Origin of the sequence: Curtobacterium sp. SP.BCp (assembly GCF_051903255.1) — a bacterium.
Lineage (GTDB): Bacteria > Actinomycetota > Actinomycetes > Actinomycetales > Microbacteriaceae > Curtobacterium.
Map to the genome: position 1 here is coordinate 3,276,280 of NZ_CP194338.1, position 113,173 is coordinate 3,389,452.

A 113,173-nucleotide genomic window follows, 5' to 3' on the forward strand; every position below is an offset into this window, starting at 1 on the left:
GCAGCGCCGAGCGCGTGACCTTGGCCGGGTCGATGATGCCCGCGGCCACGAGGTCGACGTACTCGCCGGTCGCGGCGTTGAGGCCGTGACCCGACTCGAGCTCGCGGACCTTCGCGGCGACGACGCCCGGCTCGAGACCGGCGTTCAGCGCGATCTGCTTGAGCGGCGCGTCGATGGCGACGCGGACGATGTTCGCACCGGTTGCCTCGTCACCCTCGAGGGAGAGCGACTCGAGCGCGACGGACGCCTGGATGAGCGCGACGCCACCACCGGCGACGATGCCCTCCTCGACGGCAGCCTTCGCGTTGCGGACGGCGTCCTCGATGCGGTGCTTGCGCTCCTTGAGCTCGACCTCGGTCGCGGCACCGGCCTTGATGACGGCCACGCCACCGGCGAGCTTCGCGAGGCGCTCCTGGAGCTTCTCGCGGTCGTAGTCGGAGTCGGTCGCCTCGATCTCGGAGCGGATCTGACGGACGCGGCCCGCGATCTGCTCGTCGTCGCCGGCGCCCTCGATGATCGTGGTCTCGTCCTTGGTGATGATCACCTTGCGGGCCTTGCCCAGCAGGTCGAGCGTCGCGTTCTCGAGCTTGAGGCCGACCTCTTCCGAGATGACCTGGCCGCCGGTGAGGATCGCGATGTCCTGCAGCATGGCCTTGCGGCGGTCGCCGAAGCCCGGGGCCTTGACGGCGACGGACTTGAAGATGCCACGGATCTTGTTCACGACGAGGGTCGCGAGGGCTTCCCCGTCGACGTCCTCGGCGATGATGAGGAGCTGCTTGCCCGCCTGGATCACCTTGTCGACGACCGGGAGCAGGTCCTTGATGTTGGAGATCTTCGAGTTGACGATGAGGATGTACGGGTCCTCGAAGACGGCTTCCTGGCGCTCCGGGTCCGTGACGAAGTACTGCGACAGGTAGCCCTTGTCGAAGCGCATGCCCTCGGTGAGCTCGAGCTCGGTGCCGAAGGTGTTCGACTCCTCGACGGTGACGACGCCTTCCTTGCCGACCTTGTCGATCGCCTCGGCGATGAGCTCGCCGATGGTGGTGTCGGCGGCCGAGATCGACGCGGTCGCGGCGATCTGGTCCTTGGTCTCGATGTCCTTCGCGTTGGCGAGGAGCTGGTCGGAGACGGCGGCGACGGCCTTCTCGATGCCGCGCTTGAGCGACACGGGGTCGGCACCGGCGGCGACGTTGCGGAGGCCCTCGCGGACGAGCGCCTGGGCGAGCACGGTCGCGGTGGTCGTACCGTCACCGGCGACGTCGTCGGTCTTCTTCGCGACCTCCTTGACGAGCTCGGCGCCGATCTTCTCGTACGGGTCGTCGAGCTCGATCTCCTTGGCGATGGAGACACCGTCGTTCGTGATCGTGGGAGCGCCCCACTTCTTCTCGAGGACGACGTTGCGGCCGCGCGGGCCGAGCGTCACCTTCACGGCGTCGGCCAGGGTGTTCAGGCCGCGCTCGAGGCCACGACGGGCCTCCTCGTCGAAAGCAATGATCTTAGCCATGTGAGTTTCTCGTCCCTCCCGGACGTCGTCATGGGGGTCGTGCTGGCACTCAACGTGAGCGAGTGCCAACGCCGATTCTGGCACTCGCCGGGTGCGAGTGCAACACAGCAGGGAGGCACGGGTCGACTTCCCAGGTCGGGTCCGCTGCGAGCGCACCGGCACGAGCACCACCGACCCAGTCCGGGCGCACATCAGCACGAGCACCACCGACCCACTGCGGGCGCGCCTCCGCGGACACGACGAACGCGCCGCCCCCGAGGGGACGGCGCGTTCCGGTGTGGTTCGGTGACTCAGGCGGGGCGGACCGCCTCGGCCTGCGGACCCTTCGCGCCGGTGCCGACGTCGAACGTGACCGCCTGCCCCTCCTCGAGGACCTTGTAGCCCGACATGTCGATGGCCGAGTAGTGCACGAACACGTCCTGGCCACCCCCATCGACGGTGATGAAGCCGAAGCCCTTCTCGGCGTTGAACCACTTGACCGTTCCGTTGGCCATGATTGTTGCTCCCTGCGGTGGTGCTGCTGCGATCGACGGCGCCGTCGGTGCGACACCTGGCAGTGACTCTTGCGCACGGAGGTCGATCCGACAAGAGGTGTGACGTCGTTTCACGTCCATTCCGTGCAATCGCAACGCGCCGGAAACACGTTCGTCACGAAAACACACGGAATGCGCTCGGGAATGCCCCTCAGCCGGTGTAGTCGGACCCCAGGACGACGCTGACGTCGGCGTTCGGGAAGGCCGTCGACAGCTGCACGGCGGTGGTGCCGAGCGACTTGGCGATGCCCTGCGCGACCGCAGCCGACTCGGCCGAGCGGTAGTACACGATCGTCTGCGTGGTCCCGGTCGTGCCGGCGTCGCCCGTCGAGGTGATCTTCCACCCCGCCCCGGTCAGCGCCGTGCTGGCACGACCGGCGAGCCCGGTCGTCGTGGTGCCGTTCAGCACGACGACGCTCGTGGTGCCCTGCTGCGCCGGGGTCGCGGCGGACGCACCCGCTCCGGAGCCCGACGACGCGGACGGCGTCGAGGACGGAGACGGCTTCGCGGTCGCGGACGCCGAGGCCGAGGAGGTCGGGGACGAGGCGCCCCCGCCGGAGTCGTTGCCGTCCGAGAGGCCGGTGGTCGCCAGCCCGAGCCCGAGGACGCCGAGGCCGACGAGGACTCCGGTGGCGAGGGCTGCCCACGCGAACACGATCCAGCCGCGGCCCCGACGCTGGGGGCCGCGGTGCGCACCGACGCGCGGGCCGTCGGTGGCGTCGTCGAACCGGTCTCGGGGGAATCTCTCGGTCATCGGTCCTCTTCACGGGGTTCTGGTGCGGCTCCGGGGAGCGCGAAGCTGCGCCCCGCCCGCGCCGTGACGCGGGCGTGCCGGAGTCGTTGCAGTCGGGTGACGAGCTGCGGGTCGTACGCGAGCGCCGCCGGGGAGTCGATCACGCGGTCGAGCACCTGGTAGTACCGAGCCGGCGACATGTCGAACTCGACGCGGATCTCCGCCTCCTTCGTGCGGTCGTGCCGCGCCCGGTCGTGCTCGAAGGCGAGCACGTGCAGGTCGAGCTCACTGAGCGCGTCTGCGGGGGTGGTGGTCACGACGGTCCGATCACGAGGTGGTGGCGCGAGGCGGGTGGTACGGGTCTCGCACATCGTAGGGGTGCCGCGTCGCCGGACCCTGGCACGCCGCTGGACTGTCGCGAAGCCGGTCACAGGTCCCGGAGCCACCGCACCCGGGTCCCGAACGGGTCGCACACCGCGACCGCGACCCCGTCGAGCGAGACGGTCGCGAACGCGTCCGGGTCGTCCCGGTCGACGTCGGCGGGCAGGGTCAGCGCGACACCGTCGAGGATGCCGGTCCGCTCGAGGGCGATCCAGTGCACGCCGCGCTCCGCGAGACGGTCGACGACCCGCTGCCGGTCCGCACCCGGCACGTACACGAGCGTCCCCGTCGTCAGGACCACCGGCTCGCAGCCGTCCGGCAGGTGGTCGAGTGCGCGGTCGAGGTCACCTGGAAGGGTCCCCCGCAGTCGGACGGGAGGCACGGCGAGCGCCGCGGACGCCGCCGCACGCATCAGGGCGGTCCGGTCCGTCGCCTCGGGCGGGACGGCCTCGACGAGACGGTCGAACGCCCCCGGCTCGGCCAGGTCGATCGGGTTCGGGTCGAGGGCCACGCGGCCGGCGACGGCGATCGGGCGCGCTGCCGGAGCGGGTACGGCACCGCGGGCCTCGGCGACGAGGTGGAGCACGGGACCGTCGGGGGTCGCGGTGTGCATCCGGACGCGCTCCGACCCGTGCTCGACCAGGGTGAGGTCGAGTGTGACGCGGTCCGGGATCGAGCAGAGCCCCGCCGCGGCTCCCGCGTCGACGAGGCCGAGCGGCTGCGACGACCTCGCGGCGAGCGCCGCGAACAGCGGGACGACCGGCGCGGCCCGGCGCGGGTCGTTTGCCTGCACCGTGGCGGACGGGAGGCGCGCTGCCAGGGCGAGCCGTGCCTCCCGGTCGAGTGCGCGGAGCGCGTCGGGGTCCCGCGGGTCCGCGCCCAGCCGCCGGGCGACCGCGAAGACCAGCTCGGGCTGTCGGCGCTGCTCCGGGACCGAGTCGAGGAGCGCGACGAGCTCGTCGTCGAGCGACCGTGCCCACGCGGCGTAGGACGGGGAGACCCCTTCGATGCGGTCGGCGTAGGCGCGGTAGCGGTCCCGCGTCGTCACGGGCGGTGCATCCCGACGTGGGCGATGCCGGCCTCCACGTACGGCTCCCCGAAGCGGACGAAGCCGTGCCGTTCGTAGAGCCCGGCGACGTACTCCTGCGCGTGCAGGACGAACGGCTCGTGCCCGTGCTCCGCGAGGACCGCCGCGACCAGCCGCCCCGCGATGCCCCGCCCGCGGTGTCGGGGGTCGGTGGCGACCCGGCCGATCACCCACTCCGGCGGGGTGGCGCCGGCCGGGTGGGCCTCGTCCGGAGCGGGTCGGACGAGGCGCAGGTACCCGACGACTTCGGCGTCCGTTCCGAACCACCAGTGCTCGGTGTCCGCATGGCGGTCGCGGCCGTCGAAGTCCTCGGCGGTGACCCGCTGCTCGAGGGCGAAGACGCGGTTCCGGAGCACCACGATGCCGTACAGTTCGTCCGTCGTCAGACGGTCCCAGCGGGCGCGGTGCACGGAATGTTCGGACATCGGCGCGAGTTTACTGAAGGTGGCCGTCCAGCAGCGGCCGAGAGCAGGAGGAAGCAATGGCATACAACGTCGACAAGTCCGACGCCCAGTGGCGCGAGGAGCTCTCCCCGGACCAGTACGCCGTCCTGCGCCAGGCCGGTACCGAGCGCCCGTGGACGGGTGAGCTCCTGGACGAGGAGCGTGCCGGCGTCTACACGTGTGCGGCGTGCGGTGCGGAGCTGTTCAAGAGCGGCACGAAGTTCGACTCCGGCTGTGGCTGGCCGTCGTTCTACGAGTCGGTCCGTCCGGACGCCGTGCAGCTCATCGAGGACAACTCCCTCGGCATGCAGCGTACCGAGGTCCGTTGCGCGAACTGCGGCGGCCACCTGGGGCACGTGTTCCCGGACGGCTTCGGCACTCCGACGGGTGACCGCTACTGCATGAACTCGATCTCGCTGAACTTCTCGGCGTCCGAGTGAGCGCGGACGCGTCCCGGTAGAGTGGGCGCGTCAGCCGGCATGGCGCAATTGGTAGCGCACCGTACTTGTAATACGGGGGTTGCGGGTTCGAGTCCCGCTGCCGGCCCGGATCCCCAGGGGAAGACGGAGGCCCGGGCGACTTGGTCGCTCGGGCCTCCGGCGTACGTGGAACACGGATCAGGGGGTGTTCCTCATCGCTCGACGCGGTAACCAGCCGGTCGTGAGAAGAGGATGACACCGCATCGAAACCGAAGTCCACACGTCCGTGCCGATTGCGCGGCTTTCCGCATGGACGTCGCAGCGCGCGGTCAGCGGCCTCCCGTGATGTTGCGGTTCCGCTGCGCCACACCTGCGGTTCCGTACGGGTAGTCGTCGATGCGGGGAGCGCTCGCCTCCGTGAGCGACCGCAGCTCGGCCTCGTCGAGCACGAGGTCGGCGGCGCCGAGGTTGTCCTCGAGCTGCGACACCGTGCGGGCACCGAGGATGACGCTCGTCACTGCGGGCTGCGCGAGGAGCCAGGCGAGCGCGACCTGGGACTTCGACGCCCCGTGCGCGTCGGCGACGGCGGACACCGCGTCGAGCACCGCCCAGGTCCGCTCGTCGCCGTTGCGGGCCTCCCACGCCTCCATGCCGCGCTGCGGGTTCTCGCCGAGACGGGTGGCGCCGGTTGGGGCCTCGTCGCGCTGGTACTTCCCGGAGAGCCAACCGCCGGCGAGGGGCGACCAGGGCAGCAGACCGATGCCGGCGTCGAGGCAGGCCGGGACGACCTCGTGCTCGATGTCGCGGACGAGGAGGTTGTACTGCGGCTGCAGCGTGACCGGCGGCGCCCAGCCGTGGCCCTTCGCCTCGTAGACCGCCTTGGTGATCTGGTACCCGAGGTAGTTCGAGAACCCGTAGGAGACGATCTTGCCGGCGGAGACGGCGTCGTCGAGGAAGCGCAGGGTCTCCTCGATCGGGGTGAGGGCATCCCAGGCGTGCATCTGGTACAGGTCGATCGTCTCGACGCCGAGCCGCTCGAGCGAGGCGTCGAGCGCGCGGGAGAGGTGGCGACGGGAGAGCCCGACGTCGTTCGGCCCGTCGCCCTGGGGGAAGCGGCCCTTGGTGGCGAGGACGACCTGCTGCGCCTCGGTGGGGTGGGACTTGAGCCAGCGGCCGATGATCCGCTCGGACTCGTTGCCGGAGTACACGTCGGCGGTGTCGACGAGCGTGCCGCCGGCCGCGACGAACGTGTCGAGCATCTGGTGGGAGGTGGGTTCGTCGGCTTCGCTGCCGAACGTCATGGTGCCGAGGGTCAGCGTCGACACCGATGTCCCGCTGTTGCCGAGGAGTCTGTAGTCCATGGCCGGGACGGTACGCCGGGACCCCTCCGGCAACGAGGACCTGCGAGTACCTGTCAGCGCCCGACGGACAGGTCGCCGGGACGTGCCGTGCCGTCCGCGGCCGCCGCGGTCAGCCCCGCAGGAACGCGATCGCCGCCTGACGGAACGCCCGGGAAGTGGGAGCGTTGAAGTGGTTCCGCCCCGGGATCTCGAAGAACCCGGCGTCCGGTGCCGCCGCGGCGAGCCGCACCGCGCTGTCCTTGATGCCGTCCTCGCTCCCCGCCGCCATGAGGAGCGGCTGCGCCGGCGCGTTCTCCGGCGTCGGTTCGATGCTGTCCCGCATCCCCTCGACCATCGCGACGAGGGCCCGGAGGTCGTTGCCCTCGACGTTCCCGGCCATCGTGAGGTACCCGTTCGTCACCCGGTCCTCGATGGGCGTGCCGTCCGTGAGGTACGCCTTCGCCTGGTCCACGGCGACGCGTCGCATCGGGTCGGCGTCCGGGATCCCGCCGAGGACGGCCCGCGACACCCGGTCGGGCAGCTGTTCGGCGGTGTGCCAGCCGACACGCGCGCCGAGCGAGTAGCCGAGGTACGCGACGTCGTCGAGCAGGTAGGTGTCGATCACACTGACGACGTCCGCGACGAGGAGCTCCATCGAGTACGCGGACGGGTCGTGCGGCTTCGCGGAGGCGCCGTGCCCGCGCTGGTCGAGCGCGACGACGCGGTACCCGGCGCGGAGCAGGTCGCGCGTCCACCCGGAGGCGTGCCAGTTGAGCAGTGCGCCGGAGGCGAAGCCGTGCACCGCGACGACGACGGGTGCGTCCGGGTCGCCGAAGTCGTAGGTCGCGATCGGGAGGCCGTCCGGGGACATCACGGCTCGGGGACGGGGCGCTTCGGGGACGAGTGACATGGCGACCCCAGGCTAGCGGGGCACTGTGGTCGCCATGGACGGGTACGGAGCGGATCAGATCCGGGCGGCGGAGCGGCCGCGCCTCGACGCGGGTGAACCCCTCATGCAGCGTGCGGCCGAGGGGCTCGCGCGGGTCGTGTCGGACCTCCTCGACGACCCGGCCGTCCGGCCGGGCGACGGGCCGGGGTCCGTCCTGCTGCTGGTGGGCAGCGGCGACAACGGCGGTGACGCCCTGTTCGCGGGTGAGCGGCTGGCGACGGCCGGGAGGCACGTGTCGGTGCTGCGCGTCGGGTCACGTGTCCACGAGGCGGGCCTGGCAGCGGCGCTGGAGGCCGGGGCGCGCCTCCTGGACGGTCCGGCCGCACCAGCGACGGGCGGGACCGACGCGGGTGCGGCCGACATCCTACGTGCCGCGGTACCCGACGAGGGCGACCGCCTGGCGGTCGTCGCCGCGGAGGCGGCGTCGGATGCGGACCTCGTGCTCGATGCCATCCTCGGCATCGGGGCGAGCGGTCCCTTGCGATCCCCCGCGCGCGAGGTCGTCGACGCGCTGCGGGAGCTCGCCCGCGACCAGCGGGCTCCGTTCGTCGTCGCGGTCGACGTGCCGAGCGGGATCGACGTCGACACGGGCGGGGTCGCCGACGACCGCGTGCTGCACGCCGACGTCACGGTGACGTTCGGCGGGGTGAAGGCGGGGCTCCTGGTCGGGCCGGCTGCGACGCTCGCCGGGCGCATCGAACTCGTGGACGTCGGGATCGGCGCGGACCTCGCAGCCGTGGAGCCGCTGGTCCGCACCTGATCCCCGGGGTCGGTACCGCCGGTCTCAGTGGTGCCGGTAGAGCTCCGGCTCGGGCAGGCCGTGGTCGGCGCGGATGCTGCGCGCGATGCCCTCGATCGCGACGAGCGCGTCGACGACCATCTCCGCCGTGACCGGGAACGGCATGTTGTGGATGGTCTCGCCGGCCTCGGTCGCGGCCTCGGCGACCGCGCGGAGCTCGTCGGTGTCGTCGACCGTGAGGCCGATCTCGGTGAGGGTGTTCGGCAGCCCGACCTTCGTGGTGAACACGACGAAGTCCTCGATCTCCTGCGCGGGGGCACCCTCGAGGACGAGCTGCGCCACGGTGCCGACGTTGACCTTCTGCCCGTGCGCGAGTCCGTGCGTCTGGGGGGCCGCGGTCAGGCCGTTGTGGATCGCGTGCGCCGCGGCGAGCCCGCCCGACTCGAAGCCGAGGCCGGAGAGGAGCGTGTTCGCCTCGACGACCTTCTCGAGCGCGGGTGTGACGACATGGGCACGGACCGCCTCGATGGCCTGCAGGGCGTTGTCGTGCAGCAGCCGCCAGGAGAGCTCGGCGAGGGCGACGCCGGTCTCGGTCTGGAGCCCGCCCGCCATCGTGTCCGCGTTCGCACGCTTCGCGGCGCGGGCCTCGACCCAGGTCGCGAGCGCGTCGCCGATGCCGGCGACGAGGAACTGCACCGGCGCGTGCGCGACGAGGTTCGTGTCGATGAGCACGAGGTCGGGGTTGTGCGGGAAGAAGCGGTACTCGATGAACTCGCCCTCCGCCGAGTAGATGACGGCGAGGGCCGAGGTGGGGGCGTCCGTGCTCGCCGCGGTCGGGACGCTGACCCAACGGATCTCGGTGAGGTGACCGGCGGCCTTGGCGGCGTCGATCGCACTCCCGCCGCCCACACCGACGACGACGTCGATGTCGTGCTCGCGGATGGCCTCGACGAGGGCGTCGACCGCCGACGGCGTGGCGAAGCGGCCGAACCCGACCCGCTCGACGGGCAGCCCCGCGGCGTCGAACGCGGTGCGCACGGCGTCCTCGACGATCCCCCACACGACGTCGTCGGCGACGATGAGCGGGCGCTTGCCGATCGGCTCCACGAACTCGCCGATCCGGGTGATGGCGTCCTTGCCCTGCACGTAGCGCGCGGGGCTCATGACGGTGCTGACGGGAGTGGCCATGGTGCTGCGTCCTTCCTCGGTGCGACGCCCGCGATCTGTGCGACACGTGTCGACTGCGGGGCGCTGCCGACGCTACGCGGCCTGCCTCCGCGCGCTGTGACGTGGAGCACGCCCGGTCCGTACATTCGGGGCATGACGTTCAACGACGACTCGCAGCTCTCCGGCGGAAAGGTGAAGCGCCGCGGGCGCACGGCGGTGGTCGGCGGCGGTGCCGTGGGCGGCCTCGCGCTCCTCGTCTACATCGTCTCGGCGGTCTCCGGGGTCGACCTCACGGGCGTGCTCGGCGGTGGCGGTGGCCTCACCACGATCCAGCAGGGCGGGGACACCGTCGACGCGGCACCGGAGTGTCGGACCGGACGCGACGCGAACGCCTCGGTCGACTGCCGGATGGAGGGCGCTGCCGAATCGCTCGACGCCTACTGGTCCGCCGAGGCACCGCGGCTCGGCATCTCGTACACGACGCCGACCTTCTACCTGTTCCAGGACTCGACGGACACGGGCTGCGGGACGGCGTCGTCGGCGACGGGGCCGTTCTACTGTCCGCCGGACCGGGCGCTCTACGTCGACACGTCCTTCTACGACGAGCTGCAGTCCCGGTACGGCTCGTCCGGGGGTCCGCTCGCGCAGATGTACGTCGTCGCGCACGAGTGGGGCCACCACGTCCAGCAGCTGCAGGGCACGTTCGCCGACACGGACCGCTCGGGCACGGGCGCCTCGTCGGGTAGTGTCCGCGTCGAGCTGCAGGCCGACTGCTACGCCGGCGCGTGGGTCGGCGACGCCGCGACGACGAAGGACGCCGACGGGCGGACGTTCTTCGAGCCGATCACCCGCGCGCAGATCGACGACGCGCTGTCGGCCGCGAGCGCGGTCGGCGACGACAGCATCCAGCGACGCTCCACGGGTTCGGTCGACCCGGACTCGTTCACCCACGGGTCGAGCGAACAGCGGCAGCGCTGGTTCCTCCGCGGCCACCAGCAGGGCGCGACGTCCTGCGACACGTTCAGCGTGCCGGGCAACGCCCTGTAGCGGACCGCGCGTCAGCCGGCGGAGGGCGTGGCCGACGGCGTCCGGGTGGGCGTGGCCGAGGGAGTCGTCGTCGGGGTGGGCGTCGGCGTCGAGTCGGTCGAGCCGGCCGCGCTCAGCACGAACGTGCGGAAGTCGTCGTTCGTGATCGGAGCGGTGAGCTCGTACTGCTGCCCGTTGACGAGGACGAGCGGCGTCCCCGGGAACGACGTGAGGTCGCTGCCCGGGATCTTGCCGTCGGTGACGTCGTTCGTGCGCTCGGTCACCCACCGCGCGTAGGTCTGGTCCTCGATGCAGTCCGCGATCGCGCGCTGGCCGCGCATCCCGTCGACGCTCCGGACGACGCTGACGAGGTCGGCGTCGCTGAGTCCTGCGGTGCCCTCCTGCGGCTGCTCGGCGAACAGGGCCTTGTTGAAGGCGAAGAACTGGTCGGGCGAGCGGTCCGCGACGCACGCGGCGGCGTTCGCGGCACGGAGCGAGTACTTCGTGCCCTGTGAGCGGTTCGCGAGGATCGCGACGGGGTGGATGTCGACCGTCGCCGCTCCGGACTCGACGAGGCCCTCGATGTAGTCGCCGTTGGCCTTCTCGAACTGGCCGCACGTCGGGCAGAGGTAGTCGATGTAGGTCGTGATGTGCACGGTGCCCGCGCCGTCCGAGGCCGAGGCCGACGGGGTCGAGCCGGCCGTCTGCGCCTCGAGGCCCTCGCCGATCGTGATGCCGCCCTGCGACATGTTCGACGGGCCGGGGCCGGCGGGCTGTGCGGACTGGACGAGCACGAGGGTCACGACCGTCGCCGCGGCGAGGAGCACGACGCCGATGCCGATCTGGATGCCGAGCCGGGCACCGCGCTGGCGACGCTTCTGCTGGGTCCGGTGCTTCTGCGCGCGCTGCCGGGCAGCTTCTCGACGCTCGTTCCGCTCGGCGCGACCGGCAGCTGCCCGCTCGGCACGGGCGTCACCCTCGGGGCGGTTGGTCATCGGTGTGTCGTCCTCCTGATCGGGTGTCCGCGCGCACCGTGCCCCCACTCGGCGGACGGACCCGGCGATTGTAGTGGGCCGCTCTGGGAACCACCCAACCAGCCGAGAGGCACTGGCGCTCCTCGGGGAAGTCGTGTTGTATGAGCATCGATGGTCGACGGCGACCATCCGGGGCCCCCACGGGCAACCGCTTCACTACGGATCGTCCGGCACGTACCTGCCGGTGAAGGAAGGATCGAACGCTCATGGCGTCCGTCACCTACGACAAGGCAACCCGTCTCTACCCCGGAGGCACCCGCCCCGCGGTCGACTCCCTCGACCTGGACGTCGCCGACGGCGAGTTCCTCGTCCTCGTCGGCCCCTCGGGCTGTGGCAAGTCGACCTCGCTCCGCATGCTCGCGGGTCTCGAAGAGGTCAACTCCGGTGCGATCCGCATCGGCGAGCGCGACGTCACCGACGTCCCGCCGAAGGACCGCGACATCGCGATGGTGTTCCAGAACTACGCGCTGTACCCGCACATGACCGTCGCCGAGAACATGGGCTTCGCGCTCAAGATCGCCGGCGTCGGCAAGGAAGAGCGTGCGCAGCGCGTTCAGGAGGCCGCGAAGCTCCTCGACCTCGAGCAGTACCTCGGCCGCAAGCCGAAGGCCCTCTCGGGCGGTCAGCGTCAGCGCGTCGCGATGGGCCGCGCGATCGTCCGTCAGCCGCAGGTGTTCCTCATGGACGAGCCGCTGTCGAACCTCGACGCCAAGCTCCGCGTCCAGACCCGCACCCAGATCGCCTCGCTCCAGCGCCGCCTCGGTGTCACCACGGTCTACGTCACGCACGACCAGACCGAGGCCCTCACCATGGGCGACCGCATCGCGGTGCTCAAGGACGGCATCCTCCAGCAGGTCGGCTCCCCGCGTGACCTGTACGAGAAGCCGAACAACGTGTTCGTCGCCGGCTTCATCGGCTCGCCGGCCATGAACCTCCTCCCGGCCGACGTCGTCGAGGGTGGCATCAAGTTCGGCACGCTGAACCACGCCATCGACCGCGACACCCTGTCGAACGCCCGCTCCGGCAACATCACGGTCGGCATCCGCCCCGAGGACGTCATCGTGTCGACCTCGGGCGAGGGCCTGCCGGTCACGGTGGACGTCGTCGAGGAGCTCGGCGCCGACGGCTACCTCTACGGTCACGCCGACGTGAACGGCCAGCGCACCGACATCGTCGCCCGCGTCGACGGCCGTTCGCACCCGTCGATCGGTGACACGATCGTGATCTCGCCGAAGCAGGGTCACGTGCACGCCTTCGACACCGAGTCGGGCGACCGTCTCGACGACAAGGCCGTCGTCAGCGCGTAACGCTGGAACAGCCGAACAGGAGGCGCGGTGCCAGCTGGCACCGCGCCTCCTGTCTGTCAGACTGCCGGGACGACACCGGCCACCGCACCACCAGGAGCCAACCGTGCCCGACTCCCTGTCCATCACCGCAGCCACCGTCGACCCCGGCCTGCTCGACCTGCCGTGGGACCAGCCGCTCGAGGACTGGCCGGACGACGTGATCGTCGCGCTGCCGAAGGGCATCTCGCGGCACCTCGTGCGCTTCGTGCACCTGAGCGGGTACGTCGCCGCGGTGAAGGAGACCGGCGAAGAGGTGGCGCGCGCCGAGTACGAGATGCTCCGGACCCTGCAGCGCATGGACGTGCCGTGCGTGGACCCGGTCGCAGTCATCACGAACCGCGTCGACGCCGACGGTGAGCCGTTGCACCCCGTCCTCGTCACCCGGCACCTGCGCTTCTCGCTCCCGTACCGCGCGCTCTACTCGCAGACCCTCCGCCCCGAGACCGCGACCCGCCTCGTCGACGCCCTCGCCCTGCTGCTCGTCCGACTGCACGTCATCGGCTTCTACTGGGGCGACGTGTCGCTCTCGAACACCCTCTTCCGTCGCGACGCGGGGGCCTTCGCCGCCTACCTCGTCGACGCCGAGACCGGGAAGCTCTACCCCGGCGGGCTCTCGAACGGGCAGCGCGAGAACGACCTCGAGGTCGCCCGGGTGAACATCGCCGGTGAGCTGCTCGACCTCGAGGCCGGTGGGCGCCTCGACGAGAACGCCGACCCCGTCGACGTGTCGAACCGGATCGTCGCCCAGTACCGCATCCTCTGGAAGGAGCTCACGGGCACCGAGCAGTTCGACATCAAGGAGCGGTGGCGCATCAACGACCGGGTCGAGCGGCTGAACGCGCTCGGCTTCGACATCGAGGAGCTCTCGATCCACACGACCGAGGGCGGCTCGCAGGTGCGGATCCAGCCGAAGGTCGTGGACGCCGGACACCACCAGCGCCGACTGCTGCGCCTGACCGGACTCGACGCGGGCGAGAACCAGGCCCGACGGCTCCTCAACGACCTCGACGCCTACCGCGCGCGGAACGGCCGGGAGGCCCTCGACGAGGAGATGGTCGCGCACGAGTGGGTGTCGCGGGTCTTCGAGCCCGTCGTCCGGTCGATCCCGCGCGACCTCCGTGGACGTCTCGAGCCGGCCGAGGTGTTCCACGAGCTGCTCGAGCACCGCTGGTTCATGTCGCAGGCCGAAGAGCGTGCGGTCTCGCTGCCCGAGGCCACGACCGCGTACATCAACGACGTGCTCCGGCACCGGCGGGACGAGCGGCTCCTCATCAACCCGCCGACGTCCTCGATGACGCTGCCGATCCCGGTGGTCGGGGAGGACGCTGACGTCGACGAGGACGTCGAGGACTGGCGCGCGGGCGTCTGACGCGCCGGCGGACCCGCCCCATCCCATCCCATCCCGTCCCACCCCATCCCGCCGAGGTTCCGAGATCTCGGCATCTCGGCGCCTGGAACGGCCGTCCGTGGAACCTCGGCGCACCGCGGGCGGCGAGTCGTGGAACCCCGGCAGACCGCATGCGGCCAGTCGCGGAACCCCACGGACGCACAGGAGGCCCGGTGCCGGTCTTGCAGACCGGCACCGGGCCTCCAGGCGGTGACGTTGCGCGCGGGACGCGCGAGGCGCTAGACGGCGCGGCGGCGCCGGGCGACCTCCCACAAGGTGACGCTCGCCGCGATGCCCGCGTTGAGCGACTCCGTCGCCGACGAGATCGGGATCGACACGATGGCGTCGCAGGTCTCGGTGACGAGGCGCGACAGGCCCTTGCCCTCCGAGCCGACGACGATCACGATCGGGCGGTCGGCGAGCTCGAGGCCGTCGAGCTCCACGTCACCGTCGCCGTCGAGCCCGAGGACGAACAGCCCCATCGACTTCAGCGACTTGAGGGTCTGCGTCAGGTTCGGCGCCATCGCGACCGGGGTGCGGGCGGCGGCACCGGCGGAGGTCTTCCACGCCGACGCGGTCACACCCACCGAGCGACGCTGCGGCACGATGACGCCGTGCCCGCCGAACGCCGCGGTCGACCGGATGATCGCGCCGAGGTTGCGCGGGTCGGTGATGCCGTCGAGCGCGACCATGAGCGGGACCTCGTCCTTGGCGAACGCCCGCTCGACGATGTCCTCGGACACGGCGTACTCGTACGCGGGGACCTTGAGCGCGACGCCCTGGTGGACGCTGTCGTGCCCGGTGATGCGGTCGAGCTCGGGGCGCATCAGTTCGATGATCGGCACACCGCGGTGGTTGGCGAGCGCGAGGATCTCCTTCACGCGGTCGTCGACCTCGATGCGGGACGCGACGTAGAGCGTGGTCGACGGGGTCTTCGTACGCAGGGCCTCGAGCACGGAGTTCCGACCGGTGACGAGCTCGGAGTCGTCGCTCTTGCGCTGCGGCGGGCGCCCGGACCGCTGCTGCGGAGCGCTCGAGGCGCCGTGACGACCACGGGCGGCGTCGAGCCGCTCCTTCGCCGCCTTGCGCTTGCCGGCGGGGTGGTACGGGCGGTCCTCGGCCTTCGGCGTCGGCTTGCGTCCCTCGAGCGCCTGTGCGCCCTGGCCGCCGGAGCCGACCTGCTTGTTGCCCTTGCGGCCCGACCGGACGGCGCCCGGACGGCCCTTCTTGCTCCCGGAAACGTTCTTCATGCTCAGCTCCTGTTCGGCACGGCCGTGGTCAGGCGATGCTCCAGCGTGTACCCGCTGCGGTGTCCTCGATGGTGATGCCCGCGGCGGCGAGGTCGTCACGCACGCGGTCGGCCGTCGCGAAGTCCCGTGCGGCCCGGGCGTCGGCACGCTCCTGCACGAGGCGTTCGACGAGGGCTGCGAGCGGGGCGGCCGAGGTGTCCTGACCGCCGCTCGACCAGTGGGCCGCTCGCGGGTCGATGCCGAGCACCTCCACCATCGCGGCCACCTGATGGTACGCGAGACCGAGCGCGTCCGCATCGTCGGCGTCGAGGGCGGCGTTCCCGGCACGGACCGTCTCGTGCAGCACCCCGAGGGCCTGCGGCACCGAGAGGTCGTCGTCCATCGCCTCGGCGAAGGCGTCCGGCACGCCCGGAGCGTCGTGGAGCTGCACGCCCTCGAGGCGCGGAGCAGCGCGGGACAGGAAGCCGGCGATGCGGTCGTACGCGGCCTCGGCCTCGGCGAGCGAGCCGTCGTGGTGGTCGATCGACGAGCGGTAGTGCGCGGCGCCGAGGAAGTACCGGACGACCTCGGGACGCGCGGCGGCGAGGAAGTCGGCCGCGAAGATCGAGTTGCCGAGCGACTTGGACATCTTCTGGCCCTCGACGGTCACGAGACCGTTGTGCAGCCAGTAGGTCGCGAACGGGTCACCCGCGGCCGTCGACTGCGCGAGCTCGTTCTCGTGGTGCGGGAACCGGAGGTCGAGCCCGCCGCCGTGGATGTCGAACGCCGGGCCGAGGTACCGCCGGCTCATCGCCGAGCACTCGATGTGCCAGCCCGGACGGCCGGGACCCCAGGGGCTGTCCCACACCGCGGTGTCGGGCTCGCCGTCCTTCCGGCCCTTCCAGAGCGCGAAGTCCCGGGGGTCGCGCTTGCCACGGGGATCGGCGTCGGCGGCGTCGACCATGTCCTCGCGACGCTGCCGGGTGAGCGCGCCGTACGACGCCCAGCTGCCGGTGTCGAAGTAGACGTCGCCCGAGCCGTCCTGCCCGGCGTACGCGTGCCCGCGCTCGATGAGTCGCTCGATGATCTCATGCATCTGCGGCACGCTCGCCGTCGCCCGCGGCTCGTACGTCGGCGGGAGGATGCCGAGCGCACGGTACGCCGCGGTGAACTCGAGCTCGACGCGGTAGGCGCGGGCGAACCACTCCTCGTCGGTGCCGGCCGCGAGGTCGAGCACCTTGTCGTCGATGTCCGTGACGTTCCGGACGAGCGTCACCCGGTAACCGCGGTACGTGAGCCACCGACGCCAGATGTCGTAGACGAGCGCGGAGCGGAGGTGCCCGATGTGCGGCGACGACTGCACCGTGGGACCACAGACGTAGACGCTCACGTGTCCGTCGACCAGGGGCACGAGGTCGACGACGGCGGCGGCGCGGGAGTCGTGGAGGCGAACGGTCACGCCCCAAGCCTAGGACGCCGGTCTGTCGCGGTCCGTCAGGCCTGCCGGACGACGGCGGTCGCGATCGCCGCGAGCCCCTCGCCCCGACCGGTGAAGCCGAGACCGTCCGTGGTCGTGCCGGACACCGCGACGGGGGCACCCACGACGGCCGCGAGCGCGTCCTGCATCTCCGCACGCCTGGGACCGATCCGCGGTCGGTTGCCGATCACCTGGACCGTGACCGCCGACGGTGCCAACCCCACAGACGCGAGGAGCTCGACCGCACCCCGCACGAAGACGTCCCCGGTGGCTCCGGCGTACCGCGGATCGGACGTGCCGAAGCGTCCGCCGATGTCCCCGAGGCCGCCGGCCGAGAGCAGCGCGTCGCACACCGCGTGCGCGACCGCGTCGCCGTCGCTGTGTCCGGAGAGGCCCGGTTCCCCCGGGAAGTCGAGCAACCCGACCCGGCACGGCGCGGCCGCGTCGAACGCGTGCACGTCGACCCCGAGGCCGATCCGGATGCCCGCCTGCTCGGCACCCGCACGTGCCCGGACGACCGACTCGGCGCGACCGAGGTCCCACGCCGTGGTGATCTTGAAGGCGTCGGCATCACCCGGGACGAACCGGACCGTGCGTCCGGCTGCCTGGAAGACGCCCGCGTCGTCGGTCTCGGAGCGCTCGGACACCGCGTAGGCCTGGCGGAGTGCCGCGAGCGGGAAGCCCTGCGGCGTCTGGACCCCCACGAGCGCCGACCGGTCGACGGTCTCGAGCACGACGTCGCCGTCCACGCGCTTCACGGTGTCCACGACCGGCAGGGCCGGGACGACCCCGTCGCCCGTCGTCGTCACCGTGTCGAAGACCCGCTCGAACTGCGTCGCCGGGGTCAGGCACCGCGCGGCGTCGTGCACGAGCACGACGTCGACCGAGTCGGGCAGCGCTGCCAGACCGGCCTGGACCGACGCGTGGCGGTCCGTGCCTCCTGGCACCACCGCGGTGTACCCGACCGCAGCGCCCGCGACGTCGGCGACCACCTGCCGACACTCGTCGAGCCGGTCGGCGGGGGCGACCACCACCACCAGCGCCGGCGCAGCCAGAGCGAACAGCGGCTCGAGCGCACGGGTCAGCATCAGCCGACCGGCTACGGGGACGAACGCCTTCGCCGTGCCGATGCCGAGCCGGGTGCCGGACCCTGCCGCGACGACGACGACCGCCCGGTCCACCCCGAGGGGGAACCGAGCGGTCGTCGTGTCGTCCAGTGCTTCGGACGCGCTAGGAGGCGAGGACCTCGTCGAGGACGGTCGATGCCTTGTCCTCGTCGGTCTTCTCGGCCAGCGCGAGCTCGGAGATCAGGATCTGCCGGGCCTTCGCGAGCATGCGCTTCTCACCCGCGGAGAGCCCGCGGTCCTGGTCGCGGCGCCAGAGGTCGCGGACGACCTCGGAGACCTTGATGACGTCGCCGGAGGCGAGCTTCTCGAGGTTCGCCTTGTACCGGCGGGACCAGTTGGTGGGTTCCTCGGTGAACGGTGCCCGGAGGACCTCGAACACCTTGTCGAGCCCTTCCTTGCCGATCACGTCGCGCACGCCGACCAGGTCGACGTTGTCCGCCGGGACCTCGATCGTCAGGTCACCCTGCGTCACACGCAGCTTCAGGTAGACCTTTTCCTCGCCCTTGATGACGCGCGTCTTCACTTCAGAGATGGTTGCCGCCCCGTGATGGGGGTAGACCACGGTCTCGCCGACCTCGAATTGCATGTATCAGGCTCCGTTCCGAGACACCCAGTTTACCACAAGGGGTGTTCGGGTAAGGGTGCCCTGAGCACTCGCCCTCCCAGGTGATCGCTAGGATGGGGTCGGACCGTCCGGTCCCCAAACGTGATCTTCCGGAGGAATCTCTTGCGAGCTCGGGTACTCGTGTCCGTCGCCGTTGCGGCAACCATCGCGCTCGGCGCCACCGGGTGCGAGTTCGTCTCGCCGGTCGGCACTGCCGAGATCCAGCAGGTCACCGACGGCGTGAACGCCAAGACGGGTTCGATCGACATCCGGAACGCCCTGCTCATCTCGGACGACGGCGAGAGCGCCCGCTTCATCGGCACGTTCGTGAACAACTCCGACTCCGAGGACGTCACGCTCTCGATCGAGGTCGGCGGCGACACCGAGACGATCGACGTCCCGAAGAACTCCCGGGTCGACCTCGCGGCGTCCGGCTCGGCCGCGACGCCCACCCCGACCAAGGGCACCGAGTCCAACGGCGAGGGGACGCAGGGCTCGACCCCGGCGCCCGGCACCGACGTCGTGTTCGACCAGGCCGATGCGAAGCCCGGTTCGCTCGTCAAGGTCTACTTCTCCTACTCCGGTGCCGAGGGTGTCTCGGTGAACGTGCCGGTCCTGACCACCGCGCAGGAGGAGTACGCGACCCTCGCGCCCACCTCGGCGCCGAGCGAGACGTCGGAGCCCTCCGACGCAGCGACCTCGGGCGGCACCGACGAGCCGTCGGGTGACGCGACCACCGAGGCCCCGATCAACCCGTAGCGCCCAGCGCCCGTCACACAGCGCGACCGCCTGGAGGCGCGGTGCCGGTCCCCGAGACCGGCACCGCGCCTCCAGTGCGTTGCGACCCGGCCGCGGGGCGGACGCGCGCCCTCCGCGTGGCGCGGCGCGCTACGCCTCGATGCGGTAGCCGAGACCGCGGACCGTCACGAGGAGCTCCGGCGCGCTCGGCACCCGCTCGATCTTCGACCGGAGGCGCTTGATGTGCACGTCGAGGGTCTTCGTGTCCCCGAAGTAGTCCGAGCCCCACACGCGGTCGATGAGCTGCCCGCGGGTGAGCACCCGACCGGCGTTGCGGAGCAGCAGCTCGAGGAGCTCGAACTCCTTGAGCGGCATCGGCGTCTCCGAGCCGTCGACCGACACCGTGTGACGCTCGACGTCCATCCGGATCCCGCCGACCTGCAGGATGCCCGAGTCCCCCGGGTCGTCCTCGGTCCGACGACGGAGCACGGCACGGATGCGGGCGAGGAGCTCCCGCGTCGAGTACGGCTTCGTCACGTAGTCGTCGGCGCCCAGCTCGAGCCCGACGACGATGTCCACCTCGGAGTCCTTCGCCGTCAGCATGATGATGGGTGCGTTCGAGCGGGTGCGGATCTGTCGGCAGACCTCGGTGCCGGAGAGCCCCGGCAGCATGAGGTCGAGCAGCACGAGGTCGGGGTTCTCGGCGTCGAACTTCGACAGCGCGGTCACGCCGTCGGCGGCGACGGAGGTCTCGTACCCCTCGCGCTGCAGCAGGAACTCCAGGGGCTCGCTCAGGGCCGGCTCGTCGTCGACGATGAGGATCTTGGTCACGATGGCTGCTCTTCCAGTTGCTCTTCGAGTGCGGTGGTCAGGTCGGTGTCCGCCTCGGGCAGGCGGATGGTGAAGGTCGAGCCCTTGCCGGGCTGCGACCAGACGCGCACGTCGCCGCCGTGGTTGCCGACGACGTGCTTGACGATGGCGAGACCGAGCCCGGTGCCGCCGGTGGCCCGCGACCGCGCGGGATCGACGCGGTAGAACCGTTCGAACACACGGTCGAGGTCGGCCTCGGGGATGCCGACGCCCTGGTCGGTGACGGCGACCTCGACGAAGCCCTTCGTGCTCCGGACACCGACGCCGACGCGGGTGTGGTCCGGCGAGTACTTGACGGCGTTGGCGATGAGGTTCGACACCGCCACCTGCAGGAGTCCGGGGTCGCCCATCACGCGGAGCTTCGTCTTCTTCGCGCGGACGATGTCGATGTCCCGGGCGCGGGCCACGACCTCGTTGGCGTCGACGGCCGCCTGCACGATGCGGTCGATCGACGTCTCCTCGCTGGACTCCAGCGCGTCGACCGACTGCAGGCGGGACAGCTCGATGATGTCCTTCGTGAGCGCGCCGAGCCGCTCGGACTCGGTGACGAGCTGCGCGGCGAACTTCCGCACGTGCTCCGGTTCGTCCGCGGCGGCCACGAGGGTCTCGGACAGCAGGCCGATGGCGCCGATCGGGGTCTTCAGCTCGTGCGAGATGTTGGCGACGAAGTCCCGCCGGACCTCGTCGATGCGCCGGCTCTCGGTGAGGTCGTCGGCGGTGACGAGCACGTACCGGTTGCCGAGCTGCGCCGCCCGGAAGCTCAGGTAGCCGATCAGCTCACCGTGCCGACCGCGGGGCAGCTCCATGTCCTCGGCGCCCATCTCCCCGCTCGCGCGCACCCGGTCCACGAGGTCCCGGAGTTCCTTGTGCACGAGCCGTCGGCGCACGACCAACCCGACCGTGAGCGCCTGCGGCGAGGCCGCCACGACGGTGTTCGAGGGGTCGACGACCACGGCGGGGTTGTGCATCGTGGCGATCACCGCGGCGACGCCGTCCGGCAGCGTCCGTTCCGCGACGTCGGCTGCACGGGCCGTGCGCTCGGCGGTGATGATCAGCACCACGACGCCCGCGCCGAAGACCCCGCCGAGGAGCATCGACAGTGGCACGAGCCACGCGTTGTCCATGCCGTCAGTGTAGGGATGGTCATGCCCGGTTCGGACGCCGTTCACCCCGGTTCCGCACGGTTCCGGCCCCGTTCGGTCAGACGTTCAACCGCGCGTCACCGTCCGTTCACCTGGGATGACGACACTCGTCCGGTACCGCAACGAGAGGCACATCCCCCATGCGCGAAGTGTTCCAGCAGGAACTCCAGGACGTCCAGGAGCGACTGACCGAGATCGCCGGGCTCGTCGAGTCCGCCATCACCCGGGCCACCCAGGCCTTCAGCGAGTCCGATGTCGCGCTGGCCGAGGAGGTCATCGCCGACGACGCCAAGATCGACGAGGCCGCGAACAGCCTCGACGAGGTCGCGATCGACATCCTCGCCCGCCAGGCGCCCGTGGCCCGCGACCTCCGCGTCGTCGTCACCGCGCTCCGGGTCAGCTCCTCGCTCGAGCGCATGGGCGACATGGCCGAGCACATCGCGCAGCTCGCGCGGCAGCGCTTCCCGGAGAAGGTCGTGCCGAAGGGCCTCCGCGGCACCTTCAAGAAGATGGGCGCGCACGACGTCGCGATGGCGCAGAAGCTCACCCGGCTGCTCGCCACCGAGGACATCGCGCTCTCCGCCGAGATCCGCGACGAGGACGACCAGGTCGACGAGCTGCACGCGAGCGTCTTCGACTTCGTGCTCGGCGAGACCTGGAAGGGCAACCCGATCGACACCGTCGACGCGACCCTGGCCTCGCGGTACCACGAGCGCTTCGCCGACCACGCGGTGTCGATCGCGAAGAAGGTCGAGTACCTGGCGACCGGCGACTGGGCCGGCGCAGCGTCGGTGACGACCTCCCCCGCCTGACGGGCGGGTTTTGCGGTCTCCCGGCTCTGACGGGAGGATCGTGGCATGGCTCAGGTCGCGATCGTCGTCAACGGCATGCCCGGTTCGGGCAAGAGCACGGTGGGCGCCGCCCTCGCCGAGGTGCTCGGCTGCCCCTTCCTGTCGAAGGACCGCATCAAGGAACCCCTGGCGGACCTCGCCGGTCCGATGATCCCCTCCCGCGACCTCGGCGCGATCGCCATGGACACGATGTGGTCCATGGCACGGGCCGTCGAGAACGGGGTCGTCCTCGACGCCGTCTGGCTCCCGTCACGTGATCGCGACCTCCTGGAGGCCGGACTCGCCTCCGCCGGGTCGCCGCGCGTCGTCGAGGTGTGGTGCGACGTCGACCGGGCCACCGCCGACGAGCGGCTGCGCGAACGCTACGAGCCCGGCACCCTCCCGGTGCGGCACGACGTGCACGGGGACCTCGCCGCGGTGCTCGCGTTCTGGGACGAGCACGAGGCGACGGCCGGCCCGATCGGGCTGCCCGGCGTGCCGGTCGTGCGGGTCGACACCGCGGAGCCCTACGACGTCGGTGCCCTCGTGCAGGAGATCGCGTCGCACTTCGTCTGACGCACGAACGCCCCGCCGAGGTCCGGCGGGGCGTTCGTCGTCGTGCTGGGTGCTACTTCTTGGCGCCCTGGGCGGCGACGGCGGCGGCACCGGCAGCGGCGGCCTCGGGGTCGAGGTAGTACGAGGGCTTCGTCGGACGGAAGTCGTCGTCGAGCTCGTACACGAGCGGGATGCCCGTCGGGATGTTGAGGCCCGCGATGTCGTCGTCGGAGATGCCGTCGAGGTGCTTCACGAGCGCCCGCAGCGAGTTGCCGTGCGCGGTGACGAGCACCGTCTTGCCCTCGCCGAGGTCCTTCGTGATGTCGGACTCCCAGTACGGCAGCAGCCGGTCGATCACGAGCTTGAGCGACTCGGTCTTCGGCAGCTGGTCGCCGAGGCCGGCGTAGCGGCGGTCACCGGCCTGCGACCACTCGGCGTCGTCGGCGATGGGGGGCGGCGGGACGTCGAACGAGCGGCGCCACTCCATGAACTGCTGCTCGCCGTACTCCTCGAGCGTCTGGGCCTTGTCCTTGCCCTGCAGGTCGCCGTAGTGGCGCTCGTTGAGGCGCCAGTCGCGCTTCACCGGGAGCCAGGCGAGGTCGGCCTCGAGCAGGGCGATGTCCGCCGTCTGGATCGCGCGGGTGAGCAGCGAGGTGTACAGGACGTCGGGGACGATGCCCGACTCGGCGATGAGCTCGCCGGCGCGCTTCGCCTCCTTCTCGCCCAGCTCGCTGAGTCGGACGTCGACCCAACCGGTGAACAGGTTCTTCTGGTTCCAGTCACTGTTGCCGTGACGGAGCAGGACGAGCGTGGAGGTCATGCCCCGAGTCTACCGAGCGGGTGCGCCTCGGTAGCCTGGGGTCCATGCCCATCGGGAACGTGACGCGCGGGACGACCGGGTACAACCGGCTCCGCCGCGTCGACCGGTGGATCGCCGCGCTCCCGGTCCTCCGCCGGACGTCCGACCCGCTCGTGGCCGACGTCGGCTACGGCGCCCGACCGACGACGACGCTCGAGATGCGCGACCGGCTCGCCCGTGTCCGGCCGGACGTCGAGGTGACCGGCATCGAGATCGAGCCCGACCGGGTGGCGCTCGCGAACGCCGGCACCCGCGACGGGGTCACGTTCCGGCTCGGCGGGTTCGAGACCCCGACGCCAGGTGGCCGGCGCCCCGCGGTGATCCGGGCGTTCAACGTCCTGCGGCAGTACGACGAGTCCGCCGTCGTCGACTCGTGGCGGATCATGCAGGACCGTCTGCAGCCGGGTGGCGCGCTCGTCGAGGGCACCTGCAACGAGGTCGGCCGGGTGGCGTCGTGGGTGACGCTCGACGACGTCGCCCCGCGGACCTTCACCGTGTCCCTGCGGCTCGCCGGACTCGACGTGCCGAGCGTCGTGGCCGAGCGGCTGCCGAAGGCCCTCATCCACCGGAACGTGCCCGGCGAGCGCGTCCACGGCTTCCTGCGCGACCTCGACCTGGCGTGGGCGGTCGCGGCGCCGCTCGGCACGTACGGCCCTCGGCAGCGGTGGCTCGCGGCCGTCGGCGGCATGCGGGACCGCGGCTGGCCGGTGCTGCACGGGGTCTCGCGCTGGCGCCTCGGCGAGCTCACCGTCCCGTGGGCGTCCGTCGCCCCGGCCGACGCCTGAGGGGTCGGCGAAACGCGCGCGTTCCGGCACTGCACGCCGTGATCGACAGGTGCGACGTCGAAACGCGCGCGTTTCGTGGAGCAGGACGGGACCGCGGGGCTACGAGCGGCGGACCGCTCCGAGGCGGGGCAGCCGCGGCACGTTCGCCGTCGCTCCGGCGCCCGGGGGCACGATCACCTGCTGCGCCGCGGTCACGACCACGTCGTCGGCGCGCAGCGTCAGCGTCGCGTCGGGGTCGAGGGAGCGCTTGACGACCGCGAGCCCGATCGGCCCGAGCTCGTGGTGCACCGCCGAGGCCGAGAGCCGCCCGACCTCCTTCTCGTCGAGCAGCACGGGCGTCCCTGGTGCCGGCAGCACGGCGTCCGAGCCGTCGAGGTGGAGCAGGACCGCACGACGCGGCGGGTGCCCGAGGTTGTGGACCTTGGCGACCGTCTCCTGTCCGCGGTAGCAGCCCTTCGACAGGTGCACGGCGGAGCGGAGCCAGTCGAGCTCGTGCGGGATCGTCCGCTCGTCGACGTCCGACAGCGACGGACGCCAGGCGGCGATCCGCAGGGCCTCGTAGGCGAGGAGACCAGCGGCGGCGACGTCGGACGCGGCGATCGCGGCCGCGGTGCCGGGGGCGACCACGGCGATCCGGAGGGTCCAGTCGGAGGCGGGGTGTGCCTCCAGGGCGGCGTAGCCCCACCCACCCGGCGTGATCTCGGACCACGGGTCGACCCACTCGACCGCGGCGTCCGCGGGGCCGACGGCCCCGGCGAACCGGCCGAGCGTGACGAAGTCCGCCGACCGGTCGGTGACCTCGACGCGCAGCATGAAGCGCATCGAGTCGAGCCATCCGGCGAGGGGTGCTGCGTCGTCGGCCTCGGTGAGCAGCCAGGCCGTCTCGCCGTCGTCGACGACACGGGCGGCGTGCTCCACGCGACCCGAGGCGTCGAGCACGAGGGTCTCGGTGGAGACGCCGGGCCGGAGGCCGGTCAGGAGCTGCGAGGTGATCGAGTTGAGCCAGGACAGCCGGTCGGGACCGGTGACCGTGACGACGCCGAGCCCGAGCTCGACGACCGCTCGGCCGCGCTCGAGCAGCCGCTGCTCGCCGAGCGGGTTGCCGAAGTGCGCGGCCACCCCTCGGTCGCCCGCGACGAACCCCGGCCGCGACGCGAACGGTGTCGTCATCAGTCGACCTTCGCGAGCTGCCCCGAGGCGTGCGAGGTGAGCTCCTGCCCGAGCGCCGCGATGTCCCACGCCCAGAAGAGCTTGCCCTCGACCAGACCGTAGAGGCGCGTGGCCGCCGAGTAGTCCTTCGCGTTCGGGGAGCGCATGACGGCGTCGGTCGCGAGGTCGATCCGGCCCTTGAGGACCCGACCGACGTAGAGCTCGTTCACGCCGGTGGGGTGCACGATCGCGGCCTCGATGTCGAAGCCGTCGGTCGCGTTCCGCAGCGTCTCGACGCTCTGGGTCGTGCCGAACGGGGTCGGTCCGTCGCCGAGCAGCATCGCGGGGCCGCGGTCACCGGGCTCGTGCGGCCGGTCGAGTCGCCAGTAGCCCATCTCGGCAGCGAGCGGCGTGTGCGCGTCGTCGAGCAGCCACGTCGTGGACGAGTAGTTGAGGTAGGGCAGACCGTCGTGGCTGAAGCTCACGCGCTGGCCGAAGTCGTACTTCCGCGGTTCGCCGTCGGGGTCGACCGGGTACTCCACGACACCGGTGCCCTCCCACACGCCGACGAGCCAGGACAGCGGGACGAGTTCGGGCGCGAGACCCTCGGGCAGTTCGATCAACGCTGACCCTTGAACAGCTTCACGATCACGGTCACCGAGACGAACGCGATCGCGAGCGACGCCAGGCCGAGGAGGCCCACGTAGAAGAGCTCGAGCGCAAGCAGCGAATCCATGCTGCGAGTCTACGCGGACCGGCTCAACGCGCCAGGAGCACCACCGCGGTGACGAGGACGACGACGAAGGCCCCGGACGACGCGATGCTGATCCGCTCGACGAGGCCGTCCTTCGTCGCGGTGATGAGCTGGAGCACGAAGCTCACGAGGACGCAGAGCACGAAGACGAGCAGCAGCCACGCGAAGGAGTCCTTCTGCGCGAGCGTGATCACGAGGACGGCACCGACGACCGCGAGCAGCCACACGGGGAGCACGGACGTCAGCTTGAGGCGACGCTGGTCGGCGGGCTGCACGGGCTCGGTCACGCGCCCCATCATGACAGGCGCGGCGACGGGCGTCCGTCAGCGCCGACCGCCCGTCCACCCGTCCACCCGTCCGCACCGTCCGCTCGGACGGCGGGCCACTTCCCGAGCATCACTAGGATGTGTCCACGACGTCCCCCACGCCCTGGAGGTCCTGTGGCCCAGCTCCTGGTACTCACCTCTGCCGCGCCCGGCGACGTCCTGCCGAGTCTCGGTCTCCTGAGCCACCGGATCCGCCACGTCCCCGCCGAGGCCGCCCAGCTCGTCAACGCACCCCAGAGCGACCTCGTGTTCGTCGACGCCCGCGTCGACCTCGTCGGCGCGAAGGCCCTCTGCAAGATCCTCGTGACGAGCGGTTCGCCGACCCCCATCGTGCTCGTCGTCACCGAGGGCGGTCTGACCGCGGTGAACAGCGAGTGGAACGTCGACGACGTGGTGCTGGAGACGGCCGGTCCGGCAGAGGTCGACGCGCGCATCCGGCTCGCGGCCGGGCGCGCCGCGAAGCAGCCGGCGAGCACGAAGATCCAGGCCTCCGGCGTCGTCATCGACGAGGCCAGCTACTCCGCGAAGGTGCGCGGTCGGCCACTCGACCTCACCTTCAAGGAGTTCGAGCTCCTCCGGTTCTTCGCGACGCACCCCTCCCGCGTGTTCACGCGCGAGCAGCTGCTCAGCGAGGTGTGGGGCTACGACTACTTCGGCGGCACCCGCACGGTCGACGTGCACGTCCGACGACTCCGCGCGAAGCTCGGCGACCTCGAGTCGCTCATCGGCACGGTCCGGAACGTCGGCTACCGCTTCAACGTCTACGAGGACGAGGCCGACCGGCTGGCAGGCCAGTGACCGTCGCGCTCGACGCGTTCACGGTCGCGGGCGAGCCGCGGCCGTTCTCCGACCAGACCCTGGTCGACGTGCGCGCGGATCGTGCGACGGTGCTCGGCGACGAGCAGGGGGTCGCCGTGGTGCGCGACGGTGAGCTCGAGGTCGCAGTCCGCCTGGAGGCCCGTGGCCGCGGACTCGGAACGGCCCTGGTCACGCAGGCGCTCGCCCTGGGCGGCGGGGCCGCCGCGGGGTCCGGGTCGGCGCCTCGGCTCGCGGAGGCGCCTCGGCTCGCGGAGGCGCCTCGGCTCGCGTGGGCGCACGGGGACCACCCCGCTGCGCGGGCGCTCGCGGCGCGGTTCGGCTGGACGGCCGTCCGCACGCTCCTGCAGCTCCGGGCGCCGGTCCCGTCGGAGGCTCCCGAGCCAGCGGTGCCGGACGGCTGGTCGCTCGCGGCGTTCCGCTCGGGCGACCCGGACGACGAGACCGCCTGGCTCGACCTCAACGCCGCCGCGTTCGCGCACCACCCCGAGCAGGGCCGGATGACGCTCGAGGACCTCCGCGCGCGGGAAGCCGACCCGTGGTTCTCCGGCGACGACCTGCTGCTGCTGCGGGACGACCAGGGACGGCTCGCGGCGTCGTGCTGGATCAAGGTCGAGGACGGCGTCGGGGAGTTCTACGCCGTGGCCGTCCGCCCCGACCTGCAGGGCCGAGGGCTCGGTGGCGTGCTCATGCGTGCCGGCTGGGGGCGTCTGGTCGGGCGGGGGCTCGACGCGGCGGCGCTGTACGTCGAGGGCGACAACGAACCGGCGCTCGCGCTCTACCGCCGGTCGGGGTTCACGCAGCACGCGATCGACGTGCAGTACGCCGCTCCCTGATCCCTGCACGGTGGGTCCGTTCACGCGGCGTTTCCACAGCCGTTACGTGCGGCCCTCGTCGCGGAGGCCGCGGGTGGCAGGATGTGGGCATGGACACCGAACCGCAGCTCGACGGCGACTCCGTCGCACCGGACCTCGACGACTTCGACGAGGTCGTCGAGGTGGAGCACGAGTCGCTGCCCTCGGACCGCTACTTCGACCGTGAGCTCAGCTGGCTCCGGTTCAACCAGCGCGTGCTCGAGCTCGGCGAGGACCGCACGCAGCCCCTGCTGGAGCGGGCGAACTTCCTCGCCATCTTCGCGTCCAACCTCGACGAGTTCTTCATGGTCCGGGTCGCCGGCCTCAAGCGACGCATCGACACCGGGATCGCCGTCCCGACCAACGTCGGCCGTGCGCCGAGCGACGTCCTGCGGGACATCGCCCGCAAGGCGCACGAGCTGCAGGACCGCCACGCGCACGCGTTCATCGACTCGCTCAAGCCGGACCTCGACGCCGCGGGGCTGCACATCGAGCACTGGTCCGACCTCGACGAGGCCGACCGCCTCCGGATGCGCGAGTACTTCAACGAGCAGATATTCCCGGTGCTCATGCCGCTCGCGGTCGACCCGGCGCACCCGTTCCCGTACATCTCCGGGCTGTCGCTCAACCTTGCGGTGCGGGTGCGGAACCCGAAGTCGCAGCGGCAGGAGTTCGCGCGCCTCAAGGTGCCGCAGAACTTCTCCCGGTTCATCGCACTGCCCGACGACGGGTCCGGGCGCCAGCGGTACATCCCGCTCGAAGACCTCATCGCGAACCACCTCGACGACCTCTTCCCGGGGATGGAGGTGCTCGAGCACCACGTGTTCCGGGTCACCCGCAACGAGGACGTCGAGATCGAGGAGGACGAGGCCGAGAACCTCATCCAGGCCCTCGAGCGCGAGCTCCTCCGCCGTCGGTTCGGTCCGCCGATCCGGCTCGAGATCACCGAGGACATGGACCCGGTGACCCTCGACCTGCTCGTCCGCGAGCTCGACATCACCGAACAAGAGGTCTACCGCCTGCCGTCGCCGCTCGACCTCGGCGGGCTGTTCGAGATCGCGAAGATCGCGCGCCCGGACCTCCACTACCCGAAGCACGTGCCGACGACTCCGGTGCAGTTCCAGCCGGGCGAGCCGAACACCAAGCCCGACCTCTTCGGTGCAATCAAGGCACGGGACGTCCTCGTGCACCACCCGTACGAGTCCTTCGCGACGAGCGTCCAGGCGTTCCTCGAGCAGGCCGCGGCGGACCCGAACGTCCTCGCCATCAAGCAGACGCTGTACCGCACCTCGGGCGACAGCCCCATCGTCGAAGCCCTCATCGACGCGGCCGCAGCGGGCAAGCAGGTCCTCGCGCTCGTCGAGATCAAGGCGCGCTTCGACGAGCAGAACAACATCACGTGGGCGCGGAAGCTCGAGAAGGCCGGCGTCCACGTCGTCTACGGCCTCGTGGGGCTGAAGACGCACTCGAAGCTCGTGCTCGTCATCCGGCAGGAGGGCGGGACGCTCAAGCACTACAGCCACATCGGCACGGGCAACTACAACCCGAAGACCTCGCGCATCTACGAGGACATGGGCCTGTTCACGTCGGACGACACCGTGGGCAAGGACCTCACCCGTCTGTTCAACGAGCTGTCCGGCTACGCGATCGAGAAGAAGTTCAAGCGGCTCCTCGTCGCCCCGCTGCACCTCCGCAAGGGGCTCATCAAGCGCATCCAGGCCGAGGCCGACAACGCCAGGGCCGGCAAGCCGTCGGGCATCCGCATCAAGGTGAACTCGATGGTGGACGAGCAGATCATCGACGCGCTCTACCTCGCGAGCCAGGCCGGGGTGCCGGTCGACGTGTGGGTGCGTGGGATCTGCTCGCTCAAGCCGGGGATGGAGGGCGTCAGCGAGACGATCCGCGTCCGTAGCGTCGTCGGGCGCTACCTCGAGCACTCGCGGGCGTTCGCGTTCCACAACGACGGCGACCCGGTGGTCTTCATCGGTTCGGCGGACATGATGCACCGGAACCTCGACCGTCGCGTCGAGGCCCTCGTGCGGCTGTCCGACCCGGCACACGTGACCGAGGTGCAGGACATGTTCGACCTCGCGATGGCCGACGAGACGAGTTCCTGGCACCTGGAGTCCGACGGCGAGTGGACGCGCCACTCGACCGACGCTGACGGGCGCCCGCTGCAGGACGTGCAGAATGTCCTCATGCGCAAGATCTCGGCCCGGAAGCGCTCGACTCGGTGAGCGGCGGTCCCACCGGTCCCGTCGTCGCGGCAGGAGCCGTCGTCTGGCGCGAGCAGGACGGACGGCCGCTGGTGCTGCTGATCCACCGCGGTCACCACAACGACGTCTCCTTCCCGAAGGGCAAGGTGGACCCGGGCGAGAGCGTCCCGACGACCGCCGTCCGCGAGATCGACGAGGAGACCGGCTACCGGGTGCACCTCGGCGCTCCGCTGGGCACCGCCGAGTACGTGCTGCCGAACGGTCGCGACAAGGTCGTGCACTACTGGTCCGCGAGGGTGTCGAACAAGGAGTTCGAGCGCGCCGGCAGGTTCCGCCCCAACGACGAGGTCGCCTCGGTGGAGTGGGTGTCGGTCGACGACGCCCGCGGCCGACTCACCTACGACCGGGACGTCGAGATCCTCGACCGCTTCGCCGACCGCGCCGCCGCCGGTGAGCACAAGACGTTCGCGCTCATCGCCCTCCGCCATGCCAAGACGGTCCCCGGTTCCGACTGGGACGGTCCGGACGCCACCCGGCCGCTGCTGCCCGTCGGCCGCTCGCAGGCGAAGGCCGTCGCCGCGCCGGTCGCGGCGTTCGGCCCGAAGAAGATCGTGTCGAGCACGGCGGCACGGTGCCTCGCGACCGTCGAGCCGCTCTCCGCACGGACGAAGGTCGGCGTGCAGTCGACACCGGACATCAGCCAGGACGCCCACGACCGCGGCGCCGCGAACGTCAAGGGCGTCGTGCTGCGGCGCATCGACAAGGCGAAGTCGACGGTCCTGTGCTCGCACGGTCCGGTGCTCCCGGACATCATCGCCCGCATCGCCGGTGCGACCGCCGACGGCAGCCGCCACTTCGACCTCCGCCGCGCGGCGATGCTGTCCGTCGGCGACTTCGCCGTGATGCACATCGCCGACGGCAAGCTCGTCGCCGTCGAGACGCACCGCAACACCATCGCCTCGTAGGACCCCGGTCCGAGCCGCACCGACCGGCCGCGTCGCCACCGACGCGGGCGCGGCTGCGGCGATCCGTGCCTCCAGGCCGGTCCCGGAGGCCGCTCCGACACGGCACCGGCGGCCGGGCGGCGCCCATGCGAACGCATGCGCCGCGCCTGGGCGCGGTGACCCGATCCTGCACCCCACCGCGGGTGCGTGTCCGCGTGCCGCGAGCGGGGCAAGGCCTCGTTCACCTGCCGTTCACCCGGGGGCACCTCCCGGGTCATCTGTCGTCCCTACAGTCGCTCCCGGGTCAGCACCGGCCCGCGGGACCAGCAGCGGTCCCACCTGCACTGACATTCCCGAAGGGACCCCTGTGAACATCAAGCGAATCGGCACGGTCGCGGCGATCGCGGTCGTCGGCGCCGTCGCGCTGTCCTCCTGCGCCTCGAACGAAGGCGGCGCGGGCGCTGGCGCTTCCGCCTCGTCGAGCTCGGGCACGGACTACTCGAAGCTCTCCGGCACGCTGACCGGCTCGGGCTCGTCCGCGCAGCAGACCGCACAGGCCACCTGGACCGCCGGGTTCCAGAACGTCGCCTCCGGCGTCACGGTCAACTACTCGCCCGACGGTTCGGGCGCCGGCCGCAAGAACTTCATCTCGGGTGCGGCGGACTTCGCCGGCTCCGACGCCGCGCTCTCCGACGAGGAGCTCTCGGGCACGTTCGCGAACTGCGCCGCGGACTCGAAGGCCATCGACATCCCGGTCTACATCTCCCCGATCGCGATCGCGTACAAGGTCGACGGCGTCAAGGACCTCACCCTCGACGCGAAGACCATCGCGGGCATCTTCTCCGGCAAGATCACCAAGTGGAACGACTCGGAGATCAAGGACCTGAACAAGGACGCCTCGCTCCCCGACGCGAACATCACCGTCGTGCACCGCTCGGACGACTCGGGCACCACCGAGAACTTCTCCGAGTACCTCGACGCGAACGCGAAGGACGTCTGGGGCAAGGAGCCGAGCCAGACCTTCCCGTACCAGGTCGGTGACGCCGCCGCGAAGACCTCGGGTGTCGCGTCCTCGATGGCCAGCGCCTCGAACGCCATCACCTACATCGACGACTCCGGCGCCGGTGACCTCGACAAGGCGAAGCTCATGGTCGGCGACAAGGCCACCGAGATCTCGGCCGACGGTGCCGCCACCGTCGTCGCGGACTCCAAGACCGTCGAGGGCCGGGCGGACAACGACCTCGCGATCGACATCAACCGCACCGACACGGCCGACAACGCGTGGCCGCTCGTCCTCGTCTCCTACGCCATCGCGTGCCAGGAGTACAAGGACTCGGCCAAGGGTGAGCTCGTGAAGGGCTACCTCGACTACGTCGTGTCGAAGGACGCGCAGGACGCCGCCGCGAAGGAGGCCAAGTCGGCCGCCCTGTCGAGCGACCTCTCGGAGAAGGCCGCCAAGGCCGTCGCCTCCATCAAGTAACGCCCTCTGAGCGCCCGGACGCCGGTCCCACCCAACACGACCGGCGTCCGGGCACTCGCCCGTCACGGCACCACCTCCCACCTCCCCGTTCCCCGCCACGGGTGAACCTCCGACAGGAGTCGCATGACGACCGCACCGGCCCGCGAAGGGGCCACCGTCATCCCGAAGCCGAAGGCCGTCGTCCGCGTCGGCGACCGCGTCTTCTCCGCCGCCTCGGTCATCTCCGGCGGCCTCATCCTCTTCGTCCTCGTGCTCGTCGCGGCGTTCCTCGTCTGGCAGAGCATCCCGGCGCTGGTCGCCAAGGCCGGCACCCTGCCGAACGACTCGGCGAACTTCTGGGACTACGTCGGACCGCTCGTCTTCGGCACGGTCTGGTCGGCGCTCATCGCGCTCGTGATCTCCGTCCCGCTCGCGCTCGGGATCGCGCTCTTCATCTCCCACTACGCACCGCGTCGCCTCGCGCCGGTGCTCGGCTACGTCATCGACCTGCTGGCCGCGGTGCCGTCGGTCGTCTACGGCCTGTGGGGCATCGTCGTCCTCGCGCCGTTCGTGAAGCCCTTCTACGCGTTCCTCAACGAGTACCTCGGCTGGTTCCCGCTGTTCTCCGGTCAGGTCACGGGCACCGGCCGCACGATCCTGACCGCCTCGATCGTCCTCGCGGTGATGGCGATCCCGATCATGACCGCCGTGATGCGCGAGATCTTCCTGCAGGCACCGACCCTCAACGAAGAGGCAGCGCTGGCCCTCGGCGCCACCCGCTGGGAGATGATCCGCCTGTCGGTGCTCCCGTTCGCGAAGTCGGGCATCGTCTCCGCGATCATGCTCGGCCTCGGTCGAGCGCTCGGGGAGACGATGGCCGTCGCGCTCGTGCTCTCGGTGTCGACCAACGTCACGTTCCAGGTGCTCACGTCGCTGAACCCGTCGACGATCGCCGCGAACATCGCACTGCAGTTCGCCGAGGCTTCCGGCACCGCCCTGAACGCCCTCGTCGCGTCCGGTCTGGTCCTCTTCGTCATCACCCTGGTCATCAACATGCTCGCGCGGTACATCGTCCGCAAGCGAGTGAGCTGAGAGGTACGACCCGATGTCCCTCGCCCTCCGTCAGTCCGGCATGGCCGGCAACGTCTACGCCAACGGCAAGCTGCACAAGTCGGTGCCGTGGCTGCTCCTCATCGGCTCGTGGGTCGCCCTGATCGCCGTGTTCGCCCTGCTCAACGCCGGCGGCGCGGTCAAGGACTTCAACGTCGTCGCGGCGCTGTTCCTCGGCACGGTCCTGTTCGACGTCCTCATCGTCGTCGTGTCCCGCATCGTCGAGGGCGGGCGCAAGGCCGTCGACCGTCTGGTGACCTCCCTGGTCGTCACCGCGTTCGTGATCGCCGTCCTGCCGCTCGTGTCGCTCCTCTGGACCGTCCTCGCCGACGGCCTCGCCCGGTTCGACGCGCAGTTCTTCTCGTACTCGATGCGCGGCGTCATCTCCGAGGGCGGCGGCGCGGTCCACGCCCTCGTCGGCACGCTCGAGATCACGCTGTTCGCGGCGCTCATCTCGGTGCCGATCGGCCTGCTCACCTCGATCTACCTCGTCGAGTACGGCAAGGGCGCGCTCGCGAAGGGCATCACGTTCTTCGTGGACGTCATGACGGGCATCCCCTCGATCGTCGCCGGCCTCTTCGCCTACTCGCTCTTCGCGCTCTTCCTCGGCCCGGGTGCCCGCTTCGGCCTGGTCGGCTCGATCGCCCTGAGCGTGCTGATGATCCCGATCGTCGTGCGCTCCACCGAGGAGGTCCTGAAGATCGTCCCGATGGAGCTCCGCGAGGCCTCGTACGCGCTCGGCGTGCCGAAGTGGCTGACGATCGTGAAGGTCGTGCTCCCCACGTCGCTCGCCGGCATCACTACCGGTGTCATGCTCTCGATCGCCCGCGTCATCGGCGAGACCGCACCGCTGCTCGTCACCGCCGGGTTCACCGCGTCGATGAACTACGACCTGTTCAAGGACCCGATGATGACCCTGCCGGTGTTCGCGTACACGCAGTACTCGCAGCAGGGCGCCAACCCGGTGCCGTTCGTCGACCGGGCGTGGACGGCCGCGCTGCTCCTCATCCTCATCGTGATGGCGCTCAACCTCCTCGCGCGCTTCATCACCCGCCTCTTCGCCCCCAAGCTCCCCCGCTAGCACCCGGAAGGTCCACAGTGTCCAAGCGCATCGAGGTCGACGGCCTCAACGTCTACTACTCGAAGTTCAAGGCGGTCGAGGGTGTCGACATCACGATCGAACCCCGCACCGTGACCGCGTTCATCGGCCCGTCCGGCTGCGGCAAGTCCACGTTCCTCCGCACCCTGAACCGCATGCACGAGGTCATCCCCGGTGCCTGGGTCGAGGGCTCGGTCAAGGTCGACGGCGACGACCTCTACGGTGCGGGTGTCGACCCGGTGCTCGTCCGTCGCCAGGTCGGCATGGTGTTCCAGCGCCCGAACCCGTTCCCCACGATGTCGATCAAGGACAACGTGCTCGCCGGCGTGAAGCTCAACAACAAGCGCATCTCGAAGTCCGAGGCCGACGACATCGTCGAGCGCTCCCTGCAGGGCGCGAACCTCTGGAACGAGGTCAAGGACCGCCTCGAGAAGCCCGGCATGGGCCTGTCGGGCGGGCAGCAGCAGCGACTCTGCATCGCCCGGGCGATCGCCGTGCAGCCCGACGTGCTCCTCATGGACGAGCCCTGCTCGGCGCTCGACCCGATCTCGACCCTCGCCATCGAGGACCTCATCGAGGAGCTGAAGAAGGAGTACACGATCGTCATCGTGACCCACAACATGCAGCAGGCCTCGCGGGTGTCGGACAAGACGGCGTTCTTCAACATCGCCGGCACCGGGCACCCCGGCAAGCTCATCGAGTACGACGACACCGCGACGATCTTCTCGAACCCGTCCGTCCAGGCCACCGAGGACTACGTCTCCGGCCGCTTCGGATGATCCGCTGACGCGGCCGCACACCGTTCGCGTCGTGCTCACTCGGCCCCGTCGGACCTCGGTCCGGCGGGGCCGTCGGCGTTCCGGGGCGCTGCCCTGGTCGCGGGGTCGCCGTTCCGCCGCGGTCGGCCGGCGCGCTGTGGTCCGGACGCCGCGCTGCGGTCAGGAGGGGCGGTCGGGAGGCACGGGTCGCGTCCGGCGGGCCCACCTGTGTCCCGCGGGTGGTCGCCCTGGCCCGCGGACCTGGCACGGGTCGGCCGGCTCCGTGCGCGTGCAGGGATCGACGAAGCGCACGTCGATCGACGAGTGCTTCGTCGCGGTCACGACGCCGCAGCGCATGCGCGTACACGGGACGACGAAGCACGTGTCGATCGACACGTGCTTCGTCGGGACGCGCGCGTTTCGCGGAGGGAGGGATGGAGGGGGGGAAGCCCGCTACGCGTCGAGCGGGACCGCGGCGATCGGGGTCGTCGTCGGCTGCTTCGACCCGCCGGCCGGCTCGACCGTGATGCCCACCGTGACGCCGTCCCGGACCTTGCCGGTCAGCACCGCGGAGTGCACCCCGTCGGCGTACTGGTCCATCAGCCCAGCGGACGTGATCGATCCGCCGGCAGCCTTCGAGTCGATGTACCAGAGCTCGTAGGTCTTGCCCTTCGGTGCGGCCTCGACGCCGTCGAGGATGACCGCCGACTTGCCGAGGTCCTGCGACCAGACGACCGTGGCCGTCCCGCCGCCCTGCACGGGAGTGGAGCTCCGCTGGAAGTCGGACGCCGCGTAGATCCCGTCTAGGACGCTGGTGCTCTGCGAGGTCCCCGGCCGCGACTCGTCGCCCGGGTTCAGCACACCGCCGACGCCGAGCCCGACGCCGAGGAACACCACCGCGACGGCGGCAGCGGCGGACAGGGCAGCCGCCGGACGCTGGAACCAGCGGCGGCGAGCCGCGGTCTCCGCCGGGCCCGGCAACACGGAGGAAGCGGGCGACGGGGCGGAGGCGGGTCGCGCCTCCAAACCGACGTCGGACCACGCAGGAGCAGCGGGAGCCTCGGGAACGGAGGCAGCCGGAGCTGCCGGCGCAGTCGCTGCCGGAGTGACCGGGGCCGACTGCGGCGTGTTCCGGATCTGCGCCATGAGCGACGCCTTGAGTGACGCCGGCGGCTCGATCGGGGCGGTCGAGTACGCGAGCTGCAGCGCGGTCTCGCGCAGCGAGTCGGTCTCGGACCGGAGTTCGGGAGAGGACGCGAGGGCGACCTCCACCTGGGTGCGCTCGTCGTCGGACAGCGCGTCGAGGGCGTACGAGCCGGTCAGCGTGGACGGGTCGTCGTGTCGTTCGGTCATGAGGTCACCCCCATCTCGTCTCGGAGTCGGATCATCCCGTCACGGAGACGGGTCTTGACGGTGCCGATCGGGACACCCAGTTGTTCGGCCATCTCGCTGTGCGAGAAGCCTCCGTAGTACGCGAGCTGCACCGCCTGGCGCTGGAACTCGGTGAGCTTCGCCAACGCCCGACTGACCCGCTCGTGCTCGATGCGGATCTCCACCGACTCGGACACCTGGTCGAACCCGGCCTCGAAGTCGCGGATGCCGATGCGGGTGTCGCGGTCGTGCGAGGCCTGCGATGCCCGGATCCGGTCGACCGCTCTGCGGTGCGCCATCGTGAGCACCCAACTCGCCGCGGAGCCCCGCACCTGGTCGAACCGTGTGGCCTGCTGCCAGACCTCGAGGAAGACCTCTTGGGTGACCTCTTCGGACTGCGCACGGTCCTTCAGCAGCCGCGTCACGAGGCCGAGCACCCGCCCGGACAGTTCGTCGTACAGGTCGGAGAAGGCCGCCTGGTCGCCGTTCGCAACCCTGGTGAGGAGTTCATCGGGCGACGGCGGCGCCGGCTCCGCAGAGCCCCAGCGCTTCGTGTCGCGTTCCACGAGTGCAAGCATCGCAGGTTTCCCCCCTCTCTGTGCGTGGGGCGCTGCGGGTGTCCAGGACTCACGCAGCTCTTCGGGTGTGGTGGTGCTCGTTCTGAGCGAGGGGCCCGCGTGACCCGCAGGGAATTGACCGACTGGTGTCGGACCGGGTCGCGCGGGACCCCTCGCCGTGGTGAGGCCAGGGCCTCGCCACGGTGATGATTCGGTGCCCTCGTCCGGTCGGATTGGAGGACTGCTCGGGCACCTCCGCGGGCGCGCCCGGACGGATCCGTGTCCTCCCTGCGAGAACGGATTCGACGCGTCCAGGGGTCGTTTCGTAGAGTGGTCGTCGCCGGGCCGCAGCAAGCCCCGGGCTCCAAATATCGCCGCTTCGAGCGGCCTCGCGCCGAGAGGCGCTTCTGCGGCTCGGCTTCATCCTCTCCACTGGCTCTGGTCGGCCTGGAGGCGCGGGTCGCCTCGGTCGGCTGGCTCCCGCCCGGCGGGTCGACCGTCAGTCGAGGCTGTCGCGGCGCCAGAGCGCCGCCGCCTCCGTCAGGTCGGCCGCGAGCTCGGTGAGCCGGAGCGCCCGGGTCGTCAGCTCGCTCGCGCGCTCCTCCGCGGTGAGGTCGGACTCGTCCGCCACCGCTGTCGCGCCAGCCGCCGTGAGCCGGCAGAACGCAGCGCCGCGGTCGAGCGCCACCGCGAGGTCGCCGGTGTAGAGGCCGTGCAGGATGCGGTCCGCGAGGGTCAGGATCTCCGCGGGCCCCGTCGGCTGCTCGGCGCCGGCGACGGCCTGGTCGATCGTGCCGATCCGTTCCGTGCCGCGCGCGAAGAGGTACGCGATCTCCTCCGGCGCCTGACGGATGACCGTCCGGACGAGGTAGATCCGCCAGAGCGCCCCCGGCAGCGTGTGCGCCCCCACCCGCGCCCAGAGCTCGGCGATCGCGTCGATGCCGTGCACGTCCGTGTAGGTCACGAGGCGCTCCACGACCGCCGGGTCCGGATCTTGGCGCACGCGGTGCAGCAGGGCGTTCGCGGTCTCGTGCGCGACGCGGTTCACCACCGCCGGGTCCTCCCCGCCCTGGATCGCGGCGAACTCGGCATCGGTGAAGTGGACGGGACGGTGGTGATCGCGAGGCACCGCGACAGTGTAGGCGCGGCCACCGACGCAGCACGTCCCCCGTTCGCCGAGAACGCAACGGGCCGCTCGCGCGTACGGTTGACCGGCAGGGAGGCACCCCTCCCGGACGTGAAGGAGAGGACCCTCATGAACGCCCTGCTCATCATCCTGGCCGTCATCGCGGTCATCCTGCTGTTCGTCGGTGGCTTCGCCGCCAGCCTGAAGTTCCTGCTGTGGGTCGGCATCGTGCTGCTCGTCATCGCGCTCGTCATGTGGCTGCTGCGGACCCTGACCGGACGCCGGAGCTGACGCGCTCGTTTCTCGACTGGAGGCCCTCACCCGCTAGCCTTGCGGGTGAGGGCCTCTAGCTCAGTTGGTAGAGCACCGGACTTTTAATCCGAGGGTCGTGGGTTCGAGCCCCACGGGGCCCACCTCAGAAACGATCGGGGTACAAACCCTCCACAGCTGACTCTTGTCCGTTCCACGGCACAGTTCAGTCCGCATTCAGCGAGCTGTTGGGTGGGCGCCGATAGTGTCGTTCCCGGATCCGAGCACCGGGTCCTGCACGACAGCACCACCAGCGAACGAACGGGGTACACCGTGATCGAGCCCATCGAAGCCACGCACATCAGCGCCGACGGCGCGCGCCGCATCGTCGAGCTCGCAGCAGCCACCCACACGACCATGAGCGACGAACTGCTCCTCGACACGCTCCGCCGCAACGCGAAGGTGTCGACGCGCCACATCCGCGAGGACTTCGTCGAGGTCGCCACCGCCACCACCGTCCTCGGCTACGTGTGCCGACAGCGCTCCGAGTACATCGCCCTCCGCGGCGACGACCCGGCCTGGGCGCAGGAGGTCGGCCGGTACGGCACCGAGGCCCTCGCGGTCGAGGCGCTCCGCATGCGCCGCGCCTGACCTGCCGCAGAACACACGAAGGCCGCCCCGATCGGGGCGGCCTTCGTCGTGCGGCAGGGCAGAGGTGCGGCTCAGGACCAGACGCGGCGGATGCCCCAGGTGCCGGTCCAGGTCTCGTCGGGCTCGAGCCAGCGCAGGCCCTCCCCCGAGTTGAGCGCGTTCGCCGGCGCGGTCATCGGCTCGACCGCCACCGCGAGCCCGGTGCCGTCGCCCCGGGGGAACGTCCGGGAGGTGAACACCTGCACGTACGGGAACGACTCGTCCTGCCAGAGCTCGACGCCGTCGCCCTCCGGGCCGTGCAGCGTCGTGCGCCGGACGCCGTGCTCGTCGGCCGCGATGTCCGTGTAGGCGGTGTCGAGGTCCGAGTCGCCCGCGCGACGCCCGGCGCGGAGGTCGGAATCGGTGCCGGTGACGTCGAACGACCCGTCGGGCACCTTCTGCTCGTTCGTCGAGAAGGCCGTGGCGCCGTCGAGCGTCACGACGAGGTCCTCGGCGGGGGTGTCGCCGGCGCGGAGGTACGGGTGCGCGCCGACGGCGAAGGGCGCCCGGACGCCGGAGCGGTTCGTGATCGTGTGGGTGACGCGGATGCCGTCGTCGACGAGTTCGTGGTGCACACGGGTCTCGAGGGTGAACGGCCAGCCGTGCTGCGGGTGGATCGTGGCCTCCTGCTCGATCGACGACTCCGTCTGCGTCACGGTCCGGTACGGCGCGAAGCGGAGCAGCCCGTGCGAGGCGTTGCCGTACTTCGGCTCGGAGACGTCGAGCTGCTGGACGGCGCCGTCGAGTTCCCACCGACCGCCGGCGACACGGTTCGGCCACGGCACGAGCACGATGCCGTCGGCTCCCGGCGGGGCCTGGTCCGCACCGAACGGCTCGGTGAGGTCGAACCCGGCGACGCGGAGCTCGCGGATGCCCGCGGCGACCTCGGTCACGACGGCCTCGACGACGCCGTCCGGTCCGGCGTGGCGGAGGTGGTACTGGCCTCCGGTGGGGGCTGCTGCGGTCATGGCGGGCTGGTCCTTCCTGGGAACGCGGGTGGAACCCGTACTGCGGTGCTTCAGCGCTCGTCGGCGACGACGACCTCGACCCCGGCTGCGCGCACGGCGTCGACCAGGTCCGCCGGGGCCTCGGCGGTCACGACGACGTCGACGTCCTCGAGCGCACGGACGACCCCGATGTGGGCCCGGCCGAACTTCGACCCGTCCGCGACCACGACCGTACGCCGTGCCGTCGCGGCGAGCATCCGCTTCGTCTCGGTCTCGGGGAGGTTGACGTTCGTCAGGCCGTGCTCGACGTCGACGCCCGTGCCGCCGAGGAACGCGACGTCGGCGGCGATCATCGGGACCACGGTGTTGTTGAACGGTGCGACGAGCGAGTGCTGCAGCGGTCGGAGCGTCCCGCCGGTGACGATGACGGTGAAGCGCGGGACGGCGGGTTCGAGGGCGAGTGCCGTCGTCAGGGAGTTCGTCACCACGGTCACGTCGACCAGGTCCGTCCGTGCCACCAGGGCGGAAGCCACCGCCGCGGGTGTGGTGCCGACGTCGAGCACGACGCACTCACCGGACCGGACGAGCGCGGCCGCGGCGCGGCCGATGGCCGCCTTCGCGACCTGGTGCTCGACCGCGGTCTCCTCGAGCGGGCGCTCGCCCGAACCGGCCACGAGGCGGACCGCACCGCCGTGCACCCGCCGGATCCGTGCCTCCAGGTCGAGGGTGGCGAGGTCCTGTCGGACCGTCACCTCGCTCGTGCCGAGGGCCGCTGCCAGGGCGGCCGTCCGGACGAGCCCGGGTGCCCCCTCGACGATGGCGACGATGCGGTCCTGGCGGAGGGGCGCCGGGAGCGCGCCGTCGAGGAAGAGGTCGTCGTCGGTCACGTGCTCAGTTTCGTCCGCTTCCGTCTGCTTTCGCAACACTTCGGATCACGCTAGGCTGCTCCGGTGATCACCAAGCGCGCGACGAAGCTCGCGGACGGCCGCGACCTCTTCTACTTCGACGACGCCGACTCGACCCTGCCCGCCGAGCGGAGCATCGACCAGCGCGTCCTCGACCCCCGGCCGGACACGGCCCGGATGCGTCAGGACGTCCTCACGGGCGAGTGGGTGTCGATCGCGGCGAGCCGGCAGAACCGGGTGTTCCTGCCGCCGGCCGACCAAGACCCGCTGGCGCCGCAGAGCCCGGCGAATCCGTCCGAGATCCCGAGCGTGTACGACGTCGCGGTGTTCGAGAACCGTTCGCCGTCGTTCGGGCCGATGCTCGCCGGGCCGGGCGGCGCCGAGGACGCCCCGCCGTCGCTCGACGCCCTGACCGAGGTCGGGTTCAACCGCCAGTTCCGCAGCGTCGGACGCTGCGAGGTCGTGTGCTTCTCCCCCGCCACCGAGGGCTCCTTCGCGTCGATCTCCGAGTCGCGTGCCCGCACCGTGGTCGAGGCGTGGGCGGACCGCACCGCAGCACTGTCCGAGCTGCCCGGCATCCAACAGGTGTTCCCGTTCGAGAACCGGGGCGAGGCGATCGGCGTCACGCTGCACCACCCGCACGGGCAGATCTACGCCTACCCGTACGTCACGCCGCGCACCCAGCGACTCCTGGCCTCGATCGAGCGCTTCGGGCCGGACCTGTTCGAGCAGCACCTCGCGAACGAGCGGGCGTCCGACCGGGTCGTCCTCGCCGGCGAGCACTTCACCGCCTTCGTGCCGTTCGCGGCGCGCTGGCCGATCGAGATCCACATGCTCCCGCACCGCCACGTGCCCGACTTCGCCGGGCTCACCGACGCCGAGAAGGACGAGCTGGCGCACATGCACCTCCGGCTGACGCGCGGGATCGACGAGCTCTACGGTGACCCGACGCCGTACATCGCCGCCTGGCACCAGGCCCCGGTGCACACCGGCCGCGACACCGTGCGGCTCATGCTGCAGATCACGTCCCCGCGCCGCGCGGCGGACAAGCTGAAGTTCCTGGCCGGCAGCGAGGCCGCCATGGGCGCCTGGATCGGGGACCTCGTGCCCGAGAAGGCGGCCGAGTTCATCCGAGGAGGGATCGAGCGCGCATGACGTTCCAGCAGGTCTACGGGTACGAGCCCACGGTGCGGTACTCCGCCCCCGGCCGGGTCAACCTCATCGGTGAGCACACCGACTACAACGACGGGTACGTGCTGCCCTTCGCGATCGACCGGCGGACGGTGGCGTCGATCGGGCAGCGGGACGACCGCGTGCTGCGGGTCGCGTCGGCGTTCGACCCGTCGTCGGTCGTCGAGCTGACCCTCGACGAGCTGTCGCCCGGCCGCATGGAGGGCTGGTCGGCCTACGTGTTCGGCATCGCCTGGGCGCTCCGTGAGCACGCCGGCGCCGACCTCTCGGACAAGCACGGGTTCGACGTCTTCATCGACTCGGACGTGCCGGTCGGGGCGGGCCTGTCGTCGAGCGCGGCGATCGAGTGTGGTGTCGCCCTCGCCTTCAACGACCTCTGGGAGCTCGGGCTCGACCGCAAGACGCTCGCGCGCGTCGGGCAGTACTCCGAGAACCACGCCGTGGGCGCCCCTACCGGGATCATGGACCAGTCCGCGTCGCTGCTCGGTGAGCAGGACGCGGTCGTGTTCCTCGACTGCCGGACGCTCGACACGGCCGTGGTCGACCTGGCGCTCGAGGCGAACGGGCTCGAGGTCCTCGTCGTCGACACCCGCGTGGAGCACGCCCACGCCACGGGCGGCTACAAGGCGCGTCGCGACTCCTGCGAGCGCGGTGCCGCGGTGATGGGCGTCGAGGCGCTCCGCGACCTGTCGGTGGACGACCTCCCGCGCGCCCAGGAGCTGCTGGACGACGAGACCTTCCGCCGCGTCCGTCACGTCGTGACCGAGGACCAGCGGGTCCTCGACACGGTGCGCACCCTCCGCGAGGACGGCCCGCGGGCGATCGGTGCGCTGCTCGTGGCGTCGCACGAGTCCATGCGCGACGACTTCGAGATCTCGGTGCCCGAGCTCGACCTGGCGGTCGCCACCGCGATGGAGCACGGCGCGGTGGGCGCTCGGATGACCGGTGGCGGGTTCGGCGGTGCGGCGATCGCGCTGGTCGACCGGGAGGCCCGTGGCGCGATCGCGGACGCGGTCACGTCCGCCTTCGCGGCGGCCGGGTACCGCGAGCCGACCGTGTTCACGGTGCACGCCGCGCAGGGCGCCCGGCGCGACTGACGCGCGCTGCGCGCTGCGCTGCTGCGCTGCTGCGCTGCTGCGCCGGGCGCTACCGAACCTCGAAAGCGACATCGAACCAGTGCCACGTGGCGGTTCGACGTCGCTTTCGTGGTTCGACGTGCGGAAGGCGGCGTGTTGTGGCGGCCGGCGCGCGCGTCAGCCCGTGTAGTCGGCGTAGCGGGACACGACGTGCACGTTCCCGAAGACGAACGGGTGCGGATCGCCGTGTTCGACGGCCCACTGCACCCAGGTCATCTCGACCGGGATCAGCAGCCACACGAGCACGGTCGTGCCGACGACCCCGGCCAGCGCGAGTCCCATGACGGTGTGCTCGTCGAAGCGGACGGCTCCGCGGCGCGCGATCGCCACGACGGAGCCGACGACCGCGAACCCGATCGTGGTGAGCGTCCACCCGACCCACGGGCTGCTCGTGATCGTCGTCTGCGTGCCGGCGTGCGAGAACCCGGTCGACCAGGTCGCACCGAAGTGCTGCACGACGAGCGCGAGCAGCACGATCAGCACCATCCACCGGGCGTCCTTCGTGAGCTGCGACGGCTCGGGGCGCGCTCGCAGCACCGGCTCCGTCAGCGTTCGTTCATCCCCCATGCGGCGACCGTAGCACCAGGCGCGCGATCCGGCGGAGGTGATCCGTGCCTCCAGTCCGGGGCTGGACGCGACCGGAACGCGGAAGCGACAGATCCCCGTGGGTGGGCCAGGGAGATCTGTCGCTCTCGCGAGGGTGACCGTCAGCGCAGGTGGCGCTCGGCCGCTTCGACGACGTTCTTCATGAGCATCGCGCGGGTCATCGGCCCGACGCCGCCCGGCGTCGGCGACAGGAACCCCGCGACCGATGCGACCGCAGGGTCGACGTCGCCGCGGAGCTTCGCCTTGCCGGTCTCCTCGTCGACGATGCGGCTGATGCCGACGTCGATGACCGCCGCACCGGGCTTGACCCAGTCCGGCTGGACGAGCCCGGCCACACCGGCCGCGGCGACGATGATGTCGGCACGGCGGCACTCGGCCGCGACGTCCTCGGTGAGCGAGTGCGTCAGGGTGGCGGTGGCCTCGAGCCGCGTGAGGAGCAGGCCGAGCGGCCGACCGACCGTGAGCCCCTGCCCGATGATCGTGACGTGCTGGCCCCGGATCGGGACCTCGTACGCCTCGAGCATCGCGACGATCCCGCGCGGGGTGCACGGCAGCGGAGCGTCGATCGTGCCCGCACCACCGGGGACGGCGAGGACGAGCTCGCCGAGGTTGGTCGGGTGCAGGCCGTCGGCGTCCTTCGCCGGGTTCATCAGCTCGAGCATGGGGATCGGGTCGATGCCCTGCGGCAGTGGGAGCTGCACGATGAAGGCGGTGACCCGGGGGTCGTCGTTCATCTGCAGGATCGCCGCGCGGATGTCGGCGGCACTCGCCGTCTCGGGCAGGTCGATGCGGACCGAGTCGAGCCCGATCTGCGCCGAGTCCTTGTGCTTGCCGGCGACGTAGGACACCGAGCCCGGGTTCTGCCCGACCATGATCGTGCCGAGGCCGGGCCGGAACCCGTGGTCGTGCAGACGGTCGATGCGGAGCTTCAGGTCGTCGAGGGTGCGGGCGGCGAGGGCGGTGCCGTCGATGCGGACGGCAGAGCCCTCACCGTCCCAGAGCGCCCGCGGCAGGTCGGCCACGGCGGCGCTCACGCGTAGAGCGGGAACGCGTCGGCCAGCGCCTTCACCCGGGCCGAGAGCGCCTCGATGTCCGGGTTCGGCATGAGCGTCAGCGCGATGATGTCGGCGACCTCGGTGAACTCGGCGTCGCCGAAGCCACGGGTCGCCAGCGCCGGGGTGCCGATGCGAACACCGGAGGTGACCATCGGCGGGCGCGGGTCGAACGGCACGGAGTTGCGGTTCACGGTGATGCCGACCTGGTGCAGGAGGTCCTCGGCCTGCTTGCCGTCGACCTCGGACTCGCGGAGGTCGACGAGCACCAGGTGCACGTCGGTGCCGCCCGTGAGGACGTCGATGCCGGCGGCCTTCGCGTCGGCCCGCGTGAGGCGGTCCGCCAGCAGACGAGCGCCGCGGAGCGTGCGCTCCTGGCGGTCCTTGAACTCCGGCTGGCCGGCGAGGAGGAACGCGGTGGCCTTGGCGGCGATCACGTGCATGAGCGGGCCGCCCTGCTGCCCCGGGAAGACCGCGGAGTTCAGCTTCTTGAAGAGCGACTCCTCGTTGGACAGGATGATGCCCGAGCGCGGACCGGCGAGGGTCTTGTGCACGGTCGAGGACACGACGTGGGCGTGAGGCAACGGCGACGGGTGCAGGCCCGCGGCGACGAGCCCGGCGAAGTGCGCCATGTCCACCCAGAGCGTCGCGCCGACCTCGTCCGCGATCTCGCGGAACTTCGCGAAGTCGAGCTGGCGCGGGTACGCCGACCAGCCGGCGATGAGGACCTTGGGCTGGTGCTCGATCGCCTTCGCGCGGATGTCGTCGTAGTCGACCTCGAAGGTCTCCGGGTCGACGCCGTACGACACCGCGTTGTAGATCCGGCCGGAGAAGTTGAGCTTCATGCCGTGGGTCAGGTGGCCGCCGTGGGCGAGCTCGAGGCCCAGGATGGTGTCGCCGGCGGACGCGATGGCGTGCAGGACCGCGGCGTTCGCGCTCGCGCCGGAGTGCGGCTGGACGTTCGCGTAGGCGGCGCCGAAGAGGGCCTTCGCCCGGTCGATGGCGAGCTGCTCGGCGACGTCGACGAACTCGCAGCCGCCGTAGTAGCGCTTGCCCGGGTAGCCCTCGGCGTACTTGTTCGTGAGGACGGAGCCCTGCGACTCGAGGACGGCACGCGGCACGAAGTTCTCGGAGGCGATCATCTCGAGGGTGTCGCGCTGGCGGCCGAGCTCGTTCTGCAGGACGGCGGCGATCTCGGGGTCGACCTCGGCGAGCGGGGCGTTGAAGGTCGACTGCACGGCGGCAGGCGTCAGATCGGTGATGGACACGGGACTCCTCGTTGTCTGTTCCGTCGCGCACACGCACGACGAGGTGGACGGGTGGGCGCGGCCCAGGCGTACGGCCGCGCACCGTGTCAGGTGTCGCTCCCCGATGGTGACCCATCCAACGCCAGTCGCGACCCCCCGATCGTACCGAGCGCACCGGTTCGTGTCACCCTGGTGGCATGACCCTGCTCAGCCCCGACGTCGACGAGCGGACGACGACCCGCTCCGACACGCCCTGGGTGACCGTGGTCTGGGACGACCCGGTCAACCTGATGTCGTACGTCACCTACGTCTTCCAGTCCTACTTCGGCTTCGGGCGGGCGAAGGCGGAGCGGCTCATGCACCAGGTGAACGACGACGGGCGGGCGATCGTGGCGACCGGGGCGCGCGAGGCGATGGAGGCCCACGTCGAGGCGATGCACGGGTACGGCCTGCAGGCGACGGTCGACCGGGCGCCGACCCCGTGATCCCGTTCGTCCGCCGTGCCGACGGCGTCCACCTCGGTCTGTCCTCCGGCGAGCGCGACGTCCTGACGTCGCTGACCGAGCAGCTCCAGCAGGTGCTCGCGGGCGACCTGTCCGCGGACCCCGTGGCCACGCGCATGTTCCCCGACGCGTACCCGGACGACGACGCGGCGAGCGCCGAGTTCCGCCGGTGGACGCAGTCCGACCTGCTGACGCAGAAGACGTCGAACGCGGCGGTCGTGCACGAGTGGCTGACCGGGGTGCGTGACGGCGGGTTCTCCCCCGAGGACGAGCAGGCGTGGTTGCGGTGCCTCACGGACCTGCGGCTGACGATCGCGGAGCGCCTCGGCATCACGGACGCCGCGAGCGAGGAGGCGTCGTACCGCGCGGAGGCCGGGGTCGGCCTGCGGGACGTCTACGACTGGGTCGGGTACGTGCAGGAGCACCTGGTCGCGGCGCTCGTCGGGGACCGGTGACGCTCGCCGTCCGCGCGAGCGCGGACACGACGGCCGACCGGGAGGCCCTGCTCGCGTTCTCGACGTCGGAGCCGGTCGGGTCCGTGGACCGAGAGCGCTTCACGGCGGGTTCCGCGACGGGTTCGTACCGACCCGGGTGGTCGTGGCTCGCGTTCCGCAACGGTCGGGTGGTCGGCCGTGCGCTGTGGTGGGGACGGCCGGGTGCCGCCGCACCGGCGACGCTCGACGACGTGCAGGTCGACGCCGACGAGAACCGTGCGGCGGTCGCGGCGGCACTCGTCACTGCGGCGACCGCGACGTTCCGGGTCGAGGGTGCACGGGTCGCGCCGGAGTGGATCCTCGACGTCGACACGGAGTGGCGCGACGATCCGGACGCCGTCGCGGCGGTCGCCTGGCGGACGCGCGCAGCCGAGGGGGCCGGACTCGGTCGCGTCACCGAGCGGGTGCGGTTCCGACACCCCGACCCGGCGACCGGTGCGGCTGCTGCCCCGGGCGGTCGGCTCCGCTTCCGCGGCGGGGACGACGCGGAGTTCGCCGACCTGTTCGCCCGTGTCGCGGTCGGCTCCCTCGACGCACACACCCTCGCCACCGTGCGGGCGCTCGGTCGCCGCGGTGCGGCCCTGGACGACCTGTCGTTCTACCGCGACCTGCCGGGGTCACGCGACGCCTGGCGGATCGGAGCGGACGAGCACGGGATCGTCGTCGGCTTCGTCCTCGCGACGCGGACGGCCCACGACCCCGCGGTGAGCTTCATCGGGGTGCTCCCGCAACACCGTGGCCACGGGTACGTCGACGACCTGCTGCGGGAGGCGCTCCGGCTGCACGCCTCCGACGGCGAGGACCACGTGGTCGGCACCACGGACGACGCGAACACGCCGATGCGTCGGGCGTTCGAGCGCGCGGGGTTCCGGGTCGTGCAGCGGCGGATCGTCCTCGAGCCGTAGCCGTCCGCCCCCGTCGGCATCGAGATCGACAGGAAGCCTTGCAAGTTCCCCTGTCGAAGTAGTACCGTTGCGGTATGACTTCCGACGGTGCACCCGACCTCGCCAGCGCGCTGCTGACGATCCACGGCCGTATCCGCCGGACCCTGCTCACGGGCAAGTCCGACGAGGTCACCGCATCGCAGACCGCGGCGCTCGGACGCCTCCTCCGGTACGGCGAGAGCACGGTCGCCGACCTCGCCCGCGCCGAGGGTGTCCGCCCGCAGTCGATGGGCGCGACCGTCCAGGCACTCGTCGACCTCGGGTACGTCGAGCGCCGACAGGACCCCACCGACGGCCGACGGACCCTCGTCCGTGCGACCCCGGCGGGCGCAGCCGCACGCGAGGACGCGTGGTCGGCCCGCAGCCGGGTACTCGCGGACCGCCTGGCCGCGCTCACCGCGGAGGACCGCGCGACCGTGGCCCGCTCGCTGCAGATCCTCGAGCCGCTGGTGGAACCCTGACCGCGACCGCCCCCGTCCCCACGCCCGCTCCGACCGACAGCGGCGGCAGCGGCTTCGGCCCGAAGCTCCTCGTCCCCGTGCTCGTCGGCCCGTTGCTCAACCCGATCAACACGACGATGGTGTCGGTCGCCCTCGCACCGATCTCCCGCGATCTCGGGATCGGTGCCGCGCAGGCGATCTGGCTCGTCGCGGCGCTGTACCTCGCGAGCGCCGTCGCCCAGCCGACGATGGGCAAGCTCGCGGACCGGTTCGGCCCGAAGAAGGTGTTCCTCTCCGGTCTCGTGATCGTCGGCGTCGCCGGGGTCGTGCCCGAGTTCCTCACCGGGTTCGGCGGTGCGGTGACGGCCCGTGTGCTCATCGGGATCGGCACGTCGTCGGCCTACCCGGCGGCGCTCACGACGCTCCGACAGCACTCGGCGCGGATCGGCAAGCCCACGCCCCCGCTCGTCCTCGGCGCGCTCTCGATCACGTCGCTCGTGTCCGCCGCAGCCGGGCCGCCGCTCGGCGGAGCGCTCATCGCGGCCTTCGGCTGGCACGCGATCTTCCTCGTCAACGTGCCGCTCGCGGTGTTCGGCATCGTGGTGTCGCTGCTGTGGCTGCCGTCCGACCGGCTGCGTCCGCAGAACGACGACGACCTGCCGGTGCTGCAGGCGCTCGACCCGGTCGGGATGCTCCTCATGACCGGGACCGTGTCGGCACTCCTGGTGTTCCTGCTCGACCTCTCGGCCGGGCTCTGGTGGCTGCTCGGGACCGCGGTCGTGCTGCTCGTCGCGCTCGTGCTGTGGGAACTGCGCGCCGTGAAGCCGTTCGTCGACGTGCGGCTGCTCGCCCGCAACGGCGCGCTGTCCCGGACGTACGTGCGGCTGTTCCTCGTGTACCTGCTCGCGTACACGATGACCTACGGCTTCTCGCAGTGGGTGCAGGACGTCGCCGGGTACTCGAGCGACGCCGCCGGGTACATCCAGCTGCCCGCGGCGATCGTCGCCGGCATCGCCTCGTTCCTGGTCGCGCGGAAGACGGCCGTCCGTGGGCCGCTCATCGCCGCGGCCGTCGTGCCCATCGTCGGCGGGCTGCTCCTGCTCCTGCTCGATTCGGGGTCCCCCGTGGCCCTGCTCGTGCTCACGCCGGCGCTGTTCGGCGTCCCGCAGGCCTTCGCATCGGTGTCGAACCAGGCTGCGCTGTACCGGGTCGTGCCCGCGGAGTACATCGGCACCGCGGCCGGGCTCTCTCGGACGAGCGTGTACATCGGCGCGATCGGGGCGTCCTCGCTCATTGGCGGCGTGTTCGGGACGGCCCCTACCACGCCGGACCTGCACGTGCTCGCGTGGGTGGTCGTGGGCGTCGCGGTCGCCGCGAGCGTCCTGACGATCGCCGACCGCGCGCTCGCCCGGCCGCAGGCCCGCTGATCGAGCCGGTCCGCAGCCGCAGCGCGCACGCGGGCGCCGCACAACCAAAGACGCAGCGAACCGCGTCGATTCGCGGTTCGCTGCGTTTTTGGTTGTGCGCCGGGGCGGCGCCCCGTCGTCGGCAGTGCGCCCGGGCGGCGCCCCCGGCGCTGATGCAACCGCCTCGCGAGCGCGGGCCGACGGACGGAGGCGACCGGTGCCTCCAGGCCGACCGCTGGGACACAGGGCGACCCGCCGGAACGGCCCACGTCCACGACCACGACCAGCGCGCGGCAGCGCGCCCGGTACCCTGATCCGGTGACCGACCCGACGCCCGCGACCACCGCGACGACGCCCACGCACTGGACCCTCACGCTCGTCTGCGACGACCGCCCCGGGATCGTGCACGCCGTGTCCGGAGCCGTCGTCGCCGCGCAGGGCAACATCACCGAGTCGCAGCAGTTCTCCAGCGCGGACACGAACACGTTCTTCATGCGCCTCCAGGTCATGGCACCGGTCGACCGCGAGGCCTTCGAGGAGGCCCTCGCCCCCGTCGTCCAGCGCTACGACGCCCGCGTCCAGCTCGACGTCGTCGGCCGGCCGCTCCGCACGCTCGTCCTCGTGTCGAAGGCCGGGCACTGCCTCAACGACCTGCTCTACCGGCAGCGCGGCGGCCAGCTCCCGATCGAGGTGCCGCTCGTGCTGTCGAACCACGCCGACCTGCAGGAGCTGGCGTCGTTCTACTCCGTGCCGTTCGAGCACCGGCCGGTGACCGACGCGGAGAGCAAGCACGACATGGAGCAGCGGATCCTCGAGGCCGTGGACGAGCACGACATCGAGCTCGTCGTCCTCGCCCGCTACATGCAGATCCTGTCGCCCGGCCTCTGCGCCGCGCTCGAGGGCCGCGCGGTGAACATCCACCACTCGTTCCTGCCCGGATTCAAGGGCGCGAACCCGTACCGGCAGGCGCACGCACGCGGCGTCAAGCTCATCGGGGCGACCGCGCACTTCGTCACGAGCGACCTCGACGAGGGGCCGATCATCGAGCAGAACGTCGTCCGGGTCGACCACACGAAGGACCCCGCCGAGCTGGTGTCGATCGGGCAGGACGAGGAGTCCCGCACGCTCACCCAGGCCGTCCGGTGGATCGCCGAGGACCGCGTGCTCCTCGACGGCGCCCGCACCATCATCTTCAAGTAGGAACCGTGTCCGCACCGCAGAGCCCCGTCGACTGGTCCGAGACCCCCGACCCGCGCGCCGTCCAGCCGCGCAGGCTCGGAGCCTGGGACGTGCTCCGGGCGCTGGTGTGCGCGTTCGGGCTGTTCTCGCTCGGGTACTGGGGCTACCTCGCCTGGCCGTACCCGCTGCCGGCGGTGTTCTTCATCGTCGGCACACCGCTCTTCGCCGCGGTCGTCTGGTTCTTCTTCCGCTCGCCGCGCTCGCCGATCGAGACGGACATCGTCGGCAAGACGATCGTCGAGGTCGCACTCGTCGTCGCCGCCGGCGCCGCCTGGGTGTCGATCGGGCACCCGGTCGTGGGGCTCGTCTTCGTCGTGGTCGCTGCGGTCTCGGGCGTGGCGCAGTTCCGTCGGGAGACGCGGTGACCGGCATCGCCGACGGGTCCGCCGGGTCCGTCGGCGCTTCCGCCGTGAACGGTTCCGCTGTCGTGGGATCCGGCGTCGGCGGGCGCGGCCTGGAGGCGCGGCGCACGCTGGTCCGGTCGGCCCGCGTCGTCGACGCCGGCGGCTCCACGGCCGACGGGTGGGTCCTCCTCGACGGCGACGTCATCCGCGCGGTCGGCTCCGGCCCCGAGGCCCCCACGGCGGACGAGGTCGTCGACCTGGGCGACGCCGTCCTGGTGCCCGGGTTCGTCGACCTGCACGGGCACGGTGGTGGCGGTGCAGCCTACGAGGACGACTCCTTCGCGGCCGCGCTCGCGGTGCACCGGAGGCACGGCACGACCCGGTCGGTCCTGTCGCTCGTCGCGAACCCGCTGCCGTCGCTCGTGGCCTCGCTCGCGCACATCCGTTCGGTGATGGCCGACGACCCCCTGGTGCTCGGCGTGCACCTCGAAGGGCCGTTCCTGTCGCCGCAGAACAAGGGCGCGCACAACCCCGAATTCCTGATCGACCCGACGCCGGCAGCGGTCGACACCCTGCTCGAGGCCGGCTCGGGCGTGGTCCGGCAGGTCACGATCGCCCCCGAGCTCCCGGGAGCGCTCGCCGCGATCGAACGGTTCGCAGCGGCGGGTGTCACCGTCGCCGTCGGCCACACGGTGTGCGCGTACGACCAGGCCAGCGCCGCGTTCGACGCCGGCGCGACCCTGCTCACACACGCCTGCAACGCGATGCCGGGCATCCACCACCGTGCGCCGGGGCCGATCCCCGCGGCGGTCGCCGACGACCGGGTCACGCTCGAACTCATCCTCGACGGCGTCCACGTCCACCCGTCCGTGGCGTCCTTGCTGCTGTCGTCGGCGCCGGACCGCGTCGCGCTCATCACCGACGCGATGGGTGCCGCGGGGGCTGCCGACGGTTCGTACACGCTCGGGTCGCTCGGCGTGACGGTCGCGGACGGGGTCGCCCTCGTCGCCGGGACGGACACGATCGCCGGGTCGACGCTCACGCAGGACCAGGCGCTCAGGAACGCTGTCGGCCTCGCGGGCCGGACCCTGCCGGAGGCCGTCGCGGCGCTCACCACGGTGCCGGCACGGGCGCTCGGCCTCGGGGACCACCTCGGCCGGATCGCGCCCGGGTACGCCGCCGATCTCGTCGCGCTGACGCCGTCGCTCGAGGTGACACGGGTGTGGGGAGCCGGGCGCGCGATCGTCTGATCGGCCGATCTGTCACACGGCAGCCGTTCCGGACACCCACTGTTCGGAGGCAATCGTGAACACACCAAGGGGGCCGGGCACCGTCCCGGACACAGCGCTCGTCGCCGCCGTCGCGAAGGGCGACGCCGAGGCGTACACCGTCCTGCTCGATCGGCACTCGCGGGCGGTCTTCCGCTACGCGTGGGGGCTCGCGGACGAGCGGTCGGACGTCGACGACATCGTCCAGGAGACGTTCCTCGTCGCCTGGCGCCGTCGGAAGGACATCGGGGTCGTCGGAGCGTCCGCGCTGCCGTGGCTGCTGACCACGACGCGGTACGTCGCCATGAACACGAACCGGCAGCGACGGTCGTCCCGCACCGACGAGGTCGACGAACACAGCGGCGCGTCCGAGGCCTGGTACCGACAGGTCGCGCACGACGAAGCCGTGCACCAGCTGCGGTGGGTCCGTGCGGAGATCGCCTCGCTCGACTCGCCCGACCGGGAACTCTGCGAGCTCTGCCTGCTCCAGGGCCGGTCCTACGACGAGGCCGCCGCGATGCTCGGCCTCACCACCACGAACGCGCGCAAGCGCATCCAACGGTCCCGCGCGAAGTTGAAGTCGAGCCGCGCGCTGCACGAGATGGAGCAGACACTGTGATCACCGCACCGCCGCCCGAGGGCGCCGCCCTCGACGAAGCCATCCGTCCGATCCGACGCGCGGTGCTCGACCGCACGATCCACCGTCGTCGTCGCCGCTCCCGCTGGACCTTCGGGGCGGTGGGGTCCGTCGCGGCGGTGACCGCCCTCGCGACGGTGATCGTCGGCGGGAACCTGACCGGTGCCTCCGACCGTCTGCCGGTCGTGGGGTCGCAGCCGCAGGCCGCCACCGCCGCTGAGGTCCTGCAGAAGGCCGCCGACGAGACCGTCGCGGCGAGTGACCCGACGGTCGGGCCGGGGCAGTTCCTCGAGGTGTCGACGAAGCGCGAGAGCCAGACGTCCTTCGGCGACGCGAACGTGTTCTCCGCGCTCGTGCCGTACACGATCACGGTCTACCGGCCGGCGGATGTGTCCGCCGAGTGGACACAGGTGCGTACCTCGGGCGAGCCGACGCAGTTCTTCCCGGCCGGCTCCGAGCCCGAAGCGGCTGCCGAGTGGGAGCGCGAGGGCAGCGGCGCCTACCCGACGGGCGTCTCGCACGGGGTGGGCGGGGTCATCGACGGGTACGACCTGACGCCCGCGCACCTGGCAGAGATGCCGAGGGATCCGGAGGCGCTCTACACCTGGGTGTCAGAACACGCCACCGGGTCCGCGAGCCAGGAGGAGGCGATGACGACGCTCATCGGCGACGACCTCGCGACCGGCCTCGTCCCGAAGGACCTCCGGAGCGCCATGTACGAGGTGCTCGCGAAGATCCCCGGGACGACGATCACCCACGACGCTGTCACGCTCGACGGACACACCGGGACGGCGATCGGCCGGGACGAGCCGAACCGCGACGGCGAACACTCGGAGATCGTCATCGACCCGGACACCGGCGCGTACCTCGGTTCGAGGACCCTCACCGGTTCGGCGAGCCGACTGTGGCCCGCGGGCACGGTGTTCGACTCGTCCGCGGTCACGACATCCGTGGTCGACAGCGTCCCGCAGGGCTGACGAGCCGGTGCGCGGCGGTGGCGTCCGGGTCCCCGGCCGCCACCGCCGCGTCGTTATGCTCGCACCGTGCGGAACCGGGGGATCTACGTCGAGACCGTGATCGCGGCCGACCTCGAGCGGGTGTGGGCGGCGACGCAGGACCCGACCCAGCACGTGCGGTGGGACGTCCGGTTCTCGGAGATCCTGCCCGAACGTGACGCCGACCAGGACGCCGTGCGGTTCACCTACGTCCGACGGTCCCCCGTGCACGACGTCCACGGCACCGGTGTGAGCATCGGCGAGCGCCGACGTCCCGACGGCACCAGGACCTCCGCGCTCCGGTTCTCGACCCCGGACCCGCTGTCGCCGATCCGCTCCGGCCGTGGCTACTGGCGGTACGTCCCCACCGACGACGGCCGCACGCGGTTCATCACCGGCTACGACTACGACAGCGGCTGGGGTCCGCTCGACCTCGTCGTCCGCCCGCTCCTCGGGTGGGCGACCGCCTGGAGCTTCGATCGGCTCCGCGTCTGGCTGGAGGGTGGTGGCGAACCGGAGGCCTGGCCGCTCACCTCGGTCCTGAAGCCCTGGCGCCGGGGCCGGCCCCGTGCCTCCAGGACGCTCCGCGCACCCGCTGGCGGGTCCCGACGAGCCGACCACCTGCACGACGCGCCTGCCACGTTGGCAGCGCTCCCCGACCCGGGAGGCAACCCGTGACCTCCGTGTTCGAAGCGGCGCTCGGTGCCGACTTCCAGCGGCTCCACCCCATGATGCAGCGCCGGTTCGGCGTCGGGCTCGACGCGGCCGAGGCGTGCACGGGGCGCGGCGTGATGGCGTCGATCCGTCGCGGACCGTGGTGGACCGTGCCGTTCCTGCAGATCGGGCGGCTGCGGAACATCCTCGTGCCCGACGTCGGGACGGACGTGCCGTTCACGATCGAGAACTACCCGTACCGCGACCGCTACGGCCGCGAGACGGTGACGTTCGTGCGGACCTACACGACGAAGCCCGGACGGACCGCTCGCTTCGACGCGACGATGGTGCTCGTGGACGGACGGGTGCTCGACTACCTCGGATCTCACCAGCACCTGGCGGTGGACCTCGATCTCTCGGTCGACGAGCGCGGTGGTCTCGTCCTGCGGTCCGACGCGCAGCGCTTCTACGAGGGGCCGATCGCCTTCCGCTTCCCGATGCTCTTCAGCGGGCGGGCGACCCTGCACGAGTGGTGGTCGGACGAGGACGAGGCGTTCCACGTCGACCTCGAGGTGCACAACCGCGTGTTCGGGTTCCTCTTCGGGTACCGCGGGACGTTCACGTGTGAGTGGTCGCCGGCGACGGACGCCCCGGAGCGGTTGAAGCCGGTGCGGACCGAGCTCCGGACCTGACCGAGTCCATCGCGGCTGCGGTGGGTGCACGATCGGCCGCATGGACGTCGACGCCGTCGCAGCCGCGCTGGTCGAGCACGCCCGGACGGTCGGGCAGGCCGTGGTGCGCACCGACACGGCCACCCCGGTCGCCGGGCTCCGCACCGCCGTCCGACGGACCGCGCGAGCGCGAGGCGTCTCCGTTCGGACCGGCATGGTCGATGACGTGCTCGCCGTCGTCCGGACCGATGCTCCGCTCTGGGAGACGAGTACTGCCGAGATGCGACGCGCGCTCAGCGCACCCGACGAGCCGGGCGTCGTCGGCTGACCGTCAGACCGACGCCGCGGTGCCGGTCGAACTCGAGACGGACCGAGCTCCGGATCGACGAGACACGATGATGGTCGCGAGCGCCCTCAGCGGTCACCGCGAGACGCCGCCGAGGACCTCCTCGGACTGCAGGTCGTGGTCGACCATCGCAGCGACCACGTCCACGAACGACTTCGTCGGACGCCAGCCGAGAGCGTCCCGGATCTTTGTCGCGTCACCCCGGAGTTCGAACGAGTCCGCGGGCCGGAAGAACCGCGGGTCTGAGCGCAGTCGTTCCACGCCGTCGGCCAGCGCGGCCCGGCGGAACGCCGCGACGGCGAAGTCTCGGATGCTGTGCGACTCGCCGGTCGCCACCACGTAGTCATCGGCCACGTCGCCCTCCCCGACCAGCCGGAGCGCGTCAGCGTAGTCGGGCGCCCACCCCCAGTCGCGCCGCACGTCGAGGTTGCCGAGGACGATCTCGGACTGGAGTCCCCGCGCGATGCGTGCGACGCCGGCCGTGATCTTCCTCGTGACGAAGGTCTCGGGACGCCGGTGCGACTCGTGGTTGTAGAGGATCACGCTCGATGCGCGGAGCCCCTTCGAGCGGTACGCGCCGACCAGTGCGTGCGCGTAGGCCTTCGATGCCCCGTACGGGTTGATCGGTGCGAGGGGAGTGCGTTCGTCCTGCGGTGCCACCGCCGGCGCCCCGAAGATCTCAGCGCTGCTCGCCTGCACGAAGCCACGGCCTCCGATGATCGGGGGCAGGCCGTCGACACATGCGAGGAGGTTGGCGGCCGCCGCACCGTTCAGCATGGCGGTCTCGACGGGCCGCTCCCACGAGAGCGCCACGGAGCTGAGCGCCGCGAGGTTGAAGACGGTCGTCGGGTCGGTCGCCTCGACGATCGCCCGCACCCGACGGAAGTCGGTGAGGTCTGCGCGGTGCATCCGGACCCCCGGGAGAACCGGACCGCTGTCCCGTGCACGATCGTCGTGGTGGACACCATGGACGTCCCACCCGCGCTCGAGCAGGAGTTCCGCGAGGAAACTGCCGGTCTGGCCGGTGACGCCGGTGATGAGCGCCGTCCCGATGCGACTGCTCATGGCCGTCAGGCTGCCGCGCGCGGTTGCTCGAGCGCGACGTCCGCATCCACCATCGCCCCGACGAGTTGCTCGAACGACATCGTCGGCGTCCATCCGAGGACGTCCCTCGCCTTGGAGGAGTCACCAATGAGGAGGTCGACCTCCGCAGGGCGCATGAACGCCGGGTCCTGCACGACGTAGCGGTCCCACTCCTCGATGCCCACCCGGGCGAACGCCGCGTCGAGGAACTCACGCACCGAGTGGGTCTCGCCGGTCGAGATCACGTAGTCGTCACCCTCGTCCTGCTGCAACATCCGCCACATCGCGTCGACGTAGTCGCCCGCGAACCCCCAATCACGCTTCGCGTCGAGGTTGCCGAGTGTGATCACGTCCTGGAGACCGAGCGAGATCCTCGCGACCGCGAGGGAGATCTTCCGCGTGACGAACTCGGGGCCGCGCAGGGGCGACTCGTGGTTGAAGAGGATGCCGGACGACGCGTGCATGCCGTAGGACTCGCGGTAGTTGATCGTCATGTAGTGGCCGAAGACCTTGGCCACACCGTACGGCGAGCGAGGCCAGAGGAGCGTGGATTCGCGCTGCGGCACCTCCTGCACTCGCCCGAACATCTCCGACGACGAGGCTTGGTAGAAGCGGACCCGACCGGGATCATCAGCGGAGTACAGGCGGATGGCTTCGAGCATGTTGAGCACACCGTTGCCGGTGACCTGGCTCGTGAGGTGCGCGTTCTCCCATGAGTACCCGACGAAGGAGATCGCCGCGAGGTTGTAGACCTCGTCCGGCTGCGCGGTCAGGAGGGCGCGGTGCAGGCTCGAGGGATCGAGCAGGTCGCCGGTGAGGATCGTCACCTCGGGAGCCCACCGCTCGATCACTGCGCGCTTCGGGTTGTTCTGGCCGCGGACGAGTCCGAAGACCTCGTACCCCTTGTCGATCAGCAGACGGCTGAGGTACATGCCGTCCTGTCCGGTGACGCCGGTGATGAGTGCGCGTTTCGCCATGACTCCGCTTCCGCTCGGGTTCGCGGCTCCTGCAGCCGCATCCCGAGTGTAAAGGAAGTGATATGTCTTGTCGAGTATTTCAAATGAGACGCGCTGCGATGGGCAGGTGAGCCGTCAGACGGACGCCGCGGTCCCGCGCACCTTCCCCACGACGACGTCCACGATGCCCGCCACGAGCGCGGCGGCGACGAACACGAGCGCGACCCCGAGGCCGAGCGGCAGCCCCTGCCCGTAGTCGCCCTTCGAACTGGCGAGTGCCGAGTAGAAGACGCTGCCGACCGCCGCGATGCCGATGGCCGAGCCGACGCGGGCGCCGACCTGGATGAGACCACCGGCGGAGCCGCCCTGCTGAACCGGCACCTCGGACAGTGTGAGGGTCTGGTTCGGGGAGATCGTGAGGCCGGACCCGACACCCGCGACGAGCAGCGGCACGACGAGCCACCAGCCGAGGTCGGAGCGGTAGTGGTTCGCGACGACCCAGATCACACCGCCGAGCCCGAGCAGCACGAGGACGGTGCCGACGACGATGAGCTGCCGCCCGAAGCGGTGCACGATCCGGCCACCGATCGTCGACGCGATGCCGGACCCGATCGCGAACGGCACCGATGACAGGCCGGCGAGCAGGGCGGAGTACCCGAGGCCGGACTGGAGGGCCAGCGTCAGGACGAAGAACAGCGGGGTGAACCCGGCGAAGTACAGCGTCGCGAGACCGACGCCGAGCGAGAACGACCGGCGGCCGAACAGGGCGAGGTCGATGACCGGCTCCTTGCTCTTGCCGTAGTGCCGCTCCCACAGCACGAAGAGCACGGCGAACACGACCGCGACGACCACGAGCCAGTACTTCGCGTTGCCCTTCCACACCTCGGACTGCACGAACGGCAGCAGGAGCGCGACCACGGCGGCTCCGAGCAGCACGATCCCGATCGGGTCGAAGTCGTGCTTCCGGCCACGCTCGGCCGTCGCCGCCGCGGGGAGGTACCGGAAGGCCAGGAGGATCGTGACGAGCCCGACGGGCAGGTTCACGAAGAACACGAACCGCCACCCGTTCTCGGTGCCGAACGCCGTGATGAGCAGCCCTCCGACGAGGGGGCCGATCGCGGTGGCGATGCCCACGGTGGCGCCGAAGAGCCCGAACGCCGTACCACGCTCCTTGCCGCGGAACAGCTGCTGGATGAGGGCGGTGACCTGCGGCGTGAGCAGGCCGCCCGCGAAGCCCTGCACGAGCCGCGCGATCACGAGCACGAGTCCGTTCGGTGCGAAGCCGCAGAGGGCGCTCGCGAGCGTGAACAGCCCGACGCCGATGACGAACATGCGTCGGCGGCCGGAGGCGTCGCCGAGTCGGCCGCCGGGCACGAGCAGGAGTCCGAACGCGAGGGCGTAGCCGGAGAGGATCCACTGCACGGCCTCGGGGGTGGCACCGGGCAGGCCGGACGAGATCGACTGGAGCGCGACGTTGACGATCGACACGTCGAGGAGCACGATGCCGCCGCCGAGGAGGCAGATGACGAGGGCCTTCCAGCGGTTCGGGTCCGGCTGGTCGCCGTCGCCGTCGCCGTCGCCGTCGCCGCCGGCGCCCCGGTCGGCGGGCGACGCGGGCGCTGCCGATCGGGCCGGAGGCGCGGACGAGGGGGTCGACGGCGCAGCGGGCGTCTCGACGGCCGCCGCGTGGTGCGCGGCGTGGTGTGCGACGGTGGGAGCCGCATCGGGCTCGACGGGTTTGCGGTGTTCGGCAGCCATGACACCGCCACGGTAGGCGCGTCGGGCGCGGCGGCTCGCAGCGTGCGGGACCTGCGCGTACCCCGACGGCGGGACGCTGCGAGGATGTCTGCATGAGCGTCATGGTCTCCGCGTTCGACGCGCACCACACCCGCACGAGCGAGAAGTACACGGCCTTCCCGCCGGAGGTCCTCCCGATGTTCGTCGCCGAGATGGACTCGGTGCTCGCCGAACCGGTCCGGGACGCGCTCGTCGCGGCGGTCACGAACGGCGACACCGGCTACGTGGGACACGGCCGAGCGCTGCCCGAGGCCTTCGCCGACTTCGCAGCCGACCGGTGGTCGTGGCGCGTCGACCCCGACCTCGTCCGGACGACCACGGACGTGTCGGTCGCCGCGGTGGAGACGCTCCGACGGATCATCGAACCGGGCGATCGTGTCGTCGTCATGCCGCCCGTGTACCCGCCGTTCTGGGACTACGTGACCGAGGCCGGCGGAACCACGGCCGAGGTCCCCCTGCTGCCGCCGGCGGAGGGAGCGGGTGACACCACCGGCGCGACCACGGCCGACTGGCGGATGGACCTCGACGGCGTCCGCGCGGCCCTCGCGGACGGCGTCCGGACGATCCTGCTCTGCAACCCGCACAACCCCCTCGGCCTCGTGCACCCCCGGGACGAGCTCGCCGCCCTGGCCCGCCTCGCCGCGGAGTACGACGCCGTGGTGGTGTCCGACGAGATCCACGCGCCGCTGACCCACGCCGACGCGGTCTTCACGCCGTTCCTCGACTCGTGCCCGGAAGCCGCCGACCTCGGCGTCGCCCTGACCAGCGCGAGCAAGGCGTGGAACCTCGCCGGGACGAAGTGCGCGCTCATGGTCGGGGCGTCGGAGCGAGCGCGGACGTGGTTCGACGGCATGCCGACCGAGGTCGTCGAACGCACCGGGATCCTCGGCCACACCGCGAGCGTGGCGGCGTTCCGCGCGGGCGGGCCGTGGCTCGCGTCGCTGCTCACCGAGCTGACCGTGAACCGGCGGACACTGGCCGAACGGCTCGACGAGGTGCTGCCCGGCGCGCGGTACCGGCAGCCGCAGGCGTCCTACCTCGCCTGGATCGACCTCGGCGCACTGCCGTTCGGCGACGACCCCGCTGCGGTCCTGCTGGACCGGGCGGAGGTCGCCCTGTCACGCGGGCTCGACTTCGGCCGGCAGGGAGCAGGACAAGTGCGCCTGAACTTCGGCTGCTCCGCCGAGACCCTCGACGAAGCGCTCAGCAGGCTCGCGACGGCGCTCTGAGCCCCCGGGTCACTCGAACCGCTGCCACTCCGGCTTGTTGTCGTACGTGTACCGGTAGTAGTCCGCGAGCCGGAGTCCGGCGGCGGCCTCCTCGTCGACGACGACGGTCGCGTGCTGGTGCAGCTGCAGCGCCGACCCGGGCACGAACGACGACAGCGGCCCCTCGACCGCGGCGGCGACGGCGTCCGCCTTCGCCGAGCCCTGCGCGACGAGCACGAGCTCGCCGGCCTCGAGGATGGTGCCGAGCCCCTGCGTCATGCAGTGCGTCGGCACCTGGTCCGGGGAGTCGAAGAACCGGGCGTTCGCCTCGCGCGTGGACGGCGCGAGGGTCTTGATGCGCGTGCGGGACGCGAACGACGACGTCGGCTCGTTGAAGCCGATGTGCCCGTTGGCGCCGATGCCGAGGATCTGCACGTCGACCCCGCCCGCGGCACGGATCGCGGCGTCGTACTCCTTCGCGGCGAACTCGAGGTCGGCGGCGCGGCCGTCCGGCACGCGGACGCGCGACGGGTCGAAGCCGAGCGGGCCGACGACGTCACGGGCGATGACGGACGCGTAGGACTCCGGGTGCTCGAGCGGGATCCCGACGTACTCGTCGAGGGCGAACCCGCGCGCCTCGGCGAACGAGATCTCGCCGGCGTCGACACGACGCTTGAGGTCGGCGTAGATGCCCTGCGGGCTGGACCCGGTGGCGAGACCGATGACGGCGGACGGCTTCTTCGCGACGACGGAGGCGATCTTGGCCGCGGCGACGCGACCGACCTCCGCCGGCGTGGGCAGGATGATGATCTCCACGGTCCCACCCTACTGGTCATGACCAGTCCGCGACAGGGTGTGCCGTAGCGTGGGTGCGTGCCGACCCCCGACTTCGTCCTGTCCCTCCGCGAGCGCATCGGGAACCACCCGCTGTGGCTCACCGGCGTCACCGCCGTGGTCACGCGCGGCTCCGGCGACGACCGCGAGCTCCTGGTCGTCCGACGTGCCGACACCAGCGCGTACACGCCCGTCACCGGCATCGTCGACCCCGGCGAGGAACCCGCCGTCGCCGCCGCCCGCGAGGTCCTCGAGGAAGCCGACGTCGTCGCGGAGGCCGTGCGGCTCGCGTGGGTGCAGGTGCTTCCGGAGATGACCTACCCGAACGGCGACCGGGCGCAGTACCTCGACCTCGTGTTCGCGTTCCGCTACGTATCGGGCACGCCGTTCCCGGCCGACGGCGAGAACACCGAGGCGTTCTGGGCCCCGCTCGACGCCCTGCCGCCCATGTCCGAGGACATGCGCGCCCGCGTCGACGCCGCGCTGTCGGACGAGGTGGCGACGCGCTTCCAGCGCTGACGGGCGGACGGGAGGCGCGTTGCGGGGTCGCACCGCGCCTCCCGTCCGGTGCTCAGTGCGTGGGCGCGGTGCGCTCCCCCACGGGCGCGACCGCGACCGGTGCGCCGGTCAGGCGCACGGCCACCGGGTCGCCGGCCGCGCGCCGGTCACCGACCTCGTGCTGGACGGTGACGATCGTGTCGTCGTCGAGGCGGACGGTCGTGCGGCGGATCGACCCGAGGAAGCTCGACGAGACGACCGTGCCGGTGATGCCCTCCGCGGCGAAGGCCACGTCCTCGGGGCGGACGTAGGCGACCACCGGGCCGTCCGCCGCCGTGCGGTCGATCGCCGGCACCGTGAAGCCGTACACGAACACGTCGCCGCCGCGGAGGTCGCCGTGCATCCGGTTCGACTGCCCGACGAAGTCCGCCGTGAACGCCGAGGCCGGAGCGCGGTAGAGCTCCTCGGGGGTGCCGACCTGCTCGATGTCCCCGGCCCGCATGACCGCGATCCGGTCGGAGACGGCGAGCGCCTCCTCCTGGTCGTGGGTGACGAAGACGGTCGTGATGCCGAGGTCGCTCTGGATGCGGCGGATCTCGTCGCGGAGCGAGACCCGGACCTTGGCGTCGAGCGCGGAGAGCGGCTCGTCGAGCAGGAGCACCCGGGGGCGGGTGACGAGGGCCCGGGCGAGGGCGACCCGCTGCTGCTGCCCGCCCGAGAGCTGGTGCGGGTACCGGTCGGCGAACTCGGCGAGGTGGACCATGTCGAGCGCCTCGATGACGCGCTCGCGACGGGCGGCTACCGGGACCTTCCGCATCTCGAGGCCGAACGCGACGTTCTGCCGCACCGTCATGTGCGGGAACAGCGAGTACTGCTGGAACACCATGCCGATGTCGCGGCGGTTGACCGGCACGCTGCTGACGTCCGAGCCGTCGATGCGGATGGTGCCGGCGTCGACGGCCTCGAGGCCCGCGAGTGCACGGAGGGCCGTGGTCTTGCCGCAGCCGGACGGCCCGAGGAGCGAGACGAACTCGCCGGGCTCGATCCGCAGCGACAGTCCGGCGAGGGCCCGGTGGGCACCGTAGTGCTTCTCGACGCCGACGAGCTCGACCGTGGCGCCGGTGCTCGCGAGCGTGGCGGGTGCGGCGGGTGCGGTGGTGGTCATGCGGACTCCTTCGGGGCGTGCCGGCGGCGTGCGCCGACCCGGCCGATGACGACGAGCAGCACGAACCCGAAGAGCAGCGCTGCGAGCGAGAAGATCGCGGCGACGTACGGGTCGGTCGACTGCACGAGCAGCAGCGCCGTCTGGAACGTCGTGCGGGAGAGGAACGAGGCGAGGGTGTACTCGCCGAGGACGACCGTGATCGTGAGGAAGCACGCGGCGGTGATCCCGCGTCGGAGGTTCGGCAGGAGGACGCGCCACGTCACGGTCCACCACGAGGCGCCGAGCGACCGGGCGGCCTCGGACAGGACGGCGACGTCCATCGCCGTCAGCGCGGCCGCGATGGGGCGGAACGCGAACGGCAGCGACACGATGCCGATCGCGAACGCGAGCGTCCAGGCGCCGGACCCGAACACCTGCGACACCACCTGGTACACGGGGATGAACCCGACGACGAGCACCACCACGGGGACCGTGATCGGCACGATGCACACGAACTCGAGCACCCGACGGAGCCTCGGGTAGCGGAGTGCGGTGATGATCTGCGCGGGCAGGAGCACCAGGAGCACGATCGCCACCGTGATGACGGCGATGAGCAGCGAGGCGCCGAGGCCGTCGAACACCGGCTGGTAGGTCGCGGCGTTCACCGGGTCGGTGAGCGCCGTGTAGTGGTCGAGGGTCAGGCCGCCGTCGGTGCCCTGGCGGAACGTGAACTGCAGGAGCGCGACGAGGGGGAGGGTGAAGACGAGGCCGACCACGACCAGCACGATCGCGGCGGTGACCAGGGACGGGGCCGGGCCGAACCGGCGGGGGCGACCCGTGCCTCTCCCCACCGGCTCGGCCGGTCCGCCGCTGGCGCGTCGCCCCGGGACCGGCGGCGTGGGCCCAGATCGGGTCCGCGGAGCGGTGCCCGCGGTCACCGCTGCCACCTCGCGGCCCGTCGCTGCAGGAGCGAGTAGGCGCCCATCACGACCGCCATCACGATCACCATGCCGAGGGCGAGCACCCCGGCGACGTTCTGGAGGCCGATGATCGTCTCGCTGGTGAGCTGCGCGCGGATCGTCAGCGGGACGATGCCGCCCTGCGAGATGAGCGCCGCGGCGGTCGCGAACGAGGAGAACGCGTTCGCGAAGAGGAGCAGCAGCGACCCCCAGAACGCCGGCGCGAGGACGGGCAGGGCGATGCGCCGCCAGTACGTCGCGCGGGAGGCGCCGAGGGTGGCGGCGGCCTCGCCCCACTGCGTCTTCACGCCCTCGAGGGCGGGCATGAACGTGAGGACCATGAGCGGCACCTGGAAGTAGACGTAGGGCAGGACGAGCCCGGGGACCGTGTAGAGGAAGGCACCGCCCGCGTTGAGGTCGACGCCGAAGGTCGACACCAGCCAGGTCGTCACGAGTCCCTGCACCCCGATCGTGGCGATGAACGCGAAGGCGAGCATGACGCCGCCGAACTGGGCGAGCACGCTCGCCGCGGCGTCGATCACGGAGCGGACCATGCCGTCGGGCCGGAGCGCGGACAGCGCCCAGCACACGACCGCGCCGATCACCGCGCCGACCACGGCGGAGACGGCGGAGAGGCCGAAGGACGCTCCGAAGGCGCGGAGCACGGTGGGGTCGGCGAACGCGGCGAGGTTCGCGAACGTGAACGCGCCGTCGCCGGTGGAGAAACCGCTGCCCACCGCGATGACGGCGGGGACGGCGAGGAACAGGAGGACGTACGCGGCGAACGGGGTGAGGCCGAGCCACGCGACGCCGCCGCGGCGCCGGACACGGGGTCCGGCGCCGCGGCGGGCGGTGGCATCGGCGGCTGCGGTGGTCCCGCTGGTCACCGCCGGCGCCGCGCTGGTGGCGGCCGGCCCGGCGGTGACGGGAGCGGACGGCGCCACGGTGCCGGGGGCGGCGGGCACCCCTGGGGCCGATGCGGTGGTCATGCCGGTCAGGAGCCCATCGTGGCGGACCACTTGGCGGACAGGACCTTCGCGGCGGCCGTGACCTGGTCGTCCGTCAGCTCGACGTAGTCCTTCGGCATGCCGCCGGCGGCCTCGAGGGCGTCCTGGTCGACCTTGCCCGACTTCTCGAGCGCGGCGAGGGTGGACGGGAACGCGCCGGCCTGCAGGTAGAGGTTCTGCACGTCGGGGCTCGCGATGTACTCCTGCCAGAGGCGCGCGGCCGCGGGGTGCGGGGCGTCCTTGTTGATCGCCTGCGAGTAGTACGAGCCGAGCGCCTGCCCCTCGGGGACGACGGTCTTCCAGTTCTTGTTCCCCGACGACCCGGCGGCCGGTCCCCAGGCGAGGTTGTTGTAGGACCACTGGATGACGACGGGGGTCTCGCCCGAGGCGACCGTCGCCTGCGAGGGCAGGACGTTCTGGAAGTTGCCGGCCTGCTTGAGCTTGCCGAAGTACTCGACGCCCTTCGTGATGTCGTCCGCCGAGCCGCCGTTCTCGAGGGCCGCCAGGTACACCGCGCTCGCGGCCTGGTTCGCCTGCGTCGGGTCACCCGCGATCGAGACCTTGCCCTTGTACTCGGAGCCGAGCAGGTCGTTCAGGTCCTTGGGGGCGGTCTTCACCTTCGACGAGTCGTAGCCGATGGACATCAGGCCGGTGTAGTCGCGCGTCCACTTCCCGTCCGCGTCCTTGAGCGTGTCCGGGATGTCCGACCAGTTCGCGACCTTGTAGTCGGTGAGCAGGCCGAGGTTCTGCTGCATGACGGCGTTGCCGAGGTCGAGCACGTCCGGTGCGGTGGACTGGCCCTTCTGCGACTTCACCGCGGCGACCTCGTCGGCGCTCGAGCCGTTCGGGTTCGCGGAGTTGACCTTGATGCCGTACTGCTTCGTGAAGCCGTCGATGATCTTGCCGTAGTTCGCCCACGACGGCGGCAGCGCGATGACGTTGAGCTGGCCCTCGGCCTTGGCGGCCTTCACGAGGGCGTCCATGCCGCCGGCGGACTCGGCGCTCGTCGCGGTCTTCCAGTCGGAGTCGTCCTTCGTGGACGCGCTGCTCGTCGCCGAGCAACCGGCGAGGGTGACGATGGCGGCTGCCGCGAGGGCGATGCCGGCGAGGGTGCGCTTGTGCTGCACGGGGTGTGCCTTCCGGGTCGGGGATCCGTTCCGCACGACTGTGCGACTCGGTCGGTGACGAGGATGGCCGGGGCCGGTTTCCGGCCCGGATCGGCACGGTGAACGGGGATCGAACAGTTGCTCCCGCGACGGTGCCCTTGCGGTGGTGACACCCCGGTGGTTCGCTGTCCCCGTGCAGTTCACGACGACGGTCCTGCTGGCCCGGAAGACGGCCACCGGACTCCCGGTCCCGCCCGAGGTCATCGACGCGCTCGGCGCCGGGAAGCGCCCGCCGGTGGTGGTCACCCTGAACGGCGGCTACACGTACCGGTCCACGGTCGGGGTCATGGGTGCGCAGTCGCTCGTCCCGCTGTCGGCAGAGCACCGCGAGGCCGCCGGGGTCGCCGCGGGTGACACGGTCGAGGTCACGATCGACGTCGACACCCTGCCCCGGACCGTCGACGTGCCGGACGGCCTCGGTGCGGCACTCGACGCGGCCGGGGTGCGCGCGGCCTTCGAGACGCTCTCGAACTCACGGCAGCGCGCCCTCGTCGACCCGGTGCTCCAGGCGAAGGCACCCGAGACGCGGGCGCGGCGGGTGGAGAAGGCGGTCGAGTCCCTGCGCGGGTAGCGGCGCGGTCGCGGGCGCGGTCGCGGCTGGTCGTTCCGGGCGTGCCTGGTCGTTCCGGGCGTGCCTGGTCGTTCTTTCCCGCCAGGAATGCCCGGTTCCACCAGTCACGCCAACCGCGATGGGAAAGAACGAGCGGTTGCCGGACGTCCCGGCGACGGGGCCGCAGGTGTGTCAGGCGCCGAGTTCGACCAGCACGTGCGGGATCTCCGCGACGAGCTCGCTCGCGACGTAGCCGAGCGGCCCGACCTGCACGGCCAGGCGGTCCCCCGCGGCGGCGTGCACGTACGACGACCACGCGACCGCCTGCGCCGGGTCGGCTCCCCGCGCCAGCAGCCCGACGATCGCGCCCGAGAGCACGTCTCCGCTGCCGCTCGTCCCGAGACCGCCGGATCCGGTCCCCTTGAGCCACGTCCGGCCGCCGGGGGTCGCGATCGCGTCGCCGAGGGCCACCACGGCTCCGAAGTGCTCCGCGATCTCGACGGCGTCGGCCACGGTGTCATCGCCGCAGCTGCGGCCGAGCAGTCGTTCGGCCTCCCCGGAGTTCGGCGTCATCACGAGACGCCCGCGCAGTGGTTCGAGTTCCTGTCGGAGGTCCGCCGCGACGCCCAGTGCGAAGGCGTCGAGGACCACGAGGGTGTCCGGGCCGACGGTCCGCGCGAGCGAGGCCACGAGGTCGCGCGTTCCCTCGGGCTCGTCCAGTCCGGGTCCGACGAGCACCGCGTCCGCGGACGCCGCCGCGTCAGCGATGCCCTCGCCGGCCCCGACCGCGACGTGGCCGTCGGGGTCCTCGTCGAGGGGCTCGACGCCGGACTCGGGCACGGCCACCGCAACCTGGGATGCGACGCTCCGCGCCACCGCGAGGGTGAGCCGGCCGGCACCGACCCGGAGTGCGGCGAGCGCCGACAGGACCGCTGCGCCGGGCGTCCGTGCGGCGCCTCCGACCACGAGGACCTGCCCGCGCCCGTACTTGCCGGCGCCCGGCTCGGGGAGCGCCCAGTCGCGGAGGAAGTTCGGGGTGATGGGGTCAGCGGACACGGGCGTCGTCCTTCCGGCCGCCGTGCTCGGTGACCTCGTCATCGTCGAGGTGGCCGACCGAGGAGAACTCCTCGAGCGACCACGGGGAACCGACGGCGTCGCGTCGGAGTCGGGTGAGGGAGGCGTTCGCGACGGTGTGCGTCCGGGCGAACTCCATGAGGGCGGGTTCGTCGAGGTCGAGGCAGACGGCGACCGTCAACATGACCACGGCGTCGTGCGCGGCGACGACCAGCCGCTCGGTGTCGTGCAGCCGGTCGACGTCGGCGAGGACCGAGCGGAGCCGCAGCACCACGTCCACCCAGGACTCCCCGCCCGCGGGCCGGTGGTAGTACTTGCCGAGCCACTCGCGGCGGCGCTCCTCGTCGGGGTACCGGTTGCGGACGCCCTGCCGGGTGAGCAGGTCGAGCACGCCGAGTTCGCGGTCACGCAGCCGTTCGTCGGTGCGGCGCTGGGGTTCGGCGAGCGAACCGTGCTCGAGCGCGATCGCGATGGTCTGCTGCGCGCGGCGGTACGGCGACACCCAGAGCGCGACGGGGACGTCGTCGAGCGCGCGATCGGCGAGCTCGGTGCCGAGGGCACGGGACTGCCGTTCCCCGAGCGTGCTCAGCGGGACGTCCGCGTCCCGGTGCCCGGCGTCGATGACGTCCGCTCCCTCGGCCTCGGCGCGGGCGGCGGCGACGTTCGCCTCCGATTCCCCATGGCGGACGAGCCAGATCTCCGTGACGGCCATGCGCGCCACGGTAGTGACGGCTCCCTGTGCCGCTTCACCGTCTCACGTCGCGAGCGCTCCGGACCGGGCGGAGGAGGCACGGCAGACCTGCGATGCGGAGGCGGCGGGTCAGCGTGTCGAGATCGAAGAGGTCGCGCCACTCCAGCCGGATGATCGTGCGGACGGCCGAGGCGGTGAGCAGGGCCTCGTGACGGCGCTTCTCGTCGACGACCACCTGCTCCTGCGTGCGGCCGTTCCGGTACCGCGCCTGCGTGTACTTCGCGAGGCCGTCGACCTCGATCACGACGCCCTGCTCGGGGAACCAGAAGTCGACCTCGTACCGACGGCCTGCGACGACGAACGGCTGCTGGAGGACCGGGGCGGGGAGTCCGAGTTCCCGGAACACCACTCGCGCGAGGGACTCAGCGGGGGAACCGGAGCGGGCATCCGCGAACTCGATGACGGACGTGGCGAGGACGCGGCTCCGTGCCGTCGACCCCACCGCGGCGCAGATCGCGGCGCGAGGGCAACCGCCCCGGAGTGCCGCGTCGGCGACGACGACACCGGAGCGGAAGTCGCCGGCGAGCGCGATGTCCGCGACGGTCCGCGGCAGCGTCGTCGTGTGGATGCCCCGGACCTCGATCCGATCGGCGTCGGTCACGGCGCGCGAGTGCAACACCAGCGCCGAGGTCCGTCCGCGGTACATCGACGTCGGCACCGTGGCGTGCACCGGGACGTCCCAGCCGTGGAGCGCCGGCAGGCCGTGGATCGCTGCCGCTGAATCGTGCGATGCCGTTGCGCGGACTCCGATGCGACCGAGCCTGGCGTACACGCGTGTGACGTAGCGCTGTCGCGGGCCCGCAGCGTCCCATCGTGCCCCGTGCACGAAGGCGTTGGGGCCGACGCGGACGAGTCGGTCCGGGCCGTGCGCGCTGGTTCGTCGGCGCAGGGTGGTGGCATCGGCACCGGCCTCGTGCATGGCCGAAGCTCGGAGGATCGGCAGCGGTTCGTTCATGCACGGCAGATTGCCCACGCGACCCGCGCACAGCGGTGCCGTCCACGAGATCTGTGGACGGGCCTCCCGGACCGAACGTTGTGGAGGAAGAGCGTTCCTTCCCAAAGCGTCCGCGATACCTGATCTTTCCGGGCGTACCTGGTCGGAAGTTCCGGCCAGGTACGCCCGGATCGACCACCCACGCCCGGAACGACCAGCCCAGCCCAGCCCCGCCCAGCCAGCCCAGCCCAGCCCAGCCCCGCCCCGCTCGCGCACGCAGCGCGGCGCCGGGGGAGCGCACCCGAGCTCCCCCGACGCCGCAGCCTCTCCGCCGGACCCGCTGCCTCGGGCCCGGCTCGTCCTCCGCTAGGCCCGTCGGACCCGCAGCGTGACGATCTCGAACGGGCGCAGGGTGAGCACGACCGGCTCCCCCGCACCCCAAGACGACGACTCCACCGGCCGCTCGAGCAGGTCGACCGCGGAGACGGACGCCACGTCGAACCCGAACGACACCCCGACGTCGGACGCCCGACCGCCCGAGGCCTCGTAGAGCCGGACGACGACGTCGCCCGAGCGGTCCTCGGCGAGCTTGACGGCCTCGACGAACACCTGCGGGGACGACACCGTCACGAGCGGGTCGACCACGGCCGACCCCGGGACCGACCGCACCGGCAGGTTCAGCCGGTAGCCGGAGTCCGCCGCGTCGAGCGCGGTCGCCCCGACCCGCAGCACCGTGCGGAACACGTGGCGCCCCTGGTCGGCGTCCGGGTCCGGGAACGTGGGTGCGCGCAGCAGCGACTCACGGACCAGGGTCGTGGTGCCGCCGTCGGCACGGGTCGACCGGGTGATGTCGTGCCCGTAGGTCGAGTCGTTCGCGACCGCGACCCCGAACCCGGCCTCGGCGACGTGCACCCACCGGTGGGCGCTCGTCTCGAAGCGGGCCGAGTCCCAGGAGGTGTTCTGGTGGGTCGGCCGGTCGATGTGCCCGAACTGGATCTCGCTCGACGCGACGGACGCCCGGACGTCGAGCGGGAACGCCAGCTTGAGGAGCTTCTGGTGCTCGTGCCACTCGACCTCGGTCTCGATCCGCAGTTCAGGGGCACCCTCGACGGCGGAGTAGCGCGTCGTGATCGTCGACGACCCGAAGGACCGCTGCACGACCACGGTGTCACCGTCGACGGTGACGTCCGAGGCGACGAGCACGGTGCCGTTGCGCTGGAAGGCGCGGTCGATGTCCCACGCCTCCCACTGGTTCGGGGTGTCGCGGAACACGGTGTACTCCGCGCCGGCGGACCCCGGTGCGATCGCGTCGCGGCCGGTGGCGTTCGCCACGAGCGACACGACGTGGCCGGCCGCGTCGACGGTCGCGGTGACGATGCCAGTGTCGAACACGAGGTGGTCGCCGTGTCGGACGGGAGGCACGGCTCGCTCCCCGTCGGTCGGCGAACCTCCCAGGGCGGTCACCCCGCCCGCCGCCACGGGCGAGGCGTTGAACCGGACGAGCTGCCCGCCGGCAGCCGTGGCGTCGGCAGCGCCCTCGCCGGTGGTGGAGGGGCTCGGAGCGTCGAGCAGTCCGGCGCCGTGGCCGCCGACCGCGGCCGAGGCGGCTCCGACCCCGGCGAGCGCCTCGGCCCCAGCGTTCGCGAGCGCGGTGGTCGCCGTGCCGATGAGGCCTTCGAGGACCTCGGCGACCCGGGCGTAGTTCTCCTCGGCGACCTCGTAGACCCAGGCGATCGACGAGCCGGGGAGGATGTCGTGGAACTGCTGGAGCAGGACGGTGTGCCAGGCCTCCTCGAGTTCCTCGTACGGGTAGTCGAGGCCGTGGCGGACGGCGGCCGTGGCGGCCCAGAGCTCGGCCTCGCGGAGCAGGTGCTCCGAGCGGCGGTTGCCCTGCTTCGTCCGGATCTGCGACGTGTAGGTGCCGCGGTGGAACTCGAGATACATCTCCCCCGACCACACGGCGGGTTCGGGCAGGACGCGCTCGAGCTCCTCGAAGACGTCCGCGGGCGTGCCGAGCGTGACCCGGGGCGAGCCGTCGAGGTCGTGCTGGCGTCGGGCTGCGGCGACCATCTCGCGGGTGGGTCCACCACCGCCGTCGCCGAAGCCGTAGAGCAGCATCGAGGTGTTGGCGACGCCCCGCTCCTTGTTCTGCCGCTCGCCACGGTGCAGGTCGGCGGGCGAGACGTCCGAGTTGTACGTGTCGGCCGGGGGCAGGTGGGTGAGGACGCGGGAGCCGTCGATGCCCTCCCAGTGGAAGGACGTGTGCGGGATGACGTTCGTCTCGTTCCACGACGGCTTCTGCGTGACGAACCACTTCGAGCCGGCGGCGCGGACGATCTGCGGCAGCGCACCCGAGTAGCCGAACGAGTCCGGCAGCCAGGCCTCGGGGGTGTCGATGCCGAACTCCTCGAGGAACAGCCGCTTGCCCGCGACGAACTGCCGCGCGAGGGCCTCACCGCCGGGGAGGTTGGTGTCGGACTCGACCCACATGCCGCCGACCGGGATCCAGCGCCCCTCGGCGACCCGCTGCTTGATGCGCTCCCAGATCGACGGGTAGCCGTCCCGGATCCACGCGTACTGCTGCGCCGACGAGCACGCGAAGGTGAAGTCCGGGTCGCGGTCCATGAGGTCGAGCACGTTCGAGAACGTGCGCGCGCACTTCCGGATCGTCTCGCGGACGGGCCAGAGCCACGCGGAGTCGATGTGCGCGTGGCCGACGGCGATCGCGCGCTGCGCGGACCCGGAGGCGCCCACGGCGAGCAGCGGCGCGAGGACCGCACGGGCGTCGGCAGCGGTACCGGCGACGTCGTCGGGGTCGAGGGCGTCGGCGGCGCGTTCGAGGCCGCGGAGGAGGTCCGCGCCGCGGGTGCCGTCGGTGGGCAGCTCCCCCATGAGTCCGCGGAGCACCCAGAAGTCCTGCTGGAGCTCCCAGACGGTGTCGTCGCGCTCGACGAGTTCGATGCGGCGGACGCGGTAGATCGGGTCGGAGCCGGCGGTGGACTTCGAGCCGAGCGGCGTCGCGCCCTGGAAGGAGTCGCCGCCGATGTCCGGGTTCGCGGCGGCCTCGACGTAGACCTCGAAGGACTCGCCGGGGCCGACCTCGAGCGGGACGGTGTCGTTGTGCGGCTCGATGCCCTTGATCGTCGTGCCGTCCGGACGCCACGCGAGCCCCTCGGCCTGGAAGCCGGGGTTCCGCTTCGTGAAGCCGAGGTCGACGAGGAGCTCGGCGGTGGTGCCGGGTGCGGTGCCGAAGTCGGCCGGGACGGTGCCGCGGATCCGGAACCACGTCGTGCCCCAGGGCTTCCCGCCCCAGGCGCCGCCGTCGAACGGGGTGTACTCGGCGGCGACGGCGGTGGCGAACGGCACCGGTTCGTCTGGTACCTGCCAGGCGTCGATCGTGACGGGGGCCGAGCGGCGGTGCACGGCGGGGTCGATGCGGTCGCGGACCAGCCGGGCGATCCGGGCGTGGACGAGCGGTTCGTCGGAGTGCATGGAGGAGGTTCCTTCCGGCTCAGCCCTTGATGCCGCCGGCGAGGGCGTTGCCGCCGCCGAGGCCCCGGGACACGAGCACGTAGAGGGCGATGACCGGCACGGAGTACACGATCGAGAACGCGGCGAGCTGCCCGTAGGCGACGGCGCCGTTCTGGCCGAAGAAGTTGAAGATGCTCACTGCGGCGGGCACCTTGTCGGGCGAGAGGAGCAGCACGAAGGGGACGAAGAAGTTCCCCCACGCCTGGATGAACACGAAGATGAACACCACGGCGATGCCCGGGCGCATGAGCGGGATCACGATGCGCCACAGCGTGGTGAGCATCGAGGCGCCGTCGGTCCAGGCCGCTTCCTCGAGCGACACCGGGACCGAGTCCATGAAGTTCTTCGCCATCCAGATCGCCATCGGCAGGCTGGTCGCGGCGAGGAAGAAGATGCAGCCCCACACGTTGTCGATGAGGTTGAGCGACACGAACAGCGCGTAGACGGGGACCATCATCGCGGTGATCGGCAGGCCGGTGCCGAACAGGATGCTGTAGAGGAACGGCTTGTTGACGCGCATCTTGTACCGGGACAGCGGGTACGCGGCGAGGATCGCGACGACGACCGTGACGACCGCGGTGCCGCCGGAGAGCAGCAGGCTGTTGCCGAGCGGGATGAACGACAGGTCCGGCGTGAGCACCTTCGCGAAGTTGTCGAGCGTGAACTGCGTCGGCATCTTCACGGACAGCGACGCCTGCGTGTCGAGCGATGCGAGCACGAGCCACAGCAGCGGCACGGCGAAGCAGACGGCGATGACGAGCAGCACGACGTTCGACACCCAGCGCATCGTGCGGCCGCGCGGGGAGGTCATGTGGAGGGCGCCGGAGGCGGTCACCGCGCGGGTGGCGTTCGCGACCGGGCGGTCAGCGGTGAGGGCCATGGTCAGTCCACCTCCGGCTTCAGTGCCTTGATGTAGATGATCGAGAAGACCGCGCCGACGATGAGCAGGATCGTCGCGATCGCCGTCCCGAAGCCGAGCTGCGAGAACTTGAACGCCTCCTGGTACGCCAGGATCGGCAACGTCGACGAGTTCGTGCCGGGCCCGCCACCCGTCATCACGAAGATGAGCGTGAACACCGACAGCGTCTGCAGCGTCGTGAGCATGAGGTTCGTCGAGATCGAGCGGCGGATCACGGGGATCGTGATGTAGACGAGGCGCTGCCAGCCGGCGGCACCGTCGACCTCGGCCGACTCGGTGATCTCCTCGGGGACCTCCTGCACGGCGGCGGAGTAGACGAGCATCGAGAACGCGGTGCCGCGCCAGATGTTCGCGAGGATCACGGAGAGCATCGGCAGCGTGTAGAGCCAGTTCGGCCCGGTGATGCCGAAGATCTTCAGGAACTCGTTGAGCGTGCCCTGGTCGTTGAAGAACGCGTACGCGGCGAACGAGGCGACGATCTCGGGCAGCACCCACGCGGCGACGACGAACGTGCCGACGATCGACCGGACGACCTTGTTCGCGCTGCGCATGAGGAGCGCGAGCCCGAGGCCGAGCACGTTCTGCCCGACGACGGCGGAGGCGAGGAGGAAGACGACGGTGAGGATGACGGACTTCGGGAAGTCCGGGTCCTGGAACAGCTCGACGTAGTTCTTCAGCCCGACGAACTGCTGGTCGGAGGCGCCGACGCCGGTGAGCGCCGAGTTGGTGAACGACCCGTAGAACGACGAGATGACGGGGCCGAGCAGGAAGATGACGAGGAGGACGACGGCGGGCAGGAGGGGGACGGCCCGTCCGACGTTCCGCAGCGGCCTCCGCTTGCGCGGTGCCGGCGGGTCGGTGCGCTGCGGCGCACCGGGCGCCGACAGGGTCGGCGCGAGGGGGGTGCTGGACACGGTGGGTTGCCTTCCGGGTGCGGAGAGGGTTCCGAAGGTGGGGAGGGTCGGACGGGAGGCGCGGCGCACGTCGCGAGCCGTGCCTCCCGTCCGTCAGGTGGTGACGTCCGTCAGGTGGTGACGTCCGTCAGGTGGTGACGTCCGTCAGGACGTGCCGTCCGTCAGCCGGCGGAGACGGTGTTGTCCTTGCCGACGACCTGCTCGACCGCCTGGTCGTACGCGGCGGCGGCCTGCTTCGGGCTCTGCTGCCCGGTCATGACCGACTCCATCGCGACCTGGATGGCGTTCGAGACCTGCGAGTAGTCGCTCGTCGCCGGGCGGAAGTTGGTGTGCTCCACCAGCCCGGAGAAGAACTTGAACGTGGGGTTCGCGTCGGTGTAGGCGCTGTCCTCGGCGACGTCCTTGCGGACGGCGATCTGGCTGTTCTCGGTGTCGTACTTGAGCGACCCGTCCTTGTCGAGGAACTTCGTGATGAAGTCGAACGCCGCCTGCGGGTTCTTCGAGTTCTTGCCGACCGCGAGCGTCCAGCCACCCGACATCGAGTTGTAGCCGGGCTCCTGACCGTTCTGCGTCGGGAACGCTGCGGTCCCCATCACGTCGTTCCACTCGGACCACGGCGCGGTGCCGGTCTTCAGCCAGGTACCGGACTGCCACGAGCCGTCGAGGTCGATCGCGAGCTTGCCCTGCGGCAGCCACGTCTGGGCGATGGTCGTGCCGACGTTGGTGTCGAGCGCCTGCTGCGGGGTCGGGCCGAGGCCGCCCTGGTAGACGTCCTTCACGAACTGCAGCGAGTCCTCGAACTGCTTCGAGCCCGTGACCCACTTCTTGTCCTTGTAGAGCGTGTTGCCGTCGCCGTCGGCGCCGTACAGGAGCATCTCGAAGCCCTGCATGGTCGAGGCCTCGCCCTGCGCCTTGCCCGAGTAGATGTTGAACGGGATGACGCCGGAGTCCTTCTCCTTGATCGTCTTCGCGGCGGCGAGGACGTCGTCCCAGGTCTTGGGCTCCCACGGGACGGGGAGGCCGACCTTCTTGAAGATGTCCTTGTTGTACCAGAGGGCCCGGGTGTCGGTGCCCATCGAGACGCCGTAGGTCTTGCCGTCGACGCCCTCACCGGCTTGCTTGGCGTTGTCGTAGAACTGGTCCCAGTCCTTCCACTTCGCCGTGTACTTGTCCAACGGCAACAGGTAGCCGGCCTGCGCGTCCGCCTTGATGAGGAAGGTGTCCTCGTACATGACGTCCGGCGCGGTCGCCGGCGCCTTGTTCATGAGCGCGAGCTTCGTGTAGTAGTCGTTGCCCTGCGCCTGGATCGGCACGAGGGTGACCTTCTTGCCCGGGTACTCCTTCTCGTACTCCTTCTTGACTTCCTTCATCTGGGCGTCGAGCTGCTGGAAGGCGCCGAACTTCTGGTACGCGATCTTGATGGTGTCGCTCGAGGCGGACCCTGAGCTGGAACAACCCGCCAGTCCGACCGCGGCGACTGCCACGGCTGCGAGACCGGCGATGATTCGGGTGCGGCGTTTCATCGGTGCTCCTTTGCACGGGATGTCCGCGGGTGCCGTCACCCGCGCGCAGGATTAGTCCAGCGTATTGACTTATCCGTGTCAAGAGGGAGTCCGGTACCGTTCCGGAACGACCTCACACCGGGGTGGCGCCGCCGGTCACCGTGGTGCCCCCGGCCTCGGGCACGTCGACGAGCAGCACGCTCGGGCGTCCGACGTGCCGCCCCTGCCGGATCACCACGCGGTCTCCCGGCTGGGCAGCCCCGACCGCCCGGAGGTACGCCCCGGTCGACGCCGCGGCCGATCCCGTCGCGGGGTCCTCGGTGATGCGGCCGGCGGGGAACAGGTTCCGCGCCTCGTACTCGAGCGGCCCCGTGCGGTGCAGCACCGTCACCGTGCCGGCCCACCCGGCTTCGTCCTTCAGCTCGGCGAGCACGCGCGGGTCGAACCGGAACTGGTGGAAGAGCTCGGCGTCGGTGAGGACGAGCACGGGGTGGCGGTTGCCCGCGAAGGACTCGAGCACCGGGAACCCGTCGGCGATGTCGTCCGGTCCGATCCCGGTCACGTCGAACAGCCGGGCGAGGTGACCAGGGTCGACCTCGCGCGTCCACGGCTCGACGCTCGTCATCGCCAGGAGCACCGCGCCGTCCGCACCCGTCGTCGTGTGCACCGCGATCTCCCCCGCCGGGGTGACGAACACGCGGTCCCCGGTGCCGTGCCGCTCGGCGAGCGCGACCCCGGTGGCGACGGTGGCGTGCCCGCAGAACGGCACCTCGGCCGCGGGCGAGAAGTACCGGACGACCGGGCGGTCGAGGGCTCCCCCGACGACGAAGGCCGTCTCGGAGTACCCGACCTCGCGGGCCGTCGCCAGCATCTCGGCGTCGGACATGCCGGCCGCGTCCAGCACGATGCCCGCCGGGTTGCCCCCACCCGGCTCGGCGGCGAAGGCGGTGTACCGGAGGATCTCGGAGGTCATCCCCCGACGGTACCGCCGGTGCGCCCCGACCATGTCGGGCGCCCGGCCCGGACGTCGGATCGTCGGATCAGGCGCCCTGCCCGTCGAACCGGGCGCCGCGCCCGTCGAACCGGGCGCCGCGCCCGTCGAACCGGGCGCCGCGCTCGTCGGACGGGAGCGTGAGGAACACGATGAGGACCACGTTGCCGATCGGGACGGCGGCCAGCAGCACCCACCAGCCGGAACGGTTCGTGTCGTGCAGCCGACGAGCGATGACCCCGATCCACGGGAGCAGTGCTGCGAGCGCGAGGAGGGCGAACAGCAGCAGACCGACGAGTCCGACCGGTGGCAACGACGACAGGAGCGTCCACCAGACCGGGAACGGGTTCATCGCCCGGAGCGCCTCTTCCATCACCGCCTCGTCCGCAGGCGAGACGTCCTGCGGCCGCCACGTGAGGATCCCGATCAGGTACGGGATCTGCGCGATGCTGGCGAGGATGTACCACCACAGCACCCACCACCAGAACTCGGCTCGCGCTGCTCGGCCCGAGAAGACGGTGTACCCGCGCCAGAACCGGCCGAAGGACGCCAGGAGCGTCGCTCGGTGCCAGGCCGTCCCGACGGGTGGTTGCACGATGTCGGTCACCCAGCCTTCTTACCGAGCAGACCTCACAGCACCTCCGCGGGCATGTCCCCCGCGCGTCGGCACCCGGTCAGCGCCGGATCAGCAGGGTGCTCGCCCGTGGCGACAGTGCGGCGTCGAGCACGAGGCACGCCGCCCCGACCGCAGCGACGTCGGCGCCGCGGTCGCTCTCGTCCACGACGATCGGGTGCTTCGGGACGAGGAGCGGCGACGCCACGATCGCCGCACGCGCAGCCGGGAGCGCAGCCGCAGCGATCCGCGACCAGAACGGACCGCCGAAGACCACGCGGTCGAGGTCGAGCAGGTTCACGATGAGCACGGCCGCGTTCCCCATGACCCGGCCGGCGTCCGCCGCGAGCGCGTGCGCGTCGGGGTCGCCGTCCACGATCGCCGCGGCGAGCGCGTCCCACGCCCGGTCGACCGAGGCCGCGTCCGTGACCTCGCCGAGCGCCAGCCCGCGGGCCGCTGCGATCTGCACGAGACGGTCGGGGGCCACCGCGGCGCCGACCTCCCCGCGGGTGCCGGAGCCGTCCGGGGTCCCGGCGAGGGGGCCCTGGTCGACCATGATGTGTCCGGCGTCACCCGCGTTCGCGCCCACGCCCCGCACGGGTTCGTGGTCGAGGACGAGCCCGACGCCGAAGCCGGTGCCGAAGTACACGAAGGCGAAGTTGCGGGCGGCGGACTCCCCCGCCAGGAACATCTCACCGACCGCCGCGGCCGTGACGTCCTTCTCGAGCAGCACCGGGTAGCCGGTCGCCTCGGCGAGCGCGTCACGGAGCGGGACGTCGCGCCACCGTGGCAGGAACGGCGGGTCGAGGACGACGCCGGCCTCCGCGTCGATCGGTCCGGGACTCGCGATGCCCACGCCGAGGACGGTGTCGACGTCGACCTCCGCCCCCACGACGAGCGCGTCCACGGCGTCGGCGATGGTGCGGACCACCTCGGCGGGGTCGTCGGCGGTGGGCGTCGACGTGGTGCTCTGCGCGACGACCGTGCCGGCGAGGTCGAGCAGGACGTAGGTGACGATCGCCGGGTCGACGTGCACGCCGACCGCGTAGCGGCTGCCGGCCTCGAGCCGGAGGATCGTCCGTGGTTTGCCCCGGCCGGAGACGACGGTGCCGGACTCGACGATCATGCCGGCCTCGATGAGGAACCGGGTCACGTTCGAGACGGTCTGCGCGCTGAGCCCCGTGCGCCCGGCGAGCTCCACCCGGCTGAGGCCCTCGGGCGAGCGTCGGACGGCGTCGAGCACGACGGTCCGGTTGAACCCCCCGATCGACGGGAGGTTCGCTCCGCGCCGGTGCTCTGCCATGTCGCGACCATACCGCCCCGCTGACCGGGCCCTGCACGGTGACAACGTTGCGGTATCGGTCCACGCGGCTCGCTGGCCCCCGGACTGGCGGCACGGATACGCTGACCGCATGGCCGATCTCCGTCTCGAACAGCTCTCCGCAGCGACCGCCGCCGCGGCCAACTCCCTGACGCTCAAGCCGGGGCAGGAACAGTTCGTGCAGCCGACCACCTACGGGCAGGCGGAGTCGGACGTGAAGCCCAGCTCCGCGTGGACCCGCGTCGTGCTCGACGGTGACGAGGTCGTCGGCATGATCATCGGCACGTTCGACGCCGACAACCCGGAAGAAGAGCTGCGCAGCGCGATCTGGCGGGTCAACGTCGCGGCGACGGCACAGGGCCGGGGCGTCGGACGCTTCGCGGTGCACGGCCTCGCGGACGAGGCACGCAGTCGGGGCTTCGAGCGTCTGACCGTCGTGTACGAGCCCGGCGGCAGCGGCAGCCCCGAGGCCTTCTTCCGTGCGCTCGGGTTCGACTTCGTGCGCGAAACACAGTACGGCGACCACTTCGCGGTCCTGACGCTCGGGTGACCCCTGACCCACCCGTGAGCGCCGAGCCGTCACCGGCGTTCGACTTCGGTGCCGCCGTCGCCGAGGTGGTCCGGAGCATCCCGTCCGGCCGCGTCATGACCTACGGCGACGTCGCCGCGGTCCTCGGGTCACGTGCCTCGCGTGCGGTCGGCAAGGTGATGGCCCACGAGGGCGCCGACCTGCCCTGGTGGCGCGTGGTGCGGTCCGGCGGGCACCCGCCCGTCCACCACGAGGCGCGCGCGCTCGAGCACTACCGCGCGGAGGGCACGCCGCTCGTGCACGGCGCCACGGCCTGGAGGCTCGACATGCGTCGGGCGCGCTGGTCACCGGACCCGGGTGACCCGTCGGACGACGTGACGGGCGGGGCGGGCGCACACCGCGCCTCCCGGCCGGGTCGCGCCACCGCCGGACCGGACCAGGGCTACGACCCGACGGATCCCGGGTTCCCGACCGACCCGTTCTGAACCGCGGTACCGGGCCCGGTCTCGTCGCGGGCCGCCGCGCTCGGACCCGGCACGGGTCCACCCGATCCGCTCGCGACCGCTGCCGTCACGGCGACGTCCGGCACGCCGGCGGACTCCGACGGCCGCAGGTCGCGGATGCGTCGGGCGGGGACGCCGGCGTAGAGCCCGCCGGAGCGGAGGTGTCCCGCGACGACCGCACCCGCAGCGACCACGACGTCGTCCTCGATGACGGCGCCGGGGAGCACCATGGTCCGGGCGCCGATCCAGACCCGCTGGCCGATCGCCACCGTACGACCCGAGGCCGTCCGGTCCCAGTCGCCGGCGGCGTCGATGCCGTGGTGGCTCGTGACGATGAGCACCTGCATGCCGATCGCGGTGTCGTCGCCGATCGTCACGGGGGCGACGGCCTCGATCGAGACGTGCTTGTTGCAGAAGACGCCGGTGCCGATGGTCAGGTTCCGGGCCGAGCCCGTGAGGGCGAACCCGACGCCGGGGCCGGACCCGACGTGCGCTCCGGCGAGGTTCAGGAGCCCGCGGCGGACCACCCGTGGGAGGAGCGCCGAGCCGAGGAGCGTGCTGAAGAGGACGTGCTCGGTGCCGTACGTGAAGTCTTCGCGCAGGCGGGCCGCCGGGCCACTCGGGGTGTGGGTCACACGCGAACAGTAGGTCGGTCCTGCCGCGTCCGTCCCCTGCTCCGGCCACTCTTGCGGGTTCCCGCTGCCGAACCTGTCAGAGGTCGAAGCGTGCGCCCTTCGGGTTCGCCGGGAGCAGGCACAGGACGAGGAACACGAGCGTGCCGATCCCCGGGACGACGTTCACGAACAGCCAGAACCCGGACAGGTTCGCGTCGTGCAGCCGTCGGGCACCGAGTGCGAGCGAGCCGATCAGGGTGACCAGGCCCCAGAGCACGAAGAGGTACGAGCCGACGGGGTTCTCGAACAGCGGCGAGTCCGGGGTGAACGCCTGCGGCACGAGCTGCAGCGCCAGGCCGATCGCGAGCGACGTGATCCACCACCACCAGAACTCGGCCCGGGACGCACGACCCGTGAAGACGGTGTACTTCCGCCAGAACCGTCGGACGGCCTCGGCGAAGGGCGCGCCGTAGAAGGGGTCGCGCAGGGCGACGCCGCCGGGCTGCACGCTGTCGTTGCTCATGACCCGAGCCTGTCATGTCGAACCACGAATCCGACGTCGAACCCGCGCGGATGCACGGTTCGACGTCGGATTGGTGGTGCAACGCCCGCGGGGACCTACACGAGCGAGTCGCGCCAGGCGGCGTGGAGCTGGGCGAACCGTCCGGTGCCGGCGATGAGGTCCTCCGGCGCGCCGTCCTCGACGATGCGTCCGTGCTCCATCACGAGCACGCGGTGCGCGATCGCGACGGTCGACAGGCGGTGCGCGATGATCACGGCCGTGCGGTCGGCGAGGAGGGTCTCGAGGCCCTCCTGCACGAGCCGCTCGGACGGGATGTCCAGCGACGCGGTCGCCTCGTCCAGGATGAGCACCTTCGGGTCGGCGAGGAACGCCCGCGCGAACGAGAGCAGCTGGCGCTGCCCCGCGCTCACCCGGCCACCACGCTTGTTCACGTCGGTGTCGTACCCGTCCGGCAGCGCCATGACGAACTCGTGCGCGCCGACCGCCTTCGCCGCACGCTCGATCTCCTCCCGGGAGGCCCCGGGCTTCCCGAGCGCGATGTTGTCCGCGACCGAACCGGAGAACAGGTACGCCTCCTGCGTGACCATGACGATCGCGCGGCGCATGTCCTTCGTGTCGAGTTCCCGCAGGTCCACCCCGTCGAGCTGCACGGACCCCTCCGACGGGTCGTAGAAGCGCGCCATGAGCTTGGCGAGCGTCGACTTCCCCGCACCGGTGGACCCGACGAGGGCGATCGTCTGACCGGCCGGGATGTGCAGGTCGAACTCCGGCAGCACGACCTTGTCCGCGTTGTAGGCGAACACGACGTCGTCGAAGTCCATCTTCCCGCTGGCGTCGGCGAGGCGGGTGGGCTTCACCGGGTCCGGCACGCTCGGCCGTTCCTCGAGCACCCCGGAGATCTTCTCCATCGCGGCCGAGGCCGACTGGTACCCGTTGTAGAACATCGCGAGCTCCTGCGCCGGGTCGAAGAACCGCTTGGCGTACAGCGCGACCGCGAGCAGCGCGCCGACCTCGAGCGACCCGCCGACGATCCGGAAGCCGCCGACGACGACGACCGCGGCCAGCGTGACGTTGCCGATGAGCACGAGCACCGGGTCGAAGGTCCCGAACAGGTTGAACACCTTCGTGTTCGCCAGTCGGTAGTCCTCGACGTAGCGGCCGTACTCGTCACGGTTGCGGGACTCCTTGCGGAAGGCCTGCACCGCCCGGATGCCCGTCATCGTCTCGACGAAGTGCACGATCACCCGGGCCGAGGTGACGCGGGTGGCCCGGAAGAGCGTCTGCGAGTTCGTCTGGAACCAGCGGATCAGGAACCACAGGGGCACGAGCGACACCGCGAGCACGAGCCCGGACGTCGGGTCGAGCGCCACGAGGGCGATCGCCGTGAACACCATGTAGAGCACGCCCTGGATGAGCTGGTTCAGCCCGGAGTCGAGCAGTTCGCGGATGGAGTCGAGGTCGCTCGTCTGGCGGGAGATGATCCGACCCGACGTGTACGTCTCGTGGAACTCGAGCGACAGCCGCTGCGTGTGCAGGAACACCCGCTTGCGGAGGTCGAACAGGATCGCCTGGCTGATCCGGGCCGCCAGCACGGTGTACCAGGCGGTCAGGACGGCCCCGGCGATCGCCACGACGATGTACGTCGCGACGACGCCGAACGCCGGCACCCAGTCGTTCCGGTCGAGCACCGCCGGCAGGGCGTTGTCGATGCCCCACGCGATCAGCGCCGGACCGGCCACGGTCCCCGCGGTGGAGACCACGACGACGATGCCGAGCAGCACGAGTCGGGCCTTGAGCGGAGCCGCGAGCGACCCGAGCAGGGCGAGGGAGCGACGCCGCAGGCGCTTGCTCTCCGCCTTGGTGAAGTCGTCGCGCTCCTCGCCACGGACACCGAGCGTGGTGATCGACGCGGTGACCGGCTGCTGGACGTCGTCGACGTCGGGCGCGTCGGTCGACTGCGCCGCCGTCTGGGCTGGCAGTTGCTGTTCCTGCTGGCTCATGCCATCGCCTCCTCTCGTGCGGTGGCGTCGTCCTCGTCGAGCGAGGAGATGACGTAGCGGTAGTGGTCGTTGGTGGCCATCAGCTCCGAGTGGGTGCCGACGGCGGTGACGACGCCGTTCTCCATGAGGGCGACGCGGTCCGCGAGCGTCACCGTCGACGGACGGTGCGCCACGATGAGCGACGTCGTCTCGGCGAGGACGCGGCGCAGGCCGGCCTCGACCCGGGCCTCCGTGTCGACGTCGAGCGCCGACAGCGGGTCGTCGAGGACGAGGACCGACGGGCGGGCGGCGATCGCACGGGCGAGCGCCAGACGCTGCCGCTGACCACCGGAGAGCGACAGCCCCTCTTCCCCGACCCGGGTGTCGACACCGTCGGGCAGGTCGTCCACGAAGGACGCCTGTGCGATGTCGAGCGCCTCGCGCATCACGGCCTCGGCCTCGGCGCCGGACAGGTCCGGCCGTCCGAGCAGCACGTTGTCCCGGACCGAGGTCGAGAACAGCGTGGCGTCCTCGAACGCGACGCCGACGTGCCGCCGGAGCTCCTCGCGCGTGAGGTCACGGATGTCGACGCCGTCGATCGTGACCGAACCGCCGGTGACGTCGTACAGCCGGGGCACGAGCGAGAGCAGCGTGGTCTTGCCGCAGCCGGTCAGCCCGACGAGCGCCATGGTCTCGCCCGGACGGAGCTGCAGTTCGACGCCGTTGATGAGGTCGGGGTACTGCGGGGCGGAGTCCTGGTAGCGGAAGTGCACCGCGTTGAAGGACAGCGCGCCGTGCGGCTCCGCGATGGTCCCCGGCTCCCGCGGGTCGGTGATCGTGTTCTCCGAGTCCATGACCTCGAAGAAGCGGTCGACCGCCGTGCGGGTGTCGAAGGTCATCGAGAGCAGGAAGCCGATCGACTCGATCGGGAACCGCAGCACCGTCGCCGTCGCGAAGAAGCCGAAGAACTGGCCGACGGAGAGCTGCCCCTGCGACGCCAGGTAGATCCCGGCGAGGAGGCACAGTGCGAACGCCACGTCCGGCACGAGCAGCAGCCAGAGCCAGATGCCCGCGACGGCCTTGGCCTTCTCGATCTCGGTGCCGCGGAGCGCCTCGGCCTGCTCGCTGAACTCGTCGAGCTTGTACCGGCCGCGGCCGAACGCCTTGAGGACGCGGATGCCGTGCACGGACTGCTCCACGCTCGTGGCGAGGTCACCCACCTGGTCCTGGCTGCGACGGGCCACGACCGAGTACTTGCGCTCGAACAGCAGGCCGTTGATCCACAGGGGGATCGACGCGACGAGGAACACCAGGCCGAGCAGCCACCCGAAGGTGAACAGCACGACGAAGCCGACCACGATCGTCACGATGTTGACGACGAGCAGGACGACGCCGAACGCCAGCCACCGGCGGATGAGCGACAGGTCGGACACCGACCGGGACAGCAGCTGGCCGGACTCCCAGCGGTCGTGGAAGGCCACCGGCAGGTCCTGCAGCTTCGCGTAGAGCGCGTTCCGCATGCTCGTCTCGATCCGTGTGGACGGACGCATGACGAGCCGACGGCGCGAGGCGATGAAGAACGCCTCGAGCACGCCGAGCGCGAGCACGGCCAACCCGGCGGGCCAGATCTGTGCGGCGTCCTTCGAGGACAGCGGCCCGTCGACGAGCCACTGCAGGACGTAGGGGATCGCGAGCGCGACCAGCGAGGCACCCATGGCGGCGAACATGCCGCCGATGAGGCGCCGCTGGTGCGGCTTCACGTAGGGGTAGATCCGCGCGATGGCGCGGAAGGTCGAGGGGCGGTCGGTGGACGGGCGCGCCTGGTCTGGCGTCTTGGACATGGGGTCTGCGTCCTCGTGCGTCGTGCCGGTCCCCCGGATCGGTCGCTGCTGTCGCAGCAGCCGGCCTGGAGGCACGGTGTCCGTTGCGTGGTGGTCGTCGGCCGAGCGGTTGGTCGCGTCGCGGGCCGTGGCCACCCTGGTCGGGCGGGTGCGGTGTCGCGTCGCGGCCGTCCGCCGCCGCTGGTCGTGCGGCGTCGGTTCGGTCGGAGTGCACCGGGGACGTGGTGGTCCCCGGGTTCAGGCGTGGGCTCGCGCAGGCCCGTGCTCGTCGTCACCGGTGGTCGTCCGGCGACTCGTCGCGTGCTCGTGGTCGTCGGAGGAGACCGACGGCTCGTCGCTGGCTGTGGGAAGCAGCCCTACGCGGACAGCGGTGCCGAGACGGCGGGCGTACCCGGGAACGGGTACGGCGCGACGGCTGCGGGTGCGACCCGCGGTCGTGCGTCGGGAGCGGTCCCCACGAGGCGCACGATGTCCGCACGGGCTGCCATGGCCGTGGTTCCGGTCGTCGTGTGCATCGTCACTCCAGTCGTCGTCTTCGTCACCGTTGTGTCCCGCGGTGCCGCCGACCGCTCTGCAGTGTCCTGCTGGGTCGTCGGCGTGCCTGTCGCGGAGCCTTACAGACTATTCACAGTCGAACGTGGCGCGCAAGCGTTTTCCGGAGTTGCCGGTCGTTCCGGGTTGATGGACTCAGTGGAAGAAGTGCCGCTCACCCGTGAGGTACATCGTGACGCCGGCTGCCTTCGCGGCGGCGATCACCTCGTCGTCGCGGACACTGCCCCCGGGCTGGGCGACCGCGCGGACACCCGCGTCGAGGAGCACCTGCAGGCCGTCGGCGAACGGGAAGAACGCATCGGACGCCGCGACCGATCCGGCAGCGCGGTCACCGGCACGGCTGACCGCGAGGTGGCACGAGTCGACCCGGTTCACCTGACCCATGCCGACGCCGACGCTCGCGCCGGCGTTCGCCAGCAGGATCGCGTTCGACTTCACCGCACGGCACGCCTTCCACGCGAACGCGAGGTCGGCGAGGGTCTGCTCGTCCGCGGGCTCGCCCGACACGAGGGTCCACGTGGACTGGTCGAACCCGTCGAAGCGGTCGGCGTCCTGGACGAGGAAGCCGCCGGAGACCTGCTTGACCTCCTGCGGGACGAGCGCGAAGTCGGCCGGGAGCTGCACGAGACGGATGTTCTTCTTGCGGGAGAGGACCTCGAGCGCCTCGGGGTCGAACGCCGGGGCCACGACGACCTCGGTGAAGATGTCCGCGACGGTCTCGGCCATCCCGAGCGTCACCGGGCGGTTCGCCGCGATCACCCCGCCGAACGCCGACAGCGGGTCGCAGGCGTGCGCCGCAGCGTGGGCCGAGGCGATCGGGTCGGCCGCGTCCGTCGGGGCGACCGCGATGCCGCAGGGGTTCGCGTGCTTGATGATCGCGACGGCCGGCTCGGCGAAGTCGTACGCGGCGCGGACGGCCGCGTCGGCGTCGACGTAGTTGTTGTACGACATCTCCTTGCCGTGCAGCTGCGTCGCCTGCGCGATGCCGGTGCCGTGCTCGGAGCGGTAGAGCGCCGCACGCTGGTGCGCGTTCTCGCCGTACCGGAGGGTGGCGGCCAGCCCCGCGTCGACCGTGAGGTGCTCCGGGAAGTCCGCACGGGCCTCCCGGTCGTCACCGTTGCTCGCGTCGGACGCGACCACGTCCGTCGCGAAGTACGAGGCCACCGCCGTGTCGTAGGCCGCCGTGTGAGCGAACGCCTGCGCCGCCAGGCGCTTCCGGAGGTCGAGCGTCGTCCCACCGGCGCGGACGGCCTCGACGACCTCGGCGTAGGAGCTCGGCGAGACGACGATCGCGACGTTCGGGTGGTTCTTCGCCGACGCGCGGACCATCGCCGGGCCGCCGATGTCGACGTTCTCGACGACGGTGGCGGTGTCCGCACCGGACGCCACCGTCTCGACGAACGGGTAGAGGTTGACGACCACGAGTTCGAAGGCCTCGATGCCGAGCTCGGCGAGCTGCTGCTCGTGCGACTCCAGGCGGAGGTCGGCGAGGAGCCCCGCGTGCACGGACGGGTGCAGGGTCTTCACGCGGCCGTCGAGCGACTCCGGGAAGCCCGTGACGCTCGAGACGTCGGTGACGGCGAAGCCCGCGTCGCGGATGGTCTGCGCGGTCGATCCCGTCGAGACGATCTCGACGCCGGACTCGGCGAGCGCACCGGCCAGCTCGAGCAGGCCGGACTTGTCGGAGACCGAGATGAGCGCGCGGCGCACGGGCACCACGTCACGGTCGCGGTACAGGCTGGGGTCGGCGGCGTGCACGCTCATGCGTTCGAGGGGCCCTTCAGGTCGGTCTTGCCGTTGGCGATGTCGAGGACGGTCTGGATGAGCAGGCGACGCTCGACCGGCTTGATGCGGTCGTGCAGCGTCGACTCGGAGTCGCCCGGCAGCACCGGGACGCGCTCCTGCGCGAGGATCGGCCCGGAGTCGACGCCGTCGTCGACCGCGATGACGCTCGCGCCGGTCTCCGTGACGCCGGCGGCGAGGGCGTCACGCACGCCGTGGGCGCCGGGGAACTCGGGCAGGTACGCGGGGTGGGTGTTGATGATCCCCGGGGAGAACTCGGCGACGACGGCCGGCGGCAGCAGGCGCATGAGGCCGGAGAGCACGAGGAGGTCGGGCGTCCACGGGCGGATCTGCTCGGCGAGCGCGGCGCCCCACTCGGCACGGCTCGCGTACCGGGAGTAGGGGACCGTGAAGGTCGGGATCGAGAACTCCTCGCCGAGTCCGAGGCCCTCGGCGTCGCGGTCGGCCCCGATCGCGACGACACGGGCGGGGTACTCGGCGTCCGTGGTCGCCTCGAGCAGCGCCCGCAGGTTCGACCCGGTACCGGAGATCAGGACGACCAGTTCGAGCACGGGGTCCAGCCTAGCGGGGCGCTCGAGCGTGCTACTCCGTCGACTTCGGCTTGCGCCACCAGGGCAGCTCGTCCTCGGGGATCTGGTCGGTGCGGTCCCACCTCGGGCGCGAGGGGGTGCCGTCGGCGCGCCGGGGGTCGTGCGGGGGGTGCACGGGTTCGGCACGCTCGACCGCGTCCGTGTCGTCGTGGTGTCCGGCGACGAACTCCTCCGTGCTCCACGGGAACGCGGGCTGCTGCTCGGTGCCCGGCGCGGTCGGCAGCGGCAGGGGCTGGTCGCCGACGCGGTCGCCGCCGTGGTCGCCGCCGATCCTGTCGCGGACCGCGGCCGCGCGGTCACGGACGCCACCGCGCACCCCGTCGGCCGCACTGCGCAGGCGGTCCCGCACGCTCCCGAGGGCGGCGGAGGCCGGCTGGCCGTCGGTGGCGGTCGTGCGGTCGACCCGGTCGGAGGCGACGACGTCGGTGCGCGCCCACTCGGGCAGCTCGACGTCCTCGTCGTCCGCGTGGTCGGGCCGGTCCCGATCGGCCGTCGGCGTCGGGACGGGACCTGCTCGCTCGTCGTCGAGCCCGGTGACCGGCTCGGTGACGGCCCCTGTGGCGGAGGGGCCCGCTGCCGCTGCGCCGGTGGTGCGCGTGGAGTGGGGGTCGTGGACCTCCTCGACGACGAAGCGGTGCACGTCCGTGGTGCGCCCGGCGCCTGCGCGGTCGAGCGCGTCGATCAACGATCCCTCGGCGGCGTCGGCGTCGGCGTCCGCGTCGTCCTCCGCCGCCTCGGTCCAGCGCTCTCGCCGCTCCGGCAGCCGGACGAGGTCGCTGCCGACGGCGAGCGCGACGATCGCCGGCACCCCGACCTCGAGGGCCGCGAACGCCCCCACGACGAGTGCGTGCGGGCCGACGTCGGCGAGCCGCCCCGGCCCGAGCGACCCCGAGGACACCCACGCCACCGCGCCCGTGAGCACGCCGGCGACGAGCCCGGCCGCGACGCCGCCGAGTGCCCGGTGCAGCGCGGAGTCGGCGTCACCGAGTGCCCGGACGAGCCGGGGTCGCAGGAGTCCGGCGACCGCGAACCCGGCGACGACCGGCACGAGGACCCAGACGAGCCCGAAGGTGTGCCCGGACGCCGGCAGCGCGCCGAAGACGGGGATGCCGGGGATGGGGCCGAGGACCGTGCCGACCGGGGAGACGCTCGAACCGGTGCCGATCGCGAACCCCGGCCCGACGAGCCACGCGGTGGCCCAACCGACGAGGTCGGGCAGGAACGCGAGCTGTCCGACCGTCAGCGCGATCCCGCCGACCACCCCCGCGTGCGACCGCTCGTACAGCGTGATCACCTCGGCGAAGGAGGCGAAGAGCAGGACCGCCACCACGAGTCCGGCGACGGCGACGACCGCGGCCGTCGCGGCGGTACCGGCCCGGAGACCGAAGCCGGCGACGGCACGCCAGACCGCGGGGACCCGCTCGACGAGGTCGATCGCCCGCTGCGACACCGCGTCCGCCGGGAGCATCCGGCGCAGGCGGCACACCTCGGAAGCGACGAAGGCGGGGATCCCGAACCAGAGCGCGGGGAAGACGACCGCCTGCCAGGTGCTCGGCTGTGTGGCGGCCGAGGTCGACGACAGGGCGACCGCGAGGCCGAGGACGGCGACGACCGCAGTGCCGACGAGCACGCCCGTGGTGCGGTGGGCGGTCTCGGCGAAGCGGCGTCCGGCACGGGCCCCGAGCCAGGCCGTGACGATCGCGAACCCGAGGGCCGCGAGGGTGACGTGGATCGGCGCCGACGCCCCGCTCACGCCCGACGCCTTCGCGGCTGCCGCCCCCAGCAGGAAGGTGACGTCGACCCCGTGTCCGACGAGCCAGACGCTGCCGCTCGCCTTCCAGAACACGTCCCAGTCGACCTGCAGCCCGTACTCGAAGCCCCAGAGCAGGGTGAGCGGCACGAGGGCGATCCCGACGCCGACACCGACCGTCACGATCCCCTCGATCGCGGCGAGCACGGCGGTTCCCAGGCGGTTCATCCGGGCCAGGGTACGTGCCGCGGGGCAGGAACGACGGGAGGCACGGCGCGAACCCGCACCGTGCCTCCAGGCTGTTCCGGACCGACGGTCCGACGAAGCCGCTACGCCGTGGCGGCGGCGACCACCTCGCGCAGCAGCGCTGCGGTCTCGGACGGCGTCTTGCCGACCTTCACGCCGGCCGCCTCGAGTGCCTGCTTCTTCGCCTCGGCCGTGCCCGCGGAGCCGGACACGATCGCGCCGGCGTGCCCCATGGTCTTGCCCTCGGGCGCGGTGAAGCCCGCGACGTAGCCGACGACCGGCTTCGTGACGTGCGCCTTGATGTAGTCGGCCGCACGCTCCTCGGCGTCACCGCCGATCTCGCCGATCATGACGATCGCCTCGGTCTCGGGGTCGGCCTCGAACGCGGCGAGCGCGTCGATGTGCGTCGTGCCGATGACCGGGTCGCCGCCGATGCCGATGGCGGTCGAGAAGCCGAGGTCGCGGAGCTCGTACATCATCTGGTAGGTCAGGGTGCCGGACTTCGAGACGAGCCCGATCGGCCCCTTCCCGGTGATCGTGGCCGGCGTGATGCCGACGAGGGACTCACCGGGCGTGATGATGCCGGGGCAGTTCGGGCCGATGATGCGGGTCGTGCCGCCCTTCGCCTTCGCGTGCGCCCAGAACTCCGCGGAGTCCTGCACCGGGATGCCCTCGGTGATGACCACGACGAGCGGGACCCCGGCGTCGATGGCCTCCATGACGGCGTCCTTCGCGAACGCCGGCGGGACGAAGACGATCGAGACGTCGGCGCCGGTGGTGTCCACGGCCTCGCGGACGGAGCCGAACACCGGGAGTTCGACGTCGCCGTGCGTGACGGTCGTGCCGGCCTTGCGAGCGTTCACGCCGCCGACGACCTGGGTACCGGCCTTGAGCATGAGCGCGGTGTGCTTGGTGCCTTCACCGCCCGTGATGCCCTGGACGATGACCTTGGAGTCCTTGTTGAGGAAGATCGACATTGTTCTGCAGGCTCCTTACGCCGCGGCCGCGGCGAGCTCGGCGGCCTTCTCGGCCGCATCGTCCATGGTCGCGGCGACGGTGACGAGCGGGTGCGCCGCCTCCGCCAGGATCCGACGACCCTCTTCCACGTTGTTGCCGTCGAGGCGCACGACGAGCGGCTTGGTGGCCGAGTCGCCGAGGATGCCGAGCGCGGCGACGATGCCGTTCGCGACGGCGTCGCACGCGGTGATGCCGCCGAAGACGTTCACGAAGACGCTCTTCACCTGCTCGTCCCCGAGGATGACGTCGAGGCCGTTCGCCATGACCTCGGCCGAGGCGCCGCCGCCGATGTCGAGGAAGTTCGCGGGCTTCACTCCGCCGTGGCGCTCACCGGCGTACGCGACGACGTCGAGCGTCGACATGACGAGTCCGGCGCCGTTGCCGATGACGCCGACCTCGCCGTCGAGCTTCACGTAGTTCAGGCCGTGCTGCTTCGCCTTGGCCTCGAGCGGGTCCTCGCTCGCGGTGTCCTCGAGCGCCTTGTGGTCCTCGTGCCGGAAGTCGGCGTTCTCGTCGAGCGAGACCTTGCCGTCGAGCGCGAGGATCTGTCCGTCGCCCGTGCGCACGAGCGGGTTCACCTCGACGAGGGTGGCGTCCTCGCCCTGGTACACGTCGTAGAGCTTGACGAAGACGTCGGCGACCTTGTCGACGAGCTCCGCCGGGAACCCGGCCTGCTCGGCGATCGCCCGACCGGCTGCGGCGTCGATGCCGGTCAGCGGGTCCACCTCGACGCGGGCGAGGGCCTCGGGCTTCTCGACCGCGAGCTGCTCGATCTCCATGCCGCCCTCGACGCTCGTGAGCGAGAGGTACGAGCGGTTCGCCCGGTCGAGCAGCACCGAGAAGTAGAACTCCTCGGCGATGTCCGCGCCCTGGGCGACCATCACGCGCTGCACGGTGTGGCCCTTGATGTCGAGGCCGAGGATCGCCTGCGCGTGCTCGTACGCCTCGTCGGGGGTCTTCGCGACCTTGACGCCGCCGGCCTTGCCGCGACCGCCGACCTTCACCTGCGCCTTGACGACGACCACGCCGCCGATCTTCTCGGCCGCTGCCCTCGCCTCCTCGGGGGTGTCTGCGATGATCCCCTGGAGGACGGGGACGCCGTAGGACTCGAAGAGGTCCCTGGCCTGGTACTCGAAAAGATCCACGCTGTTCTTCTTCCCGCACGTTCCGTGCGATCGGCATCGGTTACCCGGTCGCCACACTCCACATCGAGGGTCGCTCGATGTCGAGACAACGGCCGCGGGTCAGCCTAGCGCCGGCAGGTGGACGCGGGGTGCGCGGCAGGTGCGGTCGCGCGGGACGCGCGGTGCGCTGGCGGCCGGGAGGCACGGGACGTCTCCGCAGGGCAGAATCCGCAGGGCGCATGGCCGGGCGGGCGCCCAGCGGCACCGGACGAGGGTGACCGGGTGCTCGACGAACTCCGTACCCGCGCCGCCGACGTCTTCGGCTGGGACCTCCGACCCGCGCAGGAGACCGTCATCGACGCGGTCCTCGGCGGCCGCGACGCCGTCGCCGTGATGCCGACCGGCTCCGGCAAGTCCGCGATCTACCAGGTCGCCGGACTGGCGCTCGACGGACTGGTGGTCGTCGTCTCGCCCCTCGTCGCCCTGCAGGAGGACCAGGTCGTCGGGCTGGAGGACCACCCCGACGCCCCGCAGGCCGTGACGGTGAACGCGACCCACTCGCGCCGTGACCTCGACGACGCCTGGGCGCAGGTCGAGTCCGGTGAGGTCCGCTACGTCTTCCTCGCTCCGGAGCAGCTCGCGAAGGACGAGGTCGTCGACCGGCTCCGTGCTGCCGGGGTCGCCCTCGTGACCGTCGACGAGGCGCACTGCGTGTCCTCATGGGGCCACGACTTCCGCCCGGACTACCTCGTCCTCGGCGAGGTCGTCGACCGGCTCGGTCGGCCACCGGTGCTCGCGATGACGGCGACGGGGTCGTCGCCGGTGCGTGCCGAGATCATCGAACGCCTGGGGATGCGCGACCCGCTCGTGCTCGCCACCGGGTTCGACCGGCCGGAGCTGCGCTTCGAGGTCGTGCGGCACGCCGACGCCGAGGACAAGCGCGAAGCGGTCGCCGAGCAGGTCGCCGGGCTCGAGGGCGCCGGCATCGTCTACGTCGCCACCCGCGCGGAGACGCTCGAGTACGCCGACGTCCTCGTCGAGGCAGGGCGGCGCGCGAAGCCGTACCACGCGGGCCTCCGCGTCCGTGACCGCGAGGCCGTCCACCACGCGTTCCTGGACGGCGAGATCGACGTGGTCATCGCGACGAGTGCGTTCGGCATGGGGATCGACAAGCCCGACGTCCGCTTCGTCGTGCACGTCGACGTGCCTGAGTCGGTGGACGCCTACTACCAGGAGGTCGGGCGCGCGGGACGCGACGGCCAGCCCGGGGTCGCGACGATGCACTACCGGGCGGAGGACCTCGGCCTGCGGCGCTTCTTCGCCTCCGGGAGCCCGCGGCCGGCGACCCTGCGCGCCGTGTTCGACGCCGTCCCCGCCGACGGGGTCGTCGCACGGTCCGGGCTCGCCGAGCGGTCCGGTCTCGCCACCCGGACCGCAGGGCGCGCCGCGAACGCCCTCGTCGAGGCCGGAGTCCTGGTCGACGGCCCGGACGGTGTCCGCCGCGCGGACGGCTCTCCGACCACCGCCGAGGCAGCGGCGGGGCGCGCGAAGGACCGCGCGGCCGAGCGGGAGCAGATCGAGGAGTCGCGCATCGCGATGATCCGCCGGTTCGCGGAGACCGACGAGTGCCGTCGCCAGTTCCTCCTCGGGTACTTCGGCGACGAGCTCGCGGAGCCGTGCGGCAACTGCGACACCTGCAGCGCCGGGACCGCCGCGGCCGCGCACTCCGCCGACGGGTCCCACGACGCGTCGTGGCCACCGGACGCACCCGTCGAGCACGCGGAGTGGGGCCGCGGCACCGTGATGAGCACCGAGGACGACCGCCTCACGGTCTTCTTCGAGTCGGCGGGCTACCGCACGCTCGCCCTCGCCGACGTCGAGGAGCGCCACCTGCTCGAGCGCGTCTGATCGCGACACCGCGGCGGCGGGAAGCCGGCTCGCAGGGGAAGGCGCGGTCGCTCGACCACCCGTCGGCGACCGCGCTCCACTCCCCCGAGCACGCCAGAGCATGCACCGGTGTCGTGTCGCGGAGGTGACCACCGGGTGAACACGACCCGAACCCGGCCCGCTCGCCGCGCCTCCAGGCCGGCCCGGTGCGTGCACCGGACACCCGTCCCCCGGACCATCCGGTCGCTCCGACCTCCGTCGCGTACGCAGGAAGACCACGACGAGAGGAACACCACATGAGCACCGACGTCAACCAGGCCGCGCAGGAGCGCCTCGGCGGCATCATCCAGGACCGCGCCTTCGACCGCTTCGGCGAGGTCTGGGCCGAGGACGTCGTCGACCACGACCCGGCGCCGGGCCAGGCCCCCGGGCTCGCGGGCATCGTCGACTTCTGGCAGGACTTCACGACGGCGTTCCCGGACCTCGAGCTCACCCCGGACCCGCTGGTCGTCACCGACGACTTCGTCACCGCGGTGTTCACGATCCGCGGCACCCACACCGGCCCGTTCGAGGGGCACGAGCCGACCGGCAAGTCGTTCGAGGTCCGCGGCATCCAGGTGGCGAAGTTCCGCGACGGCAAGATCGTCGAGCGCTGGGGTGCCACCGACGAGCAGGGTCTGGCGCAGCAGCTCGGGCTCGACGACGCATCGGACGAGGACCACGGGGACGTCCGCTTCGTGTCCGCCTAGGGGCCGCGCGTAGACAGGACACCCACACGACGAGAGGAACGCCATGAGCGACCCCGGCACCACCCCGAACGACGGCCCCGACACGGAGGGCTTCCGTGACGACGACGTGGACACCGAGCACACCGGCCCGTACGAGGTCGACGACCGCGAAGAGGCACTCGAGACCGTGACGAACGACGCGGTCGGCGGCGAGACCGTCGAGCCGCAGCCCGGCGACGGCACCGCGTCCGGCCCGACCGGCGGGGCCGAGCGCGAGGAGGCCCCGGACCTGTGGGAGCACGACGGCGACGAGGACCACCCCGACCTCGGGAACGACCTCGGCACCAAGCCGCTCTGACACCGGCGCTGACCAGCATCGTGCTGACTAGCATCGGGGCGTGATCTCCCGACTCCGGCAGCGCCTCGGCCGACACCCCGGCACCGCGCGGCTGGTGTCGGTCGCGGGCCTGCTGCTGATCGCGGCGGCAGCGACGCTCGGTGTCCGGTCCGGTGTGACGGCGTGCGGGCCGCAGACGTTCGGTCCCGCCTGCACGGCCGGGAACCTCGGCTGGCTCGCGTTGCTCGCGGTCGGTGTCCTCGCGGCGGTCGTCGCGGGGACCGGCGTCCTGTGGCCGATCCCCGCCATCTGGACGGTCGCGGCGCTCCTCTCGGCGGCACGCGACGACGTCGGGAGCACGACCTTCCTCGTCGACGCGACCACCGTCGGGCTCGCCGCGCTCGTCGCGGCGGTCTGGGTGGACGTCTCGCCCCGTGCACGACAGCGGCGGGCACGACGTGACGACTGAGCGGTCGACGGGCACCGACCGGACGGGAGGCACGGCGCACGTCCCGCACCGTGCCTCCCGTCCGGCGTCCACTCGCGATCGCGCGTTCCGTCGCCTGCTGGCGGACAGCACGCCCGTCGCGGCCGGCGGCCGCGCCATCCTGCTGCAGATCGCGGACCCCGTGGTCGCGGCCGGGGTCCGACGGCACTCCGACTTCGCGCGGCGGCCGCAGCAGCGGCTCGCGCACACCCTGTCGTTCGTCTTCGCAGTGGTCTCGGGTACGCCCGCCGACGCGGCGACCGCGGCCTCCTTCGTGAACCGCGCGCACGTGCCCGTCACGGGGGCCGACGACGTGGACCGGCAGCTCTGGGTCGCCGCGACGCTCTTCGACTCGGCGCGGCAGGCGCACGCTGCCTTCGGGTCCGACGTCTTCGCTGTCCGGGCCGAGGAGGTCCTGCAGGCCTACGCGCCGATCGGGACCGCGCTCCGGGTGCCGCCGTCACGCTGGCCGAGGTCGGTGGCCGCGTTCGACCGGTACTGGGTGGAGACGCTCGACGGGCTGACCGTCAGCGACGACGCGCGCGGTGTCGTCCGCGACCTGTTGCACCCGCGGTTCGCGCCCTGGTGGGTGCGGGCGGCGTTGCCGCTCGTGCGGGTCGTGACCGTCGGGATGCTGCCGGAGCGGATCCGGGCCGGGTACGGCTTCGCCTGGGGGCCTCGGGAGCGGCGACGGTACGAGCGGGCCGTGCGGGTGCTCCGCGTCGTGCGCGCGCTCGTGCCGGGGTGGCTCCTGCGGCTGCCGGGGCCGTTGCTGGTCCGGGCGATGCGGCGGGCTGCTCGTCGGCGTCAGCCGGCGAGCACGCGGACCGCGTAGTCGCCCACCATGAGGACGTCCCCGGGTCGCGCGACGACCTGCGCGCCGCCGACGCTCGGCTCCCGCGCACCGGAAGCCCGTACCACCACGGTGCCGTTCGCCGAACCGAGGTCCTCGACCACGAGCCCGCCGTCACCCGTCGGACGGACCGCCGCGTGCTCGCGCGAGACCGAGCGCCCGGGGTCGTCGAGCAGCACCGCCCGCCGACCGGGGGCGGTCGCCACCTTGCGGCCCAGGACCACCGGCTGGTCCAGCGGTACGACGTTGCCCGGCGCGACCTCGAGGACGACCCGCGGCGCCACGCCGATCGTCGGGAGCGACGGCTCGGTGTGCACCTCGACGTCCGGCTCGCGGTCCGGCACCGGAGCCCTCGGGAGGACCCACGCGCGGGAGAGGTGACCGGCCTGCCGGTCACGCTCGACCTCGGCGTGCGTGACGACCGGACGCTCCGGCGTCTGTTCCTCCTTGCAACGTCGTGCCAAGGCGTACCCCTCGTCCTACTTCCTGTCCCCACCTGGTGCGAGATTCGTCGGAAACCAGTATCGTCCTAGTACATCAGATACCGCATAGGGAGGGTATGCACATGGCAAACGTCAATGTCACCTACGACGATCTCCGCAACCAGGCTTCGCAGCTGCGCAACGGCCAGAAGGCCATCGAGGACCAGCTGAGCCAGCTCAAGAGCCAGATCGACAACCTCGTGTCGTCGGGCTACGTCACCGACAAGTCGTCGAAGGCGTTCGACGGGACGTACTCGGAGTTCAACTCCGGCGCGACGCAGACGATCCAGGCGATCGACGGCATGGCCGGCTTCCTCGAGAGCGCCGCGAACACGCTCGAGTCCACGGACGAGCAGCTCGCGTCGAGCATCGGCTAGTCAGGCTCTGCACGACGGTGGCCGGCACCTGGGGGTGCCGGCCGCCGCTCTCGCCGCAGGGGCGGCGACACTTGCAGCACGAGCGTGAACCCGGGGGAAGAGGAAGACAGTGGCAGGCGGAACGCTGCGCTACAGAGGCGCAAAGATGGGGTCCCTCTGGAGCGACCTCAGTGCAGTGAAGCACGAGTTCGACAACGCGGACCAGCACTCGGGCGACGCGGCCGATGCCGTCGGCCACCCCGAGCTCGCCAGACGGATCCGCTCTTTCTCGTCGGGGTGGGACAGCCACCGCCGCGACCTGAGCGAATCGATCGAGAAGCTCGCGAAGATGGCGCTCACCATCGACAACGCGTTCGACGACTCGGAGACCGAACTCGTGAAGTCCATTGCGGGTGAGCAGTGAGCGCGCTCGCGTCAGGTCCGACCGGTGACCCGAGCGCTGTCCAGGCCATGGCGCGCCAGTACCACCAGGTGGCCTCCGCGATCAGCGGTGCCGCGAGCACCTTGAAAAGACTCGACAACTCTGACTCTGAAAGCAAGGCGGTCACGGCGTTCCTCAAGAAGGCCGGGGATCTCGCCGACAAGCTCGGCGGTGCCGAGGGTCGGTACTCCGGCACAGGCGACGCGTTGAACGAGTACGCCGGCGCACTCTCGACAGCGATCGACGAAGCTTCGTCTGCCAGCCACCTGCACGACCAGAGCCAGACGGAGGCTCGATCCTCTACTCGGTCCCAGGATCGCTACCAAGACCTCGCCAACTCCTCGACCGACCCGGATCAGCAGCAGGAGTACCAGATTCTTTCGGACACGCAGCGGAGTCGGGCCGAGAGCGCCCAGGCCGAGGCAACGCGCGCAGCGAGCATGATGCGGTCCGCGCTCGAAGGACTCGAGACCGCGGCGCAACGCGCGATCGCGAAGATCGACGACAGCGTCGACGACGGTCTGGACGACAGCGCGTGGGACGACTTCAAGCAGTGGATGAAGGACAACGACGAGTGGATCTCGGTGGTCCTCAAGGTCGCCCAGTTCGCCGGTACCGTTCTCGCGATCGCAGCACTCCTCTTCCCGCTCACCACATGGCTCGGCGTGCTCGCTCTGAGCGTGATGGCACTCGCTACCGCGGGGGATGTCGCCAAAGCCGCAGCGGGCACGGGCTCCTGGGCCGATGTTGCGCTTGATGCCGTAGGCCTCCTGACGTTCGGTGCCGGCAAGCTCGCCGTGTCTGCGGGACGGACCGCGGTCAACGCAGTCGCCCGTTCTCGCGTGCAGGCGATCGTGTCCGACGGGATGGCGGAACGCGCCGCGTTCCAACGTGTCGCTCGGAGCTACGGTCGCATCCCACGCGAAGGGATCTACGACAAGTACCGCTTCCTTGCGGCAGGGGATGAAGAACTCGCGCACATGGTGCAATGGATCCGTCGATCGCAGGTAGGTGCTGTGGGGCAGAGCCCGACCGCCGTTGCGCGGCTCGAGCGGGTCCTGGCCACGGGGATCGGAGTCGGCTGGACCGGAGTCGGGCTCGACGGATTCGGCTGGGCCAAGGACTACATTCCGCTCTGGAAGAAATTCGACCACTGGGCAACCGCGCCGATCGGCCCGCGGTTCTGACGCACGCGATGACCGACACAGTCCCGGAGTCGTACACATTCGCACTTCCTGCGGGGTGGCTACACGTTCCGAAAGGCGACTACGCCACGTGGATGGAGCGCACTCTCGAGGCGGTTCCAGCACCGACTCAGGCGAGCGATTCGTGGCGGGCTGAGGTAGGAACCTTGTTCGAGGAGGCTCGCGCCGCAGATCACACGCAGAGCGTGCTGGACAGCTACATGACGGCTGGCCCGCTGCCGGGCACTTCGGTTGCGGCAAGCATGACGATCTCGCGGGTATCGATGACGGTTGCCGACGGCCATTCCACCTCGGACATCTTTCTCGCACGCAGTTCGGCACCAGGGGCAGAGGTGATCGAAGTCGCACGAACGGCCGCAGTTCTCGTTCCCCTGGAGAGCGCTGCACCGCCGGTAGACCGCTCGGCTCGGGTGCTGAGTTCGACGGGGGCGTTCATCGAAGTCCCCGGCCACGCCGACTTCATCATCGCGATCGTGTTCACCGTCGTCTCCGAGCACCCCGAGGTGCTCGAAGAACTGCGGCACGCGGAGCGCCACGTGAACGAGGCGCTCTTCACGCTGTTCCGTGCACTCCTCGCAACCTTCCGCTGGGCGGATGCAGACGGACGTGTCCTCCCGTCCCCGGAGGACATTCGTGGTTGACGCGGACCCCCAGCGAGCCATGCTGCGAATCGAGCTCGATGCATCAGACTGGCTGTTCGCCGAAAACGAAGACGGACCGACTCGTGCGCAACGCATCCAGCACTGGCACACATCCACTGCTCCGCGCGAACAGATGGACGACGCCATGCGGGCGTGGCTGGAGTTGACCCTCGAGGCGTTGGCTCCTTCGAACTCGGATGAGTTGGTTGCCGTCCACCTTCCCTCGATGGCAGCTTCACCGACCACCGTTCGAGTGCGTTTCACGACTGACACCCCGACGTGCGAGCTCGACCTCGATGAAGTCGTCCGACGATCGCTCGGGAACACGGTCGAACCTCCGAAGGTCGAACCACATGCTGCTGTGCAGCTCGGGAGAGGTGTCCGCGCGGTCGGTTTCCGATTGCGAGGGCCCGGGCGAGAGCTCGATGGCTCCCTTGCCTTCGGCTTCCGAGCCGGTCAGATCGTCGTTTCGGTGCTCTGCGCGAACGCCGACTTCGGAGCTCTTGTGCGACACGCATCCGCCGTCATGGAATTCGTTGATGCGATCAGCATCGTCGACACGAACGAAGAAGGATCAAGTTGATCAGCATCGAAGCGCAGGACGTCGAAGATGAATGGGTCGTCGTACCGAACGATCTGCAGCAGGCGTCCGACCGAGTAATCGAGAAGTGGTCAGCACGCGCCGCGCGTTCGGTTCTCCCGAAGCGCTTTCTGCGTCAGGACCCAGAGCAGTTTCCCATTCAGGCTTCTCTCGCGGCAGCTGCGGTGATGACCAGCCCGGACGAACGCGCTTTCGTCCTGCGCGCCGCCCTTCCCGCAGCGTTCTTGCCCGTCCGACTTCACTGGCGCGAATCGGAGACTCATGACGATGATGCACTTCGAGAACTTGCCATGCCGTCCTTGAAGCAGGTCAGCATCGCTGAACCAGAGCCCTGGCGTTCGCCCACGGGCTCGTCGGGTCTGCGTTCCACGATCTCGCGGGAACACGCTCCCCACGGTTGGGTCGCGAGTTTCCCGTTCCAGCAGGTGCTCGTGCAGGTCAAGGTGGATGTCGGACCGCGGGACGCGGAGATCATGGAAGCGCCGATAGGCCGTCTTCTCTCGAGACTTCGTGTACGCGTCCTCTGATCTTGCGAAGACCGGCCGCGCGCTCGGCGCGCGTCACCGTTGCACGGTCAGCCACGGTCGAGCGGTGCGCCTGACGTTCACCGCCACCCACCTGCCGACCGACGCGACTGCCGACTTCGTGGTGGAGTGCGACGAGGACACCGTCCTCGGCGAGGTCGTCGAGATCGTCGCCCGCCGGTTCGGCCTGAGCGCCGAGTCCATCGTCGAGGTCGCCGTCGACTCGGTACCGACGACCCCGCACGCCCGCCTCGGTGCCGGCGTCCTGCTCGAGGGGGCCCGACTGACGTTCGGCGCACCCGCACCGGTCCTCCCGCTCCCGGCCGACCTGCCCAGCGTCCGCATCGTCGGCGGCCCGGGTGCGGGCACGGTCGTGGTGCTCGACGCGGGGGTCGCGCACGTCGGGTCCGCGCCGGACGCGACGGTGCACCTGCCGGACCGCACGGCTCCCGAGTACGCGGCGGTGCTGCGGCTCGACCTCAACCGTCGCTTCACGATCATCCCGACGCGGGGCTCGCGCGTCCTCGTCGACGGGGCAGAGGTCGACGTCGAGACCCCGGTCGAGCCGGGGGGCGTCGTCGCGATCGGCGACACGCTCCTGTCCGTCGCGGTGCCGGACGCCGACCGCGCTGCGATCACGCTGACGCCGGGTGGCGGAACCCTCGACTACACGCGGCCGCCGCGGCTGCTACCGGAGGAGGCTCCGACGGTCTTCAAGCTGCCGGCCGCGCCGGGGCAGCAGTCGCGACGGTCGATCCCGATCATCGCGGCGCTGGCGCCGCTCGGCATGGCGGCCGTGATGATCTCGATCTTCCACAACGTCGCCTACCTGGCCTTCGGCCTCATGTCGCCGATCATCATGTTCGGCAACGCCTGGTGGGACCGCCGGAACGGCAAGAAGACGCACCGGCAGCGCGTGGCCGAGTACGAGGAGACGAAGCGAGCGGTCGAGGCGGACGCCCTGGAGGCCGTGGCCCGGTACCAACGCGAGTCCCGCACCAGCGCACCCGACCCGGCGACGGTGCTCGACATCGCCCTGCGGCGCCGCGCCCGCCTGTGGGAGCGTCGCCGGACCGACCCCGACTACCTGACGCTGCGCGTCGGGACGGCGGACGTGCCGTCCGGCGTGGTGCTGGAGGACCCGGCTGCGCTGGAGCACCGTCGTGCGGTCGACAAGCTGGCGGAGGACGTCCCCGTGGTCGTCGACCTCGTCGAGCACGGTGTCGTGGGGATCGCTGGGCGCGAGGAGCACACGAAGCACCTCACGTCGTGGCTCGTCGCGCAGCTCGCCGTGCTGCAGAGTCCCCGGGACACGCAGTTCGTCGTGTTGACCGACGCGCAGTCGTCCTCGGAGTGGGCATGGCTCCGCTGGGTGCCGCAGGCGCGCCCGGGCTTCGGGCAGGACGCGGTGATCGCGATCGGCAACGATGCCGAGACGCTCGGCGCCCGCGTGGCGGAACTGGGGCAGGTGATCGACTCCCGACAGCGGGCGCTGCGGGAGTCCGGCGCGCGGGTCGTTGCGGGGCCCGACGTCGTCGTGGTGCTGGACGGCGCCCGGCGGCTCCGAGCCCTGCCCGGACTCATCCGGATCCTCAAGGAGGGCCCCGCGGTCGGTGTGCGGGCGATCTGCATCGAGGAAGAGGCCCGGCTGCTGCCGGAGGAGTGCTCGGTCGTCGTGACGGTGGGTTCCGAGCGCATCCGGGTGGCCGCCCAGCGACAGGCGACGATCACCGACGTCCGCCCTGACCGGGTGCCGGACGGCTGGTTCGAATCGGTCGCCCGGGCGATCGCGCCGATGGTCGACGCCGACGACGAGAGCGATGCTGGTGGACTCCCGACGTCGTCGCGGCTGCTCGATGTCATGCTGCTCGAACCGCCGACGGCGAGGGCGATCACGGGCGGGTGGGGCGTCCGCCCCCGGACGACCGAGGTCGTGGTCGGCGAGAGCCTCGACGGGCCCTTCGCGTTCGACCTCCGGCGTGACGGTCCGCACGGACTCGTCGCGGGCACGACGGGCTCGGGGAAGTCCGAACTCCTGCAGACGATCGTCGCCTCGCTCGCGGCCACGAACACGCCGGAGGGGATGAACTTCGTCCTCATCGACTACAAGGGCGGTGCCGCCTTCCGGGACTTCGCACCGCTGCCGCACACGGTCGGCATGGTGACCGACCTCGACACACACCTCGTCGAGCGGGCGCTCGAGTCGCTCGGAGCCGAGCTGCGCCGCCGCGAGCACCTGCTCGCCGAGGCCGCCGCGAAGGACATCGAGGACTACGTCGAGCGCCTCGGCCGGGGTGAGCCGCTGCCCCCGATGCCGCGGCTGCTCATCGTCATCGACGAGTTCGCCAGCCTGGTGCGGGAGCTTCCCGACTTCGTCACCGGCCTCGTGAACATCGCCCAGCGCGGGCGATCGCTCGGCATCCACCTCATCCTCGCCACGCAGCGACCGACGGGTGTGGTGTCGAACGACATCCGGGCGAACACGAACCTGCGGATCGCGCTCCGCGTGACCGACTCGAGCGAGAGCACCGACGTCATCGACGCCGGGGACGCCGCGCAGATCCAGAAGAGCACGCCCGGGCGCGGCTACATCCGTCTCGGCGCCGGCGCCCTGCTGCCGTTCCAGTCCGGCCGCGTCGGAGGACGTCGTCCCGGGGCCACGTCGAACCGGCGACGCCCTGTGTGGGCGAGCTCGGTGTCGTGGTCCTCGCTCGGCGCACCGCCCCCTGCCCCGCCGAAGTCCGAGGACCGTTCCGACGACGACCGGACCGACCTCCAGGAGCTCGTCGCCGCGGTGGCGGGTGCTGCCGAGACCCTCGGCGGGCCGGAGCCGTACCGTCCGTGGCTCGACGCGCTGCCGGAGTCCTTGCTCTTCACCGACGTGAACGACTCCGCGTGGGAGGTCGACGTCCCCTCGACGACCTCGTCGCGCGTGAACCCGCTGCCGTTCGCCCTGCAGGACTTCCCGGGCGAACAGGCCCAGCGCGTCCGCAGCCTCGACCTCGACACCGACGGCCACCTCTACGTCGTCGGTGCACCGCGCAGCGGACGGTCCCAGGTGCTCCGGACGATCGCGGCGGCCGTCGCCCGCAACACCTCGTCGGCAGACGTGCACGTGTACGCCCTCGACTGCGGCAACGGTGCGCTCCTGCCGATCCAGGCGTTGCCGCACGCCGGCGCGGTCGTCCAGCGTGTGCAGACCGAGCGGGCGCAGCGGCTCCTCGCCAAGCTGACGCAGGAGCTCGCCCGTCGCCAGCAGGTCCTCGCCGACGGCGGGTTCGCGAGCATCGTCGAGCAACGCGCCGCGGCGGTCTCACCGGCCGACCGGCTGCCGCACATCGTGTTCATGCTCGACCGGTGGGAGGGCTTCGTCGGATCCCTCGGCGAACTCGACCACGGTGCACCGACCGATCAGGTCATGACCATGCTCCGCGAGGGCGCAAGTGTGGGGATCCACTTGGTCGTGACCGGCGACCGGCAGCTGCTCTCGAGCCGGATGGCCACCCTGGTGGAGGACAAGCTCGTGCTGCGCCTGTCCGACCGGGGCGACTACGGCCTCGCGGCACTGAACCCACGGAAGCTGCCGGAGCAGATCCCCGACGGTCGGGCCTTCAGCTCGGAGACCGCCGTCGAGACGCAGATCGCCCTCCTCGCCGCCGCCGGGACGGGTCAGGCGCAGGCCGCCGCCATCACGGCCTTGGCGACGTTCGCGACCGGGCGGGACGCAGGAGTCGAGCGCTCGCGTCGGCCGTTCCGGGTCGACCAGCTCAGCGGCCCCGTGCCGTTCGACCGGGCGTGGGAGATGCGGACCGACGACGCCGACCTCTTCGGGCTCGTGGGCATCGGTGGCGACGACCTCGCCGCGATCGGCCCGGACCTCGCGCAGGCCGGTTCGTTCGCGATCGGCGGTCCGGCGAAGTCCGGCCGCAGCTCGGTGCTCCTCTCGATCACTCGGTCGGTCCTTCGGGCCGGAGGCCAGGTCGTCCTCGTCACCCCGCGGCAATCGCCGTTGCGAGCGCTCGCATCGGAACCGGGCGTGCTCGCCGTGCACGAGGGCACCGACATCACGGACGACCTCCTCGCGCCGCGGTTCGACGACCAGCCCGGCCGACGCGTGCTCGTCATCGACGACGCCGAACTCGTGAAGGACGCGCCGGCGAAGACGTGGCTGCAGGGGTTCGTGAAGCGCGCGGCGGACGGCGGCCAGGCGATCGTCGCAGCCGGACTGACCGCCGAGTTCGGGGTCGGGTTCACCGGCTGGCAGGTCGACATGAAGCGAGCGCGTTCGGGCGCGCTCCTCAGCCCGCAGGCGATCACCGAGGGCGACCTGCTCGGCATGCGCCTGCCCCGGAGCTCCGTGGTCGACCGGGTCCAGCCGGGGTCGGCGATCGTGCACCTCGGAGACGGAGAACTGGTCTCGGTGCAGGTTCCCGTTCCGTGACCCGGTACTTGTCAATCTGACAAATACCGTGGTACGGTCGAGCCATGGCAGTCGAACTCAGCACCTGGGACACCCAGGGCACACCGACGACACCGACGTTCTCCACGATGCGGTTCCCCGCAGGCGAAGCACACGTCAAGGTCCGGGACGACGCCGACGCCGACGCGGAGGCGACCACCGAGATCGCGACCCTGCGCGGCACGAGCGGCGACGACCTCCTCATGCTCGGCATGTGGGCGGACGCGGTCCGGCAGCGGGGCGCACGGTCCGTCGCGCTCATCCCGTACCTGCCCGGTGCCCGACAGGACCGCGGCCTCCCCTTCGGCGCGAAGGTCTACGCGGACGTCCTCAACGGGTTCCGCATCGACCAGGTGATCGCCTTCGATCCGCACTCGCCGGTCATCGTCGGGCTGGTCGAGCGGCTCACGGTCGTCACGAGCGAGCAGGTCGTCTGCGACGCCGTGCTCGCCGGCTCCGACTACAGCGGGGTCATCGCCCCCGACAAGGGTGCGGTCGCTCGGGCCTCCGCGGTCGCCGTCGCCGCGGGCCTGCCGCTCTTCCGTGCCGAGAAGCACCGGAACCCCGACACCGGGAAGCTCGACGGCTTCTCCTGCGAACCGCTCCCTGAGACCGGTCGCCTGCTCGTCGTCGACGACATCTGTGACGGCGGCGGCACCTTCATGGGCCTCGCTGGCTCGACCGGCCTGCCGAAGGAGCGCCTGGGCCTCTGGGTGTCGCACGGCGTCTTCTCGGGCCGCGCCCCGCAGCTCGCCGACCACTTCGGCGAGATCGTCACGACCGACAGCTACCCCGCACAGCAGGACGTCCCCGGCCTCCGCACCGTCCCGCTCAGCCCGTACCTCACGAAGGAGATCCGATGACGAACACCGCCAGCACCGTCACGACGACGGGCCTCGAGCCCCGCATCACCACCCCGAGCCCGATCGCGCCGCTGCTCGCCGTCGACGGCTACAAGCACTCGCACCGGCAGGTCTACCCGGCCGGCACGACCCGGATCCTGATCAACTGGACGAACCGGTCGAACAGCCACATGCCGGAGTCGACGCACGCCGTGGTCTTCGGCCTGCAGGCGTTCATCCAGCGTCACCTCGTCGAGGCCTGGGCGCCGTTCTTCGCCGCCGACGAGGACGAGGTCGCCGACCTGTTCGAGCAGGCGCTCCAGGGCTACTTCGGCCCGAACCACATCGGCACCGACCACGTCCGTGCACTGCACCGGCTCGGGTACCTGCCGCTCGACGTCAAGGCGCTGCCCGAGGGCACCCTCGCACCGATCGGCGTCGCGACCCTCACCATCGAGAACACGATCGACGAGTTCTTCTGGCTGCCGAACTACATCGAGACCGCCCTGTCGGCGTCCATCTGGCACCCGTCCACCGTCGCGACGAAGGCGCTCGAGTACCGCGACCTCATGGAGGACTGGGCAGCGCGCACCGGTGCGGACCCGGCGAGCATCGACTTCGCCGCCCACGACTTCTCCTTCCGGGGCCAGTCGAGCATCGAGTCCGCCGCCGCTGCCGGCGCCGGTCACCTCCTGTCGTTCCTCGGCACCGACTCGATGCCGTCGCTCGACTTCATCGACCGCTACTACCCTGGCGACAACGGCTGGGTGGGCGCCAGCGTCCCCGCGACCGAGCACAGCGTCATGTGCGTGCGCGGCGCCGACGGCGAGCTCGAGACCTTCGAGCAGATCCTCGACGTCTACCCGACCGGCATCGTCTCGGCGGTGAGCGACGGCTTCGACCTGTTCAAGGTGATCACCGAGACGCTCCCGCAGCTCAAGGACCGCATCACGGCCCGCGACGGCAAGCTCGTCATCCGCCCCGACTCCGGCGACCCGGTCGACATCGTCACCGGCACCGTGCACGGCGTCCCGGAGGACGAGCTCTTCCGCCCCGGGCGCAGCAACGAGGAGAAGGGCGTCGTCGAGCTCCTCGACGAGCTGTTCGGCCACACCGTGAACGAACAGGGCTTCAAGGTCCTCGACCAGCACATCGGCGTGATCTACGGCGACAGCATCACCCTCGACCGCGCCCGGCGCATCTACGAGCGTCTCGCCGCGAAGGGCTACGCGAGCGACACCATCGTCCTCGGGATCGGGTCGTACACCTACCAGTACATGACGCGCGACAACCTCGGCAGCGCGGTGAAGGCGACCTGGGCCCTCGTCGACGGGAAGCCGGTCGACATCCAGAAGGACCCGAAGACCGGCAGCGGCAAGAAGAGTGCCAAGGGTCGGATCGCCCTGCACCGTGACGCGGACGGCGAGATCCGGCAGACCGACGAGGCGAGCGCCGAGGACGAGGCCACGAGCCTCCTCCAGACGGTGTGGGTGGACGGCCGGTTCACGGTCCTGCAGTCCTTCGCCGACGTCCGGGCCACCCTCCGCGCGGAACGGGCCGCGCGGGCAGCGCGCCGGGCGCGGGCGTGACCGACGCCGCCTCCGCGGCCCGCGACCAGCCGCTCATCGCGATCGACGTCGTCCCGGTGTCGTTCACGACGGCGGACGGTCTGCGGGTCGCGACCGCGCGTCGGCCGTACGCCCCCTTCGCCGGCCGGGAGGCACTTCCCGGCGTGCTCCTGGACGCTGCGGAACGCCTCGTCGACGGCGCAGGGCGCGCACTGCGGACCAAGACCGGGATCGCGGCGGCCGCGGTCCGGCACCTCGCGCAGGTCGGCGCGTTCGACGGACCGTCGCGTGACCCGCGGGACGCCGCGATCAGCATCGCGTTCATCGCGGTGGTGACCCCCGGGGTGGACGCACCGCCCACGGTGTGGCGGCCCGTCGTCGGGGCCGAGCCGGGCCTCCCGTTCGACCACGACACGATCGTCCGGACGGCCGTCGACCAGGTGCGCACGCGACTCTGGCGCGACGTCCCGTTGACCCGCGCGCTGCTCGGCGAGCTGTTCCCGACCTCCGCGGCGGCGCAGCTGCACACGGCGCTCCACGGCAGCGCGCCCGATGCCGGCAACCTCAACCGCTCCCTGCGCACGAACCCGGCGCTCGTGCGGGCCGAGGCGTCCTCGGCGGCGACCACGCGGGGCGGGCGTCCCCCGGCGACCTGGACGTGGGTGGACTGAGCGCGGTTGGCTGGGGCCATGTCCGCTTCGCTGTCCGGTGACGACTCCCTGCACCTCCCCGAGTTCGACGCCCCGCCGGCGTCGCCGATCGACCTCGCCCGGCAGTGGCTCCACGACGCCGACGAGCGCGAGGTGTCGGAGCCGCTGTCGATGACCCTCGCCACCGCGGGCGCCGACGGCCGGGTGTCCGCGCGCACGGTCGACGTGAAGCGCCTCGAGGACGACGGGCTCGTGTTCGGCACCTCCACGCTGAGCCCCAAGGGTCGGCAGCTCGCCGAGAACCCGCACGCGGCGCTGCAGGTGTACTGGCGCGAGACCATGCAGCAGCTCCGGTTCGAGGGCCGGGCCGTGCAGCTCTCCGACGAGGCGTCCGACCAGCTCTTCGCCGACCGGTCGCCGAAGTCCCGCGCCGCGACCGCGATCGCCGACCAGTCGGACGTGCTCGAACCGCGGACCCTGCAGGACCTCATCGACGACGCGAACGTCCTGCTGTCCGAGACCGACGACGACGTGCCCCGTCCGGAGGGCTGGGTGGCCTGGCGGCTCGAGCCCGAGATCGTGGAGTTCTGGCACGGCAGCCGCGACCGGATGCACCGACGACTGCAGTACGTCCGCACGTCGGACGGGTGGGACGCCGCGCGGCTCCAGCCGTAGCGGTCCGACGCGCGCCGCCGCGCTCGCTGGCGTGCGCCGCGTTCGGACAACCACAGGCGGCCCGCACCGCGGAAACGCGCGGTTCGACGCGTCTTTGGTTGTGCGCCGTCGCGCCGCCGTCGTCCCGCCGCCGCGCCCGCCGCCGCCGCGCCCGCCGGCGCCGCGTCCGCTGGCGCCGCGCCCGCTGGCGCCGCGTCGCTAGAGCTTCTCGATGGGGGCGATCTTGATGAGGAGCTTCTTGCGCCCCGCCGAGTCGAACGCGATCTCGGCGATCCGCTTGGCGCCCTGCCCCGTCACCGCCGAGACCGTGCCCTCGCCGAAGTCGACGTGCTTGATGCGATCGCCAGCCGCCAGCTCGAGGTCCCCGTTGTCGCGGACCTGCCCGGACACCCGGTTCGCCCACTCGGTCTTCGGGCGGGTCTTCTGCGCCGCGGCAGCCCGGTCGTACGACCCGCCGCCCCAGCCACCACCACCGCGGTAGCCGCCACCGCCGGACGCACCGCCGGCACCCGCGCCGCCGAAGCCACCGCGCCGCGCGTTCAGTGCCCGCGGCTCGGTGCCACCGCGGCTGTTCGCCATGCCCGGCGACTGCTTCCACTCGATGAGCCCCTCGGGGATCTCCTGCAGGAAGCGGGACGGCATCGCCACGTTGACGTCGCCGAACTGCGCCCGGGTCATCGCGAGCGACAGGAAGAGAGACTTCTTCGCGCGGGTGATCCCGACGTAGAAGAGCCGGCGTTCCTCGGCAGGGCCGCCCGGTTCGTTCGCGGACATCCGGTGCGGCAGCAGGTCTTCCTCGACGCCGGTGAGGAACACCGCGTCGTACTCGAGGCCCTTCGCCGTGTGCAGCGTCATCAGGGACACCGTTCCGGAGGAGTCGTCGAGCTCGTCCGCCGCCGCGACGAGGGACACCTCGGTGAGGAAGTCCGAGAGCGTGCCGTCCGGGTTGTTCTTCTGGAACTCGCGCGTGACCGCGACGAGCTCGTCGATGTTGTCCGCCCGCGCAGCGTCTTGCGCGTCGGGCGACTTCCGGAGGTTCTCGAGCAGCCCGGAGCCGTCGAGCAACTGCGTCAGGGTGTCGACGACCGGCTGGTCCTGGGCCTTGGCGGAGACCTCGTCGAGGAGCGCTGCGAAGGCGGTGATCGCGTTCCGGACCTTCGGACCGAAGCCGAGCTCGTCCGCGTGCCGCAGGGCGTCGCGCATCGTCGTCTCGTGCTCGTCCGCGTAGCGCTGCAGCGTCGTCTCGGTGACGGCGCCGATGCCGCGCTTCGGCACGTTGAGGATGCGGCGGAGCGCCATCGGGTCGGCGGGGTTCGCGATCGTGATCAGGTACGCCATCGCGTCCTTGATCTCGGCACGCTCGTAGAACTTCGTGCCACCGAGCACCCGGTACGGGATCGCCGCCCGGATGAAGATCTCCTCCAGCGCACGCGTCTGCGAGTTCGTCCGGTAGAAGACCGCCATGTCCCGGTAGGCCGTGCCGCCCTCGTGCAGCCGCTGGACCTCGTCCGCGACGAACTGGGCCTCGTCGTGGCCGGTGTACCCGGTGAAGCCGACGATCTTGTCGCCGGCGCCGACGTCGGTGAACAGGTTCTTCGCCTGCCGGTCGAAGTTGTTCGCGATGACGGCGTTCGCGGCGTCGAGGATGTTCTGCGTCGACCGGTAGTTCTGCTCGAGCAGGATGACCTTCGAGTTCGGGAAGTCCCGCTCGAACTCGACGATGTTGCGGATGTCCGCCCCGCGGAAGGCGTAGATCGACTGGTCCGAGTCACCGACGACGGTCAGTGACGCCGGAGCGATCGACCCGTCGCGCTCCCGCATGCGTTCGACGTGCTGGCCGGCGTCCTCGAGCGCGTCGACCTGCTCGACGGGCACCGGACGGGTGAGCTCACGGATGAGGGCGTACTGCGCGTGGTTCGTGTCCTGGTACTCGTCGACGAGGATGAACCGGAACCGCCGCTGGTACAGCGCGGCGACGTCGGGGAACGCGCGGAAGAGGAACACCGTCTGCCCGATGAGGTCGTCGAAGTCGAACGCGTTCGCGCGACGGAGCTCGTCGGTGTAGCGGCGGAACACCTGGGCGAACATGACCTCTTGCGGGTCGTTCGCGTTGATGTTCCGGACGTAGGTGTCGACGTCCTGCAGCTCGTTCTTGAGCTTCGAGATCTTCGACGCCGCCGCACCGACCGTCAGTCCGAGCTGGTCCGCCTCGTACTCCTTGATGATCCGCTTGAGGAGCGCACGGGAGTCGGCCGAGTCGTAGATCGTGAACGACTGCGAGAATCCGAACCGCTCGGCCTCGCGCCGCAGGATGCGCACGCACGCGGAGTGGAACGTCGAGATCCACATGCCCTCGGCCTCGTTGCCGACGAGGGCACGCACCCGCTCCCGCATCTCCGCCGCGGCCTTGTTCGTGAACGTGATCGCCAGGATCTGCGACGGCCAGGCCTCGCGGTTGGCGAGCAACAGCGCGATCCGCCGTGTCAGCACGCTGGTCTTGCCCGATCCGGCACCCGCGACGATGAGCAGGGACTCGCCGCGGTACTCGACGGCTTCCTTCTGCTGGGGGTTCAGACCCGCGGTGAACGGGTCTTCGTAGGCAGCGGCCCCGCCACCCTGCTCGGGCGACGAGTCGAATGGGTCCAGCACGATCGTCATGTCCACAACAGTCTAGGCGGGGCCCCCGACAGCCGAACCGGGCCCGACGATCGAACGGGCGTGGACGGCGAGGTCCGTGTGGTCGGCGAACACCCCGTCGACACCGGTGCGGATGATCGACGTGAACCACCGCTCCCAGTCACCGTGC

Annotated in this window: 113 protein-coding genes, 2 tRNA genes and 1 riboswitch (2 of these 116 running past the window's edge); of the genes, 57 read left to right on the top strand and 58 right to left on the bottom strand. The window is 71.4% G+C overall.

Features of this window, described 5'->3' with window-relative positions:
- From groL to ACRQ4C_RS15655, 6 genes are all read right to left on the bottom strand, one after another.
- Nucleotides 1-1,504, bottom strand: the 5' portion of a protein-coding gene (groL, locus tag ACRQ4C_RS15630) for a chaperonin GroEL (RefSeq protein WP_290133733.1). It extends 116 nt beyond the left edge of the window; the window shows 1,504 of its 1,620 coding nt (coding positions 1-1,504); the start codon lies at nt 1,502-1,504; its stop codon lies off the left edge, out of view.
- A gap of 290 nt (nt 1,505-1,794) precedes the next feature.
- On the bottom strand, nt 1,795-1,998 hold the full coding sequence (locus ACRQ4C_RS15635; RefSeq protein ID WP_058726184.1) for a cold-shock protein: 204 nt from the start codon (nt 1,996-1,998) through the stop codon (nt 1,795-1,797).
- 190 nt (nt 1,999-2,188) lie between these two features.
- Nucleotides 2,189-2,791, bottom strand: coding sequence for a LytR C-terminal domain-containing protein (locus ACRQ4C_RS15640; RefSeq protein ID WP_439689325.1), 603 nt, complete (start codon nt 2,789-2,791; stop codon nt 2,189-2,191).
- Nucleotides 2,788-3,087 (bottom strand): DUF3263 domain-containing protein, encoded by a 300-nt coding sequence (locus ACRQ4C_RS15645; protein WP_290133731.1) that lies wholly within the window; start codon nt 3,085-3,087, stop codon nt 2,788-2,790. Before ACRQ4C_RS15645 ends, ACRQ4C_RS15640 begins: the two co-directional genes overlap by 4 nt.
- A gap of 110 nt (nt 3,088-3,197) precedes the next feature.
- Nucleotides 3,198-4,199 (bottom strand): DUF2332 family protein, encoded by a 1,002-nt coding sequence (locus tag ACRQ4C_RS15650; RefSeq protein ID WP_439689326.1) that lies wholly within the window; start codon nt 4,197-4,199, stop codon nt 3,198-3,200.
- Nucleotides 4,196-4,663, bottom strand: coding sequence for a GNAT family N-acetyltransferase (locus ACRQ4C_RS15655; protein WP_439689327.1), 468 nt, complete (start codon nt 4,661-4,663; stop codon nt 4,196-4,198). The genes ACRQ4C_RS15650 and ACRQ4C_RS15655 overlap by 4 nt, the downstream gene beginning before the upstream one ends.
- 56 nt (nt 4,664-4,719) lie before the next feature.
- Between ACRQ4C_RS15655 and msrB the strand changes: the two genes are divergently transcribed.
- The gene (gene msrB, locus ACRQ4C_RS15660; protein ID WP_290133728.1) at nt 4,720-5,121 is read left to right on the top strand and encodes a peptide-methionine (R)-S-oxide reductase MsrB; all 402 of its coding nucleotides are present in this window, start codon (nt 4,720-4,722) and stop codon (nt 5,119-5,121) included.
- Between the two features lie 33 nt (nt 5,122-5,154).
- Nucleotides 5,155-5,227: transfer RNA gene (locus tag ACRQ4C_RS15665), tRNA-Thr, on the top strand.
- Nucleotides 5,228-5,429: 202 nt separating this feature from the next.
- On the opposite strand, the gene ACRQ4C_RS15670 is transcribed toward ACRQ4C_RS15665, so the two are convergent.
- Nucleotides 5,430-6,461, bottom strand: coding sequence for an aldo/keto reductase (locus tag ACRQ4C_RS15670; protein WP_439689328.1), 1,032 nt, complete (start codon nt 6,459-6,461; stop codon nt 5,430-5,432).
- Between the two features lie 109 nt (nt 6,462-6,570).
- Nucleotides 6,571-7,350, bottom strand: coding sequence for an alpha/beta fold hydrolase (locus ACRQ4C_RS15675; protein WP_439689329.1), 780 nt, complete (start codon nt 7,348-7,350; stop codon nt 6,571-6,573).
- A gap of 34 nt (nt 7,351-7,384) precedes the next feature.
- Between ACRQ4C_RS15675 and ACRQ4C_RS15680 the strand changes: the two genes are divergently transcribed.
- The gene (locus ACRQ4C_RS15680) at nt 7,385-8,149 is read left to right on the top strand and encodes an NAD(P)H-hydrate epimerase (RefSeq protein ID WP_439689330.1); all 765 of its coding nucleotides are present in this window, start codon (nt 7,385-7,387) and stop codon (nt 8,147-8,149) included.
- A gap of 24 nt (nt 8,150-8,173) precedes the next feature.
- On the opposite strand, the gene ACRQ4C_RS15685 is transcribed toward ACRQ4C_RS15680, so the two are convergent.
- A complete protein-coding gene (locus tag ACRQ4C_RS15685; RefSeq protein WP_439689331.1) occupies nt 8,174-9,316 on the bottom strand; it encodes a glycerol dehydrogenase in 1,143 nt (380 codons plus the stop codon).
- A gap of 132 nt (nt 9,317-9,448) precedes the next feature.
- Here ACRQ4C_RS15685 and ypfJ point away from each other — a divergent pair, with 132 nt between their 5' ends.
- A complete protein-coding gene (ypfJ, locus tag ACRQ4C_RS15690) occupies nt 9,449-10,342 on the top strand; it encodes a KPN_02809 family neutral zinc metallopeptidase (protein WP_439689332.1) in 894 nt (297 codons plus the stop codon).
- Nucleotides 10,343-10,353: 11 nt separating this feature from the next.
- Here the strand turns inward: ypfJ and ACRQ4C_RS15695 are convergent, their stop codons facing one another.
- Nucleotides 10,354-11,316, bottom strand: a complete 963-nt coding sequence (locus ACRQ4C_RS15695; RefSeq protein WP_290133722.1) for a DsbA family protein — start codon at nt 11,314-11,316, stop codon at nt 10,354-10,356.
- A 245-nt stretch (nt 11,317-11,561) separates the two neighbouring features.
- Here ACRQ4C_RS15695 and ACRQ4C_RS15700 point away from each other — a divergent pair, with 245 nt between their 5' ends.
- Together ACRQ4C_RS15700 and ACRQ4C_RS15705 are read left to right on the top strand one after the other, a co-directional pair.
- Entirely contained in the window at nt 11,562-12,662 is a 1,101-nt protein-coding gene (locus ACRQ4C_RS15700) for an ABC transporter ATP-binding protein (protein ID WP_290133721.1), read from the top strand.
- A gap of 103 nt (nt 12,663-12,765) precedes the next feature.
- A complete protein-coding gene (locus ACRQ4C_RS15705; RefSeq protein ID WP_439689333.1) occupies nt 12,766-14,070 on the top strand; it encodes a DUF4032 domain-containing protein in 1,305 nt (434 codons plus the stop codon).
- Nucleotides 14,071-14,327: 257 nt separating this feature from the next.
- Here ACRQ4C_RS15705 and rlmB read toward each other — a convergent pair whose 3' ends face one another.
- The 4 genes from rlmB to ACRQ4C_RS15725 are packed head-to-tail and all read right to left on the bottom strand — an operon-like array spanning nt 14,328 to nt 18,507.
- On the bottom strand, nt 14,328-15,338 hold the full coding sequence (gene rlmB / locus ACRQ4C_RS15710) for a 23S rRNA (guanosine(2251)-2'-O)-methyltransferase RlmB (protein ID WP_400412441.1): 1,011 nt from the start codon (nt 15,336-15,338) through the stop codon (nt 14,328-14,330).
- Nucleotides 15,339-15,366: 28 nt separating this feature from the next.
- Nucleotides 15,367-16,776 (bottom strand): cysteine--tRNA ligase, encoded by a 1,410-nt coding sequence (cysS, locus tag ACRQ4C_RS15715; protein WP_439689334.1) that lies wholly within the window; start codon nt 16,774-16,776, stop codon nt 15,367-15,369.
- A 35-nt stretch (nt 16,777-16,811) separates the two neighbouring features.
- A complete protein-coding gene (gene ispD / locus ACRQ4C_RS15720) occupies nt 16,812-17,975 on the bottom strand; it encodes a 2-C-methyl-D-erythritol 4-phosphate cytidylyltransferase (protein ID WP_439689335.1) in 1,164 nt (387 codons plus the stop codon).
- 49 nt (nt 17,976-18,024) lie between these two features.
- Nucleotides 18,025-18,507: a CarD family transcriptional regulator gene (locus ACRQ4C_RS15725; RefSeq protein WP_017888066.1), complete on the bottom strand. Its 483-nt coding sequence runs from the start codon at nt 18,505-18,507 to the stop codon at nt 18,025-18,027.
- Nucleotides 18,508-18,648: 141 nt separating this feature from the next.
- Here ACRQ4C_RS15725 and ACRQ4C_RS15730 point away from each other — a divergent pair, with 141 nt between their 5' ends.
- The gene (locus ACRQ4C_RS15730) at nt 18,649-19,284 is read left to right on the top strand and encodes a hypothetical protein (RefSeq protein ID WP_439689336.1); all 636 of its coding nucleotides are present in this window, start codon (nt 18,649-18,651) and stop codon (nt 19,282-19,284) included.
- Between the two features lie 129 nt (nt 19,285-19,413).
- Here ACRQ4C_RS15730 and ACRQ4C_RS15735 read toward each other — a convergent pair whose 3' ends face one another.
- Together ACRQ4C_RS15735 and ACRQ4C_RS15740 are read right to left on the bottom strand one after the other, a co-directional pair.
- The gene (locus ACRQ4C_RS15735; RefSeq protein WP_290133715.1) at nt 19,414-20,094 is read right to left on the bottom strand and encodes a response regulator transcription factor; all 681 of its coding nucleotides are present in this window, start codon (nt 20,092-20,094) and stop codon (nt 19,414-19,416) included.
- Nucleotides 20,091-21,257, bottom strand: a complete 1,167-nt coding sequence (locus tag ACRQ4C_RS15740) for a sensor histidine kinase (protein ID WP_439689337.1) — start codon at nt 21,255-21,257, stop codon at nt 20,091-20,093. The genes ACRQ4C_RS15735 and ACRQ4C_RS15740 overlap by 4 nt, the downstream gene beginning before the upstream one ends.
- 158 nt (nt 21,258-21,415) lie before the next feature.
- Between ACRQ4C_RS15740 and phoU the strand changes: the two genes are divergently transcribed.
- Nucleotides 21,416-22,087: a phosphate signaling complex protein PhoU gene (phoU, locus tag ACRQ4C_RS15745; protein WP_290133713.1), complete on the top strand. Its 672-nt coding sequence runs from the start codon at nt 21,416-21,418 to the stop codon at nt 22,085-22,087.
- Nucleotides 22,088-22,132: 45 nt separating this feature from the next.
- Nucleotides 22,133-22,681 (top strand): AAA family ATPase, encoded by a 549-nt coding sequence (locus ACRQ4C_RS15750; protein WP_439689338.1) that lies wholly within the window; start codon nt 22,133-22,135, stop codon nt 22,679-22,681.
- Nucleotides 22,682-22,733: 52 nt separating this feature from the next.
- On the opposite strand, the gene ACRQ4C_RS15755 is transcribed toward ACRQ4C_RS15750, so the two are convergent.
- Entirely contained in the window at nt 22,734-23,480 is a 747-nt protein-coding gene (locus ACRQ4C_RS15755; RefSeq protein WP_290133711.1) for a phosphoglyceromutase, read from the bottom strand.
- A 44-nt stretch (nt 23,481-23,524) separates the two neighbouring features.
- On the opposite strand from ACRQ4C_RS15755, the gene ACRQ4C_RS15760 reads away from it, so the two are divergent.
- On the top strand, nt 23,525-24,304 hold the full coding sequence (locus tag ACRQ4C_RS15760) for a class I SAM-dependent methyltransferase (RefSeq protein WP_290133710.1): 780 nt from the start codon (nt 23,525-23,527) through the stop codon (nt 24,302-24,304).
- A gap of 99 nt (nt 24,305-24,403) precedes the next feature.
- Here ACRQ4C_RS15760 and ygfZ read toward each other — a convergent pair whose 3' ends face one another.
- From ygfZ to ACRQ4C_RS15775, 3 genes are all read right to left on the bottom strand, one after another.
- Nucleotides 24,404-25,474, bottom strand: coding sequence for a CAF17-like 4Fe-4S cluster assembly/insertion protein YgfZ (gene ygfZ, locus ACRQ4C_RS15765; protein WP_439689339.1), 1,071 nt, complete (start codon nt 25,472-25,474; stop codon nt 24,404-24,406).
- Nucleotides 25,474-26,076: an FABP family protein gene (locus tag ACRQ4C_RS15770; RefSeq protein WP_290133708.1), complete on the bottom strand. Its 603-nt coding sequence runs from the start codon at nt 26,074-26,076 to the stop codon at nt 25,474-25,476. Before ACRQ4C_RS15770 ends, ygfZ begins: the two co-directional genes overlap by 1 nt.
- A gap of 136 nt (nt 26,077-26,212) precedes the next feature.
- Entirely contained in the window at nt 26,213-26,494 is a 282-nt protein-coding gene (locus ACRQ4C_RS15775) for a hypothetical protein (RefSeq protein WP_439689340.1), read from the bottom strand.
- Nucleotides 26,495-26,647: 153 nt separating this feature from the next.
- Between ACRQ4C_RS15775 and ACRQ4C_RS15780 the strand changes: the two genes are divergently transcribed.
- The 8 genes from ACRQ4C_RS15780 (at nt 26,648) to pstB (ending at nt 35,810) form a co-directional block, all read left to right on the top strand.
- The gene (locus ACRQ4C_RS15780; protein ID WP_058726157.1) at nt 26,648-27,331 is read left to right on the top strand and encodes a response regulator transcription factor; all 684 of its coding nucleotides are present in this window, start codon (nt 26,648-26,650) and stop codon (nt 27,329-27,331) included.
- The gene (gene mshD, locus ACRQ4C_RS15785; RefSeq protein ID WP_439689341.1) at nt 27,328-28,185 is read left to right on the top strand and encodes a mycothiol synthase; all 858 of its coding nucleotides are present in this window, start codon (nt 27,328-27,330) and stop codon (nt 28,183-28,185) included. The genes ACRQ4C_RS15780 and mshD overlap by 4 nt, the downstream gene beginning before the upstream one ends.
- Before the next feature lie 89 nt (nt 28,186-28,274).
- Complete coding sequence (locus ACRQ4C_RS15790; protein WP_290133705.1) at nt 28,275-30,440, top strand: RNA degradosome polyphosphate kinase; 2,166 nt, start codon at nt 28,275-28,277, stop codon at nt 30,438-30,440.
- Nucleotides 30,437-31,384, top strand: coding sequence for an NUDIX hydrolase (locus ACRQ4C_RS15795; RefSeq protein ID WP_439689342.1), 948 nt, complete (start codon nt 30,437-30,439; stop codon nt 31,382-31,384). The genes ACRQ4C_RS15790 and ACRQ4C_RS15795 overlap by 4 nt, the downstream gene beginning before the upstream one ends.
- A gap of 346 nt (nt 31,385-31,730) precedes the next feature.
- Nucleotides 31,731-32,843, top strand: a complete 1,113-nt coding sequence (locus ACRQ4C_RS15800; protein ID WP_290133703.1) for a phosphate ABC transporter substrate-binding protein PstS — start codon at nt 31,731-31,733, stop codon at nt 32,841-32,843.
- A gap of 123 nt (nt 32,844-32,966) precedes the next feature.
- Entirely contained in the window at nt 32,967-33,914 is a 948-nt protein-coding gene (gene pstC / locus ACRQ4C_RS15805; protein WP_439689343.1) for a phosphate ABC transporter permease subunit PstC, read from the top strand.
- Between the two features lie 13 nt (nt 33,915-33,927).
- The gene (gene pstA / locus ACRQ4C_RS15810; RefSeq protein WP_290133701.1) at nt 33,928-35,013 is read left to right on the top strand and encodes a phosphate ABC transporter permease PstA; all 1,086 of its coding nucleotides are present in this window, start codon (nt 33,928-33,930) and stop codon (nt 35,011-35,013) included.
- 17 nt (nt 35,014-35,030) lie between these two features.
- Complete coding sequence (gene pstB, locus ACRQ4C_RS15815) at nt 35,031-35,810, top strand: phosphate ABC transporter ATP-binding protein PstB (RefSeq protein WP_290133700.1); 780 nt, start codon at nt 35,031-35,033, stop codon at nt 35,808-35,810.
- Nucleotides 35,811-36,242: 432 nt separating this feature from the next.
- On the opposite strand, the gene ACRQ4C_RS15820 is transcribed toward pstB, so the two are convergent.
- The 3 genes from ACRQ4C_RS15820 to ACRQ4C_RS15830 all read right to left on the bottom strand — a co-directional run bounded on the left by ACRQ4C_RS15820 (nt 36,243) and on the right by ACRQ4C_RS15830 (nt 38,846).
- The gene (locus ACRQ4C_RS15820) at nt 36,243-37,142 is read right to left on the bottom strand and encodes an anti-sigma factor (protein ID WP_439689344.1); all 900 of its coding nucleotides are present in this window, start codon (nt 37,140-37,142) and stop codon (nt 36,243-36,245) included.
- Nucleotides 37,139-37,738, bottom strand: a complete 600-nt coding sequence (locus ACRQ4C_RS15825) for a sigma-70 family RNA polymerase sigma factor (protein WP_400412415.1) — start codon at nt 37,736-37,738, stop codon at nt 37,139-37,141. Before ACRQ4C_RS15825 ends, ACRQ4C_RS15820 begins: the two co-directional genes overlap by 4 nt.
- Nucleotides 37,739-38,216: 478 nt before the next feature.
- Nucleotides 38,217-38,846: a DNA-directed RNA polymerase subunit beta gene (locus tag ACRQ4C_RS15830; protein ID WP_439689345.1), complete on the bottom strand. Its 630-nt coding sequence runs from the start codon at nt 38,844-38,846 to the stop codon at nt 38,217-38,219.
- Between the two features lie 108 nt (nt 38,847-38,954).
- Between ACRQ4C_RS15830 and ACRQ4C_RS15835 the strand changes: the two genes are divergently transcribed.
- The 3 genes from ACRQ4C_RS15835 to ACRQ4C_RS15845 all read left to right on the top strand — a co-directional run bounded on the left by ACRQ4C_RS15835 (nt 38,955) and on the right by ACRQ4C_RS15845 (nt 39,743).
- The gene (locus ACRQ4C_RS15835; RefSeq protein ID WP_290134279.1) at nt 38,955-39,134 is read left to right on the top strand and encodes a hypothetical protein; all 180 of its coding nucleotides are present in this window, start codon (nt 38,955-38,957) and stop codon (nt 39,132-39,134) included.
- Between the two features lie 49 nt (nt 39,135-39,183).
- A tRNA-Lys gene (locus ACRQ4C_RS15840) sits at nt 39,184-39,256 on the top strand.
- Between the two features lie 169 nt (nt 39,257-39,425).
- Complete coding sequence (locus ACRQ4C_RS15845; RefSeq protein WP_439689346.1) at nt 39,426-39,743, top strand: hypothetical protein; 318 nt, start codon at nt 39,426-39,428, stop codon at nt 39,741-39,743.
- A 71-nt stretch (nt 39,744-39,814) separates the two neighbouring features.
- On the opposite strand, the gene ACRQ4C_RS15850 is transcribed toward ACRQ4C_RS15845, so the two are convergent.
- Nucleotides 39,815-40,750: an aldose 1-epimerase family protein gene (locus tag ACRQ4C_RS15850; RefSeq protein WP_290133695.1), complete on the bottom strand. Its 936-nt coding sequence runs from the start codon at nt 40,748-40,750 to the stop codon at nt 39,815-39,817.
- Nucleotides 40,751-40,800: 50 nt separating this feature from the next.
- A complete protein-coding gene (locus ACRQ4C_RS15855; RefSeq protein ID WP_412881988.1) occupies nt 40,801-41,616 on the bottom strand; it encodes a DeoR/GlpR family DNA-binding transcription regulator in 816 nt (271 codons plus the stop codon).
- Between the two features lie 63 nt (nt 41,617-41,679).
- Here ACRQ4C_RS15855 and galT point away from each other — a divergent pair, with 63 nt between their 5' ends.
- Together galT and galK are read left to right on the top strand one after the other, a co-directional pair.
- Complete coding sequence (gene galT, locus ACRQ4C_RS15860; protein WP_439689347.1) at nt 41,680-42,789, top strand: galactose-1-phosphate uridylyltransferase; 1,110 nt, start codon at nt 41,680-41,682, stop codon at nt 42,787-42,789.
- Complete coding sequence (gene galK, locus ACRQ4C_RS15865; protein WP_439689348.1) at nt 42,786-43,922, top strand: galactokinase; 1,137 nt, start codon at nt 42,786-42,788, stop codon at nt 43,920-43,922. Before galT ends, galK begins: the two co-directional genes overlap by 4 nt.
- Before the next feature lie 156 nt (nt 43,923-44,078).
- Here galK and ACRQ4C_RS15870 read toward each other — a convergent pair whose 3' ends face one another.
- From ACRQ4C_RS15870 to glyA, 3 genes are all read right to left on the bottom strand, one after another.
- Nucleotides 44,079-44,528, bottom strand: coding sequence for a hypothetical protein (locus tag ACRQ4C_RS15870; RefSeq protein WP_439689349.1), 450 nt, complete (start codon nt 44,526-44,528; stop codon nt 44,079-44,081).
- A 140-nt stretch (nt 44,529-44,668) separates the two neighbouring features.
- Entirely contained in the window at nt 44,669-45,601 is a 933-nt protein-coding gene (locus tag ACRQ4C_RS15875; protein WP_290133690.1) for a tetrahydrofolate dehydrogenase/cyclohydrolase catalytic domain-containing protein, read from the bottom strand.
- Entirely contained in the window at nt 45,598-46,887 is a 1,290-nt protein-coding gene (gene glyA, locus ACRQ4C_RS15880) for a serine hydroxymethyltransferase (RefSeq protein ID WP_439689350.1), read from the bottom strand. Before glyA ends, ACRQ4C_RS15875 begins: the two co-directional genes overlap by 4 nt.
- Before the next feature lie 53 nt (nt 46,888-46,940).
- Nucleotides 46,941-47,026, bottom strand: a riboswitch (ZMP/ZTP riboswitch).
- A gap of 37 nt (nt 47,027-47,063) precedes the next feature.
- Here glyA and clpS point away from each other — a divergent pair.
- The 13 genes from clpS (at nt 47,064) to ACRQ4C_RS15945 (ending at nt 56,789) form a co-directional block, all read left to right on the top strand.
- A complete protein-coding gene (gene clpS / locus ACRQ4C_RS15885; RefSeq protein WP_290133689.1) occupies nt 47,064-47,351 on the top strand; it encodes an ATP-dependent Clp protease adapter ClpS in 288 nt (95 codons plus the stop codon).
- Nucleotides 47,348-47,824, top strand: coding sequence for a DUF2017 family protein (locus tag ACRQ4C_RS15890; RefSeq protein ID WP_439689351.1), 477 nt, complete (start codon nt 47,348-47,350; stop codon nt 47,822-47,824). Before clpS ends, ACRQ4C_RS15890 begins: the two co-directional genes overlap by 4 nt.
- Nucleotides 47,821-48,768, top strand: a complete 948-nt coding sequence (locus tag ACRQ4C_RS15895) for a GNAT family N-acetyltransferase (protein WP_439689352.1) — start codon at nt 47,821-47,823, stop codon at nt 48,766-48,768. The genes ACRQ4C_RS15890 and ACRQ4C_RS15895 overlap by 4 nt, the downstream gene beginning before the upstream one ends.
- 74 nt (nt 48,769-48,842) lie before the next feature.
- The gene (locus tag ACRQ4C_RS15900) at nt 48,843-49,268 is read left to right on the top strand and encodes a MarR family winged helix-turn-helix transcriptional regulator (RefSeq protein WP_290133685.1); all 426 of its coding nucleotides are present in this window, start codon (nt 48,843-48,845) and stop codon (nt 49,266-49,268) included.
- A gap of 77 nt (nt 49,269-49,345) precedes the next feature.
- A complete protein-coding gene (locus tag ACRQ4C_RS15905) occupies nt 49,346-50,674 on the top strand; it encodes an MFS transporter (RefSeq protein ID WP_439689353.1) in 1,329 nt (442 codons plus the stop codon).
- 297 nt (nt 50,675-50,971) lie between these two features.
- Nucleotides 50,972-51,853 carry a formyltetrahydrofolate deformylase gene (gene purU, locus ACRQ4C_RS15910; protein WP_400412393.1) on the top strand — a complete coding sequence of 294 codons (882 nt, stop codon included), beginning with the start codon at nt 50,972-50,974 and terminating at the stop codon, nt 51,851-51,853.
- Between the two features lie 5 nt (nt 51,854-51,858).
- Entirely contained in the window at nt 51,859-52,257 is a 399-nt protein-coding gene (locus tag ACRQ4C_RS15915; protein WP_439689354.1) for a YrdB family protein, read from the top strand.
- A gap of 89 nt (nt 52,258-52,346) precedes the next feature.
- Nucleotides 52,347-53,486 carry an N-acetylglucosamine-6-phosphate deacetylase gene (gene nagA, locus ACRQ4C_RS15920; RefSeq protein WP_439690921.1) on the top strand — a complete coding sequence of 380 codons (1,140 nt, stop codon included), beginning with the start codon at nt 52,347-52,349 and terminating at the stop codon, nt 53,484-53,486.
- A 55-nt stretch (nt 53,487-53,541) separates the two neighbouring features.
- Nucleotides 53,542-54,123: an RNA polymerase sigma factor gene (locus tag ACRQ4C_RS15925; RefSeq protein ID WP_439689355.1), complete on the top strand. Its 582-nt coding sequence runs from the start codon at nt 53,542-53,544 to the stop codon at nt 54,121-54,123.
- Nucleotides 54,120-55,118 carry a CU044_5270 family protein gene (locus ACRQ4C_RS15930; protein ID WP_439689356.1) on the top strand — a complete coding sequence of 333 codons (999 nt, stop codon included), beginning with the start codon at nt 54,120-54,122 and terminating at the stop codon, nt 55,116-55,118. Before ACRQ4C_RS15925 ends, ACRQ4C_RS15930 begins: the two co-directional genes overlap by 4 nt.
- Before the next feature lie 66 nt (nt 55,119-55,184).
- The gene (locus tag ACRQ4C_RS15935) at nt 55,185-55,814 is read left to right on the top strand and encodes an SRPBCC family protein (RefSeq protein ID WP_439689357.1); all 630 of its coding nucleotides are present in this window, start codon (nt 55,185-55,187) and stop codon (nt 55,812-55,814) included.
- Nucleotides 55,811-56,482 (top strand): DUF4166 domain-containing protein, encoded by a 672-nt coding sequence (locus tag ACRQ4C_RS15940; RefSeq protein ID WP_290133676.1) that lies wholly within the window; start codon nt 55,811-55,813, stop codon nt 56,480-56,482. The genes ACRQ4C_RS15935 and ACRQ4C_RS15940 overlap by 4 nt, the downstream gene beginning before the upstream one ends.
- A gap of 40 nt (nt 56,483-56,522) precedes the next feature.
- Nucleotides 56,523-56,789, top strand: a complete 267-nt coding sequence (locus ACRQ4C_RS15945) for a hypothetical protein (protein WP_439689358.1) — start codon at nt 56,523-56,525, stop codon at nt 56,787-56,789.
- Between the two features lie 93 nt (nt 56,790-56,882).
- Here ACRQ4C_RS15945 and ACRQ4C_RS15950 read toward each other — a convergent pair whose 3' ends face one another.
- From ACRQ4C_RS15950 to ACRQ4C_RS15960, 3 genes are all read right to left on the bottom strand, one after another.
- Nucleotides 56,883-57,872 carry a GDP-mannose 4,6-dehydratase gene (locus tag ACRQ4C_RS15950; protein WP_439689359.1) on the bottom strand — a complete coding sequence of 330 codons (990 nt, stop codon included), beginning with the start codon at nt 57,870-57,872 and terminating at the stop codon, nt 56,883-56,885.
- A gap of 5 nt (nt 57,873-57,877) precedes the next feature.
- Nucleotides 57,878-58,867 (bottom strand): GDP-mannose 4,6-dehydratase, encoded by a 990-nt coding sequence (locus tag ACRQ4C_RS15955; RefSeq protein WP_439689361.1) that lies wholly within the window; start codon nt 58,865-58,867, stop codon nt 57,878-57,880.
- Between the two features lie 114 nt (nt 58,868-58,981).
- A complete protein-coding gene (locus ACRQ4C_RS15960; protein WP_439689362.1) occupies nt 58,982-60,604 on the bottom strand; it encodes an MFS transporter in 1,623 nt (540 codons plus the stop codon).
- Nucleotides 60,605-60,696: 92 nt separating this feature from the next.
- Between ACRQ4C_RS15960 and ACRQ4C_RS15965 the strand changes: the two genes are divergently transcribed.
- Nucleotides 60,697-61,872, top strand: coding sequence for a MalY/PatB family protein (locus tag ACRQ4C_RS15965; protein ID WP_439689364.1), 1,176 nt, complete (start codon nt 60,697-60,699; stop codon nt 61,870-61,872).
- Nucleotides 61,873-61,881: 9 nt separating this feature from the next.
- Here ACRQ4C_RS15965 and nagB read toward each other — a convergent pair whose 3' ends face one another.
- Entirely contained in the window at nt 61,882-62,667 is a 786-nt protein-coding gene (gene nagB / locus ACRQ4C_RS15970) for a glucosamine-6-phosphate deaminase (RefSeq protein WP_439689365.1), read from the bottom strand.
- Between the two features lie 57 nt (nt 62,668-62,724).
- Between nagB and ACRQ4C_RS15975 the strand changes: the two genes are divergently transcribed.
- Nucleotides 62,725-63,204 carry an NUDIX hydrolase gene (locus tag ACRQ4C_RS15975; protein ID WP_439689366.1) on the top strand — a complete coding sequence of 160 codons (480 nt, stop codon included), beginning with the start codon at nt 62,725-62,727 and terminating at the stop codon, nt 63,202-63,204.
- Nucleotides 63,205-63,256: 52 nt separating this feature from the next.
- Here ACRQ4C_RS15975 and ACRQ4C_RS15980 read toward each other — a convergent pair whose 3' ends face one another.
- The 4 genes from ACRQ4C_RS15980 to ACRQ4C_RS15995 form a co-directional block, all read right to left on the bottom strand.
- Nucleotides 63,257-64,348 carry an ABC transporter ATP-binding protein gene (locus ACRQ4C_RS15980; protein ID WP_439689368.1) on the bottom strand — a complete coding sequence of 364 codons (1,092 nt, stop codon included), beginning with the start codon at nt 64,346-64,348 and terminating at the stop codon, nt 63,257-63,259.
- A complete protein-coding gene (locus ACRQ4C_RS15985) occupies nt 64,345-65,178 on the bottom strand; it encodes an ABC transporter permease (protein WP_439689369.1) in 834 nt (277 codons plus the stop codon). Before ACRQ4C_RS15985 ends, ACRQ4C_RS15980 begins: the two co-directional genes overlap by 4 nt.
- Nucleotides 65,179-65,261: 83 nt before the next feature.
- Entirely contained in the window at nt 65,262-66,275 is a 1,014-nt protein-coding gene (locus tag ACRQ4C_RS15990) for an ABC transporter permease (RefSeq protein ID WP_439689370.1), read from the bottom strand.
- Between the two features lie 5 nt (nt 66,276-66,280).
- On the bottom strand, nt 66,281-67,420 hold the full coding sequence (locus tag ACRQ4C_RS15995) for an ABC transporter substrate-binding protein (RefSeq protein ID WP_439689372.1): 1,140 nt from the start codon (nt 67,418-67,420) through the stop codon (nt 66,281-66,283).
- A gap of 172 nt (nt 67,421-67,592) precedes the next feature.
- Between ACRQ4C_RS15995 and ACRQ4C_RS16000 the strand changes: the two genes are divergently transcribed.
- A complete protein-coding gene (locus ACRQ4C_RS16000) occupies nt 67,593-68,030 on the top strand; it encodes a YdeI/OmpD-associated family protein (protein WP_439689374.1) in 438 nt (145 codons plus the stop codon).
- A gap of 171 nt (nt 68,031-68,201) precedes the next feature.
- On the opposite strand, the gene ACRQ4C_RS16005 is transcribed toward ACRQ4C_RS16000, so the two are convergent.
- The 10 genes from ACRQ4C_RS16005 to ACRQ4C_RS16050 form a co-directional block, all read right to left on the bottom strand.
- Nucleotides 68,202-69,065: an NAD(P)H-hydrate dehydratase gene (locus tag ACRQ4C_RS16005; protein ID WP_439689375.1), complete on the bottom strand. Its 864-nt coding sequence runs from the start codon at nt 69,063-69,065 to the stop codon at nt 68,202-68,204.
- Nucleotides 69,055-69,795, bottom strand: a complete 741-nt coding sequence (locus tag ACRQ4C_RS16010; RefSeq protein WP_439689377.1) for a histidine phosphatase family protein — start codon at nt 69,793-69,795, stop codon at nt 69,055-69,057. Before ACRQ4C_RS16010 ends, ACRQ4C_RS16005 begins: the two co-directional genes overlap by 11 nt.
- Nucleotides 69,796-69,829: 34 nt before the next feature.
- On the bottom strand, nt 69,830-70,789 hold the full coding sequence (locus ACRQ4C_RS16015; RefSeq protein ID WP_439689378.1) for a hypothetical protein: 960 nt from the start codon (nt 70,787-70,789) through the stop codon (nt 69,830-69,832).
- A gap of 345 nt (nt 70,790-71,134) precedes the next feature.
- Entirely contained in the window at nt 71,135-74,260 is a 3,126-nt protein-coding gene (locus ACRQ4C_RS16020; protein ID WP_439689380.1) for an alpha-mannosidase, read from the bottom strand.
- A 19-nt stretch (nt 74,261-74,279) separates the two neighbouring features.
- The gene (locus ACRQ4C_RS16025) at nt 74,280-75,179 is read right to left on the bottom strand and encodes a carbohydrate ABC transporter permease (protein WP_439689381.1); all 900 of its coding nucleotides are present in this window, start codon (nt 75,177-75,179) and stop codon (nt 74,280-74,282) included.
- Nucleotides 75,180-75,181: 2 nt separating this feature from the next.
- Entirely contained in the window at nt 75,182-76,132 is a 951-nt protein-coding gene (locus ACRQ4C_RS16030) for a carbohydrate ABC transporter permease (protein WP_439689382.1), read from the bottom strand.
- A 161-nt stretch (nt 76,133-76,293) separates the two neighbouring features.
- Entirely contained in the window at nt 76,294-77,655 is a 1,362-nt protein-coding gene (locus ACRQ4C_RS16035) for an extracellular solute-binding protein (protein WP_290133659.1), read from the bottom strand.
- Nucleotides 77,656-77,767: 112 nt separating this feature from the next.
- A complete protein-coding gene (locus ACRQ4C_RS16040; RefSeq protein ID WP_439689384.1) occupies nt 77,768-78,607 on the bottom strand; it encodes a PhzF family phenazine biosynthesis protein in 840 nt (279 codons plus the stop codon).
- Between the two features lie 67 nt (nt 78,608-78,674).
- Nucleotides 78,675-79,232 (bottom strand): DUF805 domain-containing protein, encoded by a 558-nt coding sequence (locus tag ACRQ4C_RS16045; RefSeq protein WP_439689385.1) that lies wholly within the window; start codon nt 79,230-79,232, stop codon nt 78,675-78,677.
- Between the two features lie 67 nt (nt 79,233-79,299).
- The gene (locus tag ACRQ4C_RS16050; protein ID WP_439689386.1) at nt 79,300-80,541 is read right to left on the bottom strand and encodes an ROK family protein; all 1,242 of its coding nucleotides are present in this window, start codon (nt 80,539-80,541) and stop codon (nt 79,300-79,302) included.
- Between the two features lie 109 nt (nt 80,542-80,650).
- Here ACRQ4C_RS16050 and ACRQ4C_RS16055 point away from each other — a divergent pair, with 109 nt between their 5' ends.
- Together ACRQ4C_RS16055 and ACRQ4C_RS16060 are read left to right on the top strand one after the other, a co-directional pair.
- Entirely contained in the window at nt 80,651-81,109 is a 459-nt protein-coding gene (locus ACRQ4C_RS16055; protein ID WP_290133656.1) for a GNAT family N-acetyltransferase, read from the top strand.
- On the top strand, nt 81,106-81,573 hold the full coding sequence (locus tag ACRQ4C_RS16060) for an MGMT family protein (protein WP_439689388.1): 468 nt from the start codon (nt 81,106-81,108) through the stop codon (nt 81,571-81,573). The genes ACRQ4C_RS16055 and ACRQ4C_RS16060 overlap by 4 nt, the downstream gene beginning before the upstream one ends.
- On the opposite strand, the gene ACRQ4C_RS16065 is transcribed toward ACRQ4C_RS16060, so the two are convergent.
- The 9 genes from ACRQ4C_RS16065 to sucC all read right to left on the bottom strand — a co-directional run bounded on the left by ACRQ4C_RS16065 (nt 81,531) and on the right by sucC (nt 93,651).
- Nucleotides 81,531-82,226, bottom strand: a complete 696-nt coding sequence (locus tag ACRQ4C_RS16065) for an acyltransferase (RefSeq protein WP_439689390.1) — start codon at nt 82,224-82,226, stop codon at nt 81,531-81,533. The genes ACRQ4C_RS16060 and ACRQ4C_RS16065 overlap by 43 nt on opposite strands.
- A gap of 76 nt (nt 82,227-82,302) precedes the next feature.
- On the bottom strand, nt 82,303-82,728 hold the full coding sequence (locus ACRQ4C_RS16070; protein ID WP_290133653.1) for a DUF805 domain-containing protein: 426 nt from the start codon (nt 82,726-82,728) through the stop codon (nt 82,303-82,305).
- 95 nt (nt 82,729-82,823) lie between these two features.
- The gene (locus tag ACRQ4C_RS16075; protein ID WP_439690922.1) at nt 82,824-84,632 is read right to left on the bottom strand and encodes an ABC transporter ATP-binding protein; all 1,809 of its coding nucleotides are present in this window, start codon (nt 84,630-84,632) and stop codon (nt 82,824-82,826) included.
- Between the two features lie 92 nt (nt 84,633-84,724).
- Nucleotides 84,725-86,548: an ABC transporter ATP-binding protein gene (locus tag ACRQ4C_RS16080; protein WP_439689392.1), complete on the bottom strand. Its 1,824-nt coding sequence runs from the start codon at nt 86,546-86,548 to the stop codon at nt 84,725-84,727.
- A gap of 687 nt (nt 86,549-87,235) precedes the next feature.
- Nucleotides 87,236-88,864 (bottom strand): bifunctional phosphoribosylaminoimidazolecarboxamide formyltransferase/IMP cyclohydrolase, encoded by a 1,629-nt coding sequence (purH, locus tag ACRQ4C_RS16085; protein ID WP_439689394.1) that lies wholly within the window; start codon nt 88,862-88,864, stop codon nt 87,236-87,238.
- A complete protein-coding gene (gene purN, locus ACRQ4C_RS16090; protein ID WP_290133648.1) occupies nt 88,861-89,454 on the bottom strand; it encodes a phosphoribosylglycinamide formyltransferase in 594 nt (197 codons plus the stop codon). The genes purH and purN overlap by 4 nt, the downstream gene beginning before the upstream one ends.
- 31 nt (nt 89,455-89,485) lie before the next feature.
- Nucleotides 89,486-91,471, bottom strand: coding sequence for a cell division protein PerM (locus ACRQ4C_RS16095; protein ID WP_439689396.1), 1,986 nt, complete (start codon nt 91,469-91,471; stop codon nt 89,486-89,488).
- A 101-nt stretch (nt 91,472-91,572) separates the two neighbouring features.
- Nucleotides 91,573-92,466: a succinate--CoA ligase subunit alpha gene (sucD, locus tag ACRQ4C_RS16100; protein ID WP_439689398.1), complete on the bottom strand. Its 894-nt coding sequence runs from the start codon at nt 92,464-92,466 to the stop codon at nt 91,573-91,575.
- Between the two features lie 15 nt (nt 92,467-92,481).
- Nucleotides 92,482-93,651, bottom strand: coding sequence for an ADP-forming succinate--CoA ligase subunit beta (gene sucC / locus ACRQ4C_RS16105; protein ID WP_439689400.1), 1,170 nt, complete (start codon nt 93,649-93,651; stop codon nt 92,482-92,484).
- Between the two features lie 261 nt (nt 93,652-93,912).
- Between sucC and ACRQ4C_RS16110 the strand changes: the two genes are divergently transcribed.
- The 5 genes from ACRQ4C_RS16110 (at nt 93,913) to ACRQ4C_RS16130 (ending at nt 97,904) form a co-directional block, all read left to right on the top strand.
- Entirely contained in the window at nt 93,913-95,538 is a 1,626-nt protein-coding gene (locus tag ACRQ4C_RS16110; protein WP_439689402.1) for a RecQ family ATP-dependent DNA helicase, read from the top strand.
- 275 nt (nt 95,539-95,813) lie between these two features.
- Nucleotides 95,814-96,266, top strand: a complete 453-nt coding sequence (locus tag ACRQ4C_RS16115; protein WP_439689404.1) for an ester cyclase — start codon at nt 95,814-95,816, stop codon at nt 96,264-96,266.
- A 43-nt stretch (nt 96,267-96,309) separates the two neighbouring features.
- Entirely contained in the window at nt 96,310-96,603 is a 294-nt protein-coding gene (locus ACRQ4C_RS16120; RefSeq protein WP_439689406.1) for a hypothetical protein, read from the top strand.
- 40 nt (nt 96,604-96,643) lie between these two features.
- Nucleotides 96,644-97,051, top strand: a complete 408-nt coding sequence (locus tag ACRQ4C_RS16125; RefSeq protein ID WP_439689407.1) for a hypothetical protein — start codon at nt 96,644-96,646, stop codon at nt 97,049-97,051.
- The gene (locus ACRQ4C_RS16130; RefSeq protein ID WP_439689409.1) at nt 97,041-97,904 is read left to right on the top strand and encodes an oxygenase MpaB family protein; all 864 of its coding nucleotides are present in this window, start codon (nt 97,041-97,043) and stop codon (nt 97,902-97,904) included. Before ACRQ4C_RS16125 ends, ACRQ4C_RS16130 begins: the two co-directional genes overlap by 11 nt.
- Here ACRQ4C_RS16130 and ACRQ4C_RS16135 read toward each other — a convergent pair.
- A complete protein-coding gene (locus ACRQ4C_RS16135) occupies nt 97,877-98,386 on the bottom strand; it encodes an FHA domain-containing protein (RefSeq protein ID WP_439689410.1) in 510 nt (169 codons plus the stop codon). The genes ACRQ4C_RS16130 and ACRQ4C_RS16135 overlap by 28 nt on opposite strands.
- A 101-nt stretch (nt 98,387-98,487) precedes the next feature.
- Between ACRQ4C_RS16135 and ACRQ4C_RS16140 the strand changes: the two genes are divergently transcribed.
- The 11 genes from ACRQ4C_RS16140 to ACRQ4C_RS16190 all read left to right on the top strand — a co-directional run bounded on the left by ACRQ4C_RS16140 (nt 98,488) and on the right by ACRQ4C_RS16190 (nt 110,367).
- The gene (locus ACRQ4C_RS16140) at nt 98,488-98,781 is read left to right on the top strand and encodes a WXG100 family type VII secretion target (RefSeq protein WP_290133637.1); all 294 of its coding nucleotides are present in this window, start codon (nt 98,488-98,490) and stop codon (nt 98,779-98,781) included.
- 145 nt (nt 98,782-98,926) lie between these two features.
- Complete coding sequence (locus ACRQ4C_RS16145) at nt 98,927-99,184, top strand: hypothetical protein (protein WP_439689411.1); 258 nt, start codon at nt 98,927-98,929, stop codon at nt 99,182-99,184.
- Nucleotides 99,181-100,389, top strand: a complete 1,209-nt coding sequence (locus tag ACRQ4C_RS16150) for a hypothetical protein (RefSeq protein ID WP_439689412.1) — start codon at nt 99,181-99,183, stop codon at nt 100,387-100,389. Before ACRQ4C_RS16145 ends, ACRQ4C_RS16150 begins: the two co-directional genes overlap by 4 nt.
- Before the next feature lie 92 nt (nt 100,390-100,481).
- Entirely contained in the window at nt 100,482-101,048 is a 567-nt protein-coding gene (locus ACRQ4C_RS16155; protein WP_439689413.1) for a hypothetical protein, read from the top strand.
- The gene (locus ACRQ4C_RS16160) at nt 101,041-101,631 is read left to right on the top strand and encodes a hypothetical protein (RefSeq protein ID WP_439689414.1); all 591 of its coding nucleotides are present in this window, start codon (nt 101,041-101,043) and stop codon (nt 101,629-101,631) included. Before ACRQ4C_RS16155 ends, ACRQ4C_RS16160 begins: the two co-directional genes overlap by 8 nt.
- Nucleotides 101,628-102,176, top strand: a complete 549-nt coding sequence (locus ACRQ4C_RS16165) for a hypothetical protein (RefSeq protein WP_290133632.1) — start codon at nt 101,628-101,630, stop codon at nt 102,174-102,176. The genes ACRQ4C_RS16160 and ACRQ4C_RS16165 overlap by 4 nt, the downstream gene beginning before the upstream one ends.
- 64 nt (nt 102,177-102,240) lie before the next feature.
- Entirely contained in the window at nt 102,241-106,614 is a 4,374-nt protein-coding gene (locus tag ACRQ4C_RS16170; protein WP_439689415.1) for an FtsK/SpoIIIE domain-containing protein, read from the top strand.
- 44 nt (nt 106,615-106,658) lie between these two features.
- The gene (locus ACRQ4C_RS16175; protein WP_439689416.1) at nt 106,659-107,495 is read left to right on the top strand and encodes a ribose-phosphate pyrophosphokinase; all 837 of its coding nucleotides are present in this window, start codon (nt 106,659-106,661) and stop codon (nt 107,493-107,495) included.
- Complete coding sequence (locus ACRQ4C_RS16180; protein WP_439689417.1) at nt 107,492-109,063, top strand: nicotinate phosphoribosyltransferase; 1,572 nt, start codon at nt 107,492-107,494, stop codon at nt 109,061-109,063. Before ACRQ4C_RS16175 ends, ACRQ4C_RS16180 begins: the two co-directional genes overlap by 4 nt.
- Entirely contained in the window at nt 109,060-109,713 is a 654-nt protein-coding gene (locus ACRQ4C_RS16185) for a hypothetical protein (protein ID WP_439689418.1), read from the top strand. Before ACRQ4C_RS16180 ends, ACRQ4C_RS16185 begins: the two co-directional genes overlap by 4 nt.
- A gap of 18 nt (nt 109,714-109,731) precedes the next feature.
- Complete coding sequence (locus ACRQ4C_RS16190; RefSeq protein WP_290133627.1) at nt 109,732-110,367, top strand: pyridoxal 5'-phosphate synthase; 636 nt, start codon at nt 109,732-109,734, stop codon at nt 110,365-110,367.
- A gap of 198 nt (nt 110,368-110,565) precedes the next feature.
- Here the strand turns inward: ACRQ4C_RS16190 and ACRQ4C_RS16195 are convergent, their stop codons facing one another.
- Nucleotides 110,566-113,025, bottom strand: coding sequence for an ATP-dependent helicase (locus tag ACRQ4C_RS16195; RefSeq protein ID WP_439689419.1), 2,460 nt, complete (start codon nt 113,023-113,025; stop codon nt 110,566-110,568).
- 12 nt (nt 113,026-113,037) lie between these two features.
- Nucleotides 113,038-113,173, bottom strand: the 3' portion of a protein-coding gene (locus ACRQ4C_RS16200; protein ID WP_439689420.1) for a glycerophosphodiester phosphodiesterase family protein. 893 nt of this gene lie beyond the right edge of the window; only the last 136 of its 1,029 coding nucleotides appear in the window; its start codon lies off the right edge, out of view; its stop codon occupies nt 113,038-113,040.

Excerpts from the sequence above, each read along its gene's own strand:
- ACRQ4C_RS15635 (WP_058726184.1), bottom strand. The coding sequence starts at position 1,998 with ATGGCCAACGGAACGGTCAAGTGGTTCAACGCCGAGAAGGGCTTCGGC.
- ACRQ4C_RS15640 (WP_439689325.1), bottom strand. The coding sequence starts at position 2,791 with ATGACCGAGAGATTCCCCCGAGACCGGTTCGACGACGCCACCGACGGC.
- ACRQ4C_RS15655 (WP_439689327.1), bottom strand. The coding sequence starts at position 4,663 with ATGTCCGAACATTCCGTGCACCGCGCCCGCTGGGACCGTCTGACGACG.
- msrB (WP_290133728.1), top strand. The coding sequence starts at position 4,720 with ATGGCATACAACGTCGACAAGTCCGACGCCCAGTGGCGCGAGGAGCTC.
- ACRQ4C_RS15670 (WP_439689328.1), bottom strand. The coding sequence starts at position 6,461 with ATGGACTACAGACTCCTCGGCAACAGCGGGACATCGGTGTCGACGCTG.
- ACRQ4C_RS15675 (WP_439689329.1), bottom strand. The coding sequence starts at position 7,350 with ATGTCACTCGTCCCCGAAGCGCCCCGTCCCCGAGCCGTGATGTCCCCG.
- ACRQ4C_RS15680 (WP_439689330.1), top strand. The coding sequence starts at position 7,385 with ATGGACGGGTACGGAGCGGATCAGATCCGGGCGGCGGAGCGGCCGCGC.
- ACRQ4C_RS15685 (WP_439689331.1), bottom strand. The coding sequence starts at position 9,316 with ATGGCCACTCCCGTCAGCACCGTCATGAGCCCCGCGCGCTACGTGCAG.
- ypfJ (WP_439689332.1), top strand. The coding sequence starts at position 9,449 with ATGACGTTCAACGACGACTCGCAGCTCTCCGGCGGAAAGGTGAAGCGC.
- ACRQ4C_RS15695 (WP_290133722.1), bottom strand. The coding sequence starts at position 11,316 with ATGACCAACCGCCCCGAGGGTGACGCCCGTGCCGAGCGGGCAGCTGCC.
- ACRQ4C_RS15700 (WP_290133721.1), top strand. The coding sequence starts at position 11,562 with ATGGCGTCCGTCACCTACGACAAGGCAACCCGTCTCTACCCCGGAGGC.
- rlmB (WP_400412441.1), bottom strand. The coding sequence starts at position 15,338 with ATGAAGAACGTTTCCGGGAGCAAGAAGGGCCGTCCGGGCGCCGTCCGG.
- ACRQ4C_RS15725 (WP_017888066.1), bottom strand. The coding sequence starts at position 18,507 with ATGCAATTCGAGGTCGGCGAGACCGTGGTCTACCCCCATCACGGGGCG.
- ACRQ4C_RS15740 (WP_439689337.1), bottom strand. The coding sequence starts at position 21,257 with ATGGACAACGCGTGGCTCGTGCCACTGTCGATGCTCCTCGGCGGGGTC.
- phoU (WP_290133713.1), top strand. The coding sequence starts at position 21,416 with ATGCGCGAAGTGTTCCAGCAGGAACTCCAGGACGTCCAGGAGCGACTG.
- ACRQ4C_RS15750 (WP_439689338.1), top strand. The coding sequence starts at position 22,133 with ATGGCTCAGGTCGCGATCGTCGTCAACGGCATGCCCGGTTCGGGCAAG.
- ACRQ4C_RS15755 (WP_290133711.1), bottom strand. The coding sequence starts at position 23,480 with ATGACCTCCACGCTCGTCCTGCTCCGTCACGGCAACAGTGACTGGAAC.
- ACRQ4C_RS15760 (WP_290133710.1), top strand. The coding sequence starts at position 23,525 with ATGCCCATCGGGAACGTGACGCGCGGGACGACCGGGTACAACCGGCTC.
- ygfZ (WP_439689339.1), bottom strand. The coding sequence starts at position 25,474 with ATGACGACACCGTTCGCGTCGCGGCCGGGGTTCGTCGCGGGCGACCGA.
- ACRQ4C_RS15790 (WP_290133705.1), top strand. The coding sequence starts at position 28,275 with ATGGACACCGAACCGCAGCTCGACGGCGACTCCGTCGCACCGGACCTC.
- pstC (WP_439689343.1), top strand. The coding sequence starts at position 32,967 with ATGACGACCGCACCGGCCCGCGAAGGGGCCACCGTCATCCCGAAGCCG.
- pstA (WP_290133701.1), top strand. The coding sequence starts at position 33,928 with ATGTCCCTCGCCCTCCGTCAGTCCGGCATGGCCGGCAACGTCTACGCC.
- ACRQ4C_RS15820 (WP_439689344.1), bottom strand. The coding sequence starts at position 37,142 with ATGACCGAACGACACGACGACCCGTCCACGCTGACCGGCTCGTACGCC.
- ACRQ4C_RS15825 (WP_400412415.1), bottom strand. The coding sequence starts at position 37,738 with ATGCTTGCACTCGTGGAACGCGACACGAAGCGCTGGGGCTCTGCGGAG.
- ACRQ4C_RS15850 (WP_290133695.1), bottom strand. The coding sequence starts at position 40,750 with ATGACCGCAGCAGCCCCCACCGGAGGCCAGTACCACCTCCGCCACGCC.
- galK (WP_439689348.1), top strand. The coding sequence starts at position 42,786 with ATGACGTTCCAGCAGGTCTACGGGTACGAGCCCACGGTGCGGTACTCC.
- ACRQ4C_RS15870 (WP_439689349.1), bottom strand. The coding sequence starts at position 44,528 with ATGGGGGATGAACGAACGCTGACGGAGCCGGTGCTGCGAGCGCGCCCC.
- clpS (WP_290133689.1), top strand. The coding sequence starts at position 47,064 with ATGACCCTGCTCAGCCCCGACGTCGACGAGCGGACGACGACCCGCTCC.
- ACRQ4C_RS15900 (WP_290133685.1), top strand. The coding sequence starts at position 48,843 with ATGACTTCCGACGGTGCACCCGACCTCGCCAGCGCGCTGCTGACGATC.
- ACRQ4C_RS15945 (WP_439689358.1), top strand. The coding sequence starts at position 56,523 with ATGGACGTCGACGCCGTCGCAGCCGCGCTGGTCGAGCACGCCCGGACG.
- ACRQ4C_RS15950 (WP_439689359.1), bottom strand. The coding sequence starts at position 57,872 with ATGAGCAGTCGCATCGGGACGGCGCTCATCACCGGCGTCACCGGCCAG.
- ACRQ4C_RS15955 (WP_439689361.1), bottom strand. The coding sequence starts at position 58,867 with ATGGCGAAACGCGCACTCATCACCGGCGTCACCGGACAGGACGGCATG.
- ACRQ4C_RS15960 (WP_439689362.1), bottom strand. The coding sequence starts at position 60,604 with ATGGCTGCCGAACACCGCAAACCCGTCGAGCCCGATGCGGCTCCCACC.
- ACRQ4C_RS15965 (WP_439689364.1), top strand. The coding sequence starts at position 60,697 with ATGAGCGTCATGGTCTCCGCGTTCGACGCGCACCACACCCGCACGAGC.
- ACRQ4C_RS15980 (WP_439689368.1), bottom strand. The coding sequence starts at position 64,348 with ATGACCACCACCGCACCCGCCGCACCCGCCACGCTCGCGAGCACCGGC.
- ACRQ4C_RS15990 (WP_439689370.1), bottom strand. The coding sequence starts at position 66,275 with ATGACCACCGCATCGGCCCCAGGGGTGCCCGCCGCCCCCGGCACCGTG.
- ACRQ4C_RS16010 (WP_439689377.1), bottom strand. The coding sequence starts at position 69,795 with ATGGCCGTCACGGAGATCTGGCTCGTCCGCCATGGGGAATCGGAGGCG.
- ACRQ4C_RS16015 (WP_439689378.1), bottom strand. The coding sequence starts at position 70,789 with ATGAACGAACCGCTGCCGATCCTCCGAGCTTCGGCCATGCACGAGGCC.
- ACRQ4C_RS16020 (WP_439689380.1), bottom strand. The coding sequence starts at position 74,260 with ATGCACTCCGACGAACCGCTCGTCCACGCCCGGATCGCCCGGCTGGTC.
- ACRQ4C_RS16025 (WP_439689381.1), bottom strand. The coding sequence starts at position 75,179 with ATGGCCCTCACCGCTGACCGCCCGGTCGCGAACGCCACCCGCGCGGTG.
- ACRQ4C_RS16035 (WP_290133659.1), bottom strand. The coding sequence starts at position 77,655 with ATGAAACGCCGCACCCGAATCATCGCCGGTCTCGCAGCCGTGGCAGTC.
- ACRQ4C_RS16040 (WP_439689384.1), bottom strand. The coding sequence starts at position 78,607 with ATGACCTCCGAGATCCTCCGGTACACCGCCTTCGCCGCCGAGCCGGGT.
- ACRQ4C_RS16050 (WP_439689386.1), bottom strand. The coding sequence starts at position 80,541 with ATGGCAGAGCACCGGCGCGGAGCGAACCTCCCGTCGATCGGGGGGTTC.
- ACRQ4C_RS16055 (WP_290133656.1), top strand. The coding sequence starts at position 80,651 with ATGGCCGATCTCCGTCTCGAACAGCTCTCCGCAGCGACCGCCGCCGCG.
- ACRQ4C_RS16070 (WP_290133653.1), bottom strand. The coding sequence starts at position 82,728 with ATGAGCAACGACAGCGTGCAGCCCGGCGGCGTCGCCCTGCGCGACCCC.
- ACRQ4C_RS16080 (WP_439689392.1), bottom strand. The coding sequence starts at position 86,548 with ATGTCCAAGACGCCAGACCAGGCGCGCCCGTCCACCGACCGCCCCTCG.
- purH (WP_439689394.1), bottom strand. The coding sequence starts at position 88,864 with ATGAGCGTGCACGCCGCCGACCCCAGCCTGTACCGCGACCGTGACGTG.
- ACRQ4C_RS16095 (WP_439689396.1), bottom strand. The coding sequence starts at position 91,471 with ATGAACCGCCTGGGAACCGCCGTGCTCGCCGCGATCGAGGGGATCGTG.
- sucD (WP_439689398.1), bottom strand. The coding sequence starts at position 92,466 with ATGTCGATCTTCCTCAACAAGGACTCCAAGGTCATCGTCCAGGGCATC.
- ACRQ4C_RS16115 (WP_439689404.1), top strand. The coding sequence starts at position 95,814 with ATGAGCACCGACGTCAACCAGGCCGCGCAGGAGCGCCTCGGCGGCATC.
- ACRQ4C_RS16120 (WP_439689406.1), top strand. The coding sequence starts at position 96,310 with ATGAGCGACCCCGGCACCACCCCGAACGACGGCCCCGACACGGAGGGC.
- ACRQ4C_RS16140 (WP_290133637.1), top strand. The coding sequence starts at position 98,488 with ATGGCAAACGTCAATGTCACCTACGACGATCTCCGCAACCAGGCTTCG.
- ACRQ4C_RS16145 (WP_439689411.1), top strand. The coding sequence starts at position 98,927 with ATGGGGTCCCTCTGGAGCGACCTCAGTGCAGTGAAGCACGAGTTCGAC.
- ACRQ4C_RS16155 (WP_439689413.1), top strand. The coding sequence starts at position 100,482 with ATGGAGCGCACTCTCGAGGCGGTTCCAGCACCGACTCAGGCGAGCGAT.
- ACRQ4C_RS16175 (WP_439689416.1), top strand. The coding sequence starts at position 106,659 with ATGGCAGTCGAACTCAGCACCTGGGACACCCAGGGCACACCGACGACA.
- ACRQ4C_RS16180 (WP_439689417.1), top strand. The coding sequence starts at position 107,492 with ATGACGAACACCGCCAGCACCGTCACGACGACGGGCCTCGAGCCCCGC.
- ACRQ4C_RS16190 (WP_290133627.1), top strand. The coding sequence starts at position 109,732 with ATGTCCGCTTCGCTGTCCGGTGACGACTCCCTGCACCTCCCCGAGTTC.
- ACRQ4C_RS16195 (WP_439689419.1), bottom strand. The coding sequence starts at position 113,025 with ATGACGATCGTGCTGGACCCATTCGACTCGTCGCCCGAGCAGGGTGGC.